Source organism: Enterococcus sp. LJL120, assembly GCF_054871765.1.
The window spans coordinates 517719-633061 of sequence record NZ_JBTXLV010000001.1 but is presented as its reverse complement, the minus strand read 5'-3'; the positions used below and the strand labels follow the sequence as shown (position 1 = coordinate 633061).

Annotated in this window: 107 protein-coding genes, 1 tRNA gene and 4 pseudogenes (2 of these 112 cut by a window edge); 24 read left to right on the top strand and 88 right to left on the bottom strand. The window is 40.3% G+C overall.

The window, feature by feature from the left end; translation table 11 throughout:
* From ACYSNU_RS03135 to ACYSNU_RS03115, 5 genes are all read right to left on the bottom strand, one after another.
* Positions 1-1017, bottom strand: the 5' portion of a protein-coding gene (locus ACYSNU_RS03135) for a HAMP domain-containing sensor histidine kinase (protein WP_461735746.1). The gene continues 456 nt to the left of window position 1, outside the view; the window shows 1017 of its 1473 coding nt (coding positions 1-1017); it begins with the start codon at positions 1015-1017; its stop codon lies beyond the left edge, outside the window.
* Complete coding sequence (locus ACYSNU_RS03130; protein WP_461735745.1) at positions 1014-1700, bottom strand: response regulator transcription factor; 687 nt, start codon at positions 1698-1700, stop codon at positions 1014-1016. The genes ACYSNU_RS03135 and ACYSNU_RS03130 overlap by 4 nt, the downstream gene beginning before the upstream one ends.
* 38 nt (positions 1701-1738) lie before the next feature.
* Complete coding sequence (gene gndA / locus ACYSNU_RS03125; RefSeq protein ID WP_461735744.1) at positions 1739-3160, bottom strand: NADP-dependent phosphogluconate dehydrogenase; 1422 nt, start codon at positions 3158-3160, stop codon at positions 1739-1741.
* 175 nt (positions 3161-3335) lie between these two features.
* Positions 3336-3518: a 50S ribosomal protein L32 gene (rpmF, locus tag ACYSNU_RS03120; RefSeq protein WP_265455110.1), complete on the bottom strand. Its 183-nt coding sequence runs from the start codon at positions 3516-3518 to the stop codon at positions 3336-3338.
* Between the two features lie 63 nt (positions 3519-3581).
* The gene (locus ACYSNU_RS03115) at positions 3582-4136 is read right to left on the bottom strand and encodes a YceD family protein (protein ID WP_461735743.1); all 555 of its coding nucleotides are present in this window, start codon (positions 4134-4136) and stop codon (positions 3582-3584) included.
* Positions 4137-4304: 168 nt separating this feature from the next.
* Here ACYSNU_RS03115 and ACYSNU_RS03110 point away from each other — a divergent pair, with 168 nt between their 5' ends.
* A complete protein-coding gene (locus ACYSNU_RS03110) occupies positions 4305-5084 on the top strand; it encodes an ABC transporter ATP-binding protein (RefSeq protein ID WP_461735742.1) in 780 nt (259 codons plus the stop codon).
* 314 nt (positions 5085-5398) lie between these two features.
* Here ACYSNU_RS03110 and pyk read toward each other — a convergent pair whose 3' ends face one another.
* The 3 genes from pyk to dnaE form a co-directional block, all read right to left on the bottom strand.
* Positions 5399-7183, bottom strand: coding sequence for a pyruvate kinase (gene pyk / locus ACYSNU_RS03105; RefSeq protein WP_461735741.1), 1785 nt, complete (start codon positions 7181-7183; stop codon positions 5399-5401).
* A gap of 63 nt (positions 7184-7246) precedes the next feature.
* On the bottom strand, positions 7247-8209 hold the full coding sequence (gene pfkA, locus ACYSNU_RS03100; protein WP_461735740.1) for a 6-phosphofructokinase: 963 nt from the start codon (positions 8207-8209) through the stop codon (positions 7247-7249).
* A 155-nt stretch (positions 8210-8364) separates the two neighbouring features.
* Complete coding sequence (gene dnaE / locus ACYSNU_RS03095) at positions 8365-11700, bottom strand: DNA polymerase III subunit alpha (protein WP_461735739.1); 3336 nt, start codon at positions 11698-11700, stop codon at positions 8365-8367.
* Between the two features lie 103 nt (positions 11701-11803).
* Between dnaE and ACYSNU_RS03090 the strand changes: the two genes are divergently transcribed.
* Entirely contained in the window at positions 11804-11989 is a 186-nt protein-coding gene (locus tag ACYSNU_RS03090; RefSeq protein ID WP_265455122.1) for a YjzD family protein, read from the top strand.
* Between the two features lie 125 nt (positions 11990-12114).
* Here ACYSNU_RS03090 and ACYSNU_RS03085 read toward each other — a convergent pair whose 3' ends face one another.
* The 5 genes from ACYSNU_RS03085 to chvE form a co-directional block, all read right to left on the bottom strand.
* On the bottom strand, positions 12115-13314 hold the full coding sequence (locus ACYSNU_RS03085; RefSeq protein ID WP_461735738.1) for a multidrug efflux MFS transporter: 1200 nt from the start codon (positions 13312-13314) through the stop codon (positions 12115-12117).
* A 273-nt stretch (positions 13315-13587) separates the two neighbouring features.
* Positions 13588-13914 carry a PTS sugar transporter subunit IIB gene (locus ACYSNU_RS03080; RefSeq protein ID WP_461735737.1) on the bottom strand — a complete coding sequence of 109 codons (327 nt, stop codon included), beginning with the start codon at positions 13912-13914 and terminating at the stop codon, positions 13588-13590.
* A gap of 12 nt (positions 13915-13926) precedes the next feature.
* Positions 13927-15126 carry a multiple monosaccharide ABC transporter permease gene (gene mmsB / locus ACYSNU_RS03075; RefSeq protein ID WP_461735736.1) on the bottom strand — a complete coding sequence of 400 codons (1200 nt, stop codon included), beginning with the start codon at positions 15124-15126 and terminating at the stop codon, positions 13927-13929.
* On the bottom strand, positions 15127-16656 hold the full coding sequence (gene mmsA / locus ACYSNU_RS03070) for a multiple monosaccharide ABC transporter ATP-binding protein (RefSeq protein WP_461735735.1): 1530 nt from the start codon (positions 16654-16656) through the stop codon (positions 15127-15129).
* A gap of 161 nt (positions 16657-16817) precedes the next feature.
* Positions 16818-17918, bottom strand: coding sequence for a multiple monosaccharide ABC transporter substrate-binding protein (gene chvE / locus ACYSNU_RS03065; RefSeq protein WP_461735734.1), 1101 nt, complete (start codon positions 17916-17918; stop codon positions 16818-16820).
* Positions 17919-18148: 230 nt separating this feature from the next.
* On the opposite strand from chvE, the gene ACYSNU_RS03060 reads away from it, so the two are divergent.
* The 3 genes from ACYSNU_RS03060 to ACYSNU_RS03050 are packed head-to-tail and all read left to right on the top strand — an operon-like array spanning position 18149 to position 22241.
* The gene (locus ACYSNU_RS03060) at positions 18149-19198 is read left to right on the top strand and encodes an ABC transporter substrate-binding protein (protein ID WP_461735733.1); all 1050 of its coding nucleotides are present in this window, start codon (positions 18149-18151) and stop codon (positions 19196-19198) included.
* A 9-nt stretch (positions 19199-19207) separates the two neighbouring features.
* Positions 19208-20683 (top strand): sensor histidine kinase, encoded by a 1476-nt coding sequence (locus tag ACYSNU_RS03055; protein WP_461735732.1) that lies wholly within the window; start codon positions 19208-19210, stop codon positions 20681-20683.
* Positions 20676-22241, top strand: coding sequence for a response regulator (locus ACYSNU_RS03050; protein ID WP_461735731.1), 1566 nt, complete (start codon positions 20676-20678; stop codon positions 22239-22241). Before ACYSNU_RS03055 ends, ACYSNU_RS03050 begins: the two co-directional genes overlap by 8 nt.
* A 60-nt stretch (positions 22242-22301) precedes the next feature.
* Here ACYSNU_RS03050 and ACYSNU_RS03045 read toward each other — a convergent pair whose 3' ends face one another.
* A complete protein-coding gene (locus ACYSNU_RS03045) occupies positions 22302-23738 on the bottom strand; it encodes an NCS2 family permease (protein WP_461735730.1) in 1437 nt (478 codons plus the stop codon).
* A 225-nt stretch (positions 23739-23963) separates the two neighbouring features.
* Here ACYSNU_RS03045 and ACYSNU_RS03040 point away from each other — a divergent pair, with 225 nt between their 5' ends.
* A complete protein-coding gene (locus ACYSNU_RS03040; protein WP_461735729.1) occupies positions 23964-24773 on the top strand; it encodes a Cof-type HAD-IIB family hydrolase in 810 nt (269 codons plus the stop codon).
* A gap of 63 nt (positions 24774-24836) precedes the next feature.
* Here the strand turns inward: ACYSNU_RS03040 and ACYSNU_RS03035 are convergent, their stop codons facing one another.
* The 6 genes from ACYSNU_RS03035 to ACYSNU_RS03010 form a co-directional block, all read right to left on the bottom strand.
* Entirely contained in the window at positions 24837-25535 is a 699-nt protein-coding gene (locus tag ACYSNU_RS03035) for an RraA family protein (RefSeq protein ID WP_461735728.1), read from the bottom strand.
* Positions 25536-25759: 224 nt separating this feature from the next.
* Positions 25760-26038 carry an ATP-grasp domain-containing protein gene (locus ACYSNU_RS03030; RefSeq protein WP_461735727.1) on the bottom strand — a complete coding sequence of 93 codons (279 nt, stop codon included), beginning with the start codon at positions 26036-26038 and terminating at the stop codon, positions 25760-25762.
* 91 nt (positions 26039-26129) lie between these two features.
* The gene (locus tag ACYSNU_RS03025) at positions 26130-26288 is read right to left on the bottom strand and encodes a hypothetical protein (protein WP_461735726.1); all 159 of its coding nucleotides are present in this window, start codon (positions 26286-26288) and stop codon (positions 26130-26132) included.
* A gap of 43 nt (positions 26289-26331) precedes the next feature.
* Entirely contained in the window at positions 26332-26625 is a 294-nt protein-coding gene (locus ACYSNU_RS03020; protein WP_461735725.1) for a hypothetical protein, read from the bottom strand.
* A 338-nt stretch (positions 26626-26963) separates the two neighbouring features.
* Positions 26964-27809 carry a helix-turn-helix domain-containing protein gene (locus ACYSNU_RS03015; RefSeq protein ID WP_461735724.1) on the bottom strand — a complete coding sequence of 282 codons (846 nt, stop codon included), beginning with the start codon at positions 27807-27809 and terminating at the stop codon, positions 26964-26966.
* Between the two features lie 100 nt (positions 27810-27909).
* Positions 27910-27997 (bottom strand) — tRNA-Ser (locus ACYSNU_RS03010).
* Positions 27998-28405: 408 nt separating this feature from the next.
* Between ACYSNU_RS03010 and ACYSNU_RS03005 the strand changes: the two genes are divergently transcribed.
* Complete coding sequence (locus tag ACYSNU_RS03005) at positions 28406-29161, top strand: threonine/serine exporter family protein (RefSeq protein ID WP_461735723.1); 756 nt, start codon at positions 28406-28408, stop codon at positions 29159-29161.
* A gap of 26 nt (positions 29162-29187) precedes the next feature.
* On the top strand, positions 29188-29649 hold the full coding sequence (locus tag ACYSNU_RS03000; protein WP_461735722.1) for a threonine/serine exporter family protein: 462 nt from the start codon (positions 29188-29190) through the stop codon (positions 29647-29649).
* 318 nt (positions 29650-29967) lie between these two features.
* Here ACYSNU_RS03000 and ACYSNU_RS02995 read toward each other — a convergent pair whose 3' ends face one another.
* Positions 29968-31317, bottom strand: a complete 1350-nt coding sequence (locus tag ACYSNU_RS02995; protein ID WP_461735721.1) for an Nramp family divalent metal transporter — start codon at positions 31315-31317, stop codon at positions 29968-29970.
* A gap of 343 nt (positions 31318-31660) precedes the next feature.
* Here ACYSNU_RS02995 and ACYSNU_RS02990 point away from each other — a divergent pair, with 343 nt between their 5' ends.
* Both ACYSNU_RS02990 and ACYSNU_RS02985 read left to right on the top strand, forming a co-directional pair.
* Positions 31661-32257, top strand: a complete 597-nt coding sequence (locus tag ACYSNU_RS02990; RefSeq protein WP_461735720.1) for a TVP38/TMEM64 family protein — start codon at positions 31661-31663, stop codon at positions 32255-32257.
* 75 nt (positions 32258-32332) lie between these two features.
* Positions 32333-34045 carry a glycerophosphodiester phosphodiesterase family protein gene (locus ACYSNU_RS02985; RefSeq protein ID WP_461735719.1) on the top strand — a complete coding sequence of 571 codons (1713 nt, stop codon included), beginning with the start codon at positions 32333-32335 and terminating at the stop codon, positions 34043-34045.
* 72 nt (positions 34046-34117) lie between these two features.
* Here ACYSNU_RS02985 and ACYSNU_RS02980 read toward each other — a convergent pair whose 3' ends face one another.
* Together ACYSNU_RS02980 and ACYSNU_RS02975 are read right to left on the bottom strand one after the other, a co-directional pair.
* Positions 34118-34348, bottom strand: a complete 231-nt coding sequence (locus ACYSNU_RS02980; RefSeq protein ID WP_461735718.1) for a hypothetical protein — start codon at positions 34346-34348, stop codon at positions 34118-34120.
* Between the two features lie 209 nt (positions 34349-34557).
* Positions 34558-35568 carry a cobalamin biosynthesis protein gene (locus ACYSNU_RS02975; protein ID WP_461735717.1) on the bottom strand — a complete coding sequence of 337 codons (1011 nt, stop codon included), beginning with the start codon at positions 35566-35568 and terminating at the stop codon, positions 34558-34560.
* A gap of 386 nt (positions 35569-35954) precedes the next feature.
* Here ACYSNU_RS02975 and ACYSNU_RS02970 point away from each other — a divergent pair, with 386 nt between their 5' ends.
* Both ACYSNU_RS02970 and ACYSNU_RS02965 read left to right on the top strand, forming a co-directional pair.
* Positions 35955-36716 carry a hypothetical protein gene (locus ACYSNU_RS02970; protein WP_461735716.1) on the top strand — a complete coding sequence of 254 codons (762 nt, stop codon included), beginning with the start codon at positions 35955-35957 and terminating at the stop codon, positions 36714-36716.
* 108 nt (positions 36717-36824) lie between these two features.
* Positions 36825-37226, top strand: coding sequence for a hypothetical protein (locus ACYSNU_RS02965; RefSeq protein WP_461735715.1), 402 nt, complete (start codon positions 36825-36827; stop codon positions 37224-37226).
* 677 nt (positions 37227-37903) lie between these two features.
* Here ACYSNU_RS02965 and ACYSNU_RS02960 read toward each other — a convergent pair.
* From ACYSNU_RS02960 to ACYSNU_RS02925, 8 genes are all read right to left on the bottom strand, one after another.
* Positions 37904-38338 carry a universal stress protein gene (locus ACYSNU_RS02960; protein ID WP_461735714.1) on the bottom strand — a complete coding sequence of 145 codons (435 nt, stop codon included), beginning with the start codon at positions 38336-38338 and terminating at the stop codon, positions 37904-37906.
* A 149-nt stretch (positions 38339-38487) separates the two neighbouring features.
* Positions 38488-39174: a hypothetical protein gene (locus tag ACYSNU_RS02955; protein ID WP_461735713.1), complete on the bottom strand. Its 687-nt coding sequence runs from the start codon at positions 39172-39174 to the stop codon at positions 38488-38490.
* Between the two features lies 1 nt (position 39175).
* On the bottom strand, positions 39176-40315 hold the full coding sequence (locus ACYSNU_RS02950) for a DUF916 and DUF3324 domain-containing protein (protein ID WP_461735712.1): 1140 nt from the start codon (positions 40313-40315) through the stop codon (positions 39176-39178).
* A 155-nt stretch (positions 40316-40470) separates the two neighbouring features.
* Positions 40471-41307, bottom strand: coding sequence for a WxL domain-containing protein (locus ACYSNU_RS02945; protein ID WP_461735711.1), 837 nt, complete (start codon positions 41305-41307; stop codon positions 40471-40473).
* Between the two features lie 69 nt (positions 41308-41376).
* Positions 41377-42192 (bottom strand): WxL domain-containing protein, encoded by an 816-nt coding sequence (locus ACYSNU_RS02940; protein ID WP_461735710.1) that lies wholly within the window; start codon positions 42190-42192, stop codon positions 41377-41379.
* Positions 42189-42494, bottom strand: a complete 306-nt coding sequence (locus tag ACYSNU_RS02935; RefSeq protein WP_461735709.1) for an LPXTG cell wall anchor domain-containing protein — start codon at positions 42492-42494, stop codon at positions 42189-42191. The genes ACYSNU_RS02940 and ACYSNU_RS02935 overlap by 4 nt, the downstream gene beginning before the upstream one ends.
* A gap of 20 nt (positions 42495-42514) precedes the next feature.
* Positions 42515-46063, bottom strand: coding sequence for a pectate lyase-like adhesive domain-containing protein (locus ACYSNU_RS02930; RefSeq protein ID WP_461735708.1), 3549 nt, complete (start codon positions 46061-46063; stop codon positions 42515-42517).
* A gap of 33 nt (positions 46064-46096) precedes the next feature.
* Positions 46097-46762, bottom strand: coding sequence for a winged helix-turn-helix domain-containing protein (locus ACYSNU_RS02925; protein ID WP_461735707.1), 666 nt, complete (start codon positions 46760-46762; stop codon positions 46097-46099).
* Between the two features lie 521 nt (positions 46763-47283).
* Here ACYSNU_RS02925 and ACYSNU_RS02920 point away from each other — a divergent pair.
* Complete coding sequence (locus tag ACYSNU_RS02920; RefSeq protein WP_461735706.1) at positions 47284-47895, top strand: TetR/AcrR family transcriptional regulator; 612 nt, start codon at positions 47284-47286, stop codon at positions 47893-47895.
* A 453-nt stretch (positions 47896-48348) separates the two neighbouring features.
* On the opposite strand, the gene ACYSNU_RS02915 is transcribed toward ACYSNU_RS02920, so the two are convergent.
* Entirely contained in the window at positions 48349-49695 is a 1347-nt protein-coding gene (locus ACYSNU_RS02915) for a glucose-6-phosphate isomerase (protein ID WP_461735705.1), read from the bottom strand.
* A gap of 258 nt (positions 49696-49953) precedes the next feature.
* On the opposite strand from ACYSNU_RS02915, the gene ACYSNU_RS02910 reads away from it, so the two are divergent.
* Positions 49954-51219 (top strand): BaiN/RdsA family NAD(P)/FAD-dependent oxidoreductase, encoded by a 1266-nt coding sequence (locus tag ACYSNU_RS02910; RefSeq protein ID WP_461735704.1) that lies wholly within the window; start codon positions 49954-49956, stop codon positions 51217-51219.
* Between the two features lie 53 nt (positions 51220-51272).
* On the opposite strand, the gene ACYSNU_RS02905 is transcribed toward ACYSNU_RS02910, so the two are convergent.
* The 6 genes from ACYSNU_RS02905 to ACYSNU_RS02880 all read right to left on the bottom strand — a co-directional run bounded on the left by ACYSNU_RS02905 (position 51273) and on the right by ACYSNU_RS02880 (position 56889).
* Positions 51273-51632, bottom strand: a complete 360-nt coding sequence (locus tag ACYSNU_RS02905; RefSeq protein ID WP_461735703.1) for a hypothetical protein — start codon at positions 51630-51632, stop codon at positions 51273-51275.
* A 102-nt stretch (positions 51633-51734) separates the two neighbouring features.
* A complete protein-coding gene (ybaK, locus tag ACYSNU_RS02900) occupies positions 51735-52226 on the bottom strand; it encodes a Cys-tRNA(Pro) deacylase (protein ID WP_461735702.1) in 492 nt (163 codons plus the stop codon).
* A gap of 28 nt (positions 52227-52254) precedes the next feature.
* Positions 52255-53025 carry a type I 3-dehydroquinate dehydratase gene (locus tag ACYSNU_RS02895; RefSeq protein WP_461735701.1) on the bottom strand — a complete coding sequence of 257 codons (771 nt, stop codon included), beginning with the start codon at positions 53023-53025 and terminating at the stop codon, positions 52255-52257.
* 110 nt (positions 53026-53135) lie between these two features.
* Positions 53136-53741 carry a putative ABC transporter permease gene (locus ACYSNU_RS02890; RefSeq protein ID WP_461735700.1) on the bottom strand — a complete coding sequence of 202 codons (606 nt, stop codon included), beginning with the start codon at positions 53739-53741 and terminating at the stop codon, positions 53136-53138.
* 208 nt (positions 53742-53949) lie between these two features.
* Positions 53950-54702, bottom strand: coding sequence for a type I 3-dehydroquinate dehydratase (gene aroD, locus ACYSNU_RS02885; protein ID WP_461735699.1), 753 nt, complete (start codon positions 54700-54702; stop codon positions 53950-53952).
* A gap of 138 nt (positions 54703-54840) precedes the next feature.
* The gene (locus tag ACYSNU_RS02880; protein WP_461735698.1) at positions 54841-56889 is read right to left on the bottom strand and encodes an oxidoreductase; all 2049 of its coding nucleotides are present in this window, start codon (positions 56887-56889) and stop codon (positions 54841-54843) included.
* A 321-nt stretch (positions 56890-57210) separates the two neighbouring features.
* Here ACYSNU_RS02880 and ACYSNU_RS02875 point away from each other — a divergent pair, with 321 nt between their 5' ends.
* Positions 57211-58104, top strand: coding sequence for a LysR family transcriptional regulator (locus ACYSNU_RS02875; RefSeq protein ID WP_461735697.1), 894 nt, complete (start codon positions 57211-57213; stop codon positions 58102-58104).
* 326 nt (positions 58105-58430) lie between these two features.
* On the opposite strand, the gene ACYSNU_RS02870 is transcribed toward ACYSNU_RS02875, so the two are convergent.
* Positions 58431-59597, bottom strand: coding sequence for a class I SAM-dependent rRNA methyltransferase (locus ACYSNU_RS02870; RefSeq protein ID WP_461735696.1), 1167 nt, complete (start codon positions 59595-59597; stop codon positions 58431-58433).
* Positions 59598-59781: 184 nt separating this feature from the next.
* Between ACYSNU_RS02870 and ACYSNU_RS02865 the strand changes: the two genes are divergently transcribed.
* Positions 59782-61971 (top strand): LTA synthase family protein, encoded by a 2190-nt coding sequence (locus ACYSNU_RS02865; protein ID WP_461735695.1) that lies wholly within the window; start codon positions 59782-59784, stop codon positions 61969-61971.
* A 267-nt stretch (positions 61972-62238) separates the two neighbouring features.
* Here the strand turns inward: ACYSNU_RS02865 and ACYSNU_RS02860 are convergent, their stop codons facing one another.
* The 8 genes from ACYSNU_RS02860 to ccpA all read right to left on the bottom strand — a co-directional run bounded on the left by ACYSNU_RS02860 (position 62239) and on the right by ccpA (position 67845).
* Positions 62239-62976: a class I SAM-dependent DNA methyltransferase gene (locus ACYSNU_RS02860; protein WP_461735694.1), complete on the bottom strand. Its 738-nt coding sequence runs from the start codon at positions 62974-62976 to the stop codon at positions 62239-62241.
* A complete protein-coding gene (gene rsfS, locus ACYSNU_RS02855; protein ID WP_461735693.1) occupies positions 62976-63314 on the bottom strand; it encodes a ribosome silencing factor in 339 nt (112 codons plus the stop codon). The genes ACYSNU_RS02860 and rsfS overlap by 1 nt, the downstream gene beginning before the upstream one ends.
* Positions 63315-63342: 28 nt before the next feature.
* Positions 63343-63939: a bis(5'-nucleosyl)-tetraphosphatase (symmetrical) YqeK gene (yqeK, locus tag ACYSNU_RS02850; protein WP_461735692.1), complete on the bottom strand. Its 597-nt coding sequence runs from the start codon at positions 63937-63939 to the stop codon at positions 63343-63345.
* Positions 63929-64549: a nicotinate-nucleotide adenylyltransferase gene (locus ACYSNU_RS02845; RefSeq protein ID WP_265456629.1), complete on the bottom strand. Its 621-nt coding sequence runs from the start codon at positions 64547-64549 to the stop codon at positions 63929-63931. The genes yqeK and ACYSNU_RS02845 overlap by 11 nt, the downstream gene beginning before the upstream one ends.
* Positions 64550-64582: 33 nt before the next feature.
* On the bottom strand, positions 64583-64894 hold the full coding sequence (yhbY, locus tag ACYSNU_RS02840) for a ribosome assembly RNA-binding protein YhbY (RefSeq protein WP_461735691.1): 312 nt from the start codon (positions 64892-64894) through the stop codon (positions 64583-64585).
* Positions 64895-64909: 15 nt separating this feature from the next.
* On the bottom strand, positions 64910-66022 hold the full coding sequence (gene yqeH / locus ACYSNU_RS02835) for a ribosome biogenesis GTPase YqeH (RefSeq protein ID WP_461735762.1): 1113 nt from the start codon (positions 66020-66022) through the stop codon (positions 64910-64912).
* Positions 66015-66551 (bottom strand): YqeG family HAD IIIA-type phosphatase, encoded by a 537-nt coding sequence (locus ACYSNU_RS02830; RefSeq protein WP_461735690.1) that lies wholly within the window; start codon positions 66549-66551, stop codon positions 66015-66017. Before ACYSNU_RS02830 ends, yqeH begins: the two co-directional genes overlap by 8 nt.
* A 292-nt stretch (positions 66552-66843) precedes the next feature.
* Positions 66844-67845, bottom strand: coding sequence for a catabolite control protein A (ccpA, locus tag ACYSNU_RS02825; RefSeq protein ID WP_461735689.1), 1002 nt, complete (start codon positions 67843-67845; stop codon positions 66844-66846).
* A gap of 205 nt (positions 67846-68050) precedes the next feature.
* Here ccpA and ACYSNU_RS02820 point away from each other — a divergent pair, with 205 nt between their 5' ends.
* The 3 genes from ACYSNU_RS02820 to ACYSNU_RS02810 all read left to right on the top strand — a co-directional run bounded on the left by ACYSNU_RS02820 (position 68051) and on the right by ACYSNU_RS02810 (position 72001).
* Positions 68051-69154 carry an aminopeptidase P family protein gene (locus ACYSNU_RS02820; protein WP_461735688.1) on the top strand — a complete coding sequence of 368 codons (1104 nt, stop codon included), beginning with the start codon at positions 68051-68053 and terminating at the stop codon, positions 69152-69154.
* A gap of 261 nt (positions 69155-69415) precedes the next feature.
* The gene (locus ACYSNU_RS02815; protein ID WP_461735687.1) at positions 69416-70717 is read left to right on the top strand and encodes a nucleotide sugar dehydrogenase; all 1302 of its coding nucleotides are present in this window, start codon (positions 69416-69418) and stop codon (positions 70715-70717) included.
* Positions 70718-70720: 3 nt separating this feature from the next.
* Positions 70721-72001 carry a glycosyltransferase gene (locus ACYSNU_RS02810; protein ID WP_461735686.1) on the top strand — a complete coding sequence of 427 codons (1281 nt, stop codon included), beginning with the start codon at positions 70721-70723 and terminating at the stop codon, positions 71999-72001.
* Positions 72002-72209: 208 nt separating this feature from the next.
* On the opposite strand, the pseudogene ACYSNU_RS02805 reads toward ACYSNU_RS02810, so the two are convergent.
* From ACYSNU_RS02805 to ACYSNU_RS02645, 33 genes and pseudogenes are all read right to left on the bottom strand, one after another.
* Positions 72210-72797, bottom strand: a pseudogene (locus ACYSNU_RS02805) (YtxH domain-containing protein); the annotation flags it as partial.
* A gap of 121 nt (positions 72798-72918) precedes the next feature.
* Positions 72919-73347, bottom strand: a pseudogene (locus tag ACYSNU_RS02800) (DUF948 domain-containing protein); the annotation flags it as partial.
* A gap of 169 nt (positions 73348-73516) precedes the next feature.
* Positions 73517-74410 carry a UTP--glucose-1-phosphate uridylyltransferase GalU gene (gene galU, locus ACYSNU_RS02795; RefSeq protein WP_461735685.1) on the bottom strand — a complete coding sequence of 298 codons (894 nt, stop codon included), beginning with the start codon at positions 74408-74410 and terminating at the stop codon, positions 73517-73519.
* Between the two features lie 19 nt (positions 74411-74429).
* Complete coding sequence (locus ACYSNU_RS02790; RefSeq protein WP_461735684.1) at positions 74430-75446, bottom strand: NAD(P)H-dependent glycerol-3-phosphate dehydrogenase; 1017 nt, start codon at positions 75444-75446, stop codon at positions 74430-74432.
* 76 nt (positions 75447-75522) lie between these two features.
* Positions 75523-76353, bottom strand: a complete 831-nt coding sequence (gene lgt / locus ACYSNU_RS02785) for a prolipoprotein diacylglyceryl transferase (protein ID WP_461735683.1) — start codon at positions 76351-76353, stop codon at positions 75523-75525.
* 19 nt (positions 76354-76372) lie between these two features.
* A complete protein-coding gene (hprK, locus tag ACYSNU_RS02780; RefSeq protein WP_265455211.1) occupies positions 76373-77308 on the bottom strand; it encodes an HPr(Ser) kinase/phosphatase in 936 nt (311 codons plus the stop codon).
* A 326-nt stretch (positions 77309-77634) separates the two neighbouring features.
* Complete coding sequence (locus ACYSNU_RS02775) at positions 77635-77988, bottom strand: phage holin family protein (RefSeq protein ID WP_461735682.1); 354 nt, start codon at positions 77986-77988, stop codon at positions 77635-77637.
* Positions 77988-78299: a PspC domain-containing protein gene (locus tag ACYSNU_RS02770; RefSeq protein ID WP_461735761.1), complete on the bottom strand. Its 312-nt coding sequence runs from the start codon at positions 78297-78299 to the stop codon at positions 77988-77990. The genes ACYSNU_RS02775 and ACYSNU_RS02770 overlap by 1 nt, the downstream gene beginning before the upstream one ends.
* A 65-nt stretch (positions 78300-78364) precedes the next feature.
* Entirely contained in the window at positions 78365-79963 is a 1599-nt protein-coding gene (gene liaX, locus ACYSNU_RS02765) for a daptomycin-sensing surface protein LiaX (protein WP_461735681.1), read from the bottom strand.
* 278 nt (positions 79964-80241) lie between these two features.
* Positions 80242-80919 (bottom strand): phosphate signaling complex protein PhoU, encoded by a 678-nt coding sequence (gene phoU, locus ACYSNU_RS02760; protein WP_461735760.1) that lies wholly within the window; start codon positions 80917-80919, stop codon positions 80242-80244.
* 144 nt (positions 80920-81063) lie between these two features.
* The gene (gene pstB / locus ACYSNU_RS02755) at positions 81064-81822 is read right to left on the bottom strand and encodes a phosphate ABC transporter ATP-binding protein PstB (protein ID WP_265455216.1); all 759 of its coding nucleotides are present in this window, start codon (positions 81820-81822) and stop codon (positions 81064-81066) included.
* 46 nt (positions 81823-81868) lie between these two features.
* Positions 81869-82675: a phosphate ABC transporter ATP-binding protein PstB gene (gene pstB, locus ACYSNU_RS02750; protein ID WP_461735759.1), complete on the bottom strand. Its 807-nt coding sequence runs from the start codon at positions 82673-82675 to the stop codon at positions 81869-81871.
* A 43-nt stretch (positions 82676-82718) separates the two neighbouring features.
* Positions 82719-83603, bottom strand: coding sequence for a phosphate ABC transporter permease PstA (gene pstA, locus ACYSNU_RS02745; RefSeq protein ID WP_265455217.1), 885 nt, complete (start codon positions 83601-83603; stop codon positions 82719-82721).
* Positions 83603-84523 carry a phosphate ABC transporter permease subunit PstC gene (pstC, locus tag ACYSNU_RS02740; RefSeq protein ID WP_461735680.1) on the bottom strand — a complete coding sequence of 307 codons (921 nt, stop codon included), beginning with the start codon at positions 84521-84523 and terminating at the stop codon, positions 83603-83605. The genes pstA and pstC overlap by 1 nt, the downstream gene beginning before the upstream one ends.
* A gap of 112 nt (positions 84524-84635) precedes the next feature.
* A complete protein-coding gene (locus ACYSNU_RS02735) occupies positions 84636-85505 on the bottom strand; it encodes a phosphate ABC transporter substrate-binding protein PstS family protein (RefSeq protein ID WP_461735679.1) in 870 nt (289 codons plus the stop codon).
* A 171-nt stretch (positions 85506-85676) separates the two neighbouring features.
* Positions 85677-87134: a cardiolipin synthase gene (gene cls, locus ACYSNU_RS02730; protein WP_461735678.1), complete on the bottom strand. Its 1458-nt coding sequence runs from the start codon at positions 87132-87134 to the stop codon at positions 85677-85679.
* A 281-nt stretch (positions 87135-87415) separates the two neighbouring features.
* A complete protein-coding gene (ftsX, locus tag ACYSNU_RS02725) occupies positions 87416-88300 on the bottom strand; it encodes a permease-like cell division protein FtsX (protein ID WP_461735677.1) in 885 nt (294 codons plus the stop codon).
* Positions 88293-88979: a cell division ATP-binding protein FtsE gene (ftsE, locus tag ACYSNU_RS02720; protein WP_461735676.1), complete on the bottom strand. Its 687-nt coding sequence runs from the start codon at positions 88977-88979 to the stop codon at positions 88293-88295. Before ftsE ends, ftsX begins: the two co-directional genes overlap by 8 nt.
* Before the next feature lie 108 nt (positions 88980-89087).
* Positions 89088-90195 (bottom strand): peptide chain release factor 2 gene (gene prfB / locus ACYSNU_RS02715; protein WP_461735675.1). Its coding sequence is split into 2 segments (ribosomal slippage): positions 89088-90122 and positions 90124-90195, totalling 1107 coding nucleotides; the frame shifts between segments, so codons are not numbered across the junction.
* 217 nt (positions 90196-90412) lie between these two features.
* Positions 90413-90496: pseudogene (locus ACYSNU_RS02710) on the bottom strand (SEC-C metal-binding domain-containing protein); the annotation flags it as partial.
* A 77-nt stretch (positions 90497-90573) separates the two neighbouring features.
* Positions 90574-92962: pseudogene (gene secA, locus ACYSNU_RS02705) on the bottom strand (preprotein translocase subunit SecA); the annotation flags it as partial.
* Between the two features lie 480 nt (positions 92963-93442).
* Positions 93443-94183, bottom strand: a complete 741-nt coding sequence (locus ACYSNU_RS02700; RefSeq protein WP_461735674.1) for an SDR family oxidoreductase — start codon at positions 94181-94183, stop codon at positions 93443-93445.
* Positions 94184-94257: 74 nt separating this feature from the next.
* On the bottom strand, positions 94258-94647 hold the full coding sequence (locus ACYSNU_RS02695; protein ID WP_461735673.1) for a MerR family transcriptional regulator: 390 nt from the start codon (positions 94645-94647) through the stop codon (positions 94258-94260).
* A 24-nt stretch (positions 94648-94671) separates the two neighbouring features.
* Positions 94672-95634, bottom strand: a complete 963-nt coding sequence (locus tag ACYSNU_RS02690) for an aldo/keto reductase (RefSeq protein ID WP_461735672.1) — start codon at positions 95632-95634, stop codon at positions 94672-94674.
* A gap of 33 nt (positions 95635-95667) precedes the next feature.
* Entirely contained in the window at positions 95668-95853 is a 186-nt protein-coding gene (gene dmpI, locus ACYSNU_RS02685) for a 4-oxalocrotonate tautomerase DmpI (protein ID WP_461735671.1), read from the bottom strand.
* Between the two features lie 14 nt (positions 95854-95867).
* A complete protein-coding gene (locus ACYSNU_RS02680; protein ID WP_461735670.1) occupies positions 95868-96416 on the bottom strand; it encodes an NAD(P)H-dependent oxidoreductase in 549 nt (182 codons plus the stop codon).
* 20 nt (positions 96417-96436) lie between these two features.
* Positions 96437-96787, bottom strand: a complete 351-nt coding sequence (locus ACYSNU_RS02675; protein ID WP_461735669.1) for a MerR family transcriptional regulator — start codon at positions 96785-96787, stop codon at positions 96437-96439.
* A 131-nt stretch (positions 96788-96918) separates the two neighbouring features.
* Positions 96919-97800: a LysR family transcriptional regulator gene (locus ACYSNU_RS02670; RefSeq protein WP_461735668.1), complete on the bottom strand. Its 882-nt coding sequence runs from the start codon at positions 97798-97800 to the stop codon at positions 96919-96921.
* 200 nt (positions 97801-98000) lie between these two features.
* Positions 98001-98591 carry a cyclophilin-like fold protein gene (locus ACYSNU_RS02665; RefSeq protein WP_461735667.1) on the bottom strand — a complete coding sequence of 197 codons (591 nt, stop codon included), beginning with the start codon at positions 98589-98591 and terminating at the stop codon, positions 98001-98003.
* Between the two features lie 31 nt (positions 98592-98622).
* The gene (locus tag ACYSNU_RS02660; protein ID WP_461735666.1) at positions 98623-99264 is read right to left on the bottom strand and encodes a flavodoxin; all 642 of its coding nucleotides are present in this window, start codon (positions 99262-99264) and stop codon (positions 98623-98625) included.
* Between the two features lie 327 nt (positions 99265-99591).
* Positions 99592-100578, bottom strand: a complete 987-nt coding sequence (locus tag ACYSNU_RS02655) for an aldo/keto reductase (protein WP_461735665.1) — start codon at positions 100576-100578, stop codon at positions 99592-99594.
* Between the two features lie 124 nt (positions 100579-100702).
* Positions 100703-101554 carry an aldo/keto reductase gene (locus ACYSNU_RS02650; RefSeq protein ID WP_461735664.1) on the bottom strand — a complete coding sequence of 284 codons (852 nt, stop codon included), beginning with the start codon at positions 101552-101554 and terminating at the stop codon, positions 100703-100705.
* Positions 101555-101571: 17 nt separating this feature from the next.
* Positions 101572-102009, bottom strand: a complete 438-nt coding sequence (locus tag ACYSNU_RS02645; protein ID WP_461735663.1) for a MerR family transcriptional regulator — start codon at positions 102007-102009, stop codon at positions 101572-101574.
* 351 nt (positions 102010-102360) lie between these two features.
* On the opposite strand from ACYSNU_RS02645, the gene ACYSNU_RS02640 reads away from it, so the two are divergent.
* Positions 102361-103419 (top strand): zinc-binding dehydrogenase, encoded by a 1059-nt coding sequence (locus ACYSNU_RS02640; RefSeq protein ID WP_461735662.1) that lies wholly within the window; start codon positions 102361-102363, stop codon positions 103417-103419.
* A gap of 237 nt (positions 103420-103656) precedes the next feature.
* Here ACYSNU_RS02640 and ACYSNU_RS02635 read toward each other — a convergent pair whose 3' ends face one another.
* Genes ACYSNU_RS02635 through ACYSNU_RS02615 form a run of 5 tightly spaced genes read right to left on the bottom strand, consistent with a single transcriptional unit; the run spans position 103657 to position 108042 of the window.
* Positions 103657-104730: an ABC transporter substrate-binding protein gene (locus ACYSNU_RS02635; RefSeq protein ID WP_461735661.1), complete on the bottom strand. Its 1074-nt coding sequence runs from the start codon at positions 104728-104730 to the stop codon at positions 103657-103659.
* Positions 104730-105569, bottom strand: a complete 840-nt coding sequence (locus ACYSNU_RS02630; RefSeq protein ID WP_265455288.1) for an ABC transporter permease — start codon at positions 105567-105569, stop codon at positions 104730-104732. The genes ACYSNU_RS02635 and ACYSNU_RS02630 overlap by 1 nt, the downstream gene beginning before the upstream one ends.
* Positions 105566-106378, bottom strand: a complete 813-nt coding sequence (locus tag ACYSNU_RS02625) for an ABC transporter permease (RefSeq protein WP_461735660.1) — start codon at positions 106376-106378, stop codon at positions 105566-105568. The genes ACYSNU_RS02630 and ACYSNU_RS02625 overlap by 4 nt, the downstream gene beginning before the upstream one ends.
* 11 nt (positions 106379-106389) lie before the next feature.
* Positions 106390-107475, bottom strand: coding sequence for an ABC transporter ATP-binding protein (locus tag ACYSNU_RS02620; RefSeq protein WP_461735758.1), 1086 nt, complete (start codon positions 107473-107475; stop codon positions 106390-106392).
* Positions 107476-107499: 24 nt separating this feature from the next.
* Positions 107500-108042 carry a helix-turn-helix domain-containing protein gene (locus ACYSNU_RS02615; RefSeq protein ID WP_461735659.1) on the bottom strand — a complete coding sequence of 181 codons (543 nt, stop codon included), beginning with the start codon at positions 108040-108042 and terminating at the stop codon, positions 107500-107502.
* Between the two features lie 411 nt (positions 108043-108453).
* Between ACYSNU_RS02615 and ACYSNU_RS02610 the strand changes: the two genes are divergently transcribed.
* Genes ACYSNU_RS02610 through ACYSNU_RS02595 form a run of 4 tightly spaced genes read left to right on the top strand, consistent with a single transcriptional unit; the run spans position 108454 to position 111384 of the window.
* Positions 108454-109443 carry a YhdH/YhfP family quinone oxidoreductase gene (locus ACYSNU_RS02610; protein WP_461735658.1) on the top strand — a complete coding sequence of 330 codons (990 nt, stop codon included), beginning with the start codon at positions 108454-108456 and terminating at the stop codon, positions 109441-109443.
* A 1-nt stretch (position 109444) separates the two neighbouring features.
* The gene (gene coaB, locus ACYSNU_RS02605; protein WP_461735657.1) at positions 109445-110194 is read left to right on the top strand and encodes a phosphopantothenate--cysteine ligase; all 750 of its coding nucleotides are present in this window, start codon (positions 109445-109447) and stop codon (positions 110192-110194) included.
* On the top strand, positions 110191-110739 hold the full coding sequence (coaC, locus tag ACYSNU_RS02600; protein ID WP_461735656.1) for a phosphopantothenoylcysteine decarboxylase: 549 nt from the start codon (positions 110191-110193) through the stop codon (positions 110737-110739). Before coaB ends, coaC begins: the two co-directional genes overlap by 4 nt.
* A gap of 15 nt (positions 110740-110754) precedes the next feature.
* Positions 110755-111384, top strand: coding sequence for an ECF transporter S component (locus ACYSNU_RS02595; RefSeq protein WP_461735655.1), 630 nt, complete (start codon positions 110755-110757; stop codon positions 111382-111384).
* 132 nt (positions 111385-111516) lie between these two features.
* Here ACYSNU_RS02595 and ACYSNU_RS02590 read toward each other — a convergent pair whose 3' ends face one another.
* The 3 genes in view from ACYSNU_RS02590 to ACYSNU_RS02580 are tightly spaced (at most 13 nt apart) and all read right to left on the bottom strand, a layout consistent with a single transcriptional unit that may run on beyond the window.
* Entirely contained in the window at positions 111517-112857 is a 1341-nt protein-coding gene (locus tag ACYSNU_RS02590) for an MFS transporter (RefSeq protein ID WP_461735654.1), read from the bottom strand.
* A gap of 13 nt (positions 112858-112870) precedes the next feature.
* Positions 112871-114856 carry an alpha-L-rhamnosidase-related protein gene (locus tag ACYSNU_RS02585; RefSeq protein WP_461735757.1) on the bottom strand — a complete coding sequence of 662 codons (1986 nt, stop codon included), beginning with the start codon at positions 114854-114856 and terminating at the stop codon, positions 112871-112873.
* A gap of 5 nt (positions 114857-114861) precedes the next feature.
* Positions 114862-115343 carry the end of an MFS transporter gene (locus tag ACYSNU_RS02580; protein WP_461735653.1) on the bottom strand. The gene runs 802 nt beyond the window's last position, so 482 of the gene's 1284 nt are visible here — the last part of the coding sequence; its start codon lies beyond the right edge, outside the window — the gene reads right to left on this strand; the stop codon is at positions 114862-114864.

The following is a 115343-nucleotide window of genomic DNA, read 5'->3' as shown; positions in this document are numbered from 1 at the left end:
TTCGTTTTTGTAAAGAATTTCCGATTGCTGTGCTCGAGACAAATCGAGCATCTCCTGAACGAGAGTCTTCATCCGACTAATTTCTTGGAGGCTTGCTAGAATGGATTCCTGCAGAATTTCTGGATCATCTTTTCCCCAGCGGTTCAGCATACTTAAATGACCTTCAATGACCGCCACCGGTGTCCTGAGTTCATGGGAAACATCCTCTACGAATTGTTTTTGACTTTCAATATAGAGTTTCATACGATCTAACATTTCATTGAAATTCTCTGAGATATCAGCGAGTTCATCATTTGTCTTGATTTCGGGCATCCGGGCGTCAGATTCTGGATCATTACGGATAATTTCCATCGTATTCCTGAGAACTTTTAAGGGTTTCAAAAAGTAACTGGAGAGCAAAAAACCTAAAAAGCTGGATAATATTAATGAAATAATTTCTAAAACAACTAAGGTCAGCAACAAGCGTTCACGAATTTCGTAAAAGCTGCTAAGGCTATAAAAGATTTGGGCATAGCCAACTACTTGATTGGTTGTGACTGAACGAATCGGCTCAACTGAAAGCAGGCCAGTTTCATTACTGATGGTGGTGATGTCTGCTTCTTTGACATCTGTTCCGGCGAAATCTTGCGTGGCTGCTTGTGTTTGGAAAATCGGTTCCTCTGACAAATCGAAAATTGTCAGATTCAAGTCTTCCTGACCTAATTCACTGTATAACCCATCAATTTCATAAACAGTCTGATCGTTGGAATTATCGGTTACCTCATCGGCTGAGTTAAACAAATAGGTCACAACCGAACTTGTCGATAATTCTTGATCAGCTTGAGCTAGACGAGCTACTGTATCAGTCATGGTTGTTTCAGCGTTGGCCTGCTCCCTCGACGCCATCAGGCTGACCGTCCGTTGATACGTAATAACAGCAAATATTGTAAAAACAACGAATATAAAGAAAGAACTTGCCAAGGCCCACTTGACAGTCAAAGAGGGCCCCTTCAGTTCTACTTGTTTTCTATTTATCATGAACGCATCACATAGCCTGTTCCCCGTACAGTTTGGATATAGCTTTCTTCTCCGGGAACATCAATTTTATTTCTGAGGTAACGGATATAAACATCGACAACGTTTGTCTCAACTTCTGTTTCATAACCCCAGACTTTGTTTAATAAAACATCTCGAGCTAAAACAACATTAATGTTTTCCATTAAAGTTAACAGTAGTTCATACTCACGTTTCGTCAATTCGATAATCTCTTCACCACGACGCACCACTCGATTTTCCTTTTCAATCGTCAAATCGCGGTAGGTTAATGTCGTTTGCTTGGCGATATTTTTATCGCCTTCAATGTCAATTCGGCGCAATAAGGCTCTTAAGCGTGCTAACAGCTCTTCAATAGCGAAGGGCTTAACGATATAATCATCTGCACCGTGATCTAAACCAGAAACCCGATCAATCACCGAATCACGGGCCGTCATCATAATAATGGGTGTGTTTTTCACCTGACGTACCCGTCGGCAAACTTCTAAGCCGTTCAATTCAGGCAACATTAAATCCAGCAAGATAGCATCCCATTCTTCCTCAAGGGCAGCTTCTAAGCCAGTCCGTCCATTGTAATGAACTTCTGTCGTGTAGCCTTCATGCTTTAACTCCAATTCAACAAAGCGAGCCAAGTTCTTTTCATCTTCAATGATTAGAATACTACTCATTCAATTTTCCTTTCTTCGCTAACATTCTCTTCTGCGAATTATTCTTCGTGGTACCAGCTATAGTGATAAATGCCTTCTTTGTCTGTCCGTTCATAGGTGTGGGCACCAAAGTAATCTCGTTGTGCTTGGATTAAGTTGGCCGGTAAACGTTCTGCCCGGTATGAATCAAAATAAGCAATCGCTGCTGAGAAAGTTGGTGCAGGAATCCCTGCTTGAACAGCAATCGCCACAACATCTCTAACAGCTTGTTGGTATTTCGCGGTAATTTCCATGAAATAGTCATCCAACAATAAATTCTTCAAATCCGCATCTTTGTCATAGGCGTCGGTAATGCGTTGCAAGAAGCGAGCTCGAATAATACAACCAGCGCGCCAAATTTTAGCGATTTCGCCAAAGGGTAAGTCCCAATCGTATTCTTTTGAAGCGACACGTAATTGTGCAAATCCTTGGGCATAGCTCATGATTTTACTAAAGTATAAAGCTTCGCGAATTTTTTCAATCAATTCCGTTTTGTCACCAGCGTAATTATATGGTGCTGGTTTCGGTAAGACTTTGCTGGCTTCCACCCGTTCTTCTTTATAGGCTGAAATATAGCGGGCAAAAACAGATTCAGTAATCAATGATAATGGCACACCTAAGTCTAAAGCATCTTGACTGGTCCATTTACCAGTGCCTTTATTCCCTGCAGCATCTAAAATAACGTCCACAATTGGTTTGCCAGTGCCTTCATCATCTTTACGAGTTAAAATGTCAGCAGTAATTTCAATAAGGTAAGAATCCAATTCGCCTTTGTTCCATTCGCTGAAAATATCTGCCATTTCTGAAACAGATAAGCCTAGAATATTTTGCATTAAATCATAAGACTCAGCGATTAATTGCATGTCGCCGTATTCGATCCCATTATGAACCATTTTGACATAATGACCGGCACCGTTTGCGCCGATATAGGTCACACATGGTGCGCCGTCTTCTGCTTTAGCCGAAATTTCTTCTAAAATTGGCGCTACTAAATCATACGCTTCTTTTTGGCCACCAGGCATAATAGAGGGGCCTTCCAAGGCGCCTTTTTCACCACCAGAAACGCCGGTGCCGATAAAGTTGATACCAGAATTAGCTAACTCTTCATTGCGGCGAATCGTATCTTTAAAGTAGGTGTTCCCACCATCGATTAAAACGTCCCCTTTATCAAGGTGAGGTAATAGCGATTGGATAGTCGCGTCTGTTCCAGCGCCAGCTTTGACCATTAATAAAATGCGACGAGGTGTTTCTAATGAGTTCACGAATTCTTCTACAGTAAAAGCAGCGTGCAGATTTTTATCCGGATGTTCAGCAATCACTTCTTCGGTTTTAGAACCCGTCCGGTTATAGATAGCGACAGAGTAGCCGCGGCTTTCGATGTTCAGTGCTAGGTTTTTACCCATGACGGCCATGCCGACAACACCGATTTGTTGTTTTGTCATTTTGGTACCTCCTAAAAAAATGGGAATTCTCCCTAATCTCTCTCATTATATCCTAAGAAATTAATAATTGAAACAAAATAGTATTTGTTTGTGAAAAAAACTAAATAACATCCGTCATAAGAAAACCCCGAGACTCCATGGTTAGTCTCGGGGTTTTCGACATTTCAAAAATGTCTTATGCTTCTTCTTTAGTCATAACGTCTTTTCCGTCATAGTAGCCACAATTTGAGCATACATGATGGCTTTTCTTCATTTCACCACAATTAGGACATTCATTTAAACCGTTAATGGTTAATTTGTAATGAGTACGACGTTTTGCTTTTTTCGCTTTAGAAGTTTTACGAGCTGGTACTGCCATTGACAAACACCTCCTTTATAAATTTTTGCAGAAACATCCTGCAAATTTATTCCAATCTAGCGTTTATTTCGAATCATCGTCAGAGAATAATTCTGAAAGTTTAGCTAGACGAGGATCAAGCTGATCTGCTGCTTGTTCTTGTTGTAAAAGATAGTCCTCTTCAGACATCACTTGCCAACCATCACCCTCAGGTAATTTGTCCGCATGCTCCTCTGCCTCCGTCAAAACCCGTGTGGGGATTGCCAAGAGTACATTGTCTTCAATTGATTCATCTAAATCAATTGAATCCTTGTCTAAGATGATAATCTCTTCTTCAGGAATCAAATCCTCTCGCCGATTGTACTGTTCTGGTGTCATGAATACTTCATCCACCGTAAAGTCCATTGGCAAGACTACTGGTTCCAAAGAACGCGTCGAAGGTATTGTGATAACTGTCTGCACCCGATAATGAATAATATAGGCAGCTTTGTCGACAGTTAAAATTCCTTCCACAACAACTGGTTCCAAATCTAAAATGGAGCCATCACGTTTGATTAAATTTTGCTTTAAATCAAGAGTTTCGGAAAATTCTAAAGGTGTTTCCTGATATTTCCGAAGTTCTAATAATGACCATTTCATCTTCTCACCTCTACGCAACAAAAGCTATTATACAGGGCTTAAAAACCTTTGTCAATGAAATTTTCTTGACACCTTTTCATTTTGACTTTTTACCGCTTTTTGCTAAAAACAGTAGGCAAATTGGCTGGGATATTTTATAGTAATGCTATAGAAAAGAAGGTGTTTACTATGGAAATTATTTCATTTGAAAATGTTTCACTGATTCGGGAGCAGCATAAATTACTATCTGAAATTAATTGGCAGATGCAGGAAAAGGAAAACTGGGGTATTCTAGGGCTGAACGGCGCTGGCAAAACTTTGCTGCTGCAGCTAATCACCGGCAGCCTCTGGCCCTCTAGAGGCCGTTTGGAGGTTTTAGGCGAAGTCTTTGGCCACACGTCAATTCCAGAGCTACAAAAACGGATTGGTTGGGTTTCGACTGCATTGCAATATCGGATTCATGAATCCGAAACCGCTGAAAGAATCGTGTTATCAGGAAAATTTGCCAGTATTGGTATCTATCAAAAATATTCTGTTGAAGACATGGAGCAGGCTAAAAATATTTTACTTTCCTTTGATGCCAAGAGATTAATTGGGCGTCCTTATAAGCTATTGTCTCAAGGGGAACGGCAAATTGTCTTAATTAGCCGCGCTTTAATGGCTGACCCGGAGCTGTTAATTTTAGACGAACCCTGCAACGGACTAGATCTCTTTGCTAGAGAAGAACTGTTAGCCCGCATTGACCGCTTAGCTGCTGAAAAAAATTCACCAGCTCTATTGTTTGTCACCCATCACACGGAGGAGCTTTTGCCGACCTTTGATCACCTTTTGATGATTCGTGATGGTCAAATTTTTGATCAGGGTCAAAGAAAAGCCTTATTTACTAAGGAAAATCTATCGGACTTTTATCAAAAGCCGATTCGTTTTCAAGAGATTACACCTGAACGGTTAATGGTGTTGCCGGGATAAAGTGACCTTGTGACAAAACATGAGAATAAAAAGTGCAGTTACTATTGTAAATTGCAAAAGGACCAGCAAAAATTAGCATTTTGGGCTAACTTTTGCTGGTCCCTTTACATTGCCTTCTTCTGGCTTTTCAATGAGAAAGAGGCTGCAACATTAGTCTCTTTAACAGATAGAAACCCAAACCATACTTTGCTTGAGACTGTAGTCCAATAGGTTCTCGTCGCAAAATGACAATATTTAATCTTTCTTACAAGATAGTGTCCGTTAAGTTCGTTTCTGTTTTTGACTAATGTCACAACCTCTAGAGAGATTATCTTTTAGATAGCTGTTGTTTGACCACGGTAGACAATGCCACGACGAGGGTCAACGGTGATTAATTCACCATCCGCAATCAGATTGCGGGCATCTTGTGCGCCAACGATAACCGGAATGTTTTTGGCAATTCCGACTACTGCTGCATGACTTGTTAAGCCGCCTTCTTCAACAACTAAAGCTGCTGCCTTGTCGATAGCTGGCATGTAATCTTTATCAGTTGTTGGAACAACTAAGACCATGCCATCCTTCGCTTTAGCATTTGCTTCTTCAGCAGAGTTAGCAATCACTGCATTGGCAACAACTGCTTTTTCACCAACACCTTGAGCGTCTAATAATTTAGAACCGATTAATTGGATTTTCATAACGTTAGTAGTTCCACGTTCGCCAACTGGTACACCGGCTGTGATTAAGATTAAGTCGCCTTCTTCAGCAAAGCCTAAATCAACGGCTTTTTTAGCTGCCAAGTCAAACATTTCATCAGTTGTTGTTGGTTTTTCAGCAACGGTTGGGAAGACACCCCAGTTTAACATCAAACCACGTTTGGTTCTTTCATCAAAGGTAACCGCTAAAATATCAGCTTCTGGACGATATTTTGAAATCATTTTCGCAGTATAACCCGATTCAGTCGCTGCAACGATTGTTTTAACGCCTAAGTTTTTCGCCGCACGAGCCACTGATAAACCAATTGTTTCAGTTACATCGGTTTTATCAAATTGATTGATTTGGAAAGTACCCATTTCCGATAAAGCTTGTTCTGCTTCTTCGTCAATTCTAGCCATTGTTGCAACTGCTTCAACTGGATAATCCCCATTTGCAGATTCACCAGATAACATGGTTGCATCTGTTCCATCAAAGACCGCATTGGCAACGTCAGACGCTTCAGCGCGGGTTGGACGAGGATTTTCTTGCATTGATTCTAACATTTGTGTTGCTGTGATAACAGATTTACCTGCAAGGTTACATTTTTTGATGATACGTTTTTGAGCCAATGGTACTAATTCAGCCGCAATTTCGACACCCATGTCACCACGAGCAACCATGATACCATCAGAAACCTTGATGATTTCATCGATATTATCGATACCTTCTTGTGATTCAATTTTAGAGAAGATTTGCACGTGATTCATATTTTTTTCTTCGATAATTTCACGAATATCTAATACATCTTGTGCTTTACGAACAAAACTTGCTGCGATAAAGTCGATATCGTTGTCTAAACCAAAACGGATATCATCTGCATCTTTTTCAGTGATACCAGGTAAGCTGATTGAAACGCCTGGTGCATTGACCCCTTTTCTTGAGCCTAGCATACCAGTGTTTTTCACTTCAACAACTAGTTCACGGTTAACAGCATCTTTTTCAAGAATTTGCATGTCAATCAAGCCGTCATCAAATAATACGTGACCGCCCACATGCACATCATCAAATAAACCAGGATATGTGACAGCGATTTTTTCTTTTTTCCCTTTTAATTCAGGGTCCATTGAAATGCGAGTTTTGTCACCAGCTGTAAATTGAATATAGCCAGCACGACCGTAATCCGCTTCAGTAGTGTCTTGAACGGTAGTCCGAATTTCAGCACCTTTAGTGTCTAACAAGATGGCAACATCTTTGCCAATTGCTTTTTCAGCTTGGCGAACCATTTCCATCCGACCTAATTGTTCTTCATGGTCTCCATGGGAGAAGTTGAAACGAAATACATTGGCTCCAGATTCAATCAATTGAGAAATAATTTCTACTGTGTTACTGGCTGGTCCTAAAGTGCTGACAATTTTAGTCTTTTTCATTACAGAAAAACGCTCCTCTATATTTTTTTATTTTAAATGCATTCTTTCAAGAGCAATTTAACGTTAGAAAGAAATACGTTTATTTAAATCGAATAAAGACAAATCAGGTTTATGCTTGTTGTTTTCTAAAGTATCAATAATATCGGCTGCCACGACTTTGTTTTCAAGCATGCCTACACATAAGCCGCCTTTACCTGCCATTAACAAGTCAACAGCATAGGCGCCGAATTTACTAGCTAAGACACGATCTCGTGCAGATGGTGAACCACCCCGTACCACGTGACCTAAAATAGAGACCCGAGTATGGAAATCGCCATAAGCAGACAATTCTTCGGCAAATTTATTGCCTCCCATTACCCCTTCAGCCAAAATGATGAGGCAATGTTTTTTGCCCCGTTCTCGGCCGCTTTGAATACTTTTGGCAACTTCTGCCATATCAAAGTCATGTTCAGGAATGATAATTTCATCAGCCCCACCGGCCACACCTGACCACAATGCGATATCACCGGCATCACGACCCATCACTTCAATGACAAAGGTCCGGACATGAGAAGTCGCTGTATCACGAATTCTATCGACAGATTCTAAGACCGTGTTAATCGCTGTATCAAAACCAATGGTAAAATCAGTTCCAGGAATATCATTGTCAATCGTCCCTGGGATACCAATTGCTGGATAGCCGTGTTTAGTCAAAGCCATTGCTCCATGATAAGAGCCGTCACCACCGACAACTACTAAGCCTTCAATTCCGAATTTTTTTAATTGCTCGATGCCTTTTAATTGACCTTCTTCTGTAGCAAATTCTGGATAGCGGGCAGAGTAAAGCACGGTCCCACCCCGCTGAATGATATCACCGACATCAGCAACATCCAGTTTGCGAATATCTCCAGCAACTAACCCAGCATAGCCATAGTTAATGCCATAAACTTCTAATCCTTCATAAATACCTTTACGCACCACGGCACGAATTGCCGCGTTCATTCCCGGTGCATCGCCACCGCTTGTTAAGATTCCAATGCGCTTCATTTATATGTCACCTCATTAGTTTACTTCTCAGACTGAAAACCAGTTTCTGAGTTTTTGAAAATTTGATTTTTCCACGAGACCCATTTTACCATAATCTATTAGGAAAAGTCTTGGTTAACCCCTAAAAAGTTGAAAAAAATGAAAATACTTTACTTCTAATTTGTGATATTTTTGAAAACTACATTTTCATTTCCAAGAAGATATTTCAATTGTTCGGCTGCTTCCCGGCTGTCATCCACCCAAAAAGCTTCTGCCAACTGAATTTTGCGCCCGCTACCAGAAAAGAAGACAATCACGGGAATATGTCCGCTGTGACGCTGCAAAATCCCCTGTAGTTTTTGCAAAAATTCCTTTGTATCATTTTCAGGAATGACTTTGAGATAGGCAGTTTGGTCAGCAATCTGCCCTTCCATTTGACTAGCCTGCTGAATGTTTTCCGCTAGTAACTGGAGCTCTTGATTATAGCTGCTCTCTTCAACCTTGCCTTCAATGTAATAGACTTGATTGACCTCCAAAATACCCATCACTCTACGATACAATTGGGGGAAAATAGTCACGCTGATTTCGCCTGTGCTATCATTGCCTTCAAGAAAAGCCATCAACTCGCCTTTTTTGGTGCGAATCTCCCGTAAATCCCGTAAATAATACAGAACACGATTTTTTTGACCCGCTAGACTATCGGTGATGCTTTGAATTTTTTTCGCTTTGCGTAATTTATGGAAGCCTTCTGTCGGATGGCCAGAGAGATAGATGCCTAAATATTCCTCTTCCAAGTTAAGACGCTCAGTTAAGGTATAATCCGGTAGCTCGGCCTCTTTTAATTCCATAATACCTAATAAATCTAGACTACCGCCGCTATAAATCGTATTTTGAATTTTACTTTCCAAATTGTTCATCAATTGCTTGCGGTTAGGCTCGATTTCATCAAACACACCGATGGCCACTAATGGCCGCAGATTTTCCAGCTTAAGCCATTTATTATGGGTGCGAATTAAAAATTGATCAAAGCTGGTATAGCGTCCCGCCACCCGCCGTTCTTCTAAAATTTCTAAAATAAAATCGCGACGCAGGCCTTTTAAGCCGCTCAAGCCAAATAAAATTTTCCCTTGATCAATAATTTTAAAGCTGTAGCTGCTTTGATTGATTGAAGGAGCGATTAATTCCACGCCGTTTTTGCGGGCCTCACTGACATATTCTTTAATTTTTGCTGGATTATGCCGCACCGAATGCAACAGTGCGCCATAAAAAGGCGCCGGATAATGAACCTTCAAATAGGCCATTTGAAAGCCGACAAAGGAATAAGCAAAAGCGTGGGAACGGTTAAAGCCGTAGTTAGCAAAGCGTTCGATATAGTCATAGACTTCATTGGCTTTTGCTTCAGAATAGCCCTGCTTTATAGCCCCACTGACAAAGAGATGCCGCTGTTCATCTAAGACATCTTTTTTCTTCTTGCTGATGGCCCGCCGTAAAATATCGGCTTGCCCCAGTGAAAAGCCCGCCATTTTTGAAGCCACCTGCATGACCTGTTCCTGATAAACCATGACGCCATAGGTATTCCCTAAAATTTCTGCTAGGCTATCGTCGGGATAGCGAATTGGCTCTTGGCCTTTTTTCCGGCGAATAAAGGTGTCAATATTTTGCATAGGGCCGGGGCGATAAAGGGCATTGACGGCGGCAATATCTTCAATCCCATTAGGTTCCAGACGCCGCAGAACATTGCGAATACCCGCTGATTCAAATTGAAAAATTCCGCTAGTAGCCCCTTTTTGAAAGAGCTCAATTGTCGGTAAATCATCTAAGGGAATTTGCTTATAGTCAAATTCAATTCCATACCCTTTTTTGATCCCTTTCAAGGTGTCATCAATAATAGAAAGATTGCGCAAGCCTAGAAAATCCATTTTTAACAGGCCAATGGCTTCCACGTCATTCATGGTAAATTGCGTTAATAAGATATTATCGGAACCCGTTTGCAACGGAACCAGCTCGACTAAGTTTTGATCGCTGATAACCACGCCAGCTGCGTGAGTTGAAACGTGTCGTGGCAGACCCTCTAATTGCATGGCGGTCTCTAACAGCAGTTGATATTTTTCTGATTGGCCGGCTAAAGTTTGCAGCTTGTTTGAATCTTCAAGAGCAAGGGGCAAAGTAATTTTCAAGCGGTTTGGTACCGCTTGACTCCAACGGTTGGCTTCGCTTTGGGATAAACCGAAAACGCGGGCCACATCCCGCAAGACCATTTTTGCTGCCATGGTTCCGAATGTCGCAATCTGCGCCATGTGAAAATGGCCGTATTTTTCTTGAACATACTGTAAAATTTCATCCCGCTTATTATCAGGGATATCCAAATCAATATCTGGCATGGTATAACGCTCTGGATTTAAAAACCGCTCAAACAATAAATCATATTGAATCGGATCTACATCGGTAATTTCTAGTAAATATGCCACCAGTGAGCCGGCAGCCGAGCCCCGTCCTGCTCCGGTCACAATTTTATTTTGATGGGCAAAGGCCATGACATCCCAAACGATTAAAAAGTAATCGTCAAAGCCCATGGAATGAATGATTTCTAATTCGTAATTTAATCGCTCAGTATAACGACCATCCCCGGTGGGCACACGCTTGGTTAGAGCTTGCTGACACAACTTGGCTAGATAGCTAGCAGCGGTTTCCCCTTGCGGCAATTGATAATGGGGTAGTAATTTTTGATGGAGTGGCAATTCAAACTGGCACGTAGCGACTAAATTTTCAGCAGTGATAACCGCCTCAGAAAATCCTAAACGCTGATAGAGTTCGGTGATTTCAGCAGCATTCCGTAAAAATTCAGTGCCGCGAATATCGCGAAACCCATCATTCAGATTTTCCTCCAAAATCGTTCCGTCATTGATGTGCTGCATCACTTTGACGGCAAAGCTTTCATTGGCATTTAGATAGCGGACACTAGGGAAAGCGATTAGCGGCAAGCCTTGCGCTTGCAGCTCGGCTAGCCAAACATTTTCAGTTTCTAAGTCAGGCACTTCCACAGCAAAATAAAATTGCTTGTCGCTAAACAGGTCTTGAAAAAAAGGGAGCCGACTTGCTGAGGCTTCGTTGAACCGATCATTTGTCCGTAGCTCATTGTCCGCCGGTAAAATTCCGACTAACTCGCTGAAGTTTTCCGCTTGTTCTTCAAGGAATAATGGCTTGTCATGGGTCATATTATAGGTAGAAAGTTGCAATAGCTGCTGATAACCATCTACATTTTTGGCATAGACTACTAGTTGAAAGACTCCATCACGGTCAGGAATCTGATAATCCAAGCGTAGACCAATCACTGGCTGCAGCTGATTTTTCTGGCAGGCTTGGAAAAATTCCACCGCTGCCGTCAAAACATTATGATCAGCAATGGCCAGAGCTTGATAGCCACGAGCTTTGGCAGTTTCAACCAATGACTTAATTTTTAAGGTACTTTGCAATAAGGTGAAGCTGGTAGTCGTATTTAACTGAGGCAGCATTCTCGTTATCCTTTCATGAAAATTTCTAAGTTTATCTAGAGAGTTTTCTTTACTTTATTTTATAGATTGTGCTAAACTAAGCGTGAGAAAAGAGGTGCAGGTCATGCGTTATGTAGTTACCTTATTTTGGGCTTTTATCTTAGGCCAAGTAATTAGTTATATTGCCAGCTCTTTAGCGGCCACTGCCTTTGATTTTAAAATTTCGACAATTGTTTCACTGATTGCCGGTGTTATCATTATTTTAATCCGTTATGGAGCCAAACCCCACACATCTTCAAATCAATCTTAAATATAATCGAAAAACCAGTTACATGCAATCATTCGCTGTTATTAGCTAAGCCTCTGACAAAGAGGGCTTAGCTAACAGCTGTTTGCAACATGTAGCTGGTTTTTTATTATTCTTCATTTTGATGCTTAATCAAAATTTCGTTTCAATAATCCTCTAAAATTAAACAGGGATAAAATGATATTCATCAACACAAAGGCGCTAGTTACAAGAAAAACGCTAGCGTAGCCTAAGGTTGAAGCAACTGTTGAGCCCACTAGTGGACCTAAGACCTGACCAAAATTATTAAACATTGTATTGTAGCTATAAATCCGGCTGACTCCTTCAAAGGGGGTGATTTTGCCGATTAAAGTGTTAATGGAAGGCATCAATGCGCCGGTGGAAAAGCCTAGCAAAAAGCGCAGAGCCCCCAATTGAAATGGCGAGGTTACAAAAGCCATCGGCACAAAGCATAAGAAGGACAAAATCAAGCCGCCCAATAAAACCCGGTGGCTGCCGTAACGATCGCCTAAGCGGCCTAAAATCGGTGACGAAATCATCGCCGACACACCGGCAATTGAAACAATCAGTCCGCTAACAAATAAAATATTGTTCATATCGCCGCTTAATTGGCGAATATAGAGAGTTAAAATCGGTGTAATACTCGTGACCCCTAATTGTAAAATCAAGGTGGTGATAAACAGGCCGATTAAGATTGATTTACGATCAATCTTAGCAAATAATTCTTTGGAGGACATCATCTCGCCCTTTGGCAGTGGCTGGAAATCTTCCTTCACTAAGAAGACTGTCAGTAATGTGGTGATGGCTAACACCACTCCTGTGATGATAAAGACATTGCTCATGCCAAACCACTGGGCTAGAGCACCACCCAAAGAAGGGCCGATTAATGAACCTGCAACGGCACCAGTCGACAAGGTTCCCAGCGCCCAGCCGCTTTTTTCTTTAGGCGCTTGGGAGGCAATCATGGCAGTCGCATTTGGAATGTAGCCGGATAAAACTCCCGTCAAAAACCGCATAGCTAATAGCCAATAAATATCTGGCACAAAAGCTAAGGCCCCCATGGAAACGGTCATACCGGCAGCCGCCCGAATCATCATCATTTTACGGCCTCGCCGGTCAGCTAAATTACCCCAAATTGGCGAGAAAATAGCGGCCGCAAAAGCCGTGACCGAAATTGCCAGACCAGAAAATAATTCCACTTGGTCGGCTGGTGTATGTAATTGTTCAATATAAACAGGAATAAAGGGCATCACCAGACTAAAACTTGCCCCTGTAAAAAAACAGCCAATCCAAGAAATCAATAAATTCTTCCGCCAATTAATCTTCATAATACCTCTTTACCACCCTTTCGTTTCTACTATACTCCTTTTTCAGCAAAAAGTAAGAATATTTTCAAAATTTCCGACGGGATTTCTTCAATTGAAAAAAACTATAGGATACAGCAAAAGGTGTCCAGCCGATTTATCGCTGGCTGTTACATCCTTTTGCCTGACCTATAGCCTTCAGAGGGTGCGGCAGCTGCTTTACAATTTTGGCTTTTCCTAGCTAAAATCGAAAAGCACCTACCTTTTATGAAAAAACAAAATAAATCTTGGAGGAAACTAGTTTAAGAGGGTTAAGCCATCTTTTAAGACAGCCTCGCCGTCCAATGTTTCATAATCTTCTTTTTTGATAAGCTTATAAGGAACGGCTTTATAATTTAAAAAATCCTTTAAGCGGGCAATCTCGTATTCTGATTGCGGTCCTATCATTAAGACATCGACCTTTTGATTTTGAATAATCTGCTCGGCAATAATTGCCGGTGCCGAATAGATGTGCAGATTTAAACGTTGTTCATCGGCTGCTGTCTGCATATTTTTCACCAGCAGACCTGAAGTGATACCGGCTGTACAAATCAGCAGAATGGTTTTTGCATTTGGATCGACCATGCTTTTACCTCCTTAAGAAATTTTACGTTTCTTGTTGTAAATGTCTAGGACAACTGCCAAGAGGAGAATCAAACCTTTAATGGCTTGTTGCCAATCGACACCGACACCAAGAATTGACATCCCATTATTTAAGACACCCATCACTAAACCACCGACGATTGCCCCCATAATCGTTCCGATACCACCTGAGGTAGAAGCACCACCGAAGTAAACGGCAGCCATCGCATCTAATTCCATTGATTGACCGGCTTGTGGTGTGGCAGCGTTCAAGCGGGCTGCTAAAATCAAACCAGCTAGAGCGGCCATCATGCTCATGTTGACAAAGACTAAGAAGGTAATTTTTTTCGTTTTAATCCCGGAAAGTTCTGCGGCTTTTTTATTGCCCCCGGTTGCATAAATCTGACGACCAGCTACGGTTTTATTAGTTAAAAATCCATAAACAGCAACGATAACTCCAAGTAAAATCAAGATAACTGGATAGCCTTGATAAGAGGCAAAGATATAAGAGACACCTAAGAAAACTACAGCCGTAAAGCCAGCCTTCAAAAGAAAGGTCGTCATCGATTCTACTTCAAATTCATTTTTGCGGCGGCGTTCCCGTGCCCGCCATTGATTAAAAATTAAAATAGCCGTGATAATAAAGCCGATAATCATGGAGAGGAAATGAATATGTTCTCCCCCCATAATGTCAGGTAGATAGCCAGTCGAAATTTTTTGGAAAGCCGTTGGAAATGGTGCTAAGGACTGGCCACCTAAAACAACTTGTGTTAAGCCTCGGAACATTAATAGTCCGGATAAGGTCACGATAAAAGCGGGAATTCCAACATAAGCGACCCAGAAGCCTTGCCAAGCACCAATCGCTGCTCCAAGTAATAAACAAGCAGGTACGGCAATCCACGGGCTCATATTATTATTAACCATCATTAAGCCGGCCATCGCACCGACAAAGGCCATCACGGAGCCAACGGATAAGTCAACGTGTCCCAAGAGAACGACTAACAACATGCCAGCTGCCAAAACTAAAATATGGCTATTTTGCAAAACCAAGTTGGTAATATTTAATGGCCGCCAAAAGATTCCTTCAGTCATCACTTGAAAGGCAATTAAGAGGACAACGAGAATAATGACCATGCTATATTTACTAAAAATTTCTAAGGCTTTGTCCTTTAAGGAGCTGCCTTTTTTCTCTTTTAATTTATCGGTTGATTCCATTTAAACCACACTCTCTTCCAAAGTCATAAGATTCATCAGCATTTCTTGATTCGCATCCGCCCGCATTACTTCACCGGTCATGCGGCCTTCATTCATGGTGTAAATCCGATCACACATCCCTAAAATTTCCGGCAGCTCAGAAGAAATAATACAAATTCCTTTACCGGCAGCCGCCATTTCTTCAATGATGGTATAAATTTCATACTTGGCCCCCACGTCAATTCCGCGGGTCGGTTCATCAAGAAACAGGATATCCGGTTCTGTCATCAGCCATTTTGACAAGACAACTTTTTGTTGGTTCCCGCCACTGAGACTGCTTACTTTTTGGAAAATCGAGCTGGCTTTGGTATGCATCCGCTTGCGATATTCCTCGGCATCGACAATTTCCTTTTCCTTGTCGATGACACCGGCATGACTAATTTTCCCAAGACTGGCAATCGTTGTATTTTCACGAATGTCCATTAAAAGATTTAAACCAAGTGCCTTACGGTCTTCTGACACATAGGCTAGGCCGTTTTTAACGGCGGCCGGTACATCTTTAACCGAAATCTCTTGACCATCTTTAATCACTTGTCCAGAAATATTGCTACCATAAGAATGACCAAAAACACTCATGGCAAATTCTGTCCGACCAGCTCCCATCAAGCCGGCAATACCGACAATTTCGCCTTTGCGGATATGGAAGTTGATATCTTTGTTGATCACCCGTGAGCTATCGATTGGATGATGGACTGTCCAGTCTTTGACTTCAAAAAAGACTTCGCCGATATTCGGATGCCGCTCAGGATAGCGGTTCGTCAAATCCCGACCAACCATGCCTTTGATGATGCGTTCTTCAGAAATCATTGAATTTTCCAACGTTTCAATCGTTTCCCCATCCCGCAAAATGGTAATGCGGTCGGCGACACTAACAATTTCATTAAGCTTGTGGGAAATAATAATTGAAGTAATTCCCTGATTTTTAAATTCTTTGATTAGACCAAGTAGATTGGCACTTTCCTCTTCATTAAGAGCAGCCGTTGGTTCATCCAAAATTAGCAGGCGTACAGATTTAGAAAAAGCTTTGGCAATTTCAACCAATTGCTGTTGACCCACACCGATTTGAGAAACTAAAATATTCGGATTAATTTTGAGTCCGACAGTCTTTAAAAGATTCTCGGTTTTCTTTTCCGTTAATTCCCAATCGATAACACCGTGTTTAGCTTGTTCGTTGCCGAGAAAAATATTTTCTTTAATGGATAAATAAGGGCTCAAAGCTAATTCCTGATGAATAATCACAATCCCTTTTTCTTCACTATCTCTTAAATCTTTGAACTTACAGACTTCGCCTTCATAAATAATGTCGCCTTCATAACTTCCATAAGGATACAATCCGCTTAACACATTCATCAACGTTGATTTGCCGGCACCATTTTCGCCGCACAAAGCATGAATTTCTCCCCGTTCAATTTTCAGATTGACATTACTTAAGGCCCTCACTCCAGAGAACTCCTTGACGATATTATTCATCTCCAGGATATAATCTGACATTGAATTCACCCTCTCTATCAAGTAGCTTGTAACTTTTTTAAGCCAACATCTGTTAAAGTAAATTTGCGCCTACGGTCCAGTAGGTCCTCGGCGCAAATCTACAACTATTTTTTTCTGAGAAATTAGCTTGTGCCCCTTCATTCTCAGTTTTTACTTTGTAATTAGTTGCTCAAATCTGCTTCAGTGTAGTAACCAGTATCGATTAATTCTGCAACATAATTATCTTTGTCTACAGAAACTGGCGTTGCCAAGTAAGTTGGTACTACTTTTACACCATTGTCATAAGTTTCAGTATCGTTCACTGGCACTTCTTCATCATTAGCCAAGGCTTCAATCATGTCGATGGTATTTTCAGCAAGAACCCGAGTGTCTTTAAAGATAGTTTCAGTTTGTTCACCAGCAATAATGGATTTCACGCCGGCAATCGTTGCATCTTGACCAGTAATTACTGGTAATGGTTGATCCGCTGAACCATAGCCAACTCCTTTTAAGGAAGAAATAATCCCCAAACTAATTGGATCATATGGTGATAAGACAGCGTCTAATTCTTTGTCTGTATAGTTAGCACTCAATAAATTATCCATCCGCGCTTGGGCAGTTGAACCATCCCAACGCAGGGTTGCGATTTGGTTGAAATCCGTTTGACCTGATTGGCAAACTAGTTGGCCACTGTCAAAATATGGTTTGAAGACTGACATCACACCGTTGTAATTGATTAAGGCGTTGTTGTCATCTGGTGAACCACCAAATAATTCAATGTTAAATGGTCCGGTGCCATTTTCTAAGTCTAATTTATCTTCAATATAAGAAGCTTGTAATACCCCAACGCTAAAGTTATCGAAGGTCGCGTAGTAATCTACATATTCTGAATTCATTAACAAACGGTCATACGCAATGACAGTGATGTCTTCATTGTGGGCTTTTTCCAATACATCGGTTAAAGCTGAACCGTCGATGGACGCAATAACTAACGTGTCCACGCCTTTAGTAATCATGTTTTCAATTTGGGCTACTTGGTTTTCAACTTTATCTTCCCCGTATTGTAAATCTGTTTTGTATCCAAGTTCTTCTAATTGATCCACCATGTTGTTGCCATCTTCAATCCAGCGTTCTGCTGATTTCGTTGGCATGGCAATCCCAACATAGCCCTTGTCGCCGCTGCCGCCGGAATCTGATCCGCCGCTGGAACCGCAACCTACCAATAACACCCCTAAAGCTAACGTTGCAACTACTGCTGCTGCCTTTTTCATATTGAACTTCATCTTGATCCCTCCAAATAATTTTCTTTACGGACTTAGTATAGGTTATTTTTGAACCGCTTACATTGAGTTTTTTTGGGAAAATCTTTATTTTTTTTCCGACATTTCAAAATTGCGAAAAAAAACTTGATTTATTTTTGGAAAAACTTGGATTTCTTTTGATTGCCTTGAAATAGGAAAATAAACCTATAAAAATCTGTTATAATAAGGCCAATTAGAGGAGTTGATTTAAATTGAAAAAATTAGTGGTATTGTTATTTTTCTTTTTATTTTTAAACGGGTGTTCTACTACTACCACTACAGCTGATAGTGAAACTGATGTGAGCATTCCTAGAATTGTAATCGGTTTCTCTCAATTGGGAACTGAGAGCAATTGGCGTAAGCAGCATACTGAATCGGTTCAAACCGAATTGGAAAAAGAAGGCTATGAAGTGTTGTATCGCAATGCCTATCTCAGCTTGGAGCAGCAGATTCAAGATATTCGCAGTTTTATTTCCTATAATGTTGACATTATCGTCCTCTCTCCTCTGCAAGAATCTGGTTGGGATGATATTTTATTAGAAGCACAAAAAGCTAATATTCCTGTCTTTGTGGTTGACCGCAGTATTGAAGTCAGCCAAGAAACCTTAAAAAAAAGTGCCGAGCTGGCTCTTGAAGAAGGTGCTGGCCAAGAGCTGATGGTCACCCACATTGGTCCGAGCTTTAAAGCCGAGGGCAACCGGGCTGGCTTATATGTGAGCAATTATTTTCGCAATCAAGAATACAGCGAGGTCAATGTCCTTGAATTGACCGGCAACGTAAATGCCTCACCGACTATTTTAAGAAGTGAAGGGTTCTCTGAAACCATTCAGCGTAATTACCAAGACAATCAGCAAACAATTCAAGTCGTCGACAGCATCAGTGGCGATTTTATTCGCCGTAAAGGGAAAGAAGCGATGGCTGAATATATCGCACAGAAAGATATCAGCCAAATTGATGTTCTCTTTAGTCAAAACGATGAGATGACTCTTGGGGCGATGGAGGCTTTGGAGGCAGCCGGTGTTGCACCGGGTAAGGATATTATTATCGTTTCGATTGATGCCCAGAAAAATATGATCGACAAATTAAAGGCGGGAGAGGTCAATTGTGTGGTGGAATGCAATCCAAATCAAGGGATTTATGTTCGCAACGCCATCAAACGGTTTTTAGACGGCAAAACGGATTTGCCTAAGGAAATTTATGTCCATGAAACGGTTTTTTCCGATGACATGGATTTTAGCCAAATTCCCCCCCGCAATTATTAGGTGATTGCCATGAAGGATAGCAGTATCAAAGATATTTTCCGCAAAACCAATATCGTCATGATTGCCATTGCCATTATTCCCTTATTAATCAGTGTGATTTTTTATACGCGGCAAATTTTTATTTACCAGCAAACCATCGGTAATATCCAAGAAGCCAATGCCGTCAGCGAGACCATGCGAGACCGTGCCTTAGAAAGCATGTATGATCTGGCTTATGGTCAAATTAGTATTGAAGATTTTCAAGCTAATAACGTGATTGATGAGGTGCGGGAGGATATTTACCATATTCAAGAAAATGTCCAAAGCAATTCCGAATTAAATCGCTTGGATGTCGCCTTAAGGACCCTCAGCAATTTAGAGGATTATCAAAATCAACTGGTGACCAGTGTTGAAAACGATGAAAGCTATGAAGAAGGCGAAGCCATTCTCAGTAACGCTGAGGCGGTTGTCGCTAGCGTCATTGATTTTCTCGACCGCTTTGTTCGATTGGAAATTGACTTGGCTAGTCAGACTAATCAAGAGCTGATTCGCTCTGTTTTCCTTTTAACATTAGCCCAAGGCGTTATCTTATTAGTCATTTTCTATTTCATTCGCCGCAACAGCCGTTTTTTACGAAAAAAAGTCGAAGACCCTCTAAAAAACTTAGTCGAGCTGTCGAAAAAATTGTCTAACGGTGAGTTAAATTTTCGGGCAGAGATTCCTGACACAATTGAAATGAAAAACCTGACCTATAGCTTGAATAAAATGGCTGAGGATTTAACACAGCTCTTAGAGGAAAACGCCTTGAAGCAGTATCATCTGGCCCAAAGCGAAATCCGCGTCTTACAGGCGCAGATAACTCCCCACTTCATCTATAATAGTTTAGACGCCATCGTTTCTTTAATTGAAGCCGGTGATTATTCGCAGGCGATTGAAATGACCTATGCCCTCTCCGATTTCTTCCGGATTTCCTTAAGCAAAGGCAAGGACTGGATTTCTTTAGAACAGGAAATTCGTCATGTGGAGGATTATTTAAAAATCCTCCAGATTCGCTATGGCGCTATGCTGAACTATACAATCAGTTATCCTGAGGAATTAAAAGAGGAAGAAATCTTGAAAATGATTTTACAGCCGCTAGTGGAAAATGCGGTGTATCACGGGACTAAATTTGTCCGCAGACGGGGCTTGATTGAAATTTCCGTCACTGCCACGACAACTGATTGGCAAATTGTCGTCAGCGATAACGGCATTGGCATGACGCCAGAAAAGCTGCAGGAAATCACTGATAATTTAAATGAAGGTTTGCTTGGCGAATCTGAAAATGGCTATGGCCTGCACAATGTTTACCAGCGAATTATGCTGAACTATAATGGTGAGGCCAGTTTCAAAATTGAGAGTGTCTATCAAACTGGCACCAGCATTTACATCGCAATTCCTAAAAAACATTCCAAAGAGACTGCCGCTTCACTGACAGCCAGCTTGAACAAGGAGGAAAATCATGTATAAGGTCTTTATTGTGGAAGACGAGCATTTGATTCGCGAAAGTCTCAGGCAGCAGGTCAACGACTTGGCAAAAAAACTACCAATCGAATATCTCGACGAGGCGGCAGATGGTGAACTAGCGCTGTCCTCGATTTTAGATTTGCGACCGGATATTATTTTAACGGATATTAAAATGCCCTTTATGGACGGCTTGACCTTTGCCAAAGAAGCCCGCAAGCTCTTGCCTTATGTCCGCTTAATCTTTATTAGCGGCTTTGATGATTTTGAATACGCCAAAACCGCCATTCAAGTGCAGGCGGATGATTACTTATTAAAGCCGATTAAAAGCGGCGAGTTGGAGGAGGCCTTGTCCAAAGCCGTTAAAAATTTGGACCAGCAAAAAAAACAGCTGGAGGGACCTTCAACGGATAGTGTCATCAAAATTGAATCTCAAAAAAATCAGCTTTTAAACAATTTACTCTCGGGAAACATCGCAATTTCTGATGTCGTCAAGCAGATTGAGCCCTTTCAAAAAAGCTTAGTCGGCAAGAAAATCAATGTCATGCTAGTGAGTAATCGAGACGAACATTTCTTAGGGGACTACACACAGTATGCCGAAAAACTAAATTTTCTTTATCAAACCGACCCGCAGATTTTTTTCTCCAGCCTTTCCAGCCGCTTTATCAAATTATTAATCTTTGACTCCAATGAAAAGACTGTCTTAGAAAAAAGCTATCAAGTGGCGCAAACCTTAATCAATGAATTAGAAATCGGCAGCGATAATCTCGTAGTAGCCACAGGTCCCATTGTCGAACGGATTTCCGACCTGCCCCGTTCCTATCGCAAAGCTAAGGATATGCTGGATAGTTATGGTCTGATTCGGGTGGAAAAAATCATGAGCTATGAAGATAATCTAAAAGAAGGCGAGCTCTCCCCCACCAATCCCTTTAAAATTGATTTGAGTCAACGCTTAGCTGATTTGACGGCAAAAGAAATTCCAGACCTCATTGCCGAACTGTCCCAGGATCAAGGGACAGTTGAGCGGACCCGCATGTTTCGCTTTTTTATTTTGATAGAGCTGAAAGGATTGATTTATCGCAATGAAAACATTGATCCTGATGACATTGATATCGAGTTGGATAATATTGAGCTATTGACCACTGCGCCAAATAATCAACAAGCCTTTCAAGGAGTTTTAGCTAATTTACTGCCGCAATTGTTGGCGAAAAAGGGCAATCCAATGATGCAAAAATATCAAAGCGTTATTCAGCAAGCCCTAAACTATATTAAGGAAAATTTTGCTGATCCCAATATCTCATTAAAATCAGTGGCAGAAGTTGTCAGCCTCAGCGCTGCCCATTTCAGTACGATTTTTTCCCAATCCACTGGCTCAACCTTTATCGAATACTTGACCAATCAACGGATTGAAAAGGCCAAGCAACTGCTGTTAACGACCGATTTGCGGCTATCCGATATCGCCTTTGAAATCGGCTATAATGATCCAAATTATTTTAGTTTTCTCTTCAAGAAAAAAGTTGAGATGTCGCCAAAAGATTACCGACAAACGAACTTAGCCAGTTAAAAACAAAAAGGCCCCTAGCAACAGACTGGAAAGTCTCCCGCTAGAGGCCTTTATTTAGTTTTATAAAACAGCTAAGATGATAAAGTTAGCGATAAATAGTAAATCCACTACCCATAAAATTGGAGAAACTTCATCAAATTTACCTTTGGCAACTTTGATGATTGTATAGAAAATAAAGCCGGCCGCAATCCCGTAAGAAATGCTGTAACACAAGCCCATAAAGATTGAAGCAAAAAATGCAGGTACTGCATCTTCTAAATCAGTCCAATCAATATCTTTAAAGGAAGCCATCATCATGACCCCAACCATAATCAAAGCTGGTGCTGTCGCTTGATTCGGCACGATTGAAATCAGCGGTGAAAAGAAGCTAGCAATCGCAAATAAAGCAGCTACAACAACTGAAGTCAAACCAGTGCGGCCACCGGCACCAATTCCGGCAGCTGATTCCACATAGGTTGTGGTATTAGATGTACCGAAGATTGCGCCAACTGAAGTGGCAATTGCATCGGCAAACAAGGCTTTATCCATTTTTGTTTTGAAGCCTTTACTGTCTTCCAGAGCTTCTTCATCTTCTTTAGAAAAGATGCCCGTCCGACGACCAGTTCCAATAAATGTCCCGATAGTATCAAAAGTATCAGATAAACTAAAGGCAATGATTGTCATAATTACCTGAGGCAATTTACTAGCGTCAGAGAAAAGTGAGCCCATTCCTTCAGAACTAAATGCTGCCCCAAAAACCGTGCCCAACTCAGAAATTGAACTACCTAAAGAATTTTCTGTCCAGTTAATGGCGCTCAAGTCCACAACGCCCATTAAAATCCCTAAAATCGTAATTGCCACAATCCCGATTAGAATACCGCCACGAACATTTAACACAACTAAGACTGCCATCAGCGCAAGACCGATAACCGCCAAGATAATTGCTGGATTATTGAAATTTGCCAAAGCTGGAACAATTCCACCATTGACGGTTGCGCTGACGATCGAATCGCCAGAAATAGTCGCAGAATCAACAGAAGCTGAATCAACGGTAAAAGAAAGCAAGCCAGCGTTTTTGATCCCCACATAGGCGACAAAAATCCCAATCCCACCACCAATTGCGTGCTGCAGGCTTTCAGGAATCGCATGAATGATTAATTTACGAATCTTGGTTACTGTAATAAAAATATTAATAAGTCCACAAATGAAAACCATCGCTAATGCCTGTTGCCAGGTGTAACCTAGCGCAAAAACAACTGTGTAGGTGAAAAAGGCATTCAGCCCCATCCCCGGTGCCTGTGCATAAGGAACATTAGCAAACAGCCCCATAACGAGCGTTCCAATGACTGATGCAATAATCGTTGCTAAAAAAACCGCTTGAAATGGCATTCCCGTTTGCGACAAAATGCTCGGATTAACAAATAAAATATAGCTCATTGCAAAGAATGTCGTAACACCCGCCACAAATTCCCGCGAAACGGTAGTCTTGTTCTCCTTCAATTTAAAGAACTTTTCCATGTGATGATTTCCTCCTTAAAGTTAAATATTACCCTATCACAAGCCATGATTATAAAATCTTTTCGCAAAAATAGCAATGTTTTCCATACAAAAACTTCTAAACAAATTTTTAATGTTCGTGTTTTATCGAAAATGATTTGTTCAAACTTTAGCAGATAACTTTTTTCACAAGCCAATCTGTGCTAGACTAGAACAACGTATAGATTCAGAAATGAGGAGTTTTTCATGAAAAAATTAATTGCGATTGACCTTGACGGCACAACTTTAAATACAGATTCACAAGTTTCTCCCCGCACAGCGGCTGTTTTAGAAAAAGCCAAACGAGCAGGTCACACTGTAACCATTGCTACCGGTCGTCCTTACCGGATGTCTGAACATATTTATTCCCAGCTTAAATTAACATCACCGATGATTAATTTTAACGGCGCCCTCGTTCACCTGCCTCATCAAGTTTGGTCTGGAGAGCTAGAAACCTTAATCAATCGCGACATTGCCTTTGAAATTTTAGCCCAAAAGCAACAACTGAACTTAGATTTTGTGGCTGCTGAAAATAAAAATAGTTTCTACATTGATACTTTGGATCATTTTGATGGCAACTTCTTTGCCTCAGAAAAAGCCAGTGAAAAAAATATTTTGTCCGCAAAGAACATGACTACCAATCCAAATTCTCTATTGCTGCGGGTCAACAATCCCGACAGCCTCAGCGTTTCAGAACAGTTAGTCAAAGATTACGGCGATTATGTAGAAGTCAATACTTGGGGCGGGCCAAATCCGATTTTAGAAGTGGTGGCTAAAGGCATTCAAAAAGCCAAAGGAGTTTCCCACGTTGCCGATTTATTAGGCTTTCAACAAGAGGACATTATCGCTTTTGGTGATGAACACAATGATGTAGAAATGCTAGATTATGCTGGTTGGGGCGTTGCCATGGCCAACGGTACTGATCAAGTAAAAGCTGTTGCCAACGATGTCACCGAAAAAACCAACGGCGAAGACGGTTTGGCAGATTATCTAGAAAAATATTTAGAATTAAACTAAAAAAAATGCGCCGAAGAATGAGCAGCGACAGCTCACCTTCAGCGCATTTTTATTTTGTCTCGATTATCCAGGATAACTCTCATCAATCATTTCAACTTGACCATCAGTTAATGCTTTTTTTAGCCAACTGTGGTCTATTTTTCCAGCTTTAGCTGCTGCAACTTTTGCGGCATCACTAGCGGCATTTTCCTCTGCCTTTTCAATCAAGCTTTGCGCATCCCCTTGAGGAATTACCAGTAAACCATCTTGATCACCTAAAATAATATCTCCTGGCATCACCACAACATGCCCAAGGGAAATTGGAGTATTGATTTCCCCCGGGCCTGACTTATATGGACCGGCCGGTGTCGTACCAGTTGCGTAAATCGGACACTTCTCATCAGCAATCACATCAATATCACGAATCGGTCCGTCAATAACGATACCGGCAACTTTTTTAAAGTCCGCCAAATACCGATACATAATTTCACCCAGCATAGCCCGCTGGCGATGCCCCTCATTGGCAATGACCACAACATCTCCCTCTTGCGCCATTTCCAAAGCTTGGCTGACCATTAAATTATCTCCCGCATGGGTTTTAACCGTTAAAGCGACACCGCACATTTTTTTCACTGGGGAGCTCATTAACTTTAATTCTGGACTAAAGGTAAAACTGCGACTCATACAATCGGCCACATTAGCTGCCGGCAGTTTTTCAAACCTTGCCACTAAACTTTTTTCTGGTAACTTTCTCTTTAGATAAATCCGATTTCCAACTGACATGTTTTGCCCTCTTTTCTTATAGATGATTTTTATGGTAATTTTTTTAACTTTACATTCTTCGGGATTTTTAAGGTAAGTCATATAATTTGAAACTAGTTTACGATTTTGACTCAGCCATAACTACTAGTAAGACTTATTTAGTTTAGCACAAAAAAACGCTTTCTCCGCTGGTTTTGCTGAGAAAAGCGCTTAGTTTGGCGAAAAGAACAGATTTAGTACAATAATTATGAAAAGCTGATTGCCTTGAGCAACCGCTGGTAAAAATCCTGTTTATTCGCAAAATCACTTAGATTTGAAACTTGACCATCCCCAGTTTCAAGAACTAACCAGTGGTTTTTAGCTGTTAATGCAATATCAACTGTATAAAAGCGGCTGTCCAATGGCGGAATAGTCAATTTAATCTCCTCATTTAAAACTTGATTATTTTGATTATCACAGAATAGGAGTTGTTGGTTATAAAAAAACAGTCGAATCTCAATACTGCGACCAGCAACTTGCTTCAATTCAACATATTCCTTTAATTTGATGTCTATTTACTAGAACCAAATTGGTAACATCATAGTACTTAATGCCACACCTTCATATTTGGCCGCATCATGAACCAGCTGGTTGTATAATGTGATAATTGCCTTTGTCAACATCCTTTGCTGCCTCGAAAACCATTTTTTCTAACTCTGGAGTGTTCTTTACTTGTTCATCTGAATAAGCCGCACTTAAATAATCCGTTACTATTTTAACTTTATCTTTTGACATTAATTTTCCTTAACAACTGAAATCCCAATCACAGCCTATCTCTTTAAGGCACACTCTGAACCTCATTAGCCTGAGAAAGATCAACTATCAGAACAAATGGTGGTTTTCCTTGAATAATATTATTTTGATCATCTATATAATAATCAAATTCACCCTCCATTTTTTGCGTTATTTTTCTGGCTTCTTCTGGTGAATGCATTGCAAAATAGGTTATCCCGATGACGGCGAAAACTGTCAATAAAAGTAGTAGCAATGGAATAGTCTGTCGCTTTAGAAACAGACTGAAATTACTCTTTTTCTTACTCGACTCAACAACGCTTTCATCTGCTGACTTCATAAATCCCCACCCATTTCTCTTTCCGTTACAGTAAGCAACTATCTTATTATTTTCGACGAGAACAAAATTATTCTCAATGATTTCAGATTTCAATTTACATTAACAGTCATTAAAAATTCTATATAAGTAAAAATATTACATATTTTAGAATACAATTTAATTAAAACAAGTGGTCTAGTTAATGTCAATGGTAATACAAACGAAACATAAATATTATTGAAAACATAATTCAAAAAAGTTTTGTCTGGATTGTGTTTATATTCAAAGCAAAAAAACACGAACCCTATTGCCCTTTCGACAAATGAACTCGTGTGTATAGAAATATTCTTTATGATAGTCTAACCTTCTAAATGATCAACTTGACCTGAGTTAATCGTGTCGATAATAAACTGGTTATCATTGAATTCTGCTATGCCAGCAGACAAAGCAAAATACTTTTTGGCTTTCTCTTCATCTAGATGTTGCAGATTAAAGGCTTTTTCGTAATATAAAAAATCTAAATAACTGGTGGATTTGAATTGTTTATATAGCTCAAGCCATTGGTCACACAACGCAACAGCGCGGGAAAAATCCCCAAGACTTGAGTAAAATTTTGCGACATTATAAAAAATTTTGCTGACATTCTTTGTGACAAAATCCGGATTTTCTTCAATCAACTGAAGGGATTTATCAAAGTGACCTCTGGCAAATTCCAGCTCGCCTTTTTGAGCGTAGCAGACACCAATACTGTTAATGGCCAGACTTTTTATCATGACTTGCGTCACAGTCATAGTTGATACTTCATAAAAATAGTACAGGGCTTTATCAATTTCATGAAAGCCAACGAGATTTATATTGCCAAAATTGTAATAAACCTCAGCCTTTAAATCACTATTTTCAATCGCTTCAACATCCGAGATACCTTCTAGTAGCTGATAGGCCTCATGAAATTTAAATTCTGAAGAAAGGTCAATCACTTTAGCTAAAAGTCCTCGTAATTTTTCATCAAAGCTTTTCTCTAAGACATCATCAAAAGTCAACTTAAGTCTTTGACAAATTTCCCCGAGAATTTTCATGCTATCACAGGCATTTTTTGTTTCCAGCACACTGATTGTTGCCTGATTACAAATGCCCTCAGCTAACTCTTGCTGGGTCAAACCCAATTCTTTTCTGCGGGTTGAAATAATCTTACCGTTAATCTTCAAGTGGTTCTCCCTTCACTTGCTTCTGCAGAATTCTAAAAAACTTTAGAAAATTGCCTCGTAAAGAGTATCCAAAACAACTTTCTAAAGCTTAATTTAATTAAGGAAGGTACAGGATTTGAACCTGCGCACCGGTATAAGCCGGTTCGGCGGATTTCGAGTCCGCTGCATTACCACTCTGCCAACCTTCCGCAAAGACTATTTTTCGCTTTTTTTGGAATTTTGTCAAGTGGAAATCTTTATATAGAAGAAAGACACTAAAAAAGCCACTACCTCTAAAAACGAAGTAGCGGCCGCAATTCACCTTATTTAATGGTTGTCATGGTTTCATCTGAGGCCTCTTTTAAAAACTCGTCATAGTTAAAAATTATCTGAATCCATTTCTTAATCATGAAAACCGCCTCCTTTATTTGATGGCTCTATCTTAGGATTTAGGACTTAAACCAAGCTTAAGAAAAACAGCTGTCTAAAAAAATTCATATTTCAGCGAAAAATGATTTGACGGAAGCGGCGGTTTCAGGCTATTCTTGGGAAGCATAAGAGATTTTTGTTCACTCAATTTTGACAAAAATTTCATATTTAAAAAGGTGGATTAAGCCATGACAGAGGCGCAAATGCAAAATTTAATACTACGGACCTGCCTTTTAGCCGGCAGGATTATGACTGAGTCTGGGTCAGAGGCTTACCGGGTAGAGGACACGATGCAACGGATTGCCACAAATGCTGGTGAGCTGGAAAATTCCAGTTATGTCACAGCAACGGGACTTTTCATGAGTTTAAAAAGTAGCAACTACAGTCAGTTGGAACAAATTAAGGACCGCACGATTAATTTGGAAAAAGTCGTGGCGGTGAATCAACTGTCCCGCGAATTTGCAGCGGGAACAATCGACTTGGTGACACTCCATCAAGAGTTAAAGAAAATTGATTATGAAACACCGACTTTTCCTGCATGGTGGCGAATTTTGGCTGCCGGGATAATAAGTTGCACGCTACTAATTTTATTTGGTGGCGTCTGGTCGGATTTTATTCCTGCTTTTCTAATCGGGGCCATTGGCTATACTGTTTCCCTCTATGGTATTTACTGGTTGGAAATTCGTTTTCTAAACGAATTAGTAGCGGCCTTAGTGATTGGCAGTTTGTCTTTTATTGGCTTCCGTTTGGGGATTATTGCGGATGTTGATACCGTGATGATTGGTAGTCTGATGCCTTTAGTTCCCGGTGTCGCCATCACAAATTCTTTTCGTGATATTCTGGCGGGTCATTTAATCAGTGGGATGGCTCGCGGAACAGAGGCGATTTTTACGGCGGGGGCGATTGGGACTGGCATTTATTTGGTAATTAAGTTATTGGGATAACGTATTTTTTAGATAGAGGAGCAACCATGACAATTTTTTTAAATTTTTTCTTTAGCGGTCTGGCCACGATGGCCTTTGGAATCATTACCAATATCCCAAGGCGAGCTTTGCTTGCCTGTGGCGTCACCGGTGGGATTGGTTGGGTCCTCTTTCATTTTTCTAATGAAATGGGCTTAGGTCTGGGGGGCGCAAATTTTTTAGGCGCCTTGTCCGTGGGGATTATCAGTGTCTTTCTCTCCCGCAGGTACAAGATGCCTTTGATTATTTTTAATATTCCTAGCCTAGTCCCGCTAGTTCCCGGTGGCCCCGCCTATCAAGCAGTGCGCCAAATTATGCAGGGAAATTATGAAGCTGGCCTACAAAATATTTTGATTGTGATTATCACAGCTGGCGCCATTGCAATTGGCTTTATGGTGACCAACTTAGTCGAAAAACTAGCTAAATTTCTTTTGAAAAATCCTTATCAAATAAAGCGGAAAAAGCCTTAGTCAAGAGCTTTTTCCGCTATTTTTTTGTATAATAAAGGAAAGCAGTCAGGAGGTTTTTGACAATGAAAGATATTCTTACGATTATTTTACTGTTAGGGGCTTTTGTTCTATTGGGCTGGAATGCATCGGTGCTGCCGAAGATTACCAAAAATTGGGCCGATAAAAACAAACGGGATTCTTAGTCACTTGTTGAGTGTTGAGACATTTATACATGAAAAAATCCAAACTAGCTTGGGTTTACCTGAGGTTTCAAAGGCCTCATCGTAAAGTTACCAGCCAGCTTGGATTTTTTTATTTTGCCTTATAATGGGTCAAATTTTAATTGACACCTGCAAATGTCGTATAAATCAAGAAAATGTTTAAAATGGTTAAAACAACTGTTACGACCCAAGCAGCATATTTTACAATGGGGCGATTGGCAAATGGTCCCATCAGCTGCTTGTCGCTGGTAAAAATCGTCAGTGGAATAATCGAAAATGGCAGAGCAACACTTAAAAAGACTTGTGTATATAACAGTAAATCCTCCACTGCATTTTCGCTGCCACCATATAAAATCACGCAGACGATTACCGGGAAAATTGCAATCAAACGAGTGATTAACCGCCGCAACCACATTGGTAATTTTAAATGTATGAACCCTTCCATGACAATTTGCCCAGAGAGTGTACCGGTGATGGTGGAATTTTGGCCAGAAGCCAGTAAAGCCACTGCAAACAATGTCGACAACAAAGGACTAGCAATCGGGCCAACAATTGAGCTATCTTTGAGAGCATCATATAAATCAACGAACCGACCCAAATCACTGTTGGTGCCAAAGAATAAAGCACCACCCAAAACTAACAATAGACAGTTGACAACAAAAGCAATCGTTAATTGAATATTCGAATCCCAAATCGTAAATTTAATTGCTTTTTTCACTTCGCCTTTATCGTTGCGATCAATTTTGCGACTTTGGGAAATGGAGGAATGCAAATATAAATTATGAGGCATCACGGTGGCTCCAACGATTCCTAAGGCCAAAAACAACATACTGCGATTGGTGGCAATTTCAGGAACTGGAATAAATCCTTCCAACACCTGACTCCAATTGGGATCAGCCAAAATAACTTCATAGGCAAAAACGAAAAAGATTACTGAAATTAATATGGCCACAACAATTTCGACTTTTCTAAACCCAAGCTTAGTCAATAATAATAGAAGAAACACGTCAAAGGTTGTAATCAAAACCCCAATTAACAGCGGAAAACCAAATAATAATTGCAAGGCCACTGCCCCACCAATAACTTCGGCAATATCGGTTGCCATGATGGCCAGCTCACTAATAATCCACAAGGCAAAGCCCCCAGCTTTACTTGTGTGCTGACGGGTGGCTTGGGCTAAATCCATGCCGGTGACAATCCCTAATTTGGCCGCCATACTTTGTAACAGCATCGCAATCAAACTGGAAAGTAAAATGACACTTAATAGGGCATATTGATAAGAGGCGCCTCCGGAAATTGAAGTAATCCAATTCCCCGGATCCATATAGCCAACAGCCACCAACGCCCCCGGCCCGCTGAAGGCCAAGAGAGTTTTAAAAAAGGAAGCATTCTTCGGTACTTCCACCGTACTATTAATTTCTTCGAGACTTTTTATCTCAGAATTTTCTGTGATATCTTCTTCTCCCATCCTGAGTCCTCCATTACATAAATTTTATTTCAATGCGATTCACTTAATTTTTTAGGCATCCCTAAATTCATTTTTTATTATAGGACTTTTCTTAAAAAAAGTAAACGGAGACACCCTTTTTAAGAAAAAGCATAAGTTTTCCCTGATTGACCCAAATCAGACTTAAGTCTGGTGAATTTCCCGTAAAATTTCGTTATACTTATTTTATACTTCAGTGGTCACGGGAAAACTTACAAAACTGTTCGTTAAGAATCGTTTTCTGTAGTGGCGCTGTCAAAATTATTTCCCTATAATAAGTGTAACAAGAACTTTACTAGGAAAGTAGCCAAAAGGAGCTGATGTTATGAGCGTTGCAACATCGAGAAAAATCATCAACCTAATTTCAATTTTAGGGATTGGCTTTAGTATCGCCATCACCTTTTATTTTATCCACTTGGGTGTCTTTAAGGATATCAACGCCTTACGCGGCCTCGTTGGCAACTCAGTGATTTTAGGCCCTGTCATTTTCATCCTAATTCAAATTCTACAGGTTGTCATCCCGATTATTCCTGGCGGGATTAGTACGGCGGCCGGTGTCTTAATATTCGGTCCCTGGATGGGCTTCGTTTATAATTATGTCGGCATTTGTATCGGCTCAGTAATTATTTTCCTTTTAGGACGACGCTATGGCAAACCTTTTGTTATGTCATTAGTCAGCGATAAAACTTACAACAAGTACATCAGCTGGTTAGATAATCAAAACCGTTTTGATAAATTATTCACGCTGGCAATTTTCTTCCCAGTTGCACCGGATGATGCCCTTTGTCTGATGGCCGGCTTGACTAATATTTCGGTTAAAAAATTCACTTGGATTATTCTTTTAGCAAAACCCGCTTCCATCTTTTTATATAGCATGGCTTTAATTTACGGTGGAAACTTGCTTTCAGGTTTATTAGGCTAAAATAGATATCTGTGACAGAAGCGCAGTTGGCTTTTTGTCACAGTTTTTTTATACTTAGTTTCAAAGGAGCTGCATATGTCACTGGACCCTCATGCAAAAAAAATCAGCCGGCCTGAACCACAAAAATTTCAGACCGGACTTTTTCTAAAAATTATTTTATTCGGAATTTTACCATTGCTGGCTTTGCTTTTAAAGATAAGCGGCAATTTTGTTTTAAAAACGCCTGCAAATTGGGTTACCTTTTGGCTAATTTTCAATAGTTTATTAGTTGTTTTCTTATTGGTGTTAAGTCTAGCAATCCATTATTTGATTCTACCATGCACTGAGCCCAATCAATCGACTATTCAAACTACTAAACAGCACTTACTGTTTTCTTTGACCAGCCTAAAGAATCATTTTTGGAGTAAATTCCTTTTATTGGCTTGCTATGTTTTCATCAGCTTGCCTATCTTAGCTACAGGTTTCTTTTTGACAATGTTAAGGACACTGCCATTATCTGCAACGCTAATTGATTTTATCTCCATTCAGCGGGTCCCAGTTATCGGCAGCTTAATTATCTTGTATCTGGTTTTGTTATTTCTAGGCTTTCGTTTTCTTTTTGCTCTACCATTAATGATCACAGAGGAAAACGGCTTAAAAAAAGCTCTTGCAAAAAGTTGGCAGCTAACCGCTCAAGGCAAAAAAACTATTTTCAGTCACTTATTTTTTTCTTTACTAAAATATTTTGCAATCTTGTGCGTAGCATTTCTTTTTTGTTGGAGCGTCCAAATTGTTAGCGAGCTAATCTGGCTTGAGAACGCAACTATAACCGGTAGATTTTTAGTCACACTCTTGCAATATCTTTTTGTGTTGAATTGGGAATTCTTTCTATTGGGTTTGCTAAAAAAACTGGTAACCTCCCTACAAGAAAATTCCATTTTTTACCAACCAGTTCATTTTTCTTCGGTAGCTTTTACAGCAATCATTGCTCTGGTTCCTTTAATTGGCGGGAGTTTTTACAACTTTCAAAGCCTGCCGGTGGCACTGGTGAGCCCGCAGCCGACGATTATTTCCCATCGAGGTGTCAGCAATCAAAATGGTCTGCAAAACACTCTGAATGCTTTAGAGAAAACGATGCTGGAAAAACCGGATTATGTTGAAATTGATGTCCAGATGACCAAAGATAGACAATTTGTCGTCTATCATGATTTTGATTTGCAGCCGCTTGCTGGTATATCTGGCAGCATTCCCCAATATAATTTATATGACTTGGATGGGCTACCCTTACGAGAGGGGCAGCAAACAGATCAATTGGCAAATTTTTCCGATTATTTAGCCCAAGCCCGCTTGTCTAATCAAAAATTATTAATTGAATTGAAATCAGAATCCGCTGATACACAGGAAATGGTCCAATTATTTTTAGCCGAATATTTGCCAGAGTTGAAAGAAACTGGCAGCCTTTTACAAAGCTTGCGTCTGTCGATTGTAAAAGAATTAAAACAAGCAGCCCCTGAACTAAAGGTTGGTTACATTATGCCTTTTTCAATTAGCCAGCTGCCTCATTTGCCGGCTGATTTTATTGCAATTGATTATCGAACAGTGACGCAAGCCTTGATTGATAGAGCCCATCAGTCGAATCAAACTGTTTTTGTCTGGACGCTGAATGATCAAAAAGCTATTCAGCGCATGGCAAGTTATGCTGTAGATGGCATTATTACCGACAACTTACCTGTGACACAATTGGCCCTTGAACAAAATCAACTACGCTATTCCAATCAATTAATTTTTCTTAGTCTAGGTTTTGGCTAAAGAGAAGCCCCCAAGAAGCCCGCTGAATTTTTCAGCAAGTTTCTTGGGGGCTTTTATTTATACTCCTAGGAGTTATGTAGCAACCTGATAGGCTGTAACTCCGGTGGAGACGTTCTCAATTTCTTCGATTTTCACTAAAACCTTAAATTGTAAATCGATTAATCTGATTTCATCTCGGGGAGCATATTCCATGACATTTACCGCTACTGTTTTATCATAAACATGCTCAACTCTTCCCAAAATTAGTTCTTTTAAACCAATTGCGCGTCCATAGACATAGTTCCCAATCTCAATATTCGTCATTTTTTATTCTCCTTTCTGTTATTATTATAATAACATGCATTTTTATAAAAATAAATATTGCAAACGATTTTAACAGCATATTACTTCATTTAATTTAGCATAATGAACGTTATTTAAGTTATTTAAACGTTTTAGTATGTTTCTTTTTTAAGAACGACTGTTTTGTTACTTTTTTCCCAAAGGTTTTGAAAAAAACTAGCGAATTTATTTTAAGTTGGTTTAATCAATGCAAAGGCAACTTCTTCTGTTGCAAAAGAAGCCGAAATATTTTGCTGACGACTAGCTAGTTGAGCAGCTTTTTTAGCGATTGCTAAATTTGTTATCGTTTTATCCTGAGATTCTGTAGTAATGTTCTCCTCGGAATAAGACGTCAAAGGAACTTGCAGCCATGCCGCCAAATCAATTAAGGCCGGTTCGCCTTGCAATTGTTGTGGGCAGGCTAATTGGCGAATACTAAAGGGATTTAGCATTTCCTGATGGCAAAATTTTAAAAAATCTCGCTTTAAATGGGCGGCAGAAAGTGTCTGTTTATAAGCGACGCCTAGATAAAAAAGTTTCGGAACAATCGGAATAATTTTTCTGTTTGTCACAATTTCTGCTCTAGTTGAGATAAAAAATACCGCCGCAAAATCATCTAACTCATTAAGAGATGTGATGGGCGTCAGTCGTGGAACATCCTGCAGATAGGGTTGTTCTTGTAATAGTCCGATTTTCACATCGGATTGCAGAAGCTGCTCCAAATAATCAGAATTAGTTTTATCCCTTGAATACCAACCACGAACAGCTTTTACAATGCCTGCGAAAGTGGCTAAATCAGGATTTTCTTCTTGGCCGGTAATCACCGCAGTTGCGCTTAAAGCTACCGCTAAAGACCTCGTCAAACGGTTGCCGTAGTTTTCCTTGCCGGGTAATAAGCTGATAACAAAATCCCCTGTCTCATCTATCAAAAGAATAAAGTTTTTTGAATCAGTCCAGTCTTTTTGTGTGGGAAAACTCTTTAAGAAACGACCAGTCGACATAAAACAAATCAGCCCATCATATTCAGTGAATAAAGAAGCGAAAACTTTACTTAAATCTGTTTCCACAAAAAACAAAGTTTGGGAGTCTGCCAAGTCTTCCGGCAAAATCAATTCAGCCTGAATCTTCGTATCCAATTTATCAATCGTCTGTTTCGCCAATTGTTTGCCTTTTTTAGATAACGCAATTAAACCAATTTTCACTTTTCCACCCCACGCCCTTTATTAATTACCTCTATTATAGCTTAGATTTTTCACAAGAAAAGTGAAAACGTTTCATTTGAGCATAAATTACTTATTTATTTTGGAAAATTCGCAAAATTAATAAAAATCGAGTATTTATACAAGTGGATTTAAATAACAATTGAAAAGAAAAATATCTAGCTGTTGTGTATCTTTTCCGCAAAACTATTCGAAAATTTTTTTAGAATTTTCTTGATAAGTATTTAGCAAACAGGATTATTTCGATACTAAGAAAAGAAACCATTTATTACGAAAAACGTAACTTTTGTAAACTAAAAGAAATAAAAAACGATTCTTATGGCCTAAGTGCTATAATTATATTGAAAAAACATAAAGGCGGGATTAAAATGAAAAAACAAATGATTTTTTTGGGATTGTCTTTTTTGTTGTTAAGCGGTTGCCAAGGGAACGAGCCGACAACTACTAGCACAAGCACCTCAACGACTGACACCAACAGCCAATCAGAAACTTCTACTAGTTCTACTACAACAAGTTCTACCGAAAGTTCAACAACAAGCTCTGAAGCTAGCACGAATTCTTCGACAGCCACTACTACAATCAGAGTTTATTCTGAAGCTGAGAAGCAGGCTATTACCGAAACTTTTTTAAATTGGGCGGATAGTCGTGCTGAAACTGCTGGAATGGCAGTCAATTCAAATTATTTCAATCATGGTGCCAGCGGTATCGGCGATTGGTACGCCGTTACTTCGGATGGTTTAATTCAAGTCCAACAGCAATCTGAGAACGGACTGCCTGGCTATGACTCCTTTCCGTTGCACAGCCTTGGTGGAATTGTCTGGTATTATTCGGTAAACGGGGTAACGGGCATTACCGATGAAGTAGATGACCCGCAGAATTCGCCTAGCACCGCAGTTGGCTTTTCAAATGTGGCAGATAGCCAACAGCCTTTTACGAAATATATCTTAGCGGATAATGGCGTCGTCTATGAAGCCCAAACGAGCTCGGCTTTTTCCGATGGCTTTTATGTCGCCGGCGATGATGGAGACCTTTATTCCTACTATTCACCAGAAAGCCAACTAGTTTTCCAAAAATCACAAGACACCGCTGCTCAAACTGAACTACAAAGTATTTTGAGTCAGTATAATTAGGCAATCATTCTCAAGATTTTCTAATCTAAAAATAACTTTTCTTCGCTTAATTTATTGATATAATAGCTATTTGGTAGAATGATAAAAAAAGAAATTAGGTGTAAGAAAATGAAAAAAATTATGGGACTTACTTTAGTATGTGCAAGTTTCTTTGTGTTGAGCGCTTGTGGCACTTCAACCGATTCAACAAGCAGTTCTTCAAGTGAAGCTACTACTACTTCAACTTCGGCTGCAAATCAAGGTGTGACCTTCACTAAGGGCTTCTACACGTCTAATCCAGAAAAGCAAGTTGAGATTAAGGGCACAGCTGATGAAGATGGCACCATCACCTTCAATAATGCTGCTGGTGAAGAGGAAGCTGTAGCGGTAACGGCCGGCGAAGACTTCACAATTAATTACGATATGGCTGAACTTGGTGACACAGAAGTTACCTTCACTTTTAAAAATGCTGATAATCAAAGCTCAAGCTATGACATCAAACTAATTGCCAACCATTTTGAAGAAGAATAGGACTGTTTGATTAAGCTTTTAGCAAAATCAAATCCTGATCTAGTATACAAAAAAAGCAGACCCGCCTGAAAACTCAAGTGGGTCTGCTTTTTTGTTGAAGAAATTTTTAAAAATCACAAATAGAATTTGATATTGTACTGCTTTTGACAATCCTCTATAATAATAAGCATTAGCAAACCTTTTCAAAGTCAGGAGGAAGACACCTTGAATAATAATAATGACAACAATAACCGCGCCGATGAGTTGATAAAGATAGCCATCGGATTATTAATTCTTGCTGCGATAGTCAGCTTAGCGAAATTCTTTTTATAGTCTAAGTTTAATTGGTTGCTACTAGTTAACTATTTAAAAAAATAGATTCAGTACATCGATGACAAGAGGTTTGATGTCATAGTTGTTGCTGGTCTTTTTTTCTTGTAAAATCCCCTCTAAAACAATCCTAATTAGTTTAGATTTTACGTCATCCATTGAGATGTACTTGCCATCTTAACTCTCAAGCTGTTTTTTCAACTTATACTCTGTAATTTATAGGCAAAAAAACTTTGACACATCGATACGGAATTGACACACATTAATTATGGTGCCAATCATCCTATTCCTTTTTCACAGAAAGATGAGTTAATAATTTTCCAATATAAAAAGGCCAAGCGATTTTACTTGGCCTTGTCTTGTTAAAATTATTTCACTACCAGCACATTGCAAGGGGCGTGGTTGACAACAAATGCGGTGGTGGAACCAACTAGCATTCTTTGAATTCTGCCCTTTCCTGTCACACCAATAACAATCAAATCAATATCATATTCCTCTGGAAGCGTACTAGAAATAAGTTGTTTAGGGCTTCCCAACTCGACAATTGATACCGTGTTTGTAACTCCTTCAGTTTCTGCCAGGCGAATTTTTTCAGCGGCTTTGTTCTTTGCAAACTCCATCTCTGCATCTAAAACTTTGGTATAGGCATAGGCACTATTGGAGATATCCGCATCATTAATAATCATAGCAATATGCAACTTGGCTTGGCTGTTTTTAGCAATTGTCAGCGACGCTTTAAAGGCTTTGTCAGCTTGTTCGGATCCATCTACAGCAACTAAAATGTTCTGATATCCATCTAGCATGATGTTCACCTCCCACTTAAATTTTACCATATTTTACCGCAGGAAGCCCGCTTTTTAAGCGTATTGCGCGGCTGAATTATCAGTCATCCTTCTAAAAATACCAGAGAAGTTTTTAATGTAGGAATAGATTTAAGTAAGGCAAAATTTTTTTAGTTTTTTTCGTCTCCTTGACCTTTTGAAATCAGTGACGCTTCGTTGACATGATAATACTCAATGACTTTTTGCTCCAAGCCCTGCGTTCTTTCAATATCCTCAGAATAATACTCTAGTAAATCTGGATTAGGATAAAATTCACCAATTTGACGGCTAGCATTCATACCAATTTCCCCCAGTGATAAATAATAGCGGTTGAGGGCCGTCTGTCCTTCAACGGTGTTAAGACTACTAGCTGCATAGGTTCCATAAGAAGCCAAATTTGTTGATAAATATCTAATTTCTTTCTCGATACTCACTTGCTCTTCTGTCTGGGTAGCCGCTTTTTCAATTTGGTCTTGAAAATCTCGAAGTAAAAAATAGCCGCGAACGACAAGCCTTGAATCCTCTGAAGTTAAATGGATTGATTGATAGTAGTTGGCATAAGTAGTCCCTGTGGTGCTGACAACAAAAATCAAACTACTGATGATGACCCATTTTAAAGTCTGATTTCTCTGCTGCCGCCAATCCTTTTTCAATTTCCGCCAACGCTGTTTTTTCTTTGCCGCTTTGGGACTTTTTTGCGGAAGTTTAGCTAGTTTTTGCTGATGGATAACTAACCGAATTAAAAAAAGGCAGAGGAAAAGAGCAGATATTATCGCGACAGAAAGCCCACCAATAATCAGCCATCTAAGAATTGCCATCTTACGCTCCTTTTTTCTTTCTTATTTTTCGAGCTTTCTTTTGGCGTCGTTTAATTTGTTTGGCCCGCTCTTTGCTTTTTCTAAAATGTCGTACTAATAAAAACAGGCCTACCGTGATGACAAAAAAACTGCCGACAATTGCAAAAATCAGCTGCCAATCAAAATCTAAGGTCTGTTCTAGGCCGACATCCCGTTCGTTGTAACTATTCGCCTCTTCTTGGGTAATAGTAAAATCCTCACTCCATTGCCAGACTAAGTCAGCAACATAAGCTTTGACGTGAGCCGTATAGGTGCCTGCCACCATCGCATCGCCTCCCATGGAAATCGGATAATCAATAAAACTATTCGGGGCCATCCGCATTGAAGTTGCGCGGGATTCCCAGAGGACCTCTTGTTTATCCTTTGCAGTCACCTGAGCATCAATCATCATGTCATAAAGATAGTCAGCTGTGGTATTGGAAAGATTGACAAAAACCAAATTGCGAAAATTCTGTTGCCCCGGTGCTACTTGATTAAATTTCAGCTCAGGTACCAATTCAGTTTGACTTTCCCGTAAAAGAATAACCACTGCATACGCATATTTATTATTCACATACGAGCCGCTTTCCTCATCTATCGGCTCATCCGCAGCTGCATTTGCCTGCTGCATCGTGATAGCACCAGCAATTACTCCTTCAAAAGCTGTTTCCGGCATTTGAACATTCAGCTCAATGCTTTTCGATTCACCGGCGGCTAGCTCGACACTTTCGGGGCCTGTAACCAGCTGAGAAAAGTCAAATTTCAAAGAGGCATCATTTGCGATATCGGGACGATTGTACTCAATCACACCATTGCTATTTGTTTTAGCTGCATTTAAAGACAAGTCCACGGTGATTGCTTTTTCTCCGGGATTATTTAAAGTGAAGGATAAAGTTTGCTGTGCTCCTGGGGTCATTAATAAATCATAATAGCCTGCATCCGGCAGTAATTGATTTTCCGGCAGCTGAACTTGATAGGTGAAGCCAGTGGCCGAAGCTGTCTCTGTCATTTCAGGATTATCTTTGGACGCAGTGGTTGCTTGAGGAAAAAAAAGCCCCCATAACAAAATAAGTCCGATTAATTTCGGGAAGGTCCATCCCACAAAACTGATTGCTTTTTTCATTTTGTACCTCTTATCATTTTATGTAATCATTGAAGCTATTAGAATTCATTATGTATGTTTTCTCTACTTTTTAAAATTGGCAAGCTGCCGAGGATTTTTTATCAGTCTCTTAGCAGCTTGCTCAATATCTTTTTCAATGATGGAGTCTATAAAAATTATGGAGTTGGTGTTGTTGGTCCTGCAGTAATGGTCCAAGTAATATCAGCTGAATAAGTTCCCAACGTCATAGAAGAAGCAGTGGCAGCTGGCACATCTAAAATGACCGAGCTGTCAGCAGAATCGGCAACCCCCGTCATCCCGGTGACAGTATTGCTGCCATCGTAATTCGCACTTTGACCAAATTCTAAAATATACGTGCCGGCTCCTTGATTTTGTGTAGCTGTCACAACATCAATAGAGTCACCAAATGAAATCGGGGTTAAGGATGTGGACATAGTTCCAGGCTGCGCCATGTTGTCTGCACGGGTTTCCATAATACCGTTCGTGTATGTGATGGTAGAGCCGGCTAAAGTTTTAGTTCCATCAAAAACCAAATCATTATTGGTATCTAACGTGTAAAAAGTAAATTGGCGGGTCATCGCGGCAGTGACCGTATAGCCTTCGTTGGTTCCGCGAGTGTCGCCAAATTGAACCAAGGCTCCCCGTAAAATATCATTCCCACCTGAATCAGTTCCCACAACAAGCGGCTCAGCATAGGTTTTTACTGCTTTTGTCGCTGTTTTAATCGTGCCAAAGTTTAAACGGGATACATTGGTAATCCCCAAACTCCCCGGATTTTCACCTGGCGTAATCTCAGGATTATTAGGATCAATGCTTTCCCCCGGATTTTCAGGATCAATAATTGGATCAGTTGGATCTAGAGTCCCCGCCTCAACGTTTAAACGCCCGTCGGAAACGGCTGAATGGCTAGTTGCAGCGGCATATGTCGGCAAGAGTGTACCGGCGGCAAGTGCTGAAACTAAGATTGCTGTGGATAATTTTTTGACTATCATTTTTTCCTCCTAAAGATGGTTCCCTTTTTATTTACAATTAAGGCTGTCCTTAAATTGTGCCAATTAATTTTAATTCTGTGGACCAACCACCAGCATCCACGTCAATGACGTCTGATACTCTAGCGGCTTAATCTCTGTTTTCTTTGGAATGGTTAACTTTATCGCTGAATTACTATAGGCCGGCTTGTTGAACAGCTCATCTATAACTGCTTCTCCCCGCTCATCAACAAGTGGTGTTAAAGTATTTGGCTGTTCATTGTGATTTTCATTTGAAGCACCAAATTGAATGACCCAGACGCCAGCCACCTGATTTTTTTCGGCAATTGCCACGGTATAAGCAGTCTGCAATTCCTTCATAGCGATAGTGTCCCTGGTAATTTGGGGCGCTGGACTGTCGCCTGCTGAATTCGCCCAGCCTTTGTCAAAGGAAAGTGTTGCGCCGGATAATTCTTCGGCATTTTCCAGCTGACGGCTTTCGCTGAAAAATTGCTTATTTTGGGAAACCTGCAACTCCCAACCGGAAGAAACTTCTCGACGATCGGAAAGCTGCACATAATAGCCTCTTGCATTAGTTTGACTATAAAAAAGTTGAGCGAGAGACAAAAATTCAACTTTATTATCAGCTAGTTGTTGCTGACCAAAGCGCAGCTGTGACACAAAATCAATCCGCAGGGCGCCACTAGTTGCTGGCCCTTCACCAGGGTCGGCATCAATCTGAGGATTTTCCGGATCAACAGGCGTTGTTGTGCCCACATCCGTTACCGTCACCTCACCCGAGCCAACAATTTCATGATTGGCTGCCTGAGTCACCTTCGAAAAAAATGTCAAAGAAGCTATCAGCGTAGCAAAACTTAGCCAAATAGATAAACAGCACCTTTTTGTCACGCTGGCTTTCCTCCCTTGTCTCTTTTTTTTATCCAAAAGATAAGTATGCCTAAAAGGAATAAACCTGCAGCAATTAAACTTATTTTGCCGGCTGTTTCTCCGGTGTTCGGTAATTTACCACCAAGCTGATTATCAGAATTGCTTGTCGTCTGACTGCTGGAAGTCTCTTCCTGATAAAAAGTAATGCTGCCTCTGACAGTCACTTGTGGGTTCCCCATGGTTGCAGCTAGTCCGCCAAGAGGTTGTCCCAGAAAAAATAAGAATAATCCGAAAACCCAAAGCAGCTGTTTTCTATTTTTCATTTTCTATCCTTTCAAGCTAGTTATGGTGTGCCCGTTGGTCCAGCGGTAATCACCCAAGTTATTTCCGCTGAGTAGGCACCAATATTGGATCCGGAAGTTTGCGAGGGATCGGCCACTAATTTTAACCCCTCCGTTGTCGCATCATCGCCCCAGCCATTAGAAATATTCGCGCTACCACCAGTTGGATTAATCACCACTGCAGTTCCATCAGCTGACAAAGTTGCTTCTTTGCCCTCCGCTGTCACATAACGCAAGGCATTTTCCATAATCGAATGATTTTCTTGATTGATCATTTTTTTTGTTAACGTTGCTGTTAATGTCCACCCACCCTGAGTGTTAGCGCGGGTATCTAGAATTGATAGACTTTTCTCGCCTAAATTAGGCTTGTCCACCCGCTGAATAGTCGAATCATAGATGAGAGTCCCAAAATCAATTGTCTCCGGAAACTCTTGAATGCTTAGAACGCCATCAAAGACATAGGCCGCAGTATCACCATTACCAGAAATTGTGATAACTTCTGGTGTCGGTCGGCTGACTAGCTGGTAGTTTTGGTTGGCACGGTCCAGTGCTTGAGTGACCTGTTTGTCGACGGCCAAATTCACTTGACTACCGGCAGTGCCGGAGACGACCACCGGTGGATGGACAATTAAATCATCAACTGTCAGAAAATGAACCGTCACCGTATTGTTGCGAACCGTTTCAGTCAGCACTTCATTGGAGGTTCGGGAAACTTGATTTCCACCGGCATCTTGTCCAACTGCAACGGCTGCATTTTTTATTCTGCTGCCGACGGCTGAATCATTAACGCGAGCTTTAAAACTGATAACTTGTTTGTTCGCCCCTGTTCCACTTGTGGGCAAAATATCCCCTAACGATACCGATAACGTGCGTGTAGCAGCTTCATAATGGTATTTATCAGAATCAAGAGCTTTCCCGTTGACTTGCAAATCTCCGCTGGCTAAATCAAAATCTAACCCGCTGTCCAGCACGTCGGAAACTTTAACATCAGACCAAATAATATTGCTGCTTTCTGCCTCGTCATTGCTAAGTTCAATCTTGTAGGTCAGTACATCACCGGGAATAACTTCATTTCCGCCATTTTCATCAACAATAGATTTTGAGATGCTAATTTCATCGACAACTGCTTCTTCGACAGTGTAGACTGTTGCAGCAGGAAAAGTTGCTTCTTGATAAGTGGTGGCCGCCTTGGGATTGCGATTGCCTGTTGGCTGACGTGTCGCGGTTAAGCCCGTTTGATTAAAATCAGCCGGTAAAGTCGACGCATCCTCTAAGTACAGCCGAACACTTGAGCCTTTAGCCAATCTTTGCGGCAAAGTGTATTGCCAATTTCCATCGGCGGATACTGTTCCAATGGATTCAATTGTTCCCTCATTGACCTGTAAATAGACTTTCGCATGAGGTTCTAAGCCGCTTGCTGCTAACTGTTTATCGACCTCAGTTATCCTGTTAGAGGTTAATTTGATAGGGCTTGGTGGAGTCACATCTAAAATAGTGGAAACAGCGGCCGGTTCTTCCCTCCACATTTTTCCTTCTGTTGTCCCTCTGGTGGAAATAGCGGTAATATTTTCACCGGCTTTTTGAAACGAATCAGCCGTGAACTTTAGATAGCCATAACCACTATCATCTGGTACCAGAGAGTATTGATTTCCTAAAGTATCTTTAATCACGGTTTTTATTTGACTAGTGGAGGACGCCCAGACCGGCTGAGTGACAACTTCACCAGTCGTTTGGTCATAGCTGATGGGTGTGTCACCTAATTTTACTTGGGCTTGAAAAGCCTTATCTGCATCGGTGTAATAACTACTCCAAATTGTTTGAGGATTTGAGTTCATCGCCGACAATCGCGAATACGTATCAATCGATTTTGAGGTGCTAGGAAAAGCGGCCTCGCTACTGGAAACTTGCAGATTTTGGTTGCGTCCGGTGGAGGTCCCAGTTGCCATAATTTTTAAATTATCTAACTTGGTAAACCCTTCACTGGCTGCCCCAGTCAAACTAGCTCCTGAATGCCATAAATCTAAATCAGAATTTACCAATTCAAAGTAATTATTAAAGCCCCGCAGATCAAAAGCTCGGCTATTGCTAGTATTCCGAATATCAAAGGCCTTAGGTGAATCCAATCTAAAATAGCTGTTGCGTGCATTATTGGAGGTACTACTGGCACCAAAATAGACTGAAGAGTTGGCTAAGCCGGTCCCTGTAGCCGAACCAAAAACGAAGAAACTTCCGCCGGCCTCTACATCAATAGTAGCTGTAATATTGCGATTACTCGCTAAAATCGCCCCCAACCGACTGCCATATTGCACCACTGAACCATTTGCCCGGCTTAATAAATTGACCGAAGCACCATTTTTTACTGTTAAAGAGCCATCAAAATCAAAACGCCAAGCATTGCCGGGCATGTTCGAACTGAATGTCGAATTTTCGCCAATCACTGCATCTTTGTACCAAGCAAAAATTGCTGGGTAATGTTGCGCTGCCGATTGCACATTATTTAAATACATATTGGCATTATCCCCGACAGTCATTTCCCTAGAGGCACCAGTATCGTTGGCCCCCGGCTGCGTGACAAACCAGACGACTGAATAATTCGAATACTCTGTCGTCCCACGATAATCTGTACCATCTTCTAAAATCAAACTTCCCAGATAAAAATTTTCAGCGGTGCCGCTCAATTGCATTTTGCCAAACAAGGTAACCTCTGCACCATATCCGATTAAAAGTCGAGCCATGCCATTATAAGCTGTTGAATTATTATCTGTTTCGGTATCAACATTACCAAAACGAAAGTACCAGTTTCTTGTTGTATTTGATTTTGTCGGTGTAGAAGTGATGATGTCGGCGTGGACGGGTGTCGCACCGACAAAGCCATAAGTGCCACCGATTTCCACACGATTGCCATTTTGAGCAATCGAAACATCATGGAGATAAAAAATCGAACGATTGACTGTCGAACCATTAACATTTTCAGTGAATCCTGTATTGCTAGCAGAAGTTCGCAACATCACATCATACAGAGACAAGATATACCGATCATCTTCCCCTTGGTCATTGAGATAATGACCATCGATTTCTAAATTGTTGCGGCGCTCATAAGTCCAAGTAAGCAGCCCGCTTTGATAAATATCGGCCGTCAGTTTGATTTTTTCAATTGATTCATTTTGATAGGCATTTCTAAATTCACTCCAGCTATTTACTGAAATTGTTTCACTTTCAGTAGCCCTCGTGGCTCCACGGGCGGCATAATAAGCATCCGCATCCTGGTCATACTCCTGATAATTTTTTGTCGCTGAATAATTAGCAGCCTGCGTTTGACCTGCCGCTGCAATTTTTTCAAAATCATCTGTTATCTCTTGAGCAGTTGCCAGTAAGCTTAAATCTTCTTTAGGAGCTGTCAATTCAGCTGATTGATATTCAATCGTAGATTCATTTTCAGTCTTAGTCTTATCATCAGATTGTGCATTCGTACTCGTGATGCTTGCAATCCCAATGAATACAACAAGCAATCCCCCCAACAACAAACTCTTCTTCATTTGTACCCTTTTCATTCTTCACCTCTACTTATGTTTCTTTCCCTTAACCTAAAGCTCATCAGCCCAATTTGGCAGCAAACAGTAGCCTTTTCGCCAAATTACCTTTAAAGATTGACCATCAAAACCAGCGTTTTCCATTTTCAAGCGAATCTTGCTGACTAATTGTGAAATTTGTGTCTTACGGGAAATATTTGCTGGCTCCTGCCACAGATCCAGACATATTTGATTTCGAGTCAAGATTTGCCCCTCTGCTTCCTCTAGCAAATCAAAAAGGCGATTTTCGGTCGTCGACATTTTAGCTCTAAACACTTCAATAGCGGTTGAAGCTGGTCCATTTTGCTGATTGATTTTCTTACCGTTAACCAGAATTTCCCTGAGCTCAGCAATCGACATCCCCGCTGAGACAATTTGGGCATCATTAAAATGCTGAACCTCCTCTTCATGAAGAAAATTCCCGTCAATCTCCAAATCATCCGTTACGCGATAGACCGCAATATCTTTGGGTAAATGGTTTAAAAATTGCCGTGCATCAAAATCAGCAATTGTCTCACTAAGCATGACAATCTTAAAGAAATTGGAATAAAACTCACTATGTTCTGGACCTTTTTTCAGTAATAACGCTGAGCAAAATACCTCATAGCCTAAAAAGCGTAATTTTTTTTCTAAATCACTCTCCCGAGTAGGGTTATTCGTTAAAATCGCAATCGGCTCCATAAAGCCCTCCATTTTTTCTTAAATTTTTCTACAATCAACTATTATTAATGAAAATCTTCATAAAAGTTATATACACTAACGAAACTTTTAGATGGGATTAGTTATTTAATAAATTACAAAGAATAATTATTCTAAGAAAACAATAAATAAAATAACTATCATTCGATTCGAATTATGACATCTTTTTTTATAAAGAGCAATTTACAATAGTTTAAAATTTGTAAAGCTAGAGGTTTATTTCATCTTTACAAGAAAAATTTTTGATTTTTTTTAAATTCAAAATGATTAAAAAAACTGATAAATCAGTATTCCACTCTATTCTAAAGTCATTAATATTGTTTTTTTTGATTTTTTTCAATAAAAACATCTATTTTATTTTTCTGCTTTTTTCTAAGAAAAAACATTACAACAATTATTAAAATAACCTATGTTTTTCAAAAAAAATTGAAAACAGTATTAGAAAACTGTATTATTCCAATTGATTATATAAATTTCTGTTGTTTTATAAAGGGGGATTTCTTGTGAAAAAAAAATCAATCTCAGAACTCATTACAGATTGCTTTGTCGACCTGCTGTTGAAAAAAAACTTTAAATCGATTTCAATCACAGAACTCACAAAAAAAGTTAAAATCAGTCGCGTGACATTTTATAAAAATTTCGAAAACAAAGAAGACATTCTTGATACATTGATTGAAAAATTATTAGGGGAATTTGATTATCTGCAACAAAAACATGTAGCGCTGTTAAAAAAAATTGATATGACAGACAGTGAGGAGTTAAAGCAACTGCTTTTGCCAAACACCTTAGAGGTTCTCAATTTTTTTTGTAATCACGAAAAGTATATTCGGGCGTTACTAGCCAATAAAGGTTTAGTGGATTTTATGGACCTGCTGCACTTGACTTATTACAACCAATTTACTCGGGCGTTGCCTGATATTTTCTCCAACGAGATAGATGAAAGCACTTTAAACTGTTATGCTACCTTTATTACAACAGGAGTAAATGCTGTTATTGAACAGTGGTTTCATGGCGGCTTTCAAGAATCACCGCAAACAATCGCAGAAATTCTTTTAAACATGTTGGCCCCACCATTAAGAGAATTACAAGTATCAGCAATGGCGCAACAGGCGTGACATTTCCCTTCTAATTATTATTTGCTCCCGCTCTGTACAGTTAATAATTATTGTGACAGAGTAATGAATATTAAAAAATATTCCCCACAAAAAAAGCTTAGAAATTAGTTTTCTAAGCTTTTTTATATAATCAGGATTATCGTTATTTAAATGTGATTTTGTTCTAAGCTGGGCTAGAGAGTTTGAAGTTTGTTATATCCTCTAATAAATAGGCTAGGAGGTTTAAAACCTTTAAACAGCATTTTTTATAAAAACAAATTCAAGTTTGCATTATTGGTTTGGTGTTTACTAGTTACTTTTTCAAGCTGACAATGAATCTAAATATTGTTGCTAATCTGTATATAAAATCACCTATTTTAGCTACCATATTTAGTTTTAGGCAAAAAGAAAAAGCACCAACTTGAGTGCTTTTTCAATCTCATTGATGCAAGGCAGTAGTTTTCAAACGTCGGATTACAAGCGTTCGTTCAACTCTTTAGCTAAGTCTTCAAAGCCAGGTTTGCCTAGTAAAGCAAACATGTTTTTCTTGTAGGCTTCTACACCTGGTTGGTCAAATGGATTGACACCGTTTAAGTAGCCAGATACGCCAACTGCAATTTCAAAGAAGTACATTAGGTAGCCTAAAGTATAAGCATCCATTTCGGGAATTTTTACTAATAGGTTTGGCACATCACCATCTGTGTGGGCCAACAAGGTTCCTTCGAAGGCTTTAGTGTTAACGAAATCAACTTCTTTGCCTTGCAGATAGCCTAAGCCGTCTAAGTCAGCATCTTGTAATGGAATTTTGACGTTTTTGCGGGCATTTTCAACTTTGACCACTGTTTCAAAAATGTTGCGGCGGCCTTCTTGAATGTATTGACCTAAGGAATGCAGGTCAGTTGAGAAGTTCGCGCTTGAAGGGTAAATGCCTTTTTGGTCTTTCCCTTCAGACTCGCCGAATAATTGTTTCCACCATTCTGAAAAATATTGCATGCCTGGTTCGTAATTGATTAATAATTCGGTAACTTTGCCTTTGCGGTATAAGATATTGCGCATAGCCGCATATTGATAGGCTTCGTTTTCTGCTAATTTATCACTTGAATATGCTTCACGGGCGTCAGCTGCCCCTTGCATTAGGGCATCAATGTCAGCACCGCTGGCAGCAATTGGTAATAAACCGACCGCCGTTAAGACAGAGAAGCGGCCGCCGACATCATCAGGAATAACAAATGATTCCCAGCCTTCAGCATCTGCTTCAACCTTCACAGCACCTTTGGCTTTGTCAGTTGTTGCATAAATCCGTTTGTTGGCTTCTTCTTTGCCATATTTTTTAATTAATAATTCTTTGAACACTCTGAAAGCAATTGCTGGTTCAGTCGTGGTTCCTGATTTTGAAATAACGTTTACTGAGAAATCACGTTCACCGATGACTTCAATTAAATCAGCTAAATAGGTTGAGCTGATGGAGTTCCCTGCAAAGAAAATTTGTGGTGTTTTGCGGGTTTCATTTGGTAACAAATTATAAAAAGTATGTTGCAGAAAATCAATTGCTGCGCGGGCACCTAAATAAGAGCCCCCGATTCCGATGACAACCAATACTTCAGAATCAGATTGAATTTTTTCCGCTGCTTTTTTGATGCGGGCGAATTCAGCCTTATCGTAATTTGCTGGTAGGTCTACCCAACCGATATAGTCGCTACCGGCACCTGTTCCTTGGCGCAAATCCTTGTCAGCTGCTGTAACTAAGCTTTGCATATAGCCAAGCTCGTGCTCGTTGACAAAGGGTGCAACTTTTGAATAATCAAATTTAATGTGAGCCATGATAATCCTCCTAAAAGCTATTTTATACACTATCTACTTTACGTTTTTTTTCGATTTATTTCAAGTAAATACCCGCTATCTTCTGCTTTTTTTGAAATTTCAGCCAAATTTTATTAAACTTAAGAAAATTATGTTACACTCATAGCAGAAATTTTCAAAAGACACAGCACTAGCAAACACTTTAGCATAGAAAGCAAGACTTATTTTGAATTCACTATCATAAATAGAAAAGATAAATTACTTCTTAGGAGGAAAAAATTGGAACAACAATATGAAGTTATTGTCGTCGGCGCTGGCACCAGCGGGATGATGGCGGCCATCAGCGCAGCAGAAAATGGTGCTCGGGTCTTACTCATTGAGAAAAATCGGCGGGTAGGAAAAAAATTATTGATGACTGGTGGTGGCCGCTGCAATGTCACCAATAACCGGCCGACAGAGGACTTAATTGCCCATATTCCCGGAAATGGCAAATTTTTATTTAGTGCCTTTTCCCAGTGGAACAATTTCGATGTGATGGCCTTTTTTGAATCCCATGGCGTTTCATTAAAAGAAGAGGATCACGGTCGGATGTTTCCAGTCACTAACTCCTCTAAAACCGTGGTAGAGGCTTTGATGAAGACCATTCAGGATTTGGGAGTTACGGTCTACTTTCAAACAAAAGTAGAAAAATTAATTCATAAAGATGGCCAAGTCTATGGCGTTAAAACGGATAAAGGGGAATTCACCGCCCCTTGTGTTATTCTTTCAACTGGCGGACGCACCTATCCTTCAACTGGTGCGACAGGTGACGGCTATCAATTAGCAAAAAAAGTTGGTCACACCATTACAACCCTTTATCCAACTGAGTCTCCTTTAGTTTCAGAAGAAAGTTTCATCAAAGATAAAACCCTGCAGGGGCTCTCTTTACAGGATGTTAAATTGTCTGTCCTCAATCAAAAACAGCGGGCAGTCACTAGTCATACCATGGATTTACTCTTCACCCACTTTGGTTTATCGGGACCAGCTGCTCTCCGTTGCTCTGGTTTTGTCAATCAAGAATTAAAAAATGCGGACAGTGCTTTAGTCGAGCTGGATTGTTTTCCAGCCGTCAGCTCAGTTGAACTAACACAGCAAGTCCAATCTTCTCTGCAATCTAAAAAAACTGCAAAAAATGCTCTCCACGGTTTAATCCCTGAGCGCTTACTCGCTTTTTATTTAGAAAGACTAGCGTTAGCTGATGTGATTGCTGACCAATTGACAACCGAACAAGTCGAAGCCTTTGTTACCCTTTTAAAGAGCTTTCCAATCAAAATTGTCAGAACCTTCCCTCTTGAAAAGTCTTTTGTCACAGGTGGCGGGATTAATCTAAAAGAAGTGCAACCTAAAACAATGGAGAGCAAATTGTTGCAGGGGCTATTTATGACAGGCGAACTGTTAGATGTCAATGGCTATACTGGGGGCTATAATATTACCGCCGCCTTTGTCACCGGTCATGTCGCTGGAAAAAATGCTGCTGAAATTGCCAGCTATACGTATTTAAATTAAACTAAAAAATCCTTAATGGAGCTTGCGCTCCATTAAGGACTTTTAAATTTACTTTATCTTCTGCGAATTTTCCGCCAGATGCGCCAGAGGGGGAAACGACTGAAATAAGCGATTGCAGCGCTGATAATTAGGCTAATGGCTAAAAATAAAACACCGCCGTAAATATCTTCTGGCAGGATGAAGCGAGCCCCTAAGGTAATCAGACCAAACAAGACAACTGCCAATACAACAGCCACAACATTTAAAATCAACATCACGGAACTTCCAGCTACTGGTACCTCACCTGGTAAAAGATTGGTTGCCGGCATCCCTGGATTAGCCAGCCGCGTCGCGTTGATACTCATGCGATTGTACTCACTATTACGAACAGAAGCTTTTTCAACAGCTTTATTTTGACGCTCTCTCTCATTCATTTTTCAGCCCTCCTAAATACCTCCAACGGACAATAATTGATTATACTTTCGATAACTTATTATACCATCTGAGGAATCATTTAGGCAATATTGGCTGATTTATCATGCTTCACTAATCAAATCCACAAAAAAGCCTTTGACCAAATTTTTTAACTCTTTGGGTGCTACTTCCATCTGCAGACCGCGGCGACCAGCGGAAACGATAATCGTTGCAAAATTTTCTGCCGAGGCGTCAAAATAGTTGGGCAATAATTTTTTCATACCCACCGGTGAACAGCCACCACGGATATAACCAGTCGTCGCTTCTAAATCTCGCAGGTGTAGCATCTCAACTTTTTTATTGCCGGAAGCCTTGGCGATTTTCTTCAAATCCAATTCTTGATTGCTGGGAATTACAGCGACAATCGGTCCTGTTTTATTCCCCACCGCAACCAAAGTTTTAAAAATTTGTTCAGGTGGAGCTTTCACCTGATCCACCACTTCATCAGCGCCCAAATCATTTTCAGACCACGCATACTCATGTTCAGTATAGGGAATTTTTTGTTGTTCAACTAAGCGAATTGCATTGGTCTTTTGAATTTTTTTCTTAGCCATAACACGTAGCAACCTTCTTCATTTTTAATTAGCGGCGTTTGTACTCCTGGGCCTTCAATAATTCTAACGCCATCTGCAATTCTTCTAGTGTATACTCATCACTATCAGGATAGTAGGCCACACTACTGTAGGCAATACAACTGCCATTGATACCGCCAGCAATCTGCGAGAGCCGACCTAAATTTCCGCTAGAAAATAAAATAATCGGAATTGCCACAAAGGGCTCCACCTGAAATCCCACTGACATCATCTTCATCACATCGTAGCGGCTATTGCCATGGGCGACAATTTTTCCAATGTCAGCCTTTAAATGCTCCATCAAATTCAACTGAAATAAAATCAACGCATCATCTGGTGTATCATCTAAATAGTAATGACTCAAAATCAGCTTGACTTTGGTTTCCCGCAGCAAATTCATGAAAGAGGGGCCGATTAATTCAGCAACAATCAGCTGCAATTCTAATATATCGACTAAGTCACTTTCTGCTGCAGTTAAATAAATTTCCCGTAAGATACCTGGGCTGACTGCATTTTTGCCATCGTCGTCCGGCGTCAAAAAACTAAAGATGACTGGCAGGTTTCCTGCAATTTGGCGCAGCTCCTGTAAAACCGCCAAAACACTAGCCATCTCTTGATATTCTTTAAAATAGTCTCCTCGCCACTCCAGCAATTCAGCCCCCTCAGCTACGGCCTTAGTTGCTTGACGGAGGATTTCTTCTTGGGTGTCTCCTTTAATAGCCACACAAATTTTCGGCTCTTGATCGGTTAAAATTAAATCACGCACTACCACACTTTTCATGCCAACTGCTCCTATTTCCACTTTAAATTGTCAAAATATTCTTAGGAATAGTATAGCACGAGAGGGATAAATGGTCATATTTTACAGTTGCCTGCCGATTTTTTCTGCTGCTAGTTTTTAATAATCGTCGGATCCCACCAATATTTCGTCAAAGCACAAATAATTGCATAGACGGTTAAAACGACGATAATCCGTTTGTAATTGCGTTCTTTTTTGAAATCGCCGTAAATAAAATCCAAAAACGGATCGATAAAGTAAATCATCGCCAAAGAAAGCACTCCCCAGGCAAGCGAGGAACGCAGGCAAATGCGCCCCTGAAAATTCAGAAAGTCCTTGGAATAATCCCAGTAGGTTTTATGAAGCAACCAGCTGGATAAATAGCTGGATAGCAATTCAAATAAGGTCATGCCAAACATACTGGTAAAAAATAATTTTACCGGCTGTTTTTTATAGCGGTCAAAAAATAAAGAAATCAACACCGCCCCGATGCCATACATTTCAATTAAAGGGAGGCCCCAAACTAAATGCAAATCCTTTAACAACGGTACACCCTTCAAAAAAGGTAAGTATTCTGGCAGGCGGCCCATCACAAAGAGATAGCCGCGGTCGGTCATGATTCCCTGGGTGAAATAGACCACCAAAGTTTCAAAAATCCAGCCCAGCACCCCGCAAACCAAAAAGATGAAGAGTATGTCATACAAACTTCGCTTTTTCATTTTATCAAACCCTTTTTTCTACCATTATACTGGTTGTCAAAAAGACTTGAAAGGTGTTGGACTGGATTTTTTGTGTGGCAAATTAAAATATTATTATGAGCAATTACTCGCTAGCACTAAATTTTTACTGGCTGGTTTGTTACAGAAAGTGACGGAGGGAATTTTTCGAGTCAATAGTTTGAGGTAGTGGGACTTTTTGAAAAAGATTTTACTTTAAAGAAACGCTGGTTAACAATTCTTTGAGATTCTCAGCCGCAATTTGACCTGGATCAGAAATTTTTTTGCCAGCAGCATAGGTGGCGGCTGAGCCAAAAATTTCGCCGGTAAAGCGGCTGACAAAGCCTAATTTGCCTAAAGCAATCGTAATCAGTGGACAGTCAATGAGTTTCTTGGCCTCATTGGTAGCGGCTAGTAAAGTCAATACATCTTGGCTGCTGCGGGGCATGACAGCAATCTTACAGATATCCGCTCGTTTTTCTGCCATTGAGGTCAGCATGGCAATCAGCGTCTTTTTAGAGGAAGTCCGCCGAAAATCATGGTTGGACATGATGACACAAACGTGTTGTTGATGGGCTTTAGCGACAATCCGTTCTACTGGAACCTCCGGCATAAAAATTTCGACATCAATTAATTCAAAGGCTGGCTGCTCTAGTAATTCTAAATAGAAATCAAGGTACTCTTGTCCGGAAAAATTTTTGACGCCACCTTCTCGTTGACTTCTTAAAGCCATTATCAATGGTTTGGCTGTCACTTTTTTTATTTCTCTAGCAAGCTGGTTAATTTGATTAGCATCTAAAGGGTCGGTAAAATAATCAAGACGCCATTCAATCATGTCGCATTCAGAATCCTCTAATTCTTTGACATCGCCAAGAACTTCAGCAGCATTTCCTGCAAGCAGGGGAACAATGATTTTGGGCTGACCAACACCAATTAAGAGACCGTGGATTTCAACGACTTTCATCAGGAATCCCCCCTTTCTTCTCTTTGATTATAACAAAGAATATTATTTTAATAAGTTTTAATACCATTGAATTAATTAGAAAAAAGCGTGAAAATAAAAAAGAAAGCCCATTTCTGAGCTTCCTAACTGTTTTTTTCTTTAAATTTTTGTCAATAGACTATTTTGGTAAAGATTTTGCTGGCTGATTTGGCGATCTTTTTCATAAACTGCTTTTAAAATATCACGGGCTTCTCTGGTTCCCTCCATGATACGCCGAGCAACTTTACTGTCGCCAATATTAACTAACTTGGCATTGTTTGCTTGAGCATAATCTTCAAGTTCAGGCATTAATGGTGCATCTGCCCGCATTCCTAAGCAAACAAAACCTAAATCAAAATAAAGATTTTCCAATTCACCTGAAGGTAGCTCTACGACAAAATGATTTCCGCAGACTTCTAATAGTTTTGTTTCGGTATGGGCGATAACGCCGTAATCCTTCACAATTTCCATCATGCTAAGTTTGGTAATCAAGTCCAAGTCTTTTCCTAGTTGATTTTGCATTTCAACAATTGTGACTTTTTTAGCACCACGTTCAGCGTAGTACTCCACTACGTCTAAGCCAACTGCTCCGCCGCCAATCACGACAACTTCTTGATCAGTAAAATCTTGGAAGTCTTCCATATTATTTAAAATATCAAAGATGGAAAAAACTTTCCGGTTTGGTTGTGCTAAAACTTCATGCAGTCCTTTAATTGGTGGCAATAAAGGTTTAGCCCCAGTTGCGTTGACAATTAGGTCTGCCTGCTGATTATCAAGATCTGCTTCATCAAACGTGTGATTCAAGTGAATCGTCAAATTTGGCAATAGAGCACAACGATTTTCTAAATAGACAATAAAGTCGTCAATCCGTTTTTTATCTGGGAAACGGGAAATTTCATGGCCGAGGCCACCTAGATAACTCTTTTGTTCAAATAATTCGACTTCCACACCGACTTCTGCTGCTGTCGCGGCTGCTTCCAAGCCGGCCGTACCACCGCCGACAACCACCATTTTCAATGGGTTTTCAATTATTTTTTCTTTATATTGATCTTCGTAATATAAATCTGGGTTAACCGTACAGCGAATTGGTTTTGATTTGCCAATACGATGATCCGCACAACCGATATTACAGGAGATACACTTACGCAATAAGTTTTCTTGGCCATCTGCCACTTTATTGACCCAGTTTGGTTCTGCAATTAAGCCGCGGCCCATTGCCAACAAATCAGCATCGCCGTTTTCTAAAATTTCGGCTGCCCGTTTAGGACTCCTGATATTACCGGAGGTCACGATGACTTTATCCGGGTAGCGCTCTTTGACTGCTTTAGCCATATAAGAGCGCCAGCCGTCTTTCAAATTCATCCGGTCAATTTGATATTGCAGGTTATCATTTAAGGCAGCAGAAACATTTAAAATATCCACTTCTTCCGCAAAGTATTTTAAAATATCTAATGAATCCTCTAATGAATTACCACCTGCAATTAATTCGTCTGCACTGAAACGCACCGAAATTGGCATAAAGGGTCCGACAGCCTTCCGCACTGCTTCCACCACTAAAGTTGTAAAGCGGGCCCGGTTTTCAGGACTGCCACCAAATTCGTCTGTTCGATCATTATACAAAGGCGACAAGAATTGGCATAAAAGATAAGAATGGCCTGCGTGAATTTCTACACAATCAAAGCCAGCTCTTTGAGCCCGATTAGCAGCTTCAGCATATTTATCAACAATCTCGTAAATTTCTTCTTTGGTTAATGGACGTGGTGCCGGATTACCAGTTTTACTCGGAATGTTTGAAGCTGAAACAGCCTGTTTGCCTTCAAGACGCAAAGCATAAGCCGAAGCCCCAGCGTGATTAATCTGGACAGAAGTCAACGCTCCATAGGCGTGCATCGCTTCGTTAAATTTGTAAAGGCCTGGCAAATACTGATCATTATCCATCCGCAATTGCGTGGTGCCATTAGTTCCCATCGGATAATCAAAGCAGACATTCTCCAAAGTAATGAGGCCGGTACCCCCTTTAGCCCGCTGTTCATAATAGGCCAAGTGTTCTTGGTTAAAGCTGCCATCATTATTGGCAAAATTTGTGCCCATCGGCGGCATAATAACGCGATTTTTAAAAGTGGTGCGGCGAATCGTTAGCGGTTCAAAAATTGCTTGATATTTTTCCATAGAAAATTCTCCTAACTGCATGGTCATTTCCAATTGACAAGTTATGTTTTTCACATAACTACTACAACAATTATTTTAAGGGAGATCAATCATAAATACTAATGCTTTATTTTGATAAAATCCATGATTTTTTTTTATCATTCGCTTGGCGAAAGCCCCTTAAAGAAAGTTTTCAAAAAATAGTAGCAAATTAAAAGACAAATGAAAGACTTTTAACTCAACATGTGTTATTTTTAAGAAGTGGATTCCCGAACTTTCGGGAAGTATGATTCTGCTTGAAAATTTTTCAATTATTTAAAACAACTATTGGAGGCGCTTTACATGAATTTACGGCAATTGGAGTATTTTGTCACCTTAGCCGATACAGAGCATATGACTAAAGCGGCAACCTTATTAAATACATCGCAACCTAATTTAAGTCATGCGATGTCAGAGCTGGAAAAGGAATTAGGGGCAGCCCTTTTTGAAAAAGTCGGCCGTAATATCCGCTTGACCAAATATGGCCGATTTTATTATAGCTATGTTGCCACCGCTTTGAATGAGATTAATAAAGGCCAGCAGGAACTGCAAAACTTAATCAGTCCTGATACCGGCCAAATTGATTTTGGTTATATTTACACAATGGGCGCTGAATTGAGTCCCTCTTTGACCCGTAAATTTTTATCGATTCCCGGCAATGAAAAAATCAATTTTCATTTTAGTCAGGGAAACTCGCAAACGATTATCAAAAAACTGCGGGCGGCTGATATTGATATTGCTCTTGCTTCTAAAATTAATCAGACTGATGATATTCACTATCAAGCCATTGCCGAACAGAAAATTGTCCTAGTTGTCAATCAAGATCATCCTCTGGCGGATAAAGAACAGGTTTATCTGAAGGAAACTAGTGACTTCCCTTATATTTATTTCAATCAGGAAAGTGGTCTGCGGCCATACATTGATGAACTGATGGCCTTACAGCATTTGCAACCAGAAATTGTCTGTGAAGTTGAAGAAGATCACAGTATGCTAGGCTTTATCGGCTATGATTTCGGCATTGGCTTAATGCCGGATATTCCTTCGATTAGCGCTTATCCTGTTAAAAAAATCGAGATACTTGATCAACGGGAACCCCGCTTAATCTATTTAGCCACTAGAAAAGGGACGCCGCTATCGCCAGTCGCCCAGCGATTTTACGATTTTTGTCTTCAACAAAATCAGTTGCACACGATTTAAGTCATCAGAAAATCAAAACGAACTAACTTGTAAGATTCGCTTAGTAAAAATTACTAGGCAAGCCTGCAAGTTAGTTCGTTTTTCTATTTATAAATAATTTTATTGATAAATTACTTTTCTATCCGGTGGAAAAAAAGTTTAAGCGCGAGCCTGTGACATTAGTCTTTTTAATAGATGAAATCCCGAACTATATTTTATTTGCTCCTGCGGTCCAGTAGGTCCTCGTCGCAAATTAACAATATTTAGTGGTTTTCACTAGATACCGTTCGTAAAGTTCGGCTCTGTTCTAACTAATGTCACAGGCTCATTTTTCCAAAACACGGCAATTAATCTACCTGATAAAACAATACCTTTAAATAGTCACCTTCCGGAAACTCGGTTGCCACATGGAAATCAAAGGGCAGACTAAATTTATTTTTTAACTGAAAGTTTCGCTGCGCCTGTGTAAAGGCGGCCTCAATCATCCCTTGAAACTTAGCGGAGCTGACATTGGCTGCATTTGTAGAGGCAATGATTCTTCCACCAGGATTTAAAATTGCTAAAGACTGACTGATTAAGTCGCCGTAGTTTTTGGCAACCGAGAAAGTTTTTTTCTTATTGCGGGCAAAACTTGGCGGGTCCAAAATAATCACATCATAGGTCAGATTTTTTTTCAAGGCATATTTAAAAAATTCGAAGGTGTCCATCACGATAATTTTTTGTGATTCTGGTGGTATTTGATTTACCATAAATTGTTCAGCGGTTTTTTCCCGACTACGTTTAGCTAAATCAACGCTGGTGGTTTCTAAAGCACCGCCCATAGCAGCCGCGACTGAAAAGGCGCCAGTATAGCTGAACATGTTCAAGACCGTTTGACCACTTGCAAAGCCCTCTACTAATTGATTGCGGACTTCCCGTTGATCCAAAAAGATTCCCGTCATTAAGCCCTCATTTAGATAAGTCGCAAATTGAATGCCATTTTCTTTAATCAGCAAAGGTTCCACAGGCTCTTCACCAAATAACCAACGGCTTTCTGGTAGCTCACTTTGGAAACGAATTTTCTCGCTAGCCCCGAGCATTTCTGGATAAACAGCTTGAAAGGCTGCAATCAGCTCTTGGCTATGCTGATAGATACTTTGATTGTACCAAGAAAAAACACCGTAGCCGTTATACCAGTCAACTGTCAGACCGCCTAAGCCATCGCCTTCGCCATTAAAAAGGCGAAAAGCAGTCGTCTCAGGGTTTGTAAAAAAACTGTGACGCAGTTCCTTGGCCTTTGAAAAAATCTTTTTGAAAAATTGCTGATCCAATGGTTCCGGCTGACGACTAAAAATCCAGCCGGCGCCTTTATTTTGCTGTCCTAAATAGCCTTGGCCTAAAAAATTGTTCTTATCGTCAACAAAGCTGACCCATTCTGTAATCTCAGCTGCTGCTGTCGCCAAGTCTTCATTACGCAGTAAAGGATAGCCGCGGCGAATTTTTTTAGCCGCCTGTTGTGTCACTTTGATCTTCATTTCAAAACTCCTCATTCTTTGTCGCTTTTCAGTATAGCAGAATAATTTTCGCCTGTCTTTCGTAAAAAAAGCTTAACTCCTTCTTGAATTTTTCAAATTTATTTGACAGCGATTTTTAAGGCTAGTAGAATAAGATTAATATGCAAATTTGACAATTTACAGTTATTTTACAAAGGGGATTCTCATGACACAAAAAATCAAGAATATCTTTGGCAAACTTAGGTTACCAACATTCTTAAATACACGTTTAGGCCTGTTCTTCACATTGCTAATTCTGCTGTGGGCCAAGACAATTTTCGCTTATTTTGTGGAGTTTAATTTAGGCGTTGAAAACTTGATGCAATATGTCATCTTGTTTATCAATCCCATTGCTTCTTCACTATTAATACTAGGGCTAGCCCTTTATATTCGCAGTAAGAAACTTTCTTACATCACCATGATGACCATCTATAGCCTTTTGGTGCTGCTGCTCTTTTCTAACGCCGTTTATTATCGGGAATTCACCGATTTTATTACGATTAACACGATGCTCGGCGCCGGTAAAGTTGCCAGTGGATTAGGCGAAAGTGCCCTGCGCTTGTTTAGACCCTATGACATAATTTACATTTTAGACATTCCATTATTTATTTTGGCGCTTGCGACGAAAAAAATAAAAATGCAGGAAAAACCAGTCAAAGCTCGTTATTCTTTAGCCTTCAGTGCAATTGCTGTTTTAGTTTTTACCGGCAACTTAAACTTGGCTGAGTCGGAACGTCCGGGCTTATTGACGAGAACTTTTTCAAGAGAATACCTCGTTAAGTTTTTAGGAATTAATGCTTTTACCGTCTATGATGGCGTCCAAACGTATCAAACCAACCAAATCAAGGCGGAGGCCTCTGAAAATGATTTACTGGCTGTTGAAAATTATGTCGATGAACACTATGCCGCACCCGATGAGAGTATGTTCGGTATCGCTGAAGGTCGCAATGTTATCTACGTCCATTTAGAAAGCTTTCAGCAGTTTTTGATTGACTACAGTCTAGTTGATGAAGAAGGCGTTGCCCACGAGGTTACACCGTTTCTAAATAGCTTGTATACTGACCAGAGCACTTACAGCTTTGATAATTTCTTCCATCAAGTCAACGCCGGTAAAACAAGTGATGCGGAAACTTTAATGGAAAATTCTTTATTCGGTTTAAGCCAAGGTTCCTTATTTACCCAGTCTGGCAGCACCAATACGTTCCAAGCTGCTCCAGATATTTTAAACCAGACAGCTGGTTACACCAGTGCCGTTTTCCACGGTAACTCCGGCAACTTTTGGAACCGTAATGAAACCTATAAGAGTTTTGGCTATGATTATTTCTTCGATGAAAATTATTATGACGTAACTGATGACAATAGCTTCCAGTATGGCTTGCACGACAAACCATTTTTTGAACAATCTGCTCAATATTTGGAACAATTGCAACAACCTTTTTATACGAAGTTTTTAGCCGTCAGCAACCACTATCCTTATTCTGATATTAGTTCAGAAGAAAGTGGCTTCCCACGAGCGACAACCGACGATGAAACGATTAACGGCTATTTTGCAACTGCCAATTACTTAGACACAGCTGTTGAGGAATTTTTCAACTATTTGAAAGCCAGCGGACTCTATGACAACTCGATTATTATTTTATACGGGGACCACTACGGTATCTCCAATTCACGAAATCAAGATTTAGCTGAATTAGTCGGCGAGACATCTTCCTCTTGGAATAATTTTGACAATGCACAAATGCAGCGGGTTCCTTATATGATTCATATTCCAGGTGAAACTGGCGGCTATGTGAATCACACCTATAGCGGTCAAGTCGACGCCTTGCCGACCTTGATGCATTTATTGGGGATTGATACCAGCAATTACTTAATGCTGGGGCAAGATTTATTTTCGCCTGAGCGGGAAGAATTAGTCGCCTTTAGAAATGGCAGCTTTATCACACCAGAATACACGTCTTATAACGGGCTGACTTATTATAATGAAAACGGCCGAATTGTCACCAGTGCCCAAACAGCAATTCAAGACCAGCTGGAAATTTTGCAAAACAAAGTTAATTTGCAGCTGAGTATCTCTGATCAAATTAATAATGGGGACCTATTGCGTTTTTACTCAGACAGCGGTTTGACGCCAATTGATACTGATGACTATAGTTATTTGAGACAAGTTCAGCAAATGCAAGATATCACCGCTGAATTAGGCGATGACTCGACTAGCCTGCTCTCTGTGAACGGCGGGCAATCGACCAGTGAGTTATACGACTCAAAAACCTATCAAGATTATCACCCAGTTGAAGTTGCTGAAGAGACAACTGACAGCTCGCAGGTTGATGAAGCCGAAGAGCCAGTAACAGAATAAATTTTAAAGAGGCTGTGACATTAGTTAGAACAGAGCCGAACTTTACGAACAATATCTAGTGTTTTCACTAGATATTGATGATTTGCGACGAGGACCTACTGGACCGCAGTCGCAAATATAATATAGTTCGGGATTTTATCTGTTAAAACGACTAGTGTCGCAGGTTCTTTTTTTTGTGGCATGGCGCTAGCTACATCTTCTCTCCTAGCAAGTCCTATCATTTTTTTGACAACAAAAAAACCACCCGCTTTCACGGATGGCTATCACTTACTTTTGACAAACGAAAAACCAGCGTTCACTTTTTTCCGTCGGGGCTGCTTCGCTAAAGTCAGCAAAGATTTTGACATTTTCAAAGCCGGCATTTTCCAGCATGTTGATATAAATTTCAAGGGGATAGGTCCGCTCTTGATGCAGCTCATCTTTGCGGATAAAAATCTCTTCCTCTTCTTCTGTCTGAACAAAAAAAGTTAGAAAATGCTCAATACTATGAGCCTTTTGTCCGGGATAGCTTTCCCACAAAAAAGCGAACTCATCTGTTTGGTAGTGATAACTGTACTCTGGAAAAAGCTGGTCGATTTTATAAAGCGAGTGAACATCAAAAATAAATGTCCCCTGCTCATCTAGCGCTTGGTAAACTTCATCAAAGACTTGTTGCACCTCGGCTTGATTGCGCATGTAGCACAGAGAATCTGAATAACAAGTAATCGCTTGATACTGGCCAATTTCAGATAAATCCAACATATTGCCTTCAACAAACTGAATATCCACCTCAGCCGCAATCGCACGATCAGCAGCCACCATCAGCATTTCCTCTGATAAATCTAAAGCTGTAACCTGATAATCTGCTTTGGCCAACTCAACAGCCAAAGCACCCGTCCCGCAAGCCAATTCCAAAATATTTTTCGTTTCTTTAGGCAGATGGCGCTGCGTGAAAGTCAGCCATTGTTGATAAAGACTAGTGTCCATCACTTCATCATAAATAAAGGCGAAGGTTTCGTAAGCCATTAGTCAACCCACTCGCTAATCTGAACAAGGGGGGCATCTGACCATAATTTTTCCAAATTATAAAAGCTGCGTTCTGCCGTTTGGAAGACATGGACAATGACATCGCCTAAATCAATTAAGACCCATTTGCCACCGTCTTTGCCTTCAATACGTTTAACTGTGCCTTGTTTTTCTTCGATTTTTTCGACTACTTCCTCAACAATCGCATTGATTTGCCGCTCTGAATTGGCCGAACAAATCATAAAATAATCTGCCAATAATGAAATATCTTTGACTTCCAAGACTAAAATATCCTCAGCCCGCTTTGAATCAGCGGCCTTAACAGCAATTTCCAACATTTCTAAACTGTTAATAATAATTCACTCCCTATGCTTTAAATTGTTTGGGTTTAACCACCCATTGATTGTATGTTTCTAACGTTTTTGGATAAATCAATTGCTCATTTTCTAATAAATGAGCCAACGTGTGTTTAGTTTCAAAGGCAACCGCCGCATCTAAATCGACTTCAGCCAATTTGCGGGCCTCCTCTACGCCGGGAAAATCTCGGCCGGGTTCAATATAATCGGCGACGTAAAGAATTTTATCTAACAAAGTCATTTGAGCAGCCCCCGTTGTATGCAGACGAATTGCTTTGAGCACCGCTTGGTCAGTAATTTTTAATTCCCGTTCCACAAAATCGGCTCCGATTAACCCGTGCCAAATGGCGTTGCCGTATTTCAATAAATTTAAATCGTAGCCGTCACGATAAATCACCAGCTCAAATTCTTCGTCAGGACGTTCTTTGGCATAATCATGGGTCAATCCCGCCAAAGCCGCCTGCTCAATGTCTCCGCCAAATCTTTTGGCCAGCTCAATCGCTGTTTTTTCAACGCCGAGGACATGCAAAAATCTTTTTTCACTCATCGCCATTTGAACCCGCTGCATAATCATTTCCCGGTCAAAACTCGTGAACTCATTTGTCATCTAGATACAGTCCTTCCTGATGGATATAGTCCAAGACTTTATCCGGCACCAAGTATTTTAAAGAGCAGCCTTGAGCAATCTTTTGGCGAACTTTAGTCGAGCTGAGGCTAATCTGCGGCACATCCACCCAAATAATCGGATAAGGACTAGTTTCATCATAGCCGGGGCGTTTAACGCCGACAAAATTCACCAGCTCCATCAATTCTTCGATACGATGCCATTTTGGTAAGTAGGCCACCATATCGCCGCCGATGATAAAATAAAAATCCGTCTGCGGCTCCCGCTCTTTTAATAATTTCATTGTATCATAGGTATAGCTCTTCCCTTTACGAATCAACTCAATCATTTCAATATCCAGATAATCATTATCTTCAAGCGCCAGCTGCAGCATTTTTAAACGATGGGCAGCTGAGATGGCTTCCTTGTGATCGACATGGGGTGACTCGTAGCTAGGCATTAATGATACTTTGTCTAAGCCTAATGAGCGGCCGACTTGATCAGCCATCACCAAATGAGCTAGGTGAACGGGATTAAAGCTGCCCCCCAATAGCCCGACTTGCTTTCTTTTTTTCACTTCAAGAGCTTCTTCTAAAACAACTTTTGTCTGCATTTGTTTACTGGTTAAAGCCACCGTAAACGCCTCCTAGATTGCTTTGACTTCTTGAGAAAGTTTTTGATATTTCTCTTTAGAGGATGGTTTGAATAAAACAATTACTCGACCAATAATCTGAACAACCTCACAATGAATCGTTTCTTGAATAACCTTTGCGACCTCATCAGCCACTTCGTCGGTATTTTGCAGGAGACTGATTTTAATCAACTCTCTTTTTTCTAATGCCTCATCAATTTGTTTGATGACCGCTGTGTTCAGACCGCCTTTACCGATTTGAAAAATCGGCTGTAAATGGTGGGCCTGACTTCGTAAAAATCGTTTTTGCTTGCCTCTTAATTCCATTTTCTCTTCTCTTTTCTAGACTAAGCCTTTGCGCACAATCACATCAACACCCTTGGGCGCCCAACCGGCAATAACTGCCGGCTTGGTAATGGTAATCCAGCCTAAGCCGGCAAAGACGATATCTGTTTTTTCTTTAATTGAAAATTCAAAGCGGACCAATTCTGGAAATTCCGCGACTTCATCTGGTCTTGGTGGTTGCAGAAGACCTCCGACATGTTTTTGATAAAAATTATCAGCATTACTTAATTTTGTCCGATGAATTTCAATATCATTCGCCACATAAGCCACAAAAGAACTGCGCTCACCTTTGATAAAATCAAAACGGGCCAAGCCGCCTAAAAATAAAGTTTGCTCTGGATTCAGCTGATAAACTTTCGGCTTGATTTCCTTATGGGGCGCGATAATTTTTAAATCCTTATCGCCAAGATAATGGGCCATCTGATGGCGATGGATAATTCCCGGTGTATCAATCAAGAAATGACCGTCATCCAAAGGAATTTCAATCTTATCTAATGTTGTGCCGGGAAATCTTGAAGTAGTAATTAAATCCTGCACACCTGCAGTTTGCTTGATAATTTGATTAATCAAGGTTGACTTGCCGACATTGGTCACCCCGACAATATAAACATCCCGATGATCGCGATATTTTTCAATCAACTCTAATAGCTGCGTCATTTCCTGGGGTTTTCGTGCGCTCGTTAACAAAACATCCAGCGGTCTTAAACCCGCTTCATGCGCTCGTTTCCGCATCCATTGCGTCATTTTGCCCCGCTTTAAAGATTTCGGCAAGATATCAACCTTATTGCCCACCATAATCAATGGGTTATCCCCTACAAAACGATGCAAACCAGGAATTAAGGAGCCATCGAAATCAAAAATATCAACCACGTTAACAATCAAGGCATCTTTTTGACCAATTTCATTTAATAAACGTAAGAAATCATCATCTGTTAAATGGACATCTTGAATCTCATTATAGTGGCGTAAACGGAAACAGCGCTGACAATAAACTTCGCCGTTTTCCAAGCCTTTTTCCAAAGCATTTTTTGGTGTGTAGCCCAACTCCTGAGGCTCGTCAGTCTGAATGACTACGCCGCAGCCGATACAGTGAATCGTTTCTTCATTCATTTTCAAAAAGGCCCTCCTGCCATAACATCTCGGGATGTTTTTTTGCCAAATGTTTCATAATATGCCCTTCAAAAAAGCGATTGATTTGTGTCTTCCAGCTATCCGTATCAACAATCGGTTTGACTAAAACATTAGGAATACCCGCTCCATTAGCCGCACGAATATCAGTCATAATCTGATCACCGACCATTAAAATTTCATTATTTTTTAGCCCTAATTTTGCTTGGGCTTTTTTTAAGCCGCGGCTCAGTGGCTTTAAAGCCCGCGCCTCAAAAGTTAGATTAAAAGGCGCAATCGCCTTTTCAACCCGCTCATGATTATTATTGGAAACCACCACCACTGGAATTCCAGCTTTAGCCATCTCTTCTAGCCACAGGCGCAATTCTTCAGTGCCTTCTGGGTTATTCCAAGCAATTAATGTATTATCCAAATCCGTGAGAACTGCCTTAATCCCCATCGCCTTTAATTGTTCCGGTGTAATTTGATAGATGGCTTCCACCATCCAAGTTGGTTTATATTTTGAAAACATATTTTCTCCTCAAATAAAAAATAGGAGCAGCAAGACTCCACGACGTTTTATTATAGCTTAAATACTGAAAAAAAGCTATGAAGGCCGCCTTTTTTATCAACGACTTTAAAGGGATTTTAAGGCTTTGAATTGTTTATCACTCTTTCCGTTTAAGATAATGAAAATCATTGAACTTATTTCTTTGATTGAATAAAAAAATAAATGCTCTTATAAAAAACAGTACCATCGCTATTACCATAAAAAAGAGCCAATCAGCGTGTGGTGCGCCGATTGACTCCTATTGAGAATAGTCTTATTTCGTCGAGCCTTTTTTATCAATACCATAAGGCAGGACAATTGTTTTTTCTTCAACATCTTCTTTGTTCATCATTTTAGTTAGTAGACGCATTGCCACCGCACCGATATCATACAACGGTTGGGTAATCGAAGTGAGGCGCGGACGCACAATATCCGTCAACAATGAATTGTTGCTAGTGATAATTTCAAAGTCTTCTGGAACTTTTACGCCAGCATCTAGCATCCCATCTAAAACACCGACTGCTAATTCATCATCGGTTACATAGGCTGCTGTTGCACCGCTGTTGCGGATTCTTTCGGCTAAGTTTAAGCCTTCTTTGAAATTATAATTCGCTTCAAAAATTAAGCCTTCGCTGTAATCTAATTTATTTTCCTTCAAGGCTTCTTTATACCCATTCAAACGGTTTTTACCATTAATAGGGTCAATCAACGCACCACTAACAAAAGCGATTTTCTTGTGACCATTGGCAGCCAATAAACTAACAGCATCTTTCGTTGCTGAGGTGTAATCAATGTTGACACTCCCCACCTGTTCATCAGGATCAATTGAGCCTGCTAAAACAACTGGTGTTTTCGACCGGGAAAATTCGCCACGGATTTCATCGGTAATCCGATGGCCCATGAAAATCACACCGTCGACTTGTTTCGCCAATAAGTTGTTTAACACACTGACTTCTTTTTGATCGTTACTGTCAGAGTTCGCTAAGATGATATTGTATTTATACATTGTCGCCACATCATCAATTCCACGGGCAAGTGATGCAAAAAAAGTATTGCTGACGTCGGGAATAATTACTCCCACTGTCGTTGTCTTCTTGCTGGCCAAGCCACGAGCTACTGCGTTTGGACGATAGTCTAAACGATCGATAACCTCCAAAACTTTTTTCCGTGTTGCTGGTTTAACATTGGGATTGCCATTGACAACCCGTGAAACAGTCGCCATTGAAACATTGGCTTCCCGCGCCACATCATAAATCGTAATTGTTTGTTTATCCATAATTTTATGCCCCTTATATTTTTTCAGAAAATCCTATTTACATTTCTAGACAAGAATAGCAAACTTCCCCCGAAATTGCAACCGTTTTACTTTCACTTTCATGAAAATTATTTTTTCTTTTCTATTTTACCCGCTTTTTTTACAGCCCTTCAAAAAACGTGCTACAATCAGGCTACAATAAGAAGTTTTTTATGGAGGTCTTTTTATGGATAGCGAAAAAATGAAAGAATTACAAAATTGGTTAATTGACAATCAAACCGCTGTGGCCTATATCAGCGATCCCCAACATATCGCCTATTTCGCCGGTTATGAGAGCGAACCCCACGAACGAATTTTGGCGCTTTTTGTCAGCGCTGAAGCGGAGCCTTTTTTATTTACTCCGGCTCTTGAAGTTGAAGACGCCAAAAACAGCGGCTTTGGCTTTGATGTGATTGGCTATTTAGACAGCCAAGACCCTTGGGAAATCATTGCAAAAGAATTGAAACAGCGCTATGGCAGCATTGAAAGTTTCGCAATCGAGAAAAATCAATTGCCAGTGGAACGCTTTGAAGCATTAGCACAAGCTTTTCCAAGAGCAACGTTTTCTGCTAATCTAACACCTTTGATTCAAAAAATGCAATTGTTCAAAACGCCTAACGAAATCCAGCGCTTGTTGGAAGCAGGCCATTGGGCAGATGTTGCATTTGAAGTTGGCTTCAAAGCTATTCATGAAGGCGTCACTGAACAAGAATTAGTCGCAGAAATTGAATATCAGTTGAAACGAAACGGCGTTCAGCAAATGTCTTTTGACACGTTAGTATTGACGGGCAAAAATGCAGCCAGCCCCCATGGTAATCCTGGAAAGTCTGCCGTAGCTGCTGGTGACTTAGTTTTGTTTGATCTTGGTGTCGTTTGGAATGGCTATTGCAGTGATGCCACTCGAACTGTTGCTTTTCACGAGCCAAATGACTTTCAAAAAGAAATTTACAACATTGTTTTAGAAGCACAATTGGCGGCTCAAGCTGCGGTTAAGCCGGGCATTTCTGCAGCTGAACTGGACGCCGTCGCCCGCAACGTCATCAGCAGCTATGGTTACGGTGAATATTTCAATCACCGCTTAGGTCACGGGATTGGCACAACTGTTCATGAATATCCTAGCATTGTTGCCGGCAATGATTTAATTTTAGAAGAAGGCATGTGTTTTTCGATTGAACCAGGTATTTATATACCTGAAAAAGTTGGTGTTCGAATTGAAGACTGTGTGGCAGTCACAAAAGATGGTTGCATTCCTTTTACGACTACCCCAAAAGAAATAACAATTATTCGTTAGAGATTTCGTTATATTTTTCATTTCAAACTAAAACGCCTATATTTTTTAGGCGTTTTTTCTTTGTTTTCAGCTGAAATATTTTGCCCGACTTACTTTAAAACTCGATAATCCTCTTTTTTTAATCATTATAAAATAACATTTTCTTTTTTTACGAAAAATATTCAATAAAATTTCAAAACTTTATGTTGGACTTCTTTTTATATAATAAATTATAATAAATTATATATTAAGTTTTAAACAGAAAGAAAAAGAGGTATTTTTATGAAGTTAATGGCTGAGTTTTTAGGATTAAAAGAAAAAATTAATTCCAAAAAGGCCAAAATTGCTGTTGTCGGCCTTGGATATGTCGGCCTGCCCTATGCCCTACACTACAGCGAACAAGGCTTTTCAGTATTGGGAATTGATATCGCCAAAGAAAAAATTAGAAAATTACAAAAGGGTCAAAGTTATATTGATAATATCTCAAATCAGCAAATTGAGACATTTAATTTACATAATCAGTTGTCTACTGACTTTCAGAAAATCGACCGGATGGATGTCATTTTAATTAATGTGCCGACACCCATCGATAATTTTAATCAACCAGATATGTCATTTGTCCAAGCGGCTTGTCAGCAAGTTGTTGCACGGGCTCAAGTCGGTCAGCTGATTATTTTGCAAAGCACTTCTTATCCCACCACTACGAAGCAATACTTAGTTGAGCCGTTAGAAAAAGCTGGCTGGAAAATCGGCAAAGATATTTTTGTAGCTTTTTCTCCCGAAAGAGTTGATCCAGGAAATAGAAAATACGCTGTTAACAATACACCAAAATTAATTGGTGGCTATACTCCTAAGTGCACTCAACTTGCAAAGAATTTTTTTGGTAAGATGGCGGTACCAGTTAGCAGCATGGAAGTAGCTGAACTAGCAAAACTCTACGAAAATACTTTTCGCTACGTTAATATCAGCTTTGCCGACGAGTTGGCAAAAATATGTGATACCTTGGACATTAATGTCTTCGAAGTGATTGAAGCAGCCGACACCAAACCCTTTGGCTTTATGAAGTTCACCCCTTCTGTAAAAGTTGGTGGTCATTGTATCGGTGTGGATCCCCATTATTTAAAATGGTTTATGGAAGGGCAAAAGTATCAAACACCAATCATCGACGCAGCGGTAGCTGTTGATGAATCGATGAATGATTTTACTGTCAGTCAGGTAATCAAATTGTTATCTCAAGAACATATTGCTAGTTTCTCAGCAAATGTTGCAATCCTAGGGGTAACATACAAAAAAAATAGCAGCGATTTAAGGGAATCTGCAGCTCCAAAATTGGTTAAAGAATTACGGGATTACGGTGCGAATGTTTCTTTATATGACCCTTATGTCAACTCCATGGAAATTGATGGCCAGCCAGAAAAAGTCGCAAATATTGATTACCAAGAGCTGTACCAAAAGGATTTAATTTTGATTTTAACCGATCACGATCAAGTGGATTATCAAAAACTTATCGACCACAACCTGTTAATATTTGATACAAAAGGCGTGACCAAAAATCACCATTTACCACAGCTCTATGGGAGTTAAGCTATGAAACTCTTGACTTTACCAAAGAAGGTTGTGACCGTTCTCTGGATTTGCTTGATTTTTTTACTTATCTTGCTTTTACGCAGATGGGTGCATCATGAATATCCTTTATGGTGGATTTTTTTATCCGTAAATTTTGCCTACCTGTGTTTTAAGCTACTTTTTTCTTTATTTACCAATCGGCGCATAAAAAATGCTGACAGCAACTGGCTGGTTGAACAACAACCGACTGTTGCTGTTATCGTCCCTTATTTCAATGAAGATTTTGAGACACTACTGACAGTTTTAAAATGTATTGCTCAGCAAACTTATCCTGTCCACGAAATTGTTTTTGTGGATGATGGTAGCGATGACTTAACTGTTTATAATCAATTGCAGCGGCAAGTGCCCCGCTGGTGGAAAAAATATCCAGACATTTCATTGAGAATTTTGCGGCAACCAGAAAACTTGGGCAAAAAAGCGGCTCAGATTTTGGCCTTTAAAGAATTAACAAGTGAATTTGTCTTACTCTTAGATTCTGATGGGGAAATTTCTGACAATGCCGTCGCTGACATGCTGTTACCCTTTGAAGATGCCAAAACCGGTGCTGTTGTTGGTAAAATTCAGCCCCGTAATTTTGCGTATAATTTTCTCACTAGGATGCAGGATATTGTTTACAGCAATGCTTTTCAACTTGGCAGGCGTGCCCAAAGTTATTTTGGCACCGTTATTGTTTGTTCCGGTGCTCTAAGTATGTATCGTCTAGAGATAGTATTAAAAAATCTCGAATTGTTCAGTCGTGAAAGATTTTTAGGCATCCGCTGTGTGACTGGCGATGATCGGCTATTGACCTTAATCACCATGAAGGAGGGGCTTAAAACCCTCTATCGGGAATCTGCCGTTTGCCGGACTGACGTTCCCACTAGAGTTTCTAAATACCTGCGACAACAGATTCGTTGGCAGAAATCGGGACTATTGTTCACCTTGTTTAGCTTTAAGACGCTTTACAAAAGAATTCTGGCTTTAGTTTTTCAAGTTTTGGAACAATATTTATGGTTAATTAACTTGCTTATTTTTCTCTATCTATACTTTTTTGAAAATTTCCGTTTTACGCCCCTAATGATTTTTGTGGCAATTATTTACACTGTGTTGGTTTATTATTTGACCTGTATCTATTACTCCCGCAAAAATCTGCTCTGGTATCTGCTGGGTTTTGTTTTGAATTTTGTTTACGGATTTTTGCTGATGTTTATTCGCGTCTACGCTTTATGTACAATTGGTATTTCAAAATGGTATACCAGATAACTTTTTTAAAAGCAAAACAGAGGTCCCTTCAACTTGTCTGAGGGGACCTCTGTTTATTAGCTTCAATTTATTTTTTTTCCTTCACAGTCTCTTTCACATCTTTGGCTGTATCTTTGGCTTCAGCCTTGACTTTATCGACAGTTGCTTTTAAATCTTTAGCGGTATCCTCAGCGGCGGCTTTGGTATCATCGGCTGTTTCTTTAGCAGCCGTTTTGACATCTTTAGCGGTGTCGCTTAATTCATCTTTGGCAATCTCGGCCATGACTGCAGCATCTTCTGCATTGTCCTTCACGTTTTCTTTCACATCAGCGGCTGCTTCACTGACAGTTGCCTTCGCTTCTTCAACTGCTTCTTTAGCCGTATCACTAACAGTTCCAAAGGTATCCTGTACATCGATAATAATATCTTCGGTGGTATTGCCGGCTAAATCACCGAAATCGCTGGTTAGCTCTTCCATGTCAGCGGCTGTCTTTTTGAAGCGGTCGGATAAATCACTGGTCCGCTGTTTTAAATTGTCTAAGACATCACTGCCATTATCTTGTGCGTTTTGGAAAGAATCGCTCGTTTTGCTGATGACAGAATCGGCAAAATCACTAGCTTGCTTCGTCACTGTTGCCGCTTTTTCTTTTGCATACTCGGTGTAATCCCCTGCTTGATCAGCGAAATCCTCAAACTGATCGGCTAGGTCTTCCCGTAATTCTTTACCTGATTTTGGTGCTAACAATAAGGCTGCAACCGCCGCTGCTGTTCCCCCGATAATTGCACCTAATAAAAAGCCTCCACCTTTATTTGCCATTGTAACTGCCTCCTAAAATTTTATTTTTGCTAAGCTCTTAATCAGTTGTGTATTCTTGATATTCCTGAACGATATCATCCATCTCAGCCTCTGAATCCTTTTGCAAATCCTCAGCTGTCTCACTAGTTCCCTTACCCTTGCGATTTTTATAAAAACGATAGGCAGCACCGCCCATTTTACCAGCCATTCCGGCAGCATTTGAATTGCGGCCGACTAAAGTAAAGCGACGTACCAGATTGCGGCTGGCACTATTCAAATCAGACACACTTTCACTTAAATCAGCAATCGCTTGGAATAATGGATCAACCGTTGCGACTTTGCCATTAACGTCTTCTAATAAGTCATTTGACTTAACGAGCAGGCCTTCCACCTGGCGGCTTAATAAATCCACGTCGTTTGTAACAACGGCGATTGTTTTATTTACCTCCGCTACGGTATTATCAATTTTTTCGACTGCCTGAGCAGCTTTATTCAGTACCTTTACTAAAAAAAGTACCAAGATTAAAAAGGCGATGGCTGCAATCAACGCAGCGATTCCTCCAAGTGTCATCAAAAAATCCTCCCCTGTTAAAATTATTTTCATCTGTTAAAGCGCTATTAGATTTATTATAGCAGTTTCCAGCAAAATGCTAAAGTAATATAGAAAAGAGACTCTGAAATTAGTTTTAACAGACAGTTTCCTGAATCTATTGACTAATGTCAGAGTCTCTTTAAATTTACTATTTTTTCTCTTTGGTTTCTTGCTGTAATTCAGTGCCTAACTGAATTAAATATTCCCGCAGGTTATCTTTGACTTCTGGATGCTGTAGGCCATATTCAATGCTGGTTTTCATAAAGCCGAATTTATCACCGACATCAAAGCGTTTGCCTTTAAATTCTCTAGCAAAGACCCGTTGCGTTTTGTTCAAGGTATCAATGGCATCGGTTAACTGAATTTCTCCGCCCGCCCCTGGTTTTTGATTTTCCAAAATATTAAAAATTTCTGGCGTTAATAAATACCGACCAATAATAGCTAAGTCACTAGGTGCTTCTTCTGGTTTTGGTTTCTCGACAAAATTTTTCACATTGTACAACCCTTTTTGGACTTCAGTCTCAGGATTGATGATGCCGTATTTAGAGGTGTCTTCGTGGGGCACCCGCATAACAGCAATTGTTGAAGCATGGGTATTGTCATAATCATTGATTAGCTGCTTTGTCAAAGGCACCTTGTCTTCCATGATGTCGTCGCCGAGCATTACCACAAAAGGTTCATTGCCAACAAAGGCTTTCGCTTGTAATACTGCATGGCCTAAGCCTTTTGGATGAGATTGACGGATAAAATGCAAATTAACTTCTGTCGTTTCTTCAACTAATTGCAGCAGTTCTGTTTTGCCTTTTTCCTTTAAGTTCATCTCTAATTCAACATTGGAATCAAAGTGATCTTCAATCGGACGTTTAGCTTTACCCGTGACGATTAAAATATCTTCAATTCCGGATTTTAAGGCTTCTTCGACGATAAATTGAATCGTCGGTTTATCGACGATTGGCAACATTTCTTTAGCCATTGCCTTCGTGGCTGGTAAAAAACGAGTACCTAAACCGGCTGCTGGAATTACTGCTTTTTTGACATTCATAATTTGAGCTCCTTTATCCTCATTTACTAAATTCATTTTCATCTTTCCCATCCCGCAGCATAATATCCCTTGCTGCTTCCTTTACTTCTTTATTTTCATACAACACTTGATAAATGGCTTCTGTGATTGGCATATCAATCTGCAAATTTTCCGCCAATTCACGAGCGGCTTTAGTGGTGGAGACACCTTCGACAATCATCCCCATGTTGTCGAGAATTTCGTCTAATTTTTGACCCTTGCCTAACAGATTGCCGGCCCGCCAGTTTCTTGAATGGACACTGGTACAGGTAACAATTAAATCTCCGACACCGCTTAAACCGATAAAGGTTAAGGGATTAGCCCCCATCGCCACACCTAAGCGGCTAATTTCCGCTAAGCCGCGGGTCATGATGGCCGCCTTGGCATTGTCGCCAAAGCCTAAGCCGTGAATTGCGCCAGCGCCAATGGCAATAATATTTTTTAGAGCCGCTCCCGTTTCGACACCAATCACATCGTTGTTGGTGTAAATTCGAAAATAGCTGTTCATAAAAATTTTCTGAACATATTTGGCACACTCGTCTGATAAGCTGGCAGCAGTAATGGTGGTAATATCCCCGACTGCCACTTCTTCAGCATGGCTTGGCCCAGACAGAACAACAATTTCTTGGCGTTTTTCTGCTGGAATTTCTTCAAATAAAATTTCCGAAATCCGTTTGTGACTGCCTTGTTCCAAACCTTTGCTGGCATGAATGATGACCGGCTGATTTTTAACATGGGCCGTAAATTCTTGAGCAACTGAGCGAATAGCCTTCGTGGGAACCACAAACAAAACCGCATCTGCTCCCTCGATCGCCTCCGCTAATACTTTATACCCTTTAATCGCCTCCGGAATTTTAATATCCGGTAAATAATGGCGGTTGGTGTGATAGGTATTAATTTCATCAATCTGGGCCGGATTATGGCCCCAGATGGAAACTTCATGACCATTTTGCGCCAACACTTGGGCTAACGCTGTGCCCCACGAGCCAGGTCCTAAGACTGCAATTTTTTGTTTCAAGGAACATCCTCCAATTCAACTACTAATAAAATAATTTTAGCATAAGCGATGATACTAGCCTAAAAAAATTAGAAATTTATAGGAAACTTTGGTTCTCTCCTTTGCTGCGGTCGTAATCCTTTAGATTGCCTTTTTTACGGCGCCAAATGATAATTGCAATCGCTCCGACAAATAAGATAACCGACAGCACTTGAGACACCCGAATATTTGCAAACAGATACAAGCTATCCGTCCGCATTCCTTCAACAAAGAAGCGACCAAAACTATACCAAGCAATGTAAGTTAAAAAGACTTCTCCCTGCTTAAAGAAGCCGTGGCGTTTTCTTAATACTAATAATAAAATCACGCCGATTAGACTCCAAGTCGACTCGTATAAAAAAGTCGGCTGCCGGTAAATACCGTCAATATACATATTATCAATAATAAAATTCGGCAGGTGCAGGCTTTCAAGAAAGCTGCGGGTCGTATCGCCACCGTAAGCTTCGTGATTCATAAAATTGCCCCAACGGCCGAACGCTTGGGCCAACAAAACACTTGGTGCGGCAATGTCTAAAAAAGTCCACGTATTGATAAACCGATAGCGGGTAAAAAAGAATACCACAATCCCACCGGCAATCAGCCCACCATAAATGGCAAGACCGCCTGAACGGATATTAAATATTTGAATCGGATCTGCTAAATATTTCGGCAAATCAAATAAAATATAATAAAGCCGCGCTCCGACAATGGCAATCGGTAAGGCCCAGAGCATAAAATCGCCAACATCATCCTTTTGCATTCCCACCCGCAGTGCTTCCCGGCTGCTCATCCACATGGCGATAATGATGCCAGCGACAATGATTAGGGCGTACCAATAGATTTCAATTCCAAATAGATTAAAGGCAACTCGATTGATGGTTGCGACCATGACTTACTCCAACTTTCTTTTATTCTCCAGAATTTTCTTGAATTAATTGTGTGAGGCGATCTTCAAAGGTTTTCGTTGCATCGTAGCCCATTGTTTTGGCTCTGAAATTCATCGCCGCCACTTCAATGATAATCGCCACGTTGCGCCCGGTTTTTACGGGAATTTTAATTTGTGGAATGCTGACCTTGGCAATTTCCTTAGTCGAATCTTCACTGCCGAGACGATCATATTTTTTATCTTTAGACCAAGATTCTAAATAGACCGTCAACTGCACCTGCATTGAGCCCCGCACCGCACTGGCACCAAATAAATTCATAACATCGATAATACCGATACCGCGAATTTCAATTAGGTGTTGTAAAATTTTCGGTGGTTCACCGACAACAGTCAGTTCATCCTGCCGATAGACATCCACCCGATCATCAGCAATTAAGCGATGGCCCCGTTTAATTAATTCTAAAGCTGTTTCACTTTTCCCGATACCGCTATCCCCTTGAATTAGCACGCCTAAACCATAGACTTCAACTAGTACTCCGTGGACGCTAGTTCTTTCAGCTAACAGACTATCTAAATAGCTAGAAGCTTCGCCGACCAATCTTGAAGTCGATAGCGGCGAGCGCAGCACAGCAATATCGTGTTCTACAGCAGCTTGAATCAATTCATCAGAGGCTTCTAATCCGCGGGAAATTAAAAAACACGGCATGTCCTCAGTACACATGCGGCGCATCACCATCAAGCGTTCCTCCGGCATCATGCGCTGGGCAAAGGCAACTTCTTTGTTGCCGAATAATTGAATGCGATCATGGGAATAATAATTAAAATAGCCGGTCAGCTCTAAACCCGGTCTAGAAATATCCCCGATGGTAATGATTCTTTCCAAACTATTTTCTGAGCCGGTGACAATTTCTAGATTTAGCTTTTCCACCAGCTGTCCGACTTTTACAATTTCAGCCATTAAACTTCCTCATTTCCTTAGAGATTCCTTATTATTCTATCATTCCTTGCTGTGAGTTACTAGGAAAAAGCGAAGCAGGCACTAGTCTTTTTACTAGATACAATTTTAATTTATACTGCATTTAATTTTTATGATCCAGTACGTCCTCAACGGAAGGAAAAATTTTTAAAGTAGAAGTATTACGAATTGTTTTTGGAATTTTGTTCTAGTTAAAAGAATCTCACAGTCTCAACTACAAAAATCAAAATAAAAAAAGATAGCCTCATCCCTTAGCAGTCAGCTGAAGTAATTTCATGCCGACCAAGATTTTTGACTATCTGTCTTTATTAAGTATATTTTGTTAAATTGTGTTCGCTGACAATCGCATTGACCAAGCTCATCACAATAGCGACTAGCACTGCCCCCCAGAAGGAGGAAAGTCGGAAGCCGGCACCAACTAACGTTGAGGTTAGCTGAAGCATAAAGGCATTTATGACAAAGCTAAATAGTCCAAAAGTAATCAGTGTCAGTGGCAGTGAAAACAAAGTTAAAATTGGTTTCACTAGCATATTTAAAAGTGATAACACAAAGCTGGCAAGGATGGCCGCCCAGATGCTGCTCACTTGAATCGTGTTAGGCATCAGGACTGTTAAGGCCACAAAGGTCAGCGTGTTCACGACTAGCCGTTGGAAATAACTCATTAGAAGTCACTCCAATCATCATCGTCAACCTTTTCTGCTTCTTTGCGTTCTTTCTTTTGGCTTCCGTAGCTGTTATTGCGATAATATGGATTGTCATGTCCATAATCATCCCGGCGAGAATTCGAGCGACCTGAAGGGATGATTAAAGCCATGATGATGTATAAAAGGATTGGGCTAAACGCCGCACCAAAGGTAATCAATACGAAGATAATCCGTACAATTGTCGCATCAATTCCGAAGTATTCGGCAATGCCTCCTAAGGTTCCTGTTAAAATGACGTTCGTCCGTGATTTTGTCAATTTTCTTTTCAATGATCTCACCTCTATCCCTCTTATTTTACAATGTTTTTATTTTATTTCCAAGCGGGATACTGAGATTACTCAGCATCCTTTAAGAAGATGTTACCGGTTGTAGTAGACAAGTTGATTTTGGCAACTTGGTCAGCAACTCTTCTAAATTGTAACAATTGATTTAATTTTTCTTTCTTTTCCCGTACCACATCGTAATCGCTTAAGCGAGTGTTGATGCTGCCAAGACTAGTTTTTGCTAAGCCTTCAAAACCAACTGCTTCTGGTAAAGCGATTTTAACATTGCCGTTGACTGCGCTGGCATCAATTTTATTTAAGTTGTCATGTTTAGCAGTCACCTTCACGTCACCATTGACTAATGAAACCCCAATGTTAGCCGCTGAACCATTGATAGATGCGGTGCCGTTAACTGTTTCGACAATCAAATCAAGAATTTCGCCGGCACCGATTGTGATATTGCCGTTGACGCCTTCAATTTCCAGCATCGTCGCTTTTAATTCATTGGTTGTGATATTGCCGTTGGTTGATTTTAAATAAATGTCTTTAACATCCAAGTCGCTGACTAAGACATTACCGTTTAATAAACGGAGTTGAACATGGTCATACGTCCGGCTTGGCAAGTAGAAGGTTAAGTCCGCCCGTACCCGTTTGTTCGGGATTTGGAAGGAAATATGATCGTCATCGACTTCAATTTGGCTCCGTTCCATCAACGCTTGTAAAGGCGTTTCGGCATCCATTTTGCCATATAAACGGAATTTACCCTCCACTTTGACATAATTTTCAGCCCAAGTTTTGAATTCGATATTGCCATTGGCTACTTTCACATCAATTAAAGTAGCATCATTGGCTTCATATTCAAAGGTGTGCTCAAACTTCGTTGTCGCAACCCCTGGCACTTTAACGTTTAAATCTTTCCATTCAAAGTTGTCATTGACTGATTCTGAAACAGCCTTGAAGGTCTTTTTGAATAGACGACCGATTTGACTGCCGGCTTCAGACATATTTTTGCCAACTTGAGTGAAGGTTTCCGTTGCTTGTTCTTTGAAATCATCAGGAATTTCATTTTTCAAGCTTTGGATTTTTTCATTCACCTTGCCGCTGAAGCTATCCTTGTTGGTGCTCCATTGGTCTTTGCGAATATTTTTCAAAGATTCGTTTAATTGATTTTTTTGGATTTCCAAAGTTTCCAATTGAACTTCCAAGCCTTTGATAGTCGCTTCTAAGCTTTCTCTCGTTGCTAAATCAACTTCGGTTAAAGCATCTAAATCTTCTTTGGTGTTTAATTCCATCAAAGCTTCTTGGGTATCCTTTAACTCGATTTTCAAGCCAGCAATTTCAACATTGACTTCATCCAGCTCTGCCGAAGTTTGATTGGCTTCATCGGCTAGCTCCGCTAAAATCTTTTCTAAATTTTCCCGATCTTCTTGAGCTTTTTCAGCTTGGGCTGCTTCGGCGTCGATTTCTTCCAGTTCTTCTTCTAAAGACTGACCGAAGTCTTCCTCCACCTTAAACTCTGCTGCCTTTTCTTGTGGGCTAATGGCATCGGCTGCTTTTTCAATTTGTTTTTCATCTTTGGCAGTCGCCATACTTTCTAATAAATCTAAACCTTCTTCAGTTGAAAGGATGCCTTTTTTAACTAGTTCTAAAATACGTTCTCTTTCTTTCATGGAAAATTCCTCCTTTTTATTTGCTGAACTGGATTTTCCTTATGAACCTATTATGCCCTCTTAAAAGAAGTTTGTCATAGGACTTAAGCCCGAACTTTGCTTCCGTCGGAGAACTTAGTCGCAATTTTTCTTAAATTTTAGCTCCCTCTTTGAAAAATAAGTGCTTTTTATGCCTGTCATCAATAAAAGTAGCAAAAAAATCAGCGGCTAGCAATTATTTTAAGAGAACTTTTATAAGTTCGCCTAAATAATGGCTGGCCGCTGATCATTTGCTTAATTTAGTTGCTTTCGTCGTGGTTACTATTTAATTCAGTAATTTTCCCAGTAGCTAAGTAGACAATCCACTCGCAAATATTGGTGACATAATCGGCAATCCGTTCCAAATATTGAGCAACCCGAATGTAGTTCGTGCCGCTGACCACTGTATCTGGATTTTGTTTCATATTTTTAATCGCCTTACCATAGACTAAATCGAAAAATTCGTTGACCCGGTCATCCATTTTAGCAATGGTGCGGGCATCTTTTTGGTCGGTTTTAATATAGGCAATTAACACGTTGTCCACCATTTTTTTAACAAAGTCGGACATATCACTGAGATCCGCTTCAATTTCTGAAATTCGGGTTTCCCCTTTAACCGAGATAGCTGATTTAGCAATGGAGACAGCGTGATCTCCCATTCGTTCTAAATCACTAGAGGCCTTCATAATGGTAATGATTGTCCGCAGGTCGGTGGTAACCGGCTGTTGCAGAGCAATCATCTCAAAGCTTTTTTTCTCAAGGCGGACTTCCATATCATTGATTTGGACGTCTTGATCGATAACCTCATGGGCCAAAGTTTTATCATGTTTAGTAAAGGCCCGCACCGATTTATGGACAGCATTGCTGACCATCATCCCCATCTCATAAAACTGATTGTGTAAACTTAGCAACTCCTCGTCAAACTGCGAGCGTAACATCATTCGTCGTTTCCTCCTAGTTTCGTTCTATATTCACTATCTGAAAGTAAATTTATGCTTCAGCAAAAGTGGCAGCAAAATTATTTTGCACTTTTTTACTACTGGTAAAAAATAATTGTGCCCTTGCTCCACTTCTTTTTATCCCTAACCGAATTTTCCAGAAATATAATCTTCGGTTTCTTTTTTGGCCGGATCTAAAAAGATTTTCTTAGTGTTGTCAAACTCAATTAAATTACCATCTAAGAAAAAGGCCGTCTTATCTGAAATCCGTGAAGCTTGGGACATATTGTGGGTTACTATAATCATAGTATACTTTTCTTTTAAAGTTAAGAGCATATTCTCAATTTTACCTGTAGAAACTGGGTCTAGCGCACTAGTCGGTTCGTCCAGTAAAATAATATCCGGATTAACGGCTAACACCCGCGCAATACAGACCCGTTGTTGTTGACCACCGGAGAGTGATAGAGCACTTTTATGCAATTTATCTTTGACATCATCCCAAACAGACGCTGCCTTCAAACTCTCTTCAACCACTTGATCGAGTTTTTGCTTGTCTTTTTCACCCTTTAGCTTCAAACCGTAGATAACATTTTCATAGACTGAAAAAGGAAACGGGTTGGGCTGTTGGAAAACCATGCCGATTTCTTTGCGCAATTCAACGGTATCAGTAGTTGGTCCGTAGATGTCTTTATCCTTATAGACGACACTGCCTGTAATCGTCACTCCCGGAATTAAATCATTCATCCGATTTAACGAGCGCAAGTAAGTTGACTTACCGCAACCGGAGGGGCCAATCATCGCCGTAATTTCCCCTTCATTAATACTCAAGTCAATTCCCTTCAAAGCCTCTTTTTTTCCATAGTAAAGGTGCAGGTCTTTTGAAGAAATAATTTCCTTTGCCATAACATTCTCCTTCTAATTGGCAGAACCAATTGAAACTTTTAGCTGTTTACCCAAAGTGACCAGACACATAATCTTCTGTTGCCTGAATTTTAGGGCGGGTGAAAATTTTACGGGTTTCATCGTACTCAATCACCTTGCCGAGATAAAAGAAAGCTGTGTAATCGCTAATCCGGGCAGCTTGCTGCATATTATGGGTAACGATGATAATCGAAAAATCATTTCGCAGATTAACTAAAGTTTCTTCTACTGTACTAGTTGAAATTGGATCTAAGGCACTGGCCGGTTCATCTAATAATAAAATATCTGGCTTCATGGCAATCGCCCGAGCGATACACAGACGCTGCTGCTGCCCGCCGGATAAAGCCAAGGCGCTTTTATCTAAAGAGTCCTTCACTTGGTCCCATAAAGCGGCTTGCTTTAAACTGGTTTCAACAAGCTCATCTAGTTTCTTTTTATCTTTTTCCCCGTGCTGTTTTAAAGCAAAGGTAATATTATCGTAGATTGATTTTGAAAAGGGATTTGGCCGCTGAAACACCATGCCAATCCGCTTGCGCATTTCGTAGACATCGACTTTAGGTCCGTTGATGTCCACTTCTTTATACATAATTTCACCGGTCACTCGGGTGTTGGCAATGCCATCGTTCATCCGATTTAAAGAACGAAGATACGTTGACTTGCCACAGCCGGAGGGGCCAATTAAAGCAGTGATATTATTTTCCTTGAATTGTAAATCTATGCCCTTGATGGCTTCGTTATCCCCGTACCAAACATGTAAATCATTGGTATAAAGTGCTAAGGGGTCTTGGGGGTCAAAGGTTACCATATGGGTTTCATCAAAATTATAGTCATTCATTAACATGTATTTTTCTCCCTCGTTCTTTACAAAAATGCTTGGCTTAAGCTGAAGTCAATTTTTTGTAAAGTCGTTTGCCAATCGCCCGTGAACTAAAGTTGAAAATCAACACAGCGATAATTAAAACGGCTGAAGCGCCGGCTGAAACTGCCGCACCATCCGGCATGGTTCCTTCTGAATTAATTTTCCAAATGTGAACTGCCAAAGTTTCTGCTTGTCGGAAAATACTGATTGGACTAGAAACGCTCAACGGATTCCAATTGCCCCAGTCTAATGCTGGCGCACTTTGGCCTGCTGTATAGATTAGCGCAGCTGCCTCACCGAAAATTCTACCAGAGCTTAAGATAACCCCAGTTAAAATTCCTGGCAAAGCCTCTGGAATAACAACTTTTCTGACAGTTTCCCAACGCGAAAGTCCGAGTGCTAAGCCAGCTTCACGTTGCGTATAATGGACGGCTCTTAAGGATTCTTCAACATTTCTAGTTAGAAGCGGTAAATTGAACAAGGTCAATGCTAACGCTCCAGAAATAATTGAGAAGCCATAATTAAACTGAATAACAAATAATAAAAAGCCGAACAAACCGACTACTACTGAAGGCAATGAACTCAAGATTTCAATCGAGGTACGGATGATATCTGTTAAGAGATTTTTCTTAGCATATTCTGAAAGATAAATGCCCGCTCCCATTGAAATCGGAAAGCTAATAATCATGGTGACAAATAAGAGATAAATCGAATTAAATAATTGAATTCCAATTCCGCCACCAGCTTGATAAGATTTTGACGGTGAGGTTAAAAAGGACCAAGAAATATTTGGAATGCCTCGCACTAAAATGTAAAGCAGTAGCGCAGCCAAAATTAAAACAATAATTCCGGAGATGATGTATAAGCCGGCTGTAGCGACTTTATCCCAACGTTTTGCGTTCATTATTTTAAGGCTCCCTTCTTACCAATTAGGCGAATCACAATATTAAAGACTAGAGACATTAATAAAAGAATCAACGCTAACGACCACAGCACATTATTTTCTAGTGTGCCCATGACTGTGTTTCCGATTCCCATTGTTAAAATAGAAGTTAAGGTTGCTGCTGGTGTTGTCAAGCTGGTTGGCATTAAAGCAGCATTCCCGATAACCATTTGAATAGCTAAGGCTTCACCAAACGCCCGCGCCATCCCAAAAACTACCGCTGTCAAAATTCCCGGCACCGCAGCCCGTAGCACAACTTTATAAATTGTTTGCCAGCGGGTTGCCCCTAAGGCTAAAGAAGCTTCCCGATAATAGCGGGGCACAGCTTTTAAAGCATCGACGGTCATCGTGGTGACGGTTGGTAAAATCATAATGAATAGGACAAAGGTACCGGCTAAAATCCCAAAGCCTGTGCCGCCGAACACTGAACGGACGGCCGGAACAATGACTGAAAGGCCGATAAACCCATAAACAACAGAAGGAATCCCAACTAATAGCTCAATAACCGGCTGTAAGATTTTGGTTCCATTTTTTGGTGAGACCTCCACCATAAAGACTGCCGCGCCAATTGCAAATGGCGTTGCTACCAAAGCAGATAAAACCGTTACGAAAAACGAACCGGCAATCATCGGCAGCGCGCCGACTTCTGGATTTCCGCTAGCATCAACGGTTCCCGGATTCCAAGTAGTACCAAAAAGAAAATCAAAAATATTCACGCCGTCGGTAAAAAAGGTAGCAAGCCCTTTACTCGCGACAAAATAAAAAATGGCTAAGACCACAATCACTATTAAAGCGATACAGATAAAACTAATCGCCTTGCCCCGTTGTTCATTGCGGGCGCTTTTGGATTTGGTTAATAAAGCTTTTTTTACATCTTCCAAGAGAGTTCCTCCATTTTCTTTGCAAACTTCTTATCTAGTTTAGCTTGGAAATATCAACTTCACATCAATTAATTGTAAAAGTTCGATATGCTTTGTAAATTTTGTGTAAAGATTATTGGGAAATAATATTCCCTTGCCAATCTCTAGCAACTTGCATTTGTGAGATGGCAATATACCCTAATTCTCCCACAATATTATTTTGAACATCATCAGAAAGGATATAATCCAAAAAGGTTTGCGTCAATTCAGTAGGTGTTCCTAGCGTGTACATATGCTCGTAGGACCAAATAATCCAGCTATTGGTTTTGACATTATCATCGGTGGGAGCTACGCCATCAATGCTTAGAGTCTGAATATCATCTGTGACATAGGAAAAAGCCAGATAACTGATGGTCCCAGGAGTATCGGCGACGATTGAGCGCACCATCCCGCTGGAATCTTGTTCCTGTGCTTGGGCGGCTGTTTGTCCATCTAAAACCCATTTTTCAAAAGTCGAGCGGGTACCAGAGCCGCTGGCACGATTTAATAAAACTATCTCTACATCATTGCCACCAACTTCTGACCAGTTGGTAATTTCCCCAAGAAAAATTTTGGCTAAATCTGCTAGGGAAATATCGGTGACTCCTACTTCAGGATTCACCACAGGCGTGATGCCGACGACTGCCACTTGATGGTCAACTAAGGCCGAGGCATCAATGCCGTCTTTTTCTTCGGCAAAAACATCGGAATTGCCGATTTGAACCGCTCCTGATTGCACCTGACTCAAACCAGTCCCGCTACCGCCTCCTTGAACATTGATAAACTGACCGGCATTGGCGGTTTGATATTGTTCAGCAACCGTTTCAACTAACGGCTGCAAAGCTGAAGATCCAACTGCCGTGATTGATTCACCACGGTCTGCCCATGAGGCACAACCGCTCATCAAAAAAAGACCACCAGCGATTGTCGTTAGTAAGGCTACTCGTTTTAGGAAATTTTTCATAACATTGCTCCTACATATTAGTATCGATTTTCATCAAAGAAAAATTTTTTTAAGCTAGCTTATTTTAAAACATTTTGTTAAGAATGTAAAAAAATAAAAAAATAAAATCCGCAAATTCTTCACAGAAAAGGCGGATTTATTTACACAAAATTTACAATTGCAAACTAGCTGTTACAAAAGCGGTGAAATCAGCCGAGCGAGCCCTTCTTTAAACTTAATCAGCAGACTTCTTTGTTCGTAGATTTCCTTGGTCAACTCTTTAGAGAGCTGGCTATCGGCAAAGAAAGCCCCTCTTAATTCCTCTGCTAAATCTTCATCATAAATCACTGCATTGACTTCAAAATCCAGTTGGAAGGACCGCACGTCAATATTTGCGGAGCCGACAGAAGCAATTCCTCGATCGATAATCATCGTTTTCGCATGGATGAAACCATTCTCGTAGGTTTCAACAATCGCTCCATAGTCTAATAATTCTGCAGAAAATGAATAAGTCGCCCAATAGACTAGCATATGGTCCGGCTTATTGGGAATCTGCAGCCGGACACTGACACCAGATAAGAGGGCTAATTTAAGTGCCTCATGAATTGATTCATCGGGAATATAGTAAGGCGTTTGAATTAAAATTTCTTCTTTGGCTAAAGAAATCATCTTTAAGTAAGTCATTTTTATTTGCTCGTGTTCAGAATCAGGTCCACTGGTGACAATCTGAGCGGCTTTTGTGCCAGTCGCCTCAATCTCAGGAAAGAGGTGCTGTTCATATTGAATTTCCTTTGTATTCTGGGAATTCCAGTCCATAATAAAACGATTTTGCAAGCTATAAACAGCATCCCCGTATATTCGCAGATGATTGTCCCGCCAATAGCCGAATTTTTTGACTAAACCTAAATATTCATTGCCGACATTGAAGCCGCCGGTGTAGCCGATTTTCCCGTCGATGACGACAATCTTCCGGTGATTGCGATAATTGATGCGGGGATTGATATACGGCACAAACAGTGGAAAGAAAAAGGCTAGCTCACCGCCGGCTGCCTTTAAGCCGGCAAAAAATTTCTCATTGACAGCCGTTGAGCCCCAGGCATCTAATAGCACTCGCACTTGAACGCCTCTTTTAGCCGCGGTAATTAAAGCTTCCCGCACCTCTTGACCCAACTCGTCTGAACGATAAATATAATATTGCAAATGAATATGGTTCCTCGCTTGATTGATATCAGCGATTAAGGCATCGAATTTTTTACGGCCATCAGTAAACAAATGAATTTGATTGCCCATCGTGTAAAGGGAATTTTCATGAAACGTCAGCATATAAATCAGCTGGCGAGGATCGGCCTGTCCCGTTTTCGGATGAGGAAATAAGCCACGACTGATGGCGGCTTTTTCTGCTTCAATCTCGACATTCTTGCCGACTTTTTCCTGCATTTTTAAATCAAACACTTTGTCTTTGGAAATTCCCCGCCCCAAAAAGATATAAAGCACAAAGCCCAATACAGGGATGAACAGCAACACTAATAACCAAGCCCACGTCTGCGCCGTCTGCTTGCGCTCCCTAAAAATAATAATTAATGACAGTAAAATATTGGCGATAATAATCACTGTCATAAAATTTTCGGTAATATATTGAATAACCTGCATAACCCACTCCCCATTTTTCCCTCTTTCATTAGAATAGCTAATGGGCCAGTAATTGTAAAGAAGAACAAAAAAATGACTGTGACATTAGTCTTGTGAACAGATGAAATCCCGAAATGTTTTGTATTTATCTCTGTGGTCCAGTGGGTCCACAAGACAGAAAATACGTGTGCGATTGCGGTTCAGTAGGTCCTCGTCGCAAATTTTCAATATTTGGTGATGCTCACCAGATATTGCTGGGTAAAATCAATTCTGTTTTAACTAATGTCACAGCCATAAAATTTTTAAGCTTTTAAGAAACGCCGCATGGATAATACGGAACCTAAGGAACCGATAATCACGCCAATTCCCATTAACAATAAATTAATTTGTAATAGGAATGTCCCCGGCAGAACTAATGAATAATTTGAGCGCAGGAGCGTCGGGTTCACCGCTTGATACACAAAGTGATAACCAAAGAACATGATTACGACTGGTACAATTGCTCCTAGAATACCAATCCAAGCGCCTTCTAAAAAGAAAGGCCAGCGGATGTAACCATTTTTTGCCCCAACGAGACGCATAATTTGAATCTCTCTTTGGCGGGACAAAATTGTAATACGAATCGTATTGGAGATTAAGAAAATCGCCACAAAGATTAACAATGCTGCGGCGCCTAAGCCCCAAGTTTGGACAGCTTGCGAAATGCTGAAAATCCGATCTGAATCGGTTCCGCCGTAATCAGAACGATAGACATTGGCTAAATTGCCGGCCTCTTCTGAAATGGCAACAGTGTTCGACGGGTCATCAGCGCTGACGACAAAGACATCGTACAAGGGATTTGAGTCGCCTTCAAACAAACTCCACGCCTCACCCATTGCCTCTTGTAATCTTGCTAACTCATCATCACGACTAGAAAATGACACTGTTTCAACATGATCCAATCCTTCTAATTCTGTTTGCAGAGCATCGATATCTTCTTGTGTTGTGCCGATATCAATAAAAACTGACACGTTGACGTTGTCTTCAATATCTTGGGCCAGTTTTGTCGCATTGATAATAACAGCCAGGAAAATACCGACTAAAGTTAAGGTAATCGTTACGGCACTGACTGAGGCAACTGTCATCCAACCGTTTCGTTTTAAACTTTTTAAACTTTCAAAAACATGACGGAAAAAAGTTCTAATCATCGTAGCCATACTCTCCTTCCGCTTGGTCCCGAATAATGCGGCCATTTTCAATGGCAATTACACGATGACGAATTGTATTTACAATAGTGCTGTTGTGGGTTGCCATCACAACAGTTGTTCCTTGTGCGTTAATCCGATCCAAAAGTTTCATAATTTCCCATGAATTTTCAGGATCAAGATTTCCGGTTGGTTCATCGGCAATTAGCACTTTAGGGGTGTTAACGATTGCCCGGGCAATCGAAACCCGTTGCTGTTCACCACCGGATAATTCACTTGGAAAGACCCGAACCTTATGTTTAAGTCCGACTAAGTCCAACACTTCCATGACTCTTTTTTTAATGTCCCGTGGCTTGCGGCCGATAACCTGCATAGCATAGGCGACATTTTCATAGACCGTCTTGCGGGGTAGCAATTTGTAATCTTGGAAGACAATTCCAATTTCCCGCCGTAAAAGTGGCACATCACGATTTTTAATTCTTAATAAATCATGGCCAGCTACAACTAGCTTACCTTTTGTGGCTCTTTCTTCACGATACATTAATTTAATAAACGTTGACTTACCAGCCCCAGAAGGCCCTACAACATAAACAAATTCTCCTTGATTAATCTTGACGGAGATATTGCGGATGGCAGTCGTACCGTTTGAATATTTCTTCATTACTTCCTGCATTTCAATCATAAGATACTCTCCAATTAATTTAATTCAATCAGTTGCATTATAGCATGATTTTATTTCACTGTGCTTTCAGAAGGTTACATTTTCATTTCATTTAATCTAGCAGAAAAGTTACTCCTCCGTCAAACTCATTTTCAGATAAGCATCAATAAAACCATCGAGATCGCCGTCCATTACCGCTTGAACATTGCCGGTTTCATAATTCGTTCGATGATCTTTCACCATCGAGTAGGGATGAAAAACGTAGGAGCGGATTTGCGAGCCCCAACCGATTTCCATTTGCTCCCCCCGTAAGGCAGCAGCTTCTTGTTCTTGCTTTTCAATTTCCAATTGATAGAGTTTAGCTTTTAACATGCCCATCGCCTGCTCACGGTTTTTTAATTGCGAGCGTTGCGCTTGGCTGGCAACGACAGTCCCTGTAGGAATATGGGTAATCCGCACGGCTGACTCTGTTTTATTAATATGCTGACCACCAGCACCACTTGCCCGATAAGTGTCAATTTTTAAATCATCGGGATTCACTTGAATATCAATCGAATCATCAAGCTCAGGCATAATATCTACCGAACAAAAAGATGTATGCCGGCGACTAGCAGAATCAAATGGCGAAATCCGTACCAGCCGATGCACGCCTTTTTCAGAACGCAAGTAACCATAGGCATTGTGGCCTTTAATTAACAGAGTGACACTTTTAATGCCGGCTTCATCGCCATCTTGATAGTCCAAAGTTTCCACTTGAAAGCCGTGCTGTTCTGCCCAGCGAGTATACATGCGTAAAAGCATACTGCCCCAGTCCTGTGACTCGGTACCACCAGCACCGGGATGCAATTCTAAAATTGCATTGCTGCTGTCATAAGGCTGATCCAATAAAAGAGATAACTCGTAGGCTGCCAGTCGTTCTTCTAATAGTTTTAGACGTTCTTCTAATTCTGTTTGTAGCTCGGAATCAAAATCCTCCAGCTGCATTTCTGCCATAACAGTTAGCTCTTCTACCTCATCGGCCACTTGATGAAATTGATCATAGGTATTTTTATTGGCATTGTTTTCATTAATTACTTTTTGCGCCGCCTCTGCATGATCCCAAAAACTCGGGTCTGCCATGCGGCTTTCCGCTTCTGCGATTGCCTCTTCTAGACCGTCTAAGTCAAAGAGACCTCCTAAAGCTTGCGACCTGTTCTTCCATTTTTTTCAATAAATTTCTAATTTCTGCTGTTTCCATAATTCCCCTCACATTTCATAAATAAAGACGAGCCTGTGACATTAGTCTTTTAACAGATGCAATTTCGAACTATATCATATTTGCGCTTGCGGTCCAGTAGATCCTCGTCGCAAATTAACAATAGCTAGTGGTTTTCACTAGCTATTGTTCGTAAAGTTCGGCTCTGTTCTAACTAATGTCACAGCCTCATCCTTCTTAACTGTTTAGCTGCTGACGGCTATGCTTTGTATAAATTCCGACCGTGGCAATTTTTAAATTTCTTGCCACTGCCGCATGGACAAGGATCATTGCGGCCGACATTTTTAAATTCCTCTGGTAACACTTTGCGAGCCAAACCATTTTGAGTCGTTTGACTTTCCGCTGCACCAGCATCATTAACAGGCGTACCTTGAGCTACTTGTTCCCGTTGCACGTTTTGACGAATTTCGGCCTTCATGTACAGACGAGTAACTTCAAACTCAATCGCACCCACCATGTCTTCAAACATTTGGTAGCCTTCTGTTTGATATTCCACCAACGGATTATTCTGACCGTAAGAACGCAGACCGATTGACTGACGCAATTGGTCCATTGCGTCGATATGGTCCGTCCATTTAGAATCGACCACCCGCAAAACGACCACTTTTTGGAATTCCAAGAGTTGTTCTGGACCATTTAAAAGATTTGATTTTTCATCAAAAACGGCCCGTGATAAATCTTCTAGATAAGTTTTAATCTCTGCGGCTGTTTTGCCTTTTAAGTCCTCTTCTTTAACAGTATCTTCCTTTAAGAGCGTGTTGCTGGTGAAATCAACAATCCCTTGCAGATTCCAGTTTTCAGGCTTGTCCAATTGGGTATGGGCATCGACTACCCGAGCAATCGTCCGCTTAATCATACTGAAAATTGTTTCTGTTAGAGTCGTGTCCTCCATGATAACCGCTTGACGTTGACCGTAAATAACTTCCCGTTGTTCCCGCATAACATCATCGTATTGCAAAACGTTTTTCCGGGTGTCGTAGTTATTACCTTCCACGCGTTTTTGAGCAGATTCGATTTGTTTGGTAAACATCCGGCTTTGGATAACTGCATCGGATTCTTCAATCTTCATCCGATCCAATAAAGTTTTAATCCGTTCAGAGCCAAAACGTTTCATCAAATCATCTTCTAAAGATAGATAAAATTGAGAAACCCCTGGGTCACCCTGACGACCTGAACGGCCCCGCAACTGATTATCAATCCGACGAGACTCGTGACGTTCTGTCCCGATAACAGCCAAGCCGCCTAATTCAACAACGCCTAAACCAAGCTTAATATCAGTACCACGACCGGCCATATTGGTGGCGATGGTGACTGCACCTTTTTCACCGGCATTTTTGATAATTTCGGCTTCTTTAAAGTGATTTTTGGCATTTAAGACTTCATGAGGAATTTTTTCTTTGTTTAATTTTTCAGACAGTAATTCTGACGTTTCTACGGCAACCGTTCCGACTAAGACCGGTTGACCATTGCGATAACGTTCTTTAATATCTTGAACGACTGCGTTAAATTTAGAATTTAACGTCGGATACAATAAATCTTGACGGTCATCCCGTTGGATTGGTTTATTAGTTGGAATTTGGAAGACTTCCATGTTGTAAATTTCCCGGAATTCTTCTTCCTCTGTTTTGGCAGTCCCGGTCATCCCGGCTAATTTTTTGTACATTCTAAAATAGTTTTGGAAGGTAATTGTCGCCATCGTTTTTGATTCGTCTTCAATTTCAACGCCTTCTTTGGCTTCGATGGCTTGGTGCAAGCCGTCGGAATAACGACGACCGTCCATAATCCGACCCGTAAATTGGTCAACGATTAAGACTTTACCCTCTTGTACCACGTAATCAATGTCTAAAAGCATGATGTAGTTTGCCCGTAAAGATTGGTCTAAGTGGTGAGTCAGAGCCGTATTTTCAAGGTCATATAAATTATCTAAGCCGAAGTTTTCTTCCGCTTTTTCAATTCCTTGTTCAGTTAAGCTGATTGTTTTTGACTGCAAGTCAATTTTATAATCTTCTTCTTCCTTCAAGCGTTTGATAAAATTGTCTGCCCGGGTATACAAAGCAGTTGATTTTTCAGCTTGGCCAGAGATGATTAACGGCGTCCGCGCTTCATCGACTAAAATCGAATCCACTTCATCGACAATCGCATAGTTTAACGGACGTTGTACCATTTGATGGCGGTAAACGACCATGTTGTCCCGCAGGTAATCAAAACCTAATTCATTATTGGTGCTGTAAGTAATGTCACAGGCATAAGCGGCCCGTTTTTCTTCAGCAGATTTTGAATTAATATTTAAACCAACTGTCATGCCTAAAAAATTATACAACTCGCCCATTTCTTCTGAGTCACGGGTTGCTAAATATTCATTGACAGTCACAACGTGGACACCAAGGCCAGCGATGGCATTCAAATAAACCGGCATCGTAGCAGTCAAGGTTTTCCCTTCACCAGTACGCATTTCCGGAATATTACCGTCATGTAAAACCACACCACCCATTAATTGCACATGGTACGGATACAGGCCTAAGACACGTTTGGCAGCTTCCCGCACAACCGCAAAGGCTTCAGGCAGCATTTGGTCTAAGGTTTCACCTTTTTGGAATCTTTCTTTAAATTCATCGGTTTTTGCTTTTAATTGTTCATCACTTAAAGCCGCCATTTGATCTGCAAATGTTTCCACTTTAAGGGCAATTTTGTCTAATCGTTTTAATTCTTTTTTATCATTCTCTACAATTTTTCGAATAAAATTCGCCATTTAGCTTCTCTTCCCCTTTAATCTATCTACGCTATTCAGCACAATCTGAACAGAATCTCCAACCTATTTTATCACTACTTGCCGTCAATGTGAATATCTTTTCACTTTGCAGCAGGGAATCGCTGTTAAAATTAGAATTTATTAATTTTTTTTGGAGCCCTCCTATAAAATAAGGAAACTTGGCTTGGCGAATGCTGCTCTGCAAACTTGGATGAACGCTTTTCTACTATTAAATATAAGCTATTTTATTTCTTTATGACCTAGAAATGACCTAGAAAAAGTTTCCCTGTAAGTCGAAACTAAATAGTTTCCAGGAGGTTAAGCATTTTTGCAATCCTTGTCAAAACTTTTTTCAAGAAAGTCCACTGTTTTAAAGCTTCTTTAAAGAGTTAGACAAAAAAATTTTCATAAGAAAAAGCATTTCTGCTCTAAATAGAAACAGAAATGCTTTTTTATCAGTTTGACTGACTGATAGATTTTTTAGACAATTTGTCTGCTGGGGCGAATTAAAACTTCGCTGACAGCCACATGTTCAGGCTGTTCGATAACATAGGCAACAGCATTGGCCACATCCTCTGCAAAAAGACTGGCGCCTTCTTTTTTACCCATTTCAGTTAAGCTGGCGGCAATTTTTTCATTGCCGACGGTGCTGATCAGCTCGGTGGAAACCATGCCCGGTGAGACAATCGTTGAGCGAATGCCATTATTTTTTTCCTCCTGCCGCAGTCCTTCCATAATGGCTCTAACGGCATATTTCGTGCCGTTATAAACAGCAGAACCAGGATATACGACATGACCGGCTACTGAATCCGTTGTAATGATTAGACCGCTGCCTTGTTTTCGCATGATTGGCAGAACAGAACCAATTCCATGCAATACCCCCATAATATTAATATCTAACATACTTTGCCATGATGCATAGTCCGCCTCAGATAAAAATCCTTGGGGCATGATTCCTGCATTATTATAGAGCACATCAATTTTGCCAAATTTTTCAACCGCAAACTTCATTACTTTTTCGACATCCATTTGTTTAGTGACATCTGCAACTTGATAGAAGGCTTCACCGGGTAAAGACGCTACCAATTCTTTTAAACGGTCTTCTCGGCGAGCTGCTAAAATTAATTTTGCCCCTTCTTTAGCTAAGCGTCTGGCAGTAGCTTCACCAATTCCTGAAGAAACCCCCATGATAACCACAACTTTACTTTCAATCGCTGACATTGCTTTCTCTCCTTTTTACTTTAAGCTACTTTTACAGTACCACGGAGCTGCCGCTATCAGTCAAAATTTATGCCTCATACCTCAGCCTGATTTTGCGTATCGCAAATGGTCGCACCATCACTACTGTAAAAATTATTTAATTTGTAATCCAGCCGAGCCAAAGTCGTTTGAAACTCAGCAATCTTATCGACTAAATTTTGTCGTTCCTTCATTAAAATAGTTTTTCTTTCATCATAGGTTTGGGCCCCTTCTAAATAAAGGGCGTTGTATTGAATCAAAGAGTCGATTGAGAGACCAGCGTCCCGCATGCATTTGATAGTATAAATCCAATCAACATTTTCTTCACTGTAATTTCTTACGCCGCTAGCCGTGCGCTCAATTGGCGGAATTAAGCCAATTGTTTCATAATAGCGTAGGGTCGTCGAGGTTAAATCTAATTGCTTTGCTGCTTGAGAGATATTCATAGTGTTTGCTCCTTTTAATAAAAACTAGGCCATTTGTTTTTCCCAATCCCGAATTGTTTTCACGCCAGCTGTCTGGGCTAAATTTTCTAAAACTGCCATTTCTTCAGCTGTCAGCTGAATGTTAGCAGCAAGTGCTGCATCCATCACCTGTTCAACTTTGGTCACGCCGATAATCGGCACCGTTCCTTTAGCAATCGCCCAAGCTGTCGCAATTTGGGCAACTGTTGCGTTATATTTTTTACCGATATCTGCCATCGAATGAAGCAAAGTTTCTAACTGGGGGAGACTCGCGTTATAGGCGACAGCACGGTCACTGCCTTCAGGAAATGGATGCGCTGTATCATATTTTCCAGATAAGGCCCCTTGTTCTAGCACCATGTAACTGAAAAAAGTCATCCCCTGCTCTTTGGCATAAGCTAAAATCCCCGCCTCTTCAGAGGAACGATGCAATAAACTAAAATGATTTTGCAACGCCGAAACTTTTAACCCTTCTTTGGCTAAAATTTCATTGGCCAATTTGATTTCTGCTAAATTGTGATTAGAGACGCCAATGAATTTGATTTTTCCGGATTTTGCTAACGGGATTAATGCCGGTGTCCATTTGGCAACATCAGCTGGATTATGAATCCAATAAATATCAATCACATCTGTGTGAAGGCGTTCAAAACTACCTGCCAACATTTTTTCTCCCGGATTGGCAACATCTTCGGCAATCTGCGGTGTAAATTTAGTGGAGAGTAAGACAGCTTCTCGGGGAATATCCTGCACAAATTCCCCCAGCATCGCTTCAGAGGAACCCATGCCGTAAACCGTTGCTGTATCCCATAAATTTAACCCAACCGCCAAAGATTTTTCAAAAACCGGTCTTAGCTCATCTGCGGTTAGATGATGACCAAAGACTTGGTCGCCGCCAGCAGCACCACTGCCCCACGCCCAAGCACCTAAAGCAATTTTAGGCATATTTAAAGTTTTTTGCATCTCGTTCATAAGTAGATCCTCCTTTTTTTAATCCTTCATAAATTAATGGCGGTCGCTTTGCAATACTCCGCCGACGCCGACATTATCGCCGGTATTTTCTTTAATAAAAACATAAAAAGCGTCAGCAGGAATTCCAGTGACCTTCACTGCTGTTTCAGTAAATTCTTTTACAACCTGCTGTTTTTGTTCTTTGGTTAAGTGACCAATTTCAAATTGAATAACTGGCATATTTTGCACTCTCCTTATTCGTAATCCCCTAAAAGTTCTAATTTTTCCTTGCTTAAATATTCAGCATAAGCAGCAGCTTGTTGTTCCAAAATATCGGCTTGGATACTTGAAGCGCCGGTAACCACAAACGGTTTGACAAAGCGGGTGCCAATTAAATTGCTAGTCGCTTGAAATGGTCGCAATAAATCATGAATAGTATATTTAAATGGGCCATCGTGAACATAATTTTCAGCTGGAGCCCCTGGTGTCACCGCAATCAGTAATTCTTTATTTTTTAGTTGGTCGCCATTAGTACCATACGCCCAGCCATATTCTAAGACTGCATCTTCCCACTGCTTGACTAAAGCTGGTGAGCTGTACCAGTACATCGGAAATTGTAAAACAATCCGCTCAGCTGCTAGTAAGTGACGTTTTTCTTCCTCGACGTCAATCTTAAAATCCGGATATAGTTCATAAAGATTTCTGATGGTGACATTTTCCTTGACATTCGCTGCTTCAGCCAAACGGCGATTAACAGTTGATGCTTGTAGATTAGGGTGAAATAATTCGACTAAAGTTTTCATATAGGTAACCTCTTTGCTTTTTAAATTTGGGTTTTCTTAATTACGTGACGTAGATAATCGATTCGTTCGAGTTTTTTTTCCTGCAGATGAATCTCCGCCAATTTTTTTTGCCGTTTGCTATTTAACAGGCGCATTCGTTTTTCTGCACCGTGGGGGTCCTCAAGCAGTAAACGCATATAGGTTTCAATTTCATCGTGGCTGAAATCTAAATCGTGCAACGCCATAATCGTACTCAAGCGCTCCACGTCTTGATCGTCATATTGCCATTCCCCCATCACGATTTTGACCACATCGCACAGCCCCCATGACTCATATTCTCTGAGAATTTCAACGGGAATTTGATAGCGTTGACTGACCTCTGTCTGATTCATTTTCTGACCTCCTTTAAAACAAAAAACTGAGACAAACAAATTGAGTAACACAGTTTAAACGCTCAACTGCTTCTTCATTTGTTAATCTCAGTATGAAACCAAAAGACTGTAATGTCTAATGCTTATTCTATTTAAGATGAAATGCCTTTTATGTATTTCTGTGCAAAGGTAATAAATTTGCTGACGGTGGGTGAATTAACTTGATTGGCTTTCCACACTAAAACGGAAGTTAAATTCAGTTCCGGTTCTAAGGGTACAAAGGTCAAGCCATCATAACTGGAATGTAATTCCAGCGACAAACCCAGACCGATTTTTTTTCGCATCAGCATCGCACTGTTGTACAGCAAATTATAGGTGCTGACAATTTCCAACTCTTGACCGTACTCGCCAAACCAGCTTTTCAGTTCACTGCGGATTGAAGCACTCTTAGAAATAATCAATGACTGATTGGCCAAATCACTGGCTAAGATTGTTTCTTTTTGTGCCAACGGGTGACTCGTTGGAATTAAAACACCCCATCTTTCTAAGGCAGACATCCGCACAAAATCATATTTTTCAATTTCCACCGGCTCAATTAATAAGCCCAAATCCAAAAGACCTTGATCCATCCGAAATTTTATGCCCTCTGAATTGCCACTGAACAATTCAAATTCCACCAGAGGATAGTCTTCGTGAAAGGCGGCAATAATTTCAGCCAGCTGATCCATACTTTTTAACTCGCCAGCACCTATCGCCACTTTACCGGAGAGCTCTTCACCAATCCCGGAAAGTTCATCCTTGATGATTTCTGACAGCTGCATCATCTCTTGGGCTCGTCTTCTTAATAAAATGCCCTCCTCCGTTAATTCGATATGATGACTTTTGCGGTGGAATAATTTTACTTCCAATTCTTCCTCTAGCTGAGCCAACTGGCGGGAGAGGGTTGGCTGAGTAACATGCAACGCCTGAGCAGCCTTGGTAATATTTTCTTCTCGCGCGACCATTAAAAAATAGCGTAGGACTCTTAATTCCATTGATTACTTCACCTTCAGTTCAGGAGTTTTAGTTTATTTTAGCAGTTTTTCGATAGCATTCACAAATTTATTCCCGCAAGCTAAAAAAATTTGCTGGGAAAACTCGGTAAACTTGAGTTTGAAAATGTTGTCCACAGTTAAATTATCAGCAATCAAAAAAGCGCATATGCAAAGAGATATGCGCAATATTTTCAATTTGCTTATGCTTGGCGAATCGACAAGCTAAAAACGCCGGTTTGATTGGTTAAAAAATCAATCTCGCCATCCAACCTCCCGAGTAAAATTAAACCATTCGAGTAGCCGATACTGCGATAAAAAATTGCTAAATTCCCCCAAGGCTCAAACATGGTTAAATCGCCAACTTCCGCTGCTGTCCCGGCGGGTGAATCACTCGTGTCAAGCGTCTGTGGCAAATCAGCAATCTTTTCTGACTGGGCATAATCCTCCATCGTTAAATCCAAAGGCAGCAACGCATAAAAATCCCGAGCTGCAGCAGAATTATTTAAAGTGGCCGTCTGGCTTTCTCCAGCCACTGTCAAAACTATTTTCATTTCTTCCGCCTCCTGAGAGTTTACTAGCGAATTGCTTGTTTCCGGTGGCAACGTTTCTTCTGTACCATCACCTGAAGAGTTACTTTCAATAGAAGATTCTGTTAAAGATGTTGCAGAATTACTGGCACTGGAAGAATCTACTAAAGATGTTGCAGCATTATTATTGCTAGTTGATTGCAAAATAAAGATTAAGCCAATCGCAAGGATTACTAAAATGGCTGCAAATAAAATTTTCTTCATTGCCTCTACCTCCCTTTAGACAATCATTCAATCAATTTTCTGCTAACCATGAGGCAACCAATTGCGGTGTTTCAGCGACTGTCTCATCGGTGATGCCAAGTCCGGGCATCAAGGTTTGTGGGCTAATCAGATTTTCAATTTCTGTCATGGCACTCGCAATCCCACTGCTGCCGCTAGTAAAAAATGGACAGACAGTTTTTCCACTTAAATCGTTTTGCATAAGCCATTGCTGAAGAGGCAAGGAACTTGAACCAAACCAGATTGGCGAGCCGATAAAAATTGTCTCATAAGCTGATAAATCCACCTCTAACGGTTGCAGTTCCGGAAATTCTTCGTCAGCCTGTTGTTGCTGTACCAAATCAGCAACCGCAGAATAATTTTCCGGATAGGCCTCAACTGTTTGCAAGGCAAATAAATCACCATTTGTTTGAGTTTGAATTTCTTGGGCCACCGTTTCTGTGGTTCCCGTTAAAGAGTAATAAATGATGGCGATGTGACCTGTTTCCGTTTCATTTTCCCCTTGAGAACTATCAGAAACCCCCTGCGTGCTTTCAATAGAATTACTTGTTTGCGAACTAGAGCTTGTACCGGCTGAGTTGTTTTGAGTATCGCTGCTGCACCCCGTCACTAAAAACAATATACTAAGACTAAAAATACCTACCATCTTTTTCATATGCGTTTTGCGCCTCCTTTTTTTACAAACCTTATCAGTTAAAGCCGACTGGAAGTCAAGGAGAAAGCGGAAAATAAATTTTTTTCATTGTTTAACTCAGGTCTAATTAGCACAATTTTGTATTATTCCCCTTTCGAGAATAAAAATCTTTTTGTGTTTAAAATAATGCGGCACTAACAGCTCGTTCAAGTTCTTTTTTTTTTTAAAACTCTCATACAAAAAAGCAACTTAAACTTCCTAATTGGAATTTCAAGTTGCTTACTTTTCTTTAGACAAAATAGATTGTGGTAATTTTTGAGCTGTAATCATTTAAAGTCGGACTATTTATTAAATCGCCCCGACAACTGCATGCGGTACATAAGGTGCCTCTAAATAAGCGACATCTTCTCCGCTTAATTTTAAGTCCAAAGCAGGCAGTGCGTCTAATAAATGACTTTCCTTAGTGGCGCCGATGATTGGCGCTACGACTTGGTCTTTTTGCAGCAACCAAGCCAAAGCAATTTCTGCTCGTTTCACTTGGTATTTATCAGCCAATTCTGCCACTCTTTGCACAATGATTTGATCTTGTTCTTTGGTCTTGTCATATTTCCCCTGTGCTGTTTTATCAGTTAAAAACCGTTTCGTTTCTGCATTCCAGTCACGGGTTAAACGACCTGATGCCAATGGACTATACGGTGTTACCGCAATTTTTTGATCTGCACATAACGGCATCATCTCCCGTTCTTCTTCACGGTACAAAAGATTGAGATGATTTTGCATGGAAACAAAAGGTGTCCAATGATTTTCTTTAGCCACCTGTTGCGCTTTGGCAAATTGCCAAGCATACATTGCCGAAGCTCCCAAATAACGGACCTTACCGGCTTTCACCAAATCATGCAAAGCCTCCATCGTTTCTTCAATCGGAGTCTTATAATCCCAGCGGTGAATAATATATAAATCGAGATAATCCATATTCAAACGTTCTAAGCTTTTATCAATTTGGTGCATGATTTCTTTGCGGGACAGTCCGCCGTTGTTGGGAACTTTTTCTTTTTTCATGCCCATATAAAGTTTAGATGCAACGACAATTTCATCCCGATTGGCAAAATCGTTTAGAGCTTTTCCTAAAATTTGCTCACTAGCACCATAGGAATAAATATTCGCTGTGTCAAAAAAATTAATCCCTAATTCTAACGCTTTTTTTACCACCTCACGACTATCCGCTTTCTCTAGAACCCACTCGTGAAAGCCGCTGTTGGGATCGCCAAAGCCCATCGCACCTAAACATAACCGTGAGACATCCAAACCTGTATTGCCAAATTTCATGTAGTCCATCTTATTGCCCTCCAATTTTAAAAGTTATCCTTATCATAGCTGCTGGAGTGTACTCCAAGTCAAATAGAAAAAACATTTTTGGTCATTTTTTATTGATAATCTTTATTTGTACAACGTATCAACTTTAAACATCCATTCTCCGGCCAGCCATCCATTTAATCATAGCTGGGTCAGAGTGAGAGAAGAATTGGCTTGCGCCAGCATTCAATGTCGCAATTTGTGCTTTGTCTGCATCGGTTAATGAAAAATCAAAAACATCCAAGTTTTGCGCCATGCGGTCTGGATTAACAGATTTTGTTAAGACGATAATATCTTGTTCCACTAACCAACGAACGATGACTTGCGCTACTGATTTGCCACATTTATTGCCAATTGTGGTTAAGATTTCGTTTTGGAAGATGCCATTTTTACCTTCTGCAAAAGGTGCCCATGCTTCTACCATGATGCCTTCTTCTTTTAAAGCGGCAATATTTTCGGCTTGTTGTTGGAAAGGATTAATTTCAATTTGATCGACTTGTGGGGTTACTTTGTTGAATTCCGCTAAGTCAACGGCACGGTCTACAGCGAAGTTAGAAATCCCAATAGCCTTGATTTTACCATCCGCTTGTAATTCTTCCATTGCCCGCCAAGCACCGTACACATCGTTATATGGTTGGTGTAATAATAATAAATCTACATACTCCACGCCTAAACGGTCTAATGAACGTTGGAAGGAAGCCATCACGCCATCATAAGAAACATTTTCTACCCAAATTTTTGTCGTTAAGAAAATTTCTTCTCTGGCAACTCCTGAATTCGCAATGCCTTTACCAACCGCTTCTTCATTCATGTATGATTGAGCTGTATCAATATGGCGGTAACCGGCTTTGATTGCGTCAATCACGGCTTGTTCTGCTTCTTTTGGATCGGTGATTTGGAAAGTGCCAAAACCTAAAATTGGGACTTCGACTCCATTGTTTAATTTTACTGTTTGCATGTTCAATTCCTGCTTTCTTAATTTTTAATCGTTTGTTTTTTAAAATGCTTCATGGTCCATAGTTCTTCGATTTGATCTTCCGTCATTAAGCCCGCTTCAAACTTGGCTAAATGCTCATCATAGGTATCAATTTTATACTCCAATAAATCTCTGGTTTTTTGCATTTCGAGTAATTTTTCATCTAATTCGTCTAATTGCGCCCGTAGCACATCTTTTTGCGTCCGCCGTTTATCCCCCGTTTCTTGAGACAATTTGGCAAACTCAATAACTGATTCAATCGAGACACCGGCGTTGCGCAAACTTTTTGCCAGAAAGACCCAATTTAAATCTCGTTTGCTAAACACACGGTAGCCTTTGTCATCTCTGGTCACTGGTGGGATAACACCAGCCTTCTCATAATAGCGGATAGTGTCAGAAGTTAAGTCAAACATTTTAGCGACTTCTTTAATGTTCATAGCTTCACCTGATTTCTATTTAATAAATTTAGTATAAACTATGAAGTGAACTCCAAGGCAAGAGAAATAAATTTTTTATCCTTAAAATCTGCCAAAAATTAGCTTCACAACGATGAAAGGGAATTGCCGATTTTTTAGTCCATGTTTTGATAAAATCATTTCTCTTTAAAAATGTGCTATCCTGATTTTTAATCCGTTTGAACCGCCTCCTTACGATACAAAACAGACTATAAAGTATGGAGTGTACTTCATAGCAAGGGGAAATTTTCAAATTTTTCAATTTCCCTCTTGACTTAGAGTCCACTCCAACAGGTAAACTATATTTAACCGGAACAAGAAAGAAGGAATTAGATGAAATCAGCAATTTTTGAAAAAGCTGGATTAGTGAGTGTTGAAGAAGTAGAAAAACCAAGTTTGCAAGCAACTGATGATGTGATCATCAAAATTGTTCGTGCCTGTGTCTGTGGCTCTGACTTGTGGTCTTATGCCCACGGCGATAATAAAGAAGCCCACTCCGTAAATGATGGCCATGAAGCATTGGGGATTGTCGAAGAAATTGGTTCAGATATTACCACTGTTAAACCAGGAGATTTTGTCATTGTGCCATTTACCCATGGCTGTGGCGAATGTGACGCTTGTCGTGCCGGTTTTGATGGCACTTGTGACCGTCATAAAGGGGCAACAAACTGGTCCAACGGTTTCCAATCTGAATATGTTAACTTCCATTATGGAAACTGGGCTTTAGTAAAAGTTCCCGGCCAACCATCAGATTATACGGAAGGCATGATACAATCATTGTTAACTTTGGCTGACGTTATGCCAACTGGTTACCATGCTGCCCGCTGCGCCCATGTTGAACGAGGCGATAAAGTCGTTGTCATTGGTGACGGTGCTGTCGGCCAATGTGCCGTGATTGCTGCCAAAATGCATGGCGCTTCACAAATTATTTTGATGAGTCGTCACAAAGATCGTCAAGAAATGGCCCTACAATCTGGAGCGACTGCTGTTGTCGCCGAACGTGGTGAAGAAGGCATTGCCAAAGTCCGGGAAATTCTTGGCGGCGGCGCTGATGCTGCGTTAGAATGTGTTGGAACTGAAGCTGCAATTGAACAAGCTTTAGGTGTCTTGCATAATGGTGGTCGCATCGGTTATGTCGGCGTACCGCATTATAATAATCGGCCAATTGGCTCAACCTTTGCCCAAAATATTTCGATTGCCGGCGGCTCAGCTTCTGTTACGACCTATGACAAAGAAGTTTTATTAAAGGCAGTTCTTGAAGGCGATATTAATCCAGGTCGGGTCTTCACCCAAACTTATGCGTTGGATGATATTAACCAAGCCTATGAAGATATGCAAGAACGCAAAACAATCAAATCAATGGTCGTTGTTGATAGCAGTTTTACTGACTAAAAAACTCTAGGTAGAAAACATTAGCTTGAATTTTGATTTCAACAATGTTCTAGCTGGAAAATTGTTTTAAAACTATCAAGATGCCACAACGAAAAATAAACCGTAAAAGAGAACGAGCGTTAGCTTTTTCTCTTTTGCGGTTATTTTTTTGTAGATTAACCGCAGTAAAAAAAGGTCCACAACCAACACCATGCTAGAAGCTGTGCTGGTTGTGGACCTCTCCAATTTTTTTCGCCATTAATTGCGATACATCTTAAATTCCAAAAATAAATCATTGTAAATTTCCAAATACTCTGAGCCTAAATCTTCATAAACTTCGAGATGGGACAAGGTACCATCATCTGGATAAAATTGCTTATCACCGGAAATTTCTGTTGGTAGTATCGCTTCTGCTACCGAGTTTGGGGTCGCATAGCCGATGTATTCGGCATTTTGAGCAGCATTTTCTGGTTCTAACATAAAATTGATAAAATCATAGGCGCCTTGCTCGTTGCGAACTGTTTTAGGAATCACGATATTATCGAACCAAAGATTTGAGCCTTCTTCGGGAATGACATAGTGCAGATGTTCATTCTCAGAAAGCATTTCAGCGGCTTCTCCAGAAAAAGTTACCGCAACAGCGCTCTCTTCATTGATCATATACATTTTAATTTCATCGGCGACAATCGCTTTGACGTTGCCGGTCAAGGTGTTTAATTTAGCAGCGGCTTCATTTAGCTGACTCATCTCTTTACTATTTAAAGAGTAGCCTAAACTATTCAAACCAAGCCCCATCACTTCTCTGGCACCGTCAATCAGCATAACATTATTTTTTAAAGCGGGATTCCATAAGTCGTCCCAGTGCTGAATATCTTCTGCGTTAACCATTTTATCATTGTAAATAATCCCCAGTGTTCCCCAGAAATAAGGAATCGAATAATTATTGCCAGGATCAAAGCTTTGGTCTAAAAAGCGGGGAGCGATATTTTCCAAGCCGACGATTTTACTCAGGTCCAATTTTGTCAACAGCTCTTCGCTCATCATTCGTTGAATCATATATTCACTAGGGATGGCGATGTCATAGCCGGTGCCCCCTTGTTGAATTTTGGTCATCATCGCTTCGTTTGAATCAAAGGTTTCATAATTGACTTGATAGCCGTATTCCTCTTCAAATTTAGTCAACAGCTCAGGGTCGATATAATCTCCCCAGTTATAAATTGTCACCACATCGGCGCCGGCCATCCCGCTGGAGCGCTGCAGCTGATTAATGCCTAAAAGTAAAACAGCAATCACCGCAATAATTCCAATGACTAAAGAATATAATTTTCTCATTAGAAATCAGTCACCTCCTGTTGTCGCCGATTACGACGAACTTTTTTCGAGGTATTGTCCTTACTGATAAAATAATAGCCTAAGACTAAAATCATTGAGAAAATAAAGACCAAGGTACTCAAGGCGTTAATTTCTAGGCTAATACCTTGGCGAGCCCGGGAATAAATTTCCACAGAAAGGGTGGTAAAGCCGTTACCGGTCACAAAGAAAGTTACCGCAAAATCGTCTAAAGAATACGTGAAGGCCATAAAATAGCCAGCGATAATGCCCGGTGTTAAAAAGGGCAGAATAATATTTTTGACGACTTGAAAATTATTCGCTCCTAAATCGCGGGCGGCATCAATCATCGAGTCATTCATTTCCTGCAATTTCGGTAGAACCATCAGCACAACAATTGGAATACTGAAGGCAATATGTGACAGCAGAACGCTTAAAAAACCTAGGCTAAAGCCACTGAAAAGCGTGCCGATAAAAGTGAAAAAAATCAAAAAACTAGCGCCGATAATAACATCTGGAGAAACCAGTAAAATATTATTAAAGCTCAACAAGGTGTTTCTTTGGCGTCGTTTTTTTGTGTAATAAATCCCCATTGCGCCAAACGTTCCGATAGCGGTCGCAATTAAAGCGGATAAAAAGGCCAGCATAAAGGTTTCCAGCACAATGATTAACAAACGCGTATCAGCAAAAACCGCCGCATAATTGTCCCAAGTAAAACCAGTGAAGCCATTCATACTGCCGCCGTCATTAAAGGAATAAAAAATCAGATAAAAAATCGGCGCATATAACACGAGAAAAACGATGGCGATATACAAATTGGACCAACGAAATTTCTTTTTCATTTAAACTCGCCTCCTCGTTTTTTCTTTTCACCGGTGAGGGCCATTACACCAAACATGGCAAGAATTAAAATCACGCCGATGGTACTCCCCATGCCCCAGTTTTGCGTTACTAAAAAATGTTCCTCAATTGCCGTACCTAAAGTAATCACTCGATTGCCACCGATTAAACGGGTCAACATGAATAAGGAAAGCGACGGGATAAAGACCGCTTGAACACCACTTTTCACTCCATTTAAAGATAAGGGGAAAATTACCCGCCGGAAGGTTTCAACTCCATTTGCCCCTAAGTCACGACTGGCAGCAATTAAGCTTGGATTAATTTCTTCTAACGCATTAAAAATCGGCATAATCATAAAGGGCAGCTCAATATAAGCTGCTACAAATAGAAAGCTAAAATCTGTAAATAAAATCTGCTCTGGTCCAATGCCAAACACGCTCAAAAAATTATTGACCGAACCATGCAAACTGAAAATACCAATAAAAGCATAAGCCTTCAATAATAAATTGACCCACGTCGGTAAAATAACTAGCATCAACCACAGCTGGCGATGTTTTAATTTTGTTAAAAAGTATGCCATCGGATAACTAACCAATAAAGTGAATAAGGTAATTAAAAAAGCGTACCAAATTGAATTCAATGTCATCAATAAATAAGTTGAAGAAGTAAAATAACGCTGATAATTTTCTAGAGTAAAGGCGCCATTGGTATCAAAAAAAGATTGGTAGACAATCAATAGTACCGGGGCAATTACAAAAAACAGTAGCCAGATATAATAGGGAATCGAATAAAAACGTTTCATACTAGTCATCTTGCTGCCTCCTACTCTTCATAGCTTTCTAAGCGGGCATCAAAGTCTTCTTCGGATTCATTAAAGCGCATCACATGGATGTCTTCTGGCTCAAAGGAAAGACCGATTTTACTACCCTCTTTGGCTTTTCTCGTTGAATGAACCATCCACTCATTGCCCTGCTCGTCATAACAAATAATTTCATAATGGACGCCTCGGAATAATTGGGTATCGACTTCCACCATCAGTTTGCCCATCTCCGGCGTTGTTAAAGATAAATCCTCAGGCCGAATCACAATCTCCACCGGTTCGTTTTTCCGCATACCGCCATCGACACATTCAAAGCGTTTACCGACAAATTCCACTAAATAATCCTCAATCATCGTGCCATTGACAATATTACTTTCACCAACGAAATCGGCGACAAAGTGATTAATCGGCTCATCATAAATATCCACCGGTGTTCCGCTTTGCACAATTTCACCTTTGTTCATAACAAAAATTTCATCACTCATCGCCAAAGCTTCTTCTTGGTCATGGGTCACAAAAATAAAGGTGATGCCTAAGCGCTGTTGTAATTCCCGCAATTCGTACTGCATGTCTGTCCGCAATTTTAAATCTAAAGCAGACAAAGGCTCATCTAATAATAAAACTTTCGGTTCGTTGACAATCGCCCGGGCAATCGCCACCCGCTGTCGTTGTCCGCCTGACATTTCAGAGATTTCACGATTTTCATAGCCCGCCAGCTGCACCATTTTCAAAGCGTCATTGACCTTTTGGGTAATTTGGCTTTTGGATAATTTTTTTATTTTTAAACCAAAAGCGACATTTTCAAACACATTCATATGGGGAAACAAAGCGTAATCTTGAAAGACCGTGTTCACCGGTCGCTTATTGGCCGGGATATCATTGATTCGCTGGCCTTCAAAAAAAACATCGCCACTAGTCGCTTCAGTAAAGCCGGCGATAATTCGCAAAATCGTGGTCTTGCCGCAGCCGGAAGGTCCCAGCAGCGTGTAAAATTTGCCTTCTTCAATTTCAAAATTGATATTTTTTAAAACTTTTTCATCCTCGTAACTCTTAACAATCTCGTTAAAGGTAATAATTGTCCCCACGATTGCGCCCCCTAAATTTATTTTTTCTTATAAATATGATTCCGTCGCCACAATTAAAATACGACTTTTACTGCGGCTGTGATTTAAAACTTGATGGCCTTCAGTCGCCTCGTAATACAGCGACTCACCTTTTTTAGCGAAATAACGAGTTTCTCCTAGCCGCAGTTCAATCGACCCCTGCAAGACATAGATAAAACTCTCAGAAAGTGATGGCGGAAATTGTTTATACTCGCCGCTTTCTTGAAAAGTCACCAAGACCGGCTCCATTTCCTTTTCGTTGGAGTCGGGAATCGGCCATTCCAGCTCATAGCCGTTTTCTTCATCGAGGTATTTCGTGGCCTCTTCTTTTTTATAATGGACTTTGCGCCCCGCCGTTTCCTCTTTAAAAAATTCCTCCGGCGTGACCCCTAGCACTTCTAAAATCGAAAAAAAAGTTTCCATCGAAGGCGAGCTTAAGTCCCGTTCTAATTGAGAAATATAGCCCTTGGTGAGATCTGTTCGCTCACCAAGTTCCTCTAGCGTTAAATTTTTTTGGACCCGTAAATTGCGAATTTTTTCGCCAATCTGCATTTTTTTCCTCCAAAAACCAAAAAAGTTTTCTAATACTAAACTTTCAGTTTACTTTTAGTCCCTATAACAGTATACGAATTTTTGCTAAAAAAACAAGGGCTTTGTTAAACTTTTTTTGAAGTGTTTAGTTTATTTACTGCAAAATTGAAATTCTAAATATTTAGAGAAACTAAGCTAAAACAAGGAAGAAGCCTGCAAAATTATGTTACAATTAAACAAAATATCCACAGGCTGTTATTTAGGCTCTTCTAGTTAAACTGAGCAAATAATTTACTTTTTAAAGCAGCATTTCAGCTGATTACCAGCATAATTTTTTTATTTTGCAGCTTTAATGGAAACCTTTGGCTAGTTGAAATTAGATTGACTGATGTAACAGTCGCCAATAATTTAAAAATAAAAGGAGTTTTTGAAATGAAACACTACGAAGCTTTAACGGTCAAAGATGAACCAGTTTTTACTCTAGAAAAAGAAACGTTGTCAACTGAAAATTTGCCAGCCGGCGATGTCACCTTTAAAGTTGAATATTCTGGCGTAAATTACAAAGATGCCTTAGCCAGCATTGAAAAAGGCGGCGTCATCCGTCAATACCCGATGGTACCGGGAATTGATGCCAGCGGCGTTGTTTTAGATAGCCAAGACCCCGACTTCAAAATGGGCCAAGAAATTATTGTTACTAGCTACGGCTTTGGTGTCAGCCATCCCGGTGGTTACAGTCAAATTCAAAAGGTTCCCGGCGAGTGGGTCGTGCCTTTACCTGAAGGCTTGACTTTAAAAGATGCCATGAAATTTGGGACAGCCGGCTTCACCGCAGCTTTAGCAGTTCAAGGAATTGAAGAAGCTGGTGCGAAAAAAGACAGCCGCATTTTAATTACTGGGGCTAGTGGTGGTGTCGGCAGTATTGCGATTGCCATGTTAAAAAAATTAGGCTTTGAGCATGTGATTGCTGTTTCCCGCAAAGACTCTGCAAAAAATTGGTTAACTGACTTAGGGGCAACTGAAATTGTCACACCAGACAGCCTAATTCCTGAAAAACCAAAAGCTTTGAACAAACAAAATTTTGATTTCGTGATTGACACAGTCGGTGGCGCTTTGGCCAGCGCCTTAATTCCGCAAATTCAATATGACGGAGCGATGGCTTTATGCGGTAATGCTAGCGGCATCAAGTTAGATACAACTGTGCTGCCTTTTATTTTACGAGGTGTAAAACTTTTAGGTATTGACTCTGTTAATACGCCAATGGCAAAACGGCAACAGATTTGGCAACGGCTGGCAACTGATTTAAATGTAGCCGATGTTTTGAAAGTCAATGAACTTGCCTTTGATGAACTACCTGCTACTTTTGAAGCACTTTTAGGCGGTACCCATGAAGGCCGCAGTGTTGTCAAAATCGCGGTGGACTAACATGAGAATCTTAATCACCGGCGGCGGCACCACCGAGCCGATTGATCAAGTCCGTTCTATTACCAATCAGTCAACCGGCCGCTTAGGACAAACGATTGTCACTCAAATTTTGGCCAAAACCGATTGGCAAGTGGATTATATCACTACGCCAACGGCTTTACAGGCACAAAAAAATCCCCGCTTGGAAACCTTTTGGATTTCCGACACGGCGGATTTACTGAAAATGCTGACAGATTTAATGACCAAAAATCACTATGATGCAGTCATTCACAGTATGGCAGTCAGTGATTTTACCGGCGAAGCGGCCTTTTCCCAGGCCGCCTTAATCGAAAAAATGTTAACAGAAAAACCTGAGCTGACAACAACTGGTCTGGAACAATTCTTTGATAGCTTGAGTCAGACACCGTCAACAGAAACTAAAATTTCTTCTGATACCCAGCGGTTAATTTTAACGTTACAAAAAACGCCGAAGGTTATTGCTGAAATAAAAAGGATTCAACCTGAAACAATTTTAATCGGCTTTAAATTATTAGTTGCAGTACCGCCAGCAGAATTACTGGCGGTGGCTGCAGCCTCTTTAAAGAAAAATCATGCAGACTTTATTTTAGCCAATGATTTGACGGAAATTTCCGGCGATCAACACCACGGCTACCTCTTGGCAAAAGATGGCAGCGTGACAGAAGCTTTTACCAAACCAGAAATTGCCGACTTATTGATGGCGAAAATTTTAGAAACGAGGCAGGCAAAATGAAAACAGTTCTTTTAGGAGTTTCCGGCAGCATCAGCGCCTTTAAAGCTGCCGAAATCACCAATGAATTAACCAAACTTGGTTTTCAAGTGGATGTGATGATGACCAAGAGTGCCCAAGAATTTATTACGCCTTTAACCATTCAGTCCCTCTCTCATCGCCGGGTGCATACGGATGTGATGGTGGAACCAGATCCGGCTTTAATTAATCATATCGAGCTCGCAAAACGGGCCGACTTATTTTTAATTGCGCCGGCATCAGCAAATATTATTGGTAAATTAGCGAACGGAATCGCTGATGATTTGCTTTCAACAACGGCCCTAGCTATCAAGTCAGAAGTACCGAAATTAATTGCACCTGCTATGAATACATATATGTATCAAAATCCTGCCATGCAGCGGAACTTAACCACCTTAAAAACGGACGGCTATCAAGAAATTGATCCACGAGAAGCCCTCTTAGCCTGCGGTGATTTTGGCCGGGGCGCCTTGGCAACTACAAAAGACATCGTTGACCAAGTGTTAAAAAATTTGGGCACACCGGTTTAGGGGAAGGATTAAAAAATGAAACGCGACACACAAAAATTTGTTTTAACAGCGATGTTTTTAGCCATCATGATTTTATTGGCGGTGACACCGCTAGGCTATATTAATCTGGGCTTTATGAATGCGACGACAATGCACATTCCGGTTATTATCGGGTCGATTATTCTAGGGCCAAAAATCGGCGGCGCTCTCGGTGGTGTCTTTGGTATTACCAGTATTATCCGTAACACTGTGATTCCAAATCCATTATCCTTTGCCTTTACGCCCTTCATTCCTTTATACGGGAGTGAACACGGCAGCTTGCTCTCACTAATCGTTTCGATTTTGCCCCGCATTTTGATTGGCGTTGTACCCTATTTTGTCTTTAAAGCTCTTAATAAGCGCTTAAAGGGAAAAAAACAGCCGCTAACTTTAGGAATTGCGGGCGTTGCCGGCTCCTTGGTCAATACGATTTTAGTTATGAACTTCATTTATTTTCTTTTCCAACAGCCTTATTCAGAATTGATGGGTGAAGCCGGTACTGCTTTATATGGTGTCATCCTCGGCGTAATTTTTGCCAATGGAATTCCTGAAGCAATTGTTGCCGGAATTGCAACAGCCGCTGTGACCGCTGTTTTGTTTAGAGTAGTGCGGAATCCTGAGTTTTAGGTTGTGGGGAGTAGATAGACCAAACTTCAGTGGTAAAGAAACAGATAAAACATTTCTTTCAAATTAAAAAAAATCCTGTAATATAAATTCATTCTAGAACTTCCATTACAGGATTTTTATCTACAGTCTTTTCTAATTTGTGAGTATTTCTTTTTTTACCAACAAAGTTTTCTGTTTCGCTTTCCGCATACCAACTACAAAAACTACTGCCGTCAATATATATAGAACAAAAGGTATCATAAATGTAGCAATGACGATTCCTAAATTGCTTCTAGCTGTTTGATTTTGATTCGCAACATAACCAAAACTACTCAGAATAAAGCCGGGAACTGCTCCGCCAACGGCCATTGCAAACTTCATAATTAATGAATTTAAGGAAGCAATGAGTCCGGCTGTCTGAATGCCTAACTCTTGATGAATTAAATCAACATTTTCAGCGGATATACTATATTGAATAGTGTTGATTAAACCTAAACCAAACTGAACAACTAAGTACATCAGATAAAACATCAACAAATTGTGATTTAACACAATTACAGCCAGTAAAATCAGGCCATTCATAAGTAAAGCTATGGTGTAAACTTTTTGTTTCCCATATTTTTTAGCTAATTGGGGAACCAAACTCCCAGCAATTACTGCGCCTAACATGCCTATCAAGCTAGCTAAACTAAAAACTCGCTCGTCACCTAAAATATAGGTGACATAATACAAGATAGAACCACTAAATATATTGTTCGCTGCTGTTACAAGTAGCATTGACAAAAACAAAGTAAAGACTGACGGAATTTTAATAATTTTTACCATATCAGAAAAACTATATTTTGTTTTTCCTTCTTGTTTCTCTCCATCTTTGGCGCTGTCAAAATCTGATTTCTCTTTGACACTCATCGCTCCTACAATTGTAAAGAACAAAACGGTGATGACGGTGCCAGTAATCAAAACAATATACCCTTGCAATTTACTTGCAAAACCAGCAATTGTTAGCGGTGCTATAATATTTAACAACGTAGGTCCAACTGTATACGAGACTCCCTTAATCGAAGATAAAACGTTTCTTTGATTGTCTTCTTTGGCAAGAACAGGAATAAGACTATTTAAGGGAATATCCATCATATCAAAGGTGACCCCCAGCAATAAATAAGAAACAGCGATTACTAAAACTTTTGCTTGTGGGATTAAAAGTGGTGCAAACCACACTAATAAGTAATTTATACAACAGATTATTGTACCCAGAATTAAAATAGGTCGGTATTTGCCAAACTTAGTCTTAGGAAAACGGTCAATTAGAAAACCCATAATTGGATCGGTTAAGCCATCCATCAACCTAGAAACTAAAAATAAAGTCGCAACTGTTGCCGGGCTAATCCCGACAACATCTGTATAAAAGATTAGCAAATAAGTATTGAGTAGCGTCATAACTGGTATATTTCCTAAATTTACTAGGGCAAAACCAGCTTTTTCTTTCAATGTCATGCTATCAGCTCCTTTATAATACGACTTGGGCTTGCAACAATTTTAAAGGTTCGTTCTGAGTTAAAGTATAGTTTTGTTGATTAAACACTACAGTCCCGCCATCTCGTGTAGCAAAGATGACAATCTCATCACCTTTTTTCTCAATTGTCACTTGGCCATTCTTTACAGGTAACGTGAAAGAAACCTCATCAAACTCGGTCAAATTAGGTGCTATTTCAAAAGATTCATAACCTGGGCTAGTTGGTTTTAGTCCTGCAAAATGGCGTCCAAGCAAGTAAATCGGACTCGCCCCCCATGCGTGGCACAAGCTTTTACCAAATGGATCCCCATACATCGCATATGCATCATCCCCAAGCTCATTAGGATTAAATTCTTCCCAAAAAGTAACAGCTCCTCTTTTCAGCATGCCTCCCCAATACTCTTGAATAATAGCAAAAACGGTTTTAGTTTCTCCCAATTTACATAGCGCATCCTGCTCAAAAAATTTAAAATAGGGCGTTGTAATCTGTGTGATATCATCATTTAATAAAACATTATTTAGTACACTGGCTTCTTCTTTTTCGGTAAGAAAATCAAACAATACTGCAAAGATATTTGCGTGACGAGTCACATGACGGTTTCCAGATTCATAAGAATCTATAAATGAGCCCAGCTCGGCATCCCAGAAATATTCCATCAGATTTTTTTTCAGCTTATCAAAGGCTTCTTCATAGTGGCTAACTTTTTTTCCTAAAACAGCGCCGCAATGAGCCATTGATTGATAAGCTTTTAACAGCAGAACTTGTTCAGCCGCAAGCGTCCCTTCTTTATCCATTTCAGACCAATCAATGAAAATCCAATCTTTTTCTCGCCCATAAATAAAGCCCAATTCGTTCGTCTGCTTTTCAAGGTAATTCATCATAGTTAACATTTTCTCATAGACTTGTGACAAAAATTCTGCATCACCGGTCATCATATAATGATTTTCAATTCCAATCAGCCACAAAATAGAATAATCAACAATAGTGTTCATATGTTGCTTTATTTCATTTTGTCCTCTTAATGCCAGCATCGTCCGTTTATTGATATCCTCATCAAAAAATAAATATTGATTGATTAAATAAGATTGATAAGCATCACCAGACCAAATCCAACGGTCTCGCTTAATACCATCAATAAAAAATAAATCGCTACAGAATTTAAATGTCTCTTCAGACACTTGCCAAATTTTATTGACTAAAGAGCTATTAGAAGTAAATTGTGCTTTTTTAATAATAGGTAAGTATTGGTGGTAAGCTATAATATCGACATTTTCTGGGACAACTTCAGGAATAAATAGATAGCGAAAAGCTCTTTTTCTTGGCACTGTTGTTTCAATTGCATTATTTTCTTTGTAATAACACATGTCAACATCCAAAGCTTCTGCTTCAGACTCTCCATAGCAGATAGTAACTGGTGTTTTACTTACCAATTTAGTGAAACGATGAGTTCCAAAGACTGCTCGACCAAAATCAAAGAGGGTGCCACCCTTAACCTCTGTCTTTTCTTGCCAGTCACATTCCATTTCCGTATATACAATCTCATTTGGATTTTGGTTTTTCGAGTGAAACATTTCGCTCCAACCAGCTGGCAATTCTTGGATAAAATTGCTAGCCTGCCAGCCTGCATCACTCTTTACAACTTCCCCTTCTATATAAATCGTCGGCAATTCATTGAGATTACCGATAAATATCCGGATTTTATTCTTTCCCGCAGGACAAATAAGTTTTGTTTCTAAAGGAAATTTTTCCCCATTAATTTCAACATAACCAATCCCAATCCCGTGGACAATAAATTCAGTACTTTCCTTCAAGTCATAATATCTTTTAAATTTCACATTTCTATGACAATCCTCTTGATACCAGTAAGCAGGCCAATCAAAGCCGCGTTCCTCCCTCGAAAAGTTTTGCAATAATCCTTGTCGTATTTCAAAATCTCCTGGATACCATAACCATCTCACCTGTGTTTTTTCCATTATTATCACCTCTACAATTCTTCCGCTAAATGTGTTGTCGCTATTTTATTTTTGCGTTGTAAAACCATCATAATTCCACCCGCTATGGCTGCTATTAACACAATAGCCGCAAAGCCAAACATTGAATATTGAATATTTTCTGGTGCTACTAGATAGGGGATAATAAAGGCAAATAACCCACAGCAAATTCGTGAAAAGCCATTAATAAAACCTTGTAATGACGCTCTTGTTTCAGTTGGAAAAGATTCTTGTGTCCAAACTTTATAAATAGCTTCACCAGCCATTGGATTGCCAAAATTATAAAAGGCAATCGTAATTGCTAAGGCGATAAATCCAGCGCTCCCGCCAATTAAAGCCATTCCCAACATCGCTAAAAATTGAACCGCTGCTCCGATAAAGAAGGCTTTATTTCGATACTTGCCGCCAGAGACTGAGGCAAAAATAATTGTCGTAATTAAAGAAATGACATTTAGTAAAATTCCTAAGCCAGTCG

What these genes read in the sequence shown, in the direction of transcription:
- ACYSNU_RS03130 (WP_461735745.1), bottom strand. Translation starts at nt 1,700, where the DNA reads ATGAGTAGTATTCTAATCATTGAAGATGAAAAGAACTTGGCTCGCTTT.
- gndA (WP_461735744.1), bottom strand. Translation starts at nt 3,160, where the DNA reads ATGACAAAACAACAAATCGGTGTTGTCGGCATGGCCGTCATGGGTAAA.
- rpmF (WP_265455110.1), bottom strand. Translation starts at nt 3,518, where the DNA reads ATGGCAGTACCAGCTCGTAAAACTTCTAAAGCGAAAAAAGCAAAACGT.
- ACYSNU_RS03115 (WP_461735743.1), bottom strand. Translation starts at nt 4,136, where the DNA reads ATGAAATGGTCATTATTAGAACTTCGGAAATATCAGGAAACACCTTTA.
- ACYSNU_RS03110 (WP_461735742.1), top strand. Translation starts at nt 4,305, where the DNA reads ATGGAAATTATTTCATTTGAAAATGTTTCACTGATTCGGGAGCAGCAT.
- pyk (WP_461735741.1), bottom strand. Translation starts at nt 7,183, where the DNA reads ATGAAAAAGACTAAAATTGTCAGCACTTTAGGACCAGCCAGTAACACA.
- pfkA (WP_461735740.1), bottom strand. Translation starts at nt 8,209, where the DNA reads ATGAAGCGCATTGGAATCTTAACAAGCGGTGGCGATGCACCGGGAATG.
- dnaE (WP_461735739.1), bottom strand. Translation starts at nt 11,700, where the DNA reads ATGCTGCCTCAGTTAAATACGACTACCAGCTTCACCTTATTGCAAAGT.
- ACYSNU_RS03090 (WP_265455122.1), top strand. Translation starts at nt 11,804, where the DNA reads ATGCGTTATGTAGTTACCTTATTTTGGGCTTTTATCTTAGGCCAAGTA.
- ACYSNU_RS03085 (WP_461735738.1), bottom strand. Translation starts at nt 13,314, where the DNA reads ATGAAGATTAATTGGCGGAAGAATTTATTGATTTCTTGGATTGGCTGT.
- ACYSNU_RS03080 (WP_461735737.1), bottom strand. Translation starts at nt 13,914, where the DNA reads ATGGTCGATCCAAATGCAAAAACCATTCTGCTGATTTGTACAGCCGGT.
- mmsB (WP_461735736.1), bottom strand. Translation starts at nt 15,126, where the DNA reads ATGGAATCAACCGATAAATTAAAAGAGAAAAAAGGCAGCTCCTTAAAG.
- mmsA (WP_461735735.1), bottom strand. Translation starts at nt 16,656, where the DNA reads ATGTCAGATTATATCCTGGAGATGAATAATATCGTCAAGGAGTTCTCT.
- chvE (WP_461735734.1), bottom strand. Translation starts at nt 17,918, where the DNA reads ATGAAGTTCAATATGAAAAAGGCAGCAGCAGTAGTTGCAACGTTAGCT.
- ACYSNU_RS03055 (WP_461735732.1), top strand. Translation starts at nt 19,208, where the DNA reads ATGAAGGATAGCAGTATCAAAGATATTTTCCGCAAAACCAATATCGTC.
- ACYSNU_RS03050 (WP_461735731.1), top strand. Translation starts at nt 20,676, where the DNA reads ATGTATAAGGTCTTTATTGTGGAAGACGAGCATTTGATTCGCGAAAGT.
- ACYSNU_RS03045 (WP_461735730.1), bottom strand. Translation starts at nt 23,738, where the DNA reads ATGGAAAAGTTCTTTAAATTGAAGGAGAACAAGACTACCGTTTCGCGG.
- ACYSNU_RS03040 (WP_461735729.1), top strand. Translation starts at nt 23,964, where the DNA reads ATGAAAAAATTAATTGCGATTGACCTTGACGGCACAACTTTAAATACA.
- ACYSNU_RS03035 (WP_461735728.1), bottom strand. Translation starts at nt 25,535, where the DNA reads ATGTCAGTTGGAAATCGGATTTATCTAAAGAGAAAGTTACCAGAAAAA.
- ACYSNU_RS03025 (WP_461735726.1), bottom strand. Translation starts at nt 26,288, where the DNA reads ATGTCAAAAGATAAAGTTAAAATAGTAACGGATTATTTAAGTGCGGCT.
- ACYSNU_RS03020 (WP_461735725.1), bottom strand. Translation starts at nt 26,625, where the DNA reads ATGAAGTCAGCAGATGAAAGCGTTGTTGAGTCGAGTAAGAAAAAGAGT.
- ACYSNU_RS03005 (WP_461735723.1), top strand. Translation starts at nt 28,406, where the DNA reads ATGACAGAGGCGCAAATGCAAAATTTAATACTACGGACCTGCCTTTTA.
- ACYSNU_RS03000 (WP_461735722.1), top strand. Translation starts at nt 29,188, where the DNA reads ATGACAATTTTTTTAAATTTTTTCTTTAGCGGTCTGGCCACGATGGCC.
- ACYSNU_RS02995 (WP_461735721.1), bottom strand. Translation starts at nt 31,317, where the DNA reads ATGGGAGAAGAAGATATCACAGAAAATTCTGAGATAAAAAGTCTCGAA.
- ACYSNU_RS02990 (WP_461735720.1), top strand. Translation starts at nt 31,661, where the DNA reads ATGAGCGTTGCAACATCGAGAAAAATCATCAACCTAATTTCAATTTTA.
- ACYSNU_RS02985 (WP_461735719.1), top strand. Translation starts at nt 32,333, where the DNA reads ATGTCACTGGACCCTCATGCAAAAAAAATCAGCCGGCCTGAACCACAA.
- ACYSNU_RS02980 (WP_461735718.1), bottom strand. Translation starts at nt 34,348, where the DNA reads ATGACGAATATTGAGATTGGGAACTATGTCTATGGACGCGCAATTGGT.
- ACYSNU_RS02970 (WP_461735716.1), top strand. Translation starts at nt 35,955, where the DNA reads ATGAAAAAACAAATGATTTTTTTGGGATTGTCTTTTTTGTTGTTAAGC.
- ACYSNU_RS02965 (WP_461735715.1), top strand. Translation starts at nt 36,825, where the DNA reads ATGAAAAAAATTATGGGACTTACTTTAGTATGTGCAAGTTTCTTTGTG.
- ACYSNU_RS02960 (WP_461735714.1), bottom strand. Translation starts at nt 38,338, where the DNA reads ATGCTAGATGGATATCAGAACATTTTAGTTGCTGTAGATGGATCCGAA.
- ACYSNU_RS02955 (WP_461735713.1), bottom strand. Translation starts at nt 39,174, where the DNA reads ATGGCAATTCTTAGATGGCTGATTATTGGTGGGCTTTCTGTCGCGATA.
- ACYSNU_RS02950 (WP_461735712.1), bottom strand. Translation starts at nt 40,315, where the DNA reads ATGAAAAAAGCAATCAGTTTTGTGGGATGGACCTTCCCGAAATTAATC.
- ACYSNU_RS02945 (WP_461735711.1), bottom strand. Translation starts at nt 41,307, where the DNA reads ATGATAGTCAAAAAATTATCCACAGCAATCTTAGTTTCAGCACTTGCC.
- ACYSNU_RS02935 (WP_461735709.1), bottom strand. Translation starts at nt 42,494, where the DNA reads ATGAAAAATAGAAAACAGCTGCTTTGGGTTTTCGGATTATTCTTATTT.
- ACYSNU_RS02930 (WP_461735708.1), bottom strand. Translation starts at nt 46,063, where the DNA reads ATGAAAAGGGTACAAATGAAGAAGAGTTTGTTGTTGGGGGGATTGCTT.
- ACYSNU_RS02925 (WP_461735707.1), bottom strand. Translation starts at nt 46,762, where the DNA reads ATGGAGCCGATTGCGATTTTAACGAATAACCCTACTCGGGAGAGTGAT.
- ACYSNU_RS02915 (WP_461735705.1), bottom strand. Translation starts at nt 49,695, where the DNA reads ATGGCTCACATTAAATTTGATTATTCAAAAGTTGCACCCTTTGTCAAC.
- ACYSNU_RS02905 (WP_461735703.1), bottom strand. Translation starts at nt 51,632, where the DNA reads ATGAATGAGAGAGAGCGTCAAAATAAAGCTGTTGAAAAAGCTTCTGTT.
- ybaK (WP_461735702.1), bottom strand. Translation starts at nt 52,226, where the DNA reads ATGGCTAAGAAAAAAATTCAAAAGACCAATGCAATTCGCTTAGTTGAA.
- ACYSNU_RS02895 (WP_461735701.1), bottom strand. Translation starts at nt 53,025, where the DNA reads ATGAAAAGTGTGGTAGTGCGTGATTTAATTTTAACCGATCAAGAGCCG.
- ACYSNU_RS02890 (WP_461735700.1), bottom strand. Translation starts at nt 53,741, where the DNA reads ATGAAAAAGCGAAGTTTGTATGACATACTCTTCATCTTTTTGGTTTGC.
- aroD (WP_461735699.1), bottom strand. Translation starts at nt 54,702, where the DNA reads ATGAAAGTCGTTGAAATCCACGGTCTCTTAATTGGTGTTGGTCAGCCC.
- ACYSNU_RS02880 (WP_461735698.1), bottom strand. Translation starts at nt 56,889, where the DNA reads ATGGAAAAATATCAAGCAATTTTTGAACCGCTAACGATTCGCCGCACC.
- ACYSNU_RS02875 (WP_461735697.1), top strand. Translation starts at nt 57,211, where the DNA reads ATGAATTTACGGCAATTGGAGTATTTTGTCACCTTAGCCGATACAGAG.
- ACYSNU_RS02870 (WP_461735696.1), bottom strand. Translation starts at nt 59,597, where the DNA reads ATGAAGATCAAAGTGACACAACAGGCGGCTAAAAAAATTCGCCGCGGC.
- ACYSNU_RS02865 (WP_461735695.1), top strand. Translation starts at nt 59,782, where the DNA reads ATGACACAAAAAATCAAGAATATCTTTGGCAAACTTAGGTTACCAACA.
- ACYSNU_RS02860 (WP_461735694.1), bottom strand. Translation starts at nt 62,976, where the DNA reads ATGGCTTACGAAACCTTCGCCTTTATTTATGATGAAGTGATGGACACT.
- rsfS (WP_461735693.1), bottom strand. Translation starts at nt 63,314, where the DNA reads ATGTTGGAAATTGCTGTTAAGGCCGCTGATTCAAAGCGGGCTGAGGAT.
- yqeK (WP_461735692.1), bottom strand. Translation starts at nt 63,939, where the DNA reads ATGACAAATGAGTTCACGAGTTTTGACCGGGAAATGATTATGCAGCGG.
- ACYSNU_RS02845 (WP_265456629.1), bottom strand. Translation starts at nt 64,549, where the DNA reads ATGCAGACAAAAGTTGTTTTAGAAGAAGCTCTTGAAGTGAAAAAAAGA.
- yhbY (WP_461735691.1), bottom strand. Translation starts at nt 64,894, where the DNA reads ATGGAATTAAGAGGCAAGCAAAAACGATTTTTACGAAGTCAGGCCCAC.
- yqeH (WP_461735762.1), bottom strand. Translation starts at nt 66,022, where the DNA reads ATGAATGAAGAAACGATTCACTGTATCGGCTGCGGCGTAGTCATTCAG.
- ACYSNU_RS02830 (WP_461735690.1), bottom strand. Translation starts at nt 66,551, where the DNA reads ATGTTTTCAAAATATAAACCAACTTGGATGGTGGAAGCCATCTATCAA.
- ccpA (WP_461735689.1), bottom strand. Translation starts at nt 67,845, where the DNA reads ATGGATAAACAAACAATTACGATTTATGATGTGGCGCGGGAAGCCAAT.
- ACYSNU_RS02820 (WP_461735688.1), top strand. Translation starts at nt 68,051, where the DNA reads ATGGATAGCGAAAAAATGAAAGAATTACAAAATTGGTTAATTGACAAT.
- ACYSNU_RS02815 (WP_461735687.1), top strand. Translation starts at nt 69,416, where the DNA reads ATGAAGTTAATGGCTGAGTTTTTAGGATTAAAAGAAAAAATTAATTCC.
- ACYSNU_RS02810 (WP_461735686.1), top strand. Translation starts at nt 70,721, where the DNA reads ATGAAACTCTTGACTTTACCAAAGAAGGTTGTGACCGTTCTCTGGATT.
- galU (WP_461735685.1), bottom strand. Translation starts at nt 74,410, where the DNA reads ATGAATGTCAAAAAAGCAGTAATTCCAGCAGCCGGTTTAGGTACTCGT.
- lgt (WP_461735683.1), bottom strand. Translation starts at nt 76,353, where the DNA reads ATGGTCGCAACCATCAATCGAGTTGCCTTTAATCTATTTGGAATTGAA.
- hprK (WP_265455211.1), bottom strand. Translation starts at nt 77,308, where the DNA reads ATGGCTGAAATTGTAAAAGTCGGACAGCTGGTGGAAAAGCTAAATCTA.
- ACYSNU_RS02775 (WP_461735682.1), bottom strand. Translation starts at nt 77,988, where the DNA reads ATGAGTTATTTCCAACGGCTAGTCGTGAACACGCTGACCTTTGTGGCC.
- liaX (WP_461735681.1), bottom strand. Translation starts at nt 79,963, where the DNA reads ATGAAAGAAAGAGAACGTATTTTAGAACTAGTTAAAAAAGGCATCCTT.
- phoU (WP_461735760.1), bottom strand. Translation starts at nt 80,919, where the DNA reads ATGTTACGCTCGCAGTTTGACGAGGAGTTGCTAAGTTTACACAATCAG.
- pstB (WP_265455216.1), bottom strand. Translation starts at nt 81,822, where the DNA reads ATGGCAAAGGAAATTATTTCTTCAAAAGACCTGCACCTTTACTATGGA.
- pstB (WP_461735759.1), bottom strand. Translation starts at nt 82,675, where the DNA reads ATGAATGACTATAATTTTGATGAAACCCATATGGTAACCTTTGACCCC.
- pstA (WP_265455217.1), bottom strand. Translation starts at nt 83,603, where the DNA reads ATGAACGCAAAACGTTGGGATAAAGTCGCTACAGCCGGCTTATACATC.
- ACYSNU_RS02735 (WP_461735679.1), bottom strand. Translation starts at nt 85,505, where the DNA reads ATGAAAAATTTCCTAAAACGAGTAGCCTTACTAACGACAATCGCTGGT.
- cls (WP_461735678.1), bottom strand. Translation starts at nt 87,134, where the DNA reads ATGCAGGTTATTCAATATATTACCGAAAATTTTATGACAGTGATTATT.
- ftsX (WP_461735677.1), bottom strand. Translation starts at nt 88,300, where the DNA reads ATGATTAGAACTTTTTTCCGTCATGTTTTTGAAAGTTTAAAAAGTTTA.
- ftsE (WP_461735676.1), bottom strand. Translation starts at nt 88,979, where the DNA reads ATGATTGAAATGCAGGAAGTAATGAAGAAATATTCAAACGGTACGACT.
- ACYSNU_RS02700 (WP_461735674.1), bottom strand. Translation starts at nt 94,183, where the DNA reads ATGTCAGCGATTGAAAGTAAAGTTGTGGTTATCATGGGGGTTTCTTCA.
- ACYSNU_RS02695 (WP_461735673.1), bottom strand. Translation starts at nt 94,647, where the DNA reads ATGAATATCTCTCAAGCAGCAAAGCAATTAGATTTAACCTCGACGACC.
- ACYSNU_RS02690 (WP_461735672.1), bottom strand. Translation starts at nt 95,634, where the DNA reads ATGAACGAGATGCAAAAAACTTTAAATATGCCTAAAATTGCTTTAGGT.
- dmpI (WP_461735671.1), bottom strand. Translation starts at nt 95,853, where the DNA reads ATGCCAGTTATTCAATTTGAAATTGGTCACTTAACCAAAGAACAAAAA.
- ACYSNU_RS02680 (WP_461735670.1), bottom strand. Translation starts at nt 96,416, where the DNA reads ATGAAAACTTTAGTCGAATTATTTCACCCTAATCTACAAGCATCAACT.
- ACYSNU_RS02675 (WP_461735669.1), bottom strand. Translation starts at nt 96,787, where the DNA reads ATGAATCAGACAGAGGTCAGTCAACGCTATCAAATTCCCGTTGAAATT.
- ACYSNU_RS02670 (WP_461735668.1), bottom strand. Translation starts at nt 97,800, where the DNA reads ATGGAATTAAGAGTCCTACGCTATTTTTTAATGGTCGCGCGAGAAGAA.
- ACYSNU_RS02665 (WP_461735667.1), bottom strand. Translation starts at nt 98,591, where the DNA reads ATGAAGAAAATTTTATTTGCAGCCATTTTAGTAATCCTTGCGATTGGC.
- ACYSNU_RS02660 (WP_461735666.1), bottom strand. Translation starts at nt 99,264, where the DNA reads ATGAAAAAGATGGTAGGTATTTTTAGTCTTAGTATATTGTTTTTAGTG.
- ACYSNU_RS02655 (WP_461735665.1), bottom strand. Translation starts at nt 100,578, where the DNA reads ATGGACTACATGAAATTTGGCAATACAGGTTTGGATGTCTCACGGTTA.
- ACYSNU_RS02650 (WP_461735664.1), bottom strand. Translation starts at nt 101,554, where the DNA reads ATGCAAACAGTAAAATTAAACAATGGAGTCGAAGTCCCAATTTTAGGT.
- ACYSNU_RS02645 (WP_461735663.1), bottom strand. Translation starts at nt 102,009, where the DNA reads ATGAACATTAAAGAAGTCGCTAAAATGTTTGACTTAACTTCTGACACT.
- ACYSNU_RS02640 (WP_461735662.1), top strand. Translation starts at nt 102,361, where the DNA reads ATGAAATCAGCAATTTTTGAAAAAGCTGGATTAGTGAGTGTTGAAGAA.
- ACYSNU_RS02635 (WP_461735661.1), bottom strand. Translation starts at nt 104,730, where the DNA reads ATGAGAAAATTATATTCTTTAGTCATTGGAATTATTGCGGTGATTGCT.
- ACYSNU_RS02630 (WP_265455288.1), bottom strand. Translation starts at nt 105,569, where the DNA reads ATGAAAAAGAAATTTCGTTGGTCCAATTTGTATATCGCCATCGTTTTT.
- ACYSNU_RS02625 (WP_461735660.1), bottom strand. Translation starts at nt 106,378, where the DNA reads ATGACTAGTATGAAACGTTTTTATTCGATTCCCTATTATATCTGGCTA.
- ACYSNU_RS02615 (WP_461735659.1), bottom strand. Translation starts at nt 108,042, where the DNA reads ATGCAGATTGGCGAAAAAATTCGCAATTTACGGGTCCAAAAAAATTTA.
- ACYSNU_RS02610 (WP_461735658.1), top strand. Translation starts at nt 108,454, where the DNA reads ATGAAACACTACGAAGCTTTAACGGTCAAAGATGAACCAGTTTTTACT.
- coaB (WP_461735657.1), top strand. Translation starts at nt 109,445, where the DNA reads ATGAGAATCTTAATCACCGGCGGCGGCACCACCGAGCCGATTGATCAA.
- coaC (WP_461735656.1), top strand. Translation starts at nt 110,191, where the DNA reads ATGAAAACAGTTCTTTTAGGAGTTTCCGGCAGCATCAGCGCCTTTAAA.
- ACYSNU_RS02595 (WP_461735655.1), top strand. Translation starts at nt 110,755, where the DNA reads ATGAAACGCGACACACAAAAATTTGTTTTAACAGCGATGTTTTTAGCC.
- ACYSNU_RS02590 (WP_461735654.1), bottom strand. Translation starts at nt 112,857, where the DNA reads ATGACATTGAAAGAAAAAGCTGGTTTTGCCCTAGTAAATTTAGGAAAT.